The following is a 110187-nucleotide window of genomic DNA, read 5'->3' as shown; positions in this document are numbered from 1 at the left end:
CAGGCGCTCTACGAGGCCGTGACGGTCACGCGGACGCCCGCCCTGGACTCCGCCCTGCGGCGGCTGTCGGCGGCCGCGGACCACTCCAAGATCTCCTTCGCGGTCGCCGGGCTGCTGGCGCTGTGCCCCGGCCGGTCCCGCCGCGCCGCCGTCCTCGGTGTCGCCGCCGTCGGTGTCGCCTCCACGACCGCCAACCTGCTCGGCAAGCGACTCGTCCGCCGGCCGCGACCCCACCGCGCCGAGGACTCGCCGTTTCCGGGGCGGCACGTGCCCATGCCCGAGTCGGCGTCCTTCCCGTCCGGTCACACGGCCTCGGCCGTCGCCTTCGCCGCGGCCGTGGGTCCCGCCTTCCCGGCAGCCACGGTTCCCCTCGGCCTGCTGGCCTGCGCGGTGGGCTACTCACGGATCCACACCGGCGTGCACTATCCGGGCGACGTCGTCGCCGGCGCCGTACTGGGCACCGGCGCGGCGGCCGCGGTCCTGGCCGCGGCCCGCTGGGAGGGTTGAGCGGGGCTCGTCGAGCAGGCCTTGTCGAGCAGGTCTCCCACGCTCGCTCCGGCGCGTGCGCACCACCCTGCCCCTCCGGTGGGCCAACGCGGCCGGCCGGCTGCGAATGCGACGGCCGGCTGCCGACGCGCTCGATGGCCTGATCCCCGGTACGGGCGGCTGCACGTGCCCCACTCCGCGCCGGTGACGTGATCGCTCCCCGGCAGCTCGCTCGCGAGAGGTGTCACGCTCCCGGTCCGGGGTCCGGCCGTACGGCGGACTCGATGCCCGCCCGGGCCGCTTCGAGCTGGGCGGCGAACGCGATGCCGAGGAAGAGGGCGACGGCCGTCAGGTTGGCCCACAGCAGCAGGGCGACGAAGGCGGTCAGCGGACCGTACACGGAGCCGAACGACCCGCTCTCCTCCACGTACAGTGCGAGCAGCCAGGTGGCCGAGACCCACAGCAGCAGGTGGACGGCGGAGCCGAACGCCAGCCAGGTGTAACCGGGCTGGACCCGGCGGGGCGACCAGCGGAAGATCACGGCGGAGGCCACCCAGGCCAGGGCGAGACCCGCCGGTACCTCGAGCACACCCCACCACCGCGACGTGCCGCCCTCCCACCCGGCGGACTCCGCCACGGCGTCGCCGACGGCCTCACCGGCCACGAGGACGACGAACCCCAGGACCATGGGCATTCCGGCCGTGAGCGCGAGGACGATCGCCCTCGCGTACTTGCGGGGGAGGGGGCGGTCGCGCTCGATGCCGTAGATGCGGTTCGCGCCGCGCTCGATCTGACCCATCGCCGAGGCCAGGTTCAACAGGGCGAATCCCAGACCGAGCCAGAGGGCGAGGGCGCTGCGGACGTCGTCCTGGGCGGTGCGCCGGGTTCCGGCGAAGGCGTCCTCGACGACGTCGGCACCGGCACCCGGCACGATCCTGCCGAGGGTGAGCTCGATGATCCGCCCCACCCCCTCCGTGTGCACCGAGGTGGCCAGGCCGACCAGTGCCAGCGTGAACGGCACCAGTCCGAGCACTACTTGGAAGGCGAGCGCCCGCGCGTTCGTGAAGCCGTCGGCGTAGCGGAACCGCGCGAAGGAGTCGACGAGCAGCCGCAGGCCTCCGTAGTGGCGCAGAGCGGCGAACGCCTCGTCTCCCGAGAGTTCTTCTCCGATCATGTCCCGGGTCTGCGGGACGTGGACGGCGGTTCCCATGGGGTGGACGCTCCTTGTCGTGGGGTGGTCCTGCTCTTGTCCGGTTGCCCCGTAAACGGTCCGGTCCGACCGTCTCGGCACGCCGGGCTGCCCCTCGGTGCTGTCAGCGGCGTGACGCGCCCGGGGCGGGCGTCGTCGCCGAGGAGGCCGGACGGGCGTTGACCCAACGGAACAGCAGCACCGAGCACACGGCCGCGAACGCGCACCATGTCGAGACGAACTCGAGCCGCCACAACGCCCAGCAGGCCAGTGCTCCGACGGCGACCAGCACGCCCAGTACGAGCAGCCCACGGTCGCCGGACAGCAGCAGCGCCCCCACGGTCGCCAGGAGGTAGCCCGTGATGAGCACGGCGGCCTGGGGCAGGTCGACCGTGTAGCCGACTGTGTGACCGCGGATGTCGGCCGTCACCGGGCCGGTCGCGAGCCTGTACGCGAGCACGGCGGCCGTCGCGGCTCCGACGGCCAGCAGCAGACCCAGCCGGCGGCGGGCGTGCGGGGGAGCGGCGCACAGCACTCCGGCCGGCACCCACACCGCCAGCAGGGGCAGCGCGACCACGGCCCAGGCGGTGGTGGCCGGTCCGCTGCCGCCGCCCGAGTTCCAGACGACCGCCTCGATGATCTGATGGACGCCGAGCAGCAGTGGTAGCGCGGCGAGCGGCAGATCCCGGCTGCCGCGTACCCGTGAAACGCACGCCACTCCCACACCCGCGACGGCGGTGCCCGCCACGAGATCGGCCGTCGCACTCCAACACATCGCGCCACCATGGATTCGCCGTCGTGAGGATCCGTCCACGCACCCGTCTACGCCGCAGCCCAAGCTACGTCCGGTCCCGCCGGCGGTCCGCGTGACACGACGGCCGCGCCACGGGCGAGGAGCGACGGTCAGGGGCGACCGGCTGGTGGCCGGTCCTTTCGCGCGCGCGAAGGCCTTCACGAATCCGCCTTTGCATGGTCATGCGTAATCGTGCATAATCTTCCTATGTCTAAGGTCCTCACCTCCCTTCCCGCCGGCGAGCGCGTCGGCATCGCCTTCTCGGGCGGGCTCGACACCTCCGTCGCGGTCGCGTGGATGCGCGACAAGGGCGCCGTCCCGTGCACCTACACCGCCGACATCGGCCAGTACGACGAGCCCGACATCGCCTCGGTGCCCGGCCGCGCGAAGACCTACGGTGCCGAGATCGCCCGTCTGGTCGACTGCCGCGCGGCGCTGGTCGAGGAGGGCCTGGCGGCGCTCACCTGCGGAGCGTTCCACATCCGCTCGGGCGGGCGCGCCTACTTCAACACCACGCCGCTCGGCCGCGCCGTCACGGGCACGCTCCTGGTCCGGGCGATGCTCGAGGACGACGTGCAGATCTGGGGCGACGGCTCGACCTTCAAGGGCAACGACATCGAGCGGTTCTACCGCTACGGCCTGCTCGCCAACCCGCACCTGCGGATCTACAAGCCCTGGCTGGACGCGGACTTCGTGACGGAGCTCGGCGGCCGCAAGGAGATGTCGGAGTGGCTCGTCGCCCACGAGCTGCCCTACCGGGACAGCACGGAGAAGGCGTACTCCACCGACGCCAACATCTGGGGTGCCACCCACGAGGCCAAGACCCTGGAGCACCTGGACACCGGCGTGGAGACCGTGGAGCCGATCATGGGCGTCCGGTTCTGGGACCCGTCGGTCGAGATCGCCACCGAGGACGTGACGATCGGCTTCGACCAGGGCCGCCCGGTGACGATCAACGGCAAGGAGTTCGCCTCACCCGTGGACCTGGTCATGGAGGCCAACGCCATCGGCGGCCGCCACGGCATGGGCATGTCGGACCAGATCGAGAACCGGATCATCGAGGCCAAGAGCCGCGGCATCTACGAGGCGCCCGGCATGGCCCTGCTGCACACGGCCTACGAGCGCCTGGTCAACGCGATCCACAACGAGGACACCCTCGCCCAGTACCACAACGAGGGACGTCGGCTGGGCCGGCTGATGTACGAGGGCCGCTGGCTCGACCCGCAGGCGCTGATGGTGCGCGAGTCGCTCCAGCGCTGGGTCGGCTCGGCGATCACCGGCGAGGTCACCCTGCGGCTGCGGCGCGGCGAGGACTACTCGCTCCTCGACACCACCGGCCCGGCGTTCAGCTACCACCCCGACAAGCTGTCCATGGAGCGCACCGAGGACTCCGCGTTCGGCCCGGTCGACCGGATCGGCCAGCTCACCATGCGCAACCTCGACATCGCCGACTCGCGCGCCAAGCTGGAGCAGTACGCCGGCCTCGGTCTGATCGGGACCGGCAGCCCCGCCATCGGTGCCGCCCAGGCGGCCTCGACCGGCCTCATCGGCACCATGCCGGAGATGCCGCAGGGCGGCGCCGAGGCCATCGCCTCCCGTGGTGAGGTCTCCGAGGAGGACAAGATGCTGGACCGCGCCGCGATGGAGTCCGGCACGGACTGAGTGCTTTTGCCGAGAGGGGCTCTCGGCACCCGCTCGTGAAGTACCACCGCGAGGGCCGGCCCGGCGCCACTGGCGCCGGGCCGGCCCTCGCGGTTGCGGTCGTGACCGTCCCCCGTCGATTCGGGGGACCGCACCTCCATCGCGCCCCGGCGGCGGTCCCCGCGTATCCGCGAACGGAAGCCGCAGGCGCGGTCACGGTTTGCGGGCGAGGCCGCCGTGCTCGCCGATGACGTCCGGGGCGGAGGAGGAGGGGTCCGGCCGCCACAGGGGGACCGAGACCACGCCGGGTTCCACGAGTTCCAAGCCGTCGAAGAACGCGGTGATCTGGTCGACGGTGCGCAGGACGTAGGGGGCGGCGCCGCTGTCGTTGTAGGCGTCCTGCGCCCGCTCGAAGACCGGGTCGATCCCCCGGGAGCCGTCGTTGACGGAGAGGTAGCTGCCGGAGGGCAGTGCCGTCATCAGCCGGGTGACGACGGAGCGGGCCTGCTCGTCGTCGGGGACATGACCCAGGATGTTGCTCAGCACGAGGGCGGTGGGGCGAGTGAGGTCCAGGGTCCGGGCCGCCGCGGTCAGGACGCGGTCCGGGTCCAGTGCGTCGGCGTCGACGTAGGCGGTCGCCCCTTCCGGCGTGGAGTGGAGCAGGGTGCGCGCGTGGGCCAGGACCAGGGGGTCGTTGTCGACGTAGACGATCCGGGCCTCGGGGGCGAGCCCCTGGGCGACCTCGTGGGTGTTGTCGGCGGTCGGCAGGCCGGTCCCGACGTCCAGGAACTGCCGTATGCCGGCCTCGTTGACCAGGTACTCGATGGTGCGACGCAGGAAGGCACGACTGCTGCGGGCGATCGTGACGATCCCGGGGAACACGGCGGTGTAGGCGTCGCCGGCCTTCTGGTCGACGGGGTAGTTGTCCTTCCCGCCGAGCCAGTAGTTCCAGATGCGGGGCGAGTGCGGCACCGACGTGTCGATCCGCTCCTGGTCAGTCGGTCGGGGAGTTGTCGTCCGGTCGGTCATGGAGCGTCCGCCTTTCAGCCACGGCTCGGAGAGTGCCACCCACAAGGTAGATCCAACTCCCCCCGCACGTAGGCCAGTTGAGCGGAACCTCCTGTCGGGTGCCGAAAATCCGGTAAACCTGCACACCCTTCACCGGGAGGAGGTGCGGAACCTGAGACGCGGTCACGGCCCTGCCGAAGCCCGCCCGCATCGGCGTGAAGTGTCCGCCGCGGGGCCGACGGCAGGGGTCGTGCGTGCCGCGTCGCGGGAGGTCGTGTGAAGGAGTCGGAGAGTGACCGGTCACCGCGCGGTCACACCGGTGAAGCCGGTGGTCGCGGCGGGCGTTGCGCCGGTGCCAGGGCACTGGCCGCCCCTGTGGCTACGTGCTTTGATCCTCCGGGTCGTGCGAGTCGCCGGAAACGATGTCCCTGTCTCGGGTAGTCGTGCGCACTCCGCCATTCAGAAGTGTCATTCGAAGGGAACTGCTCGTGATGAACCTTGCCCCCCAGATCGCAACGGCCGAGATGTCCGACGCCGACCTGGACCACGTCTCCGGCGGCCTCGCGGCCGGCGGCTCCGGCGGGCTCTTCCTCGAGACGCCGGTCGCGTCCGTCTGCGCCGACGTCCTGGCCGTTGTCTCGCCCGAGGGCCTCGCGGCGGGCGCTGACGTCCACACTGCCGCCCTGTGACGACACCAGGCGCATGCCATGGGCCCCGGACCACCTGATCCGGGGCCCATGGCCGTTCCGCCACGGCTGTTCACCCTCTGAAAGCCCACCGTGCCTTCGGCTCCATGACACACCGGAAGGCGCTGCGGACGGGTGGAGCGCACAGGGCGGTACCGATTAGGGCGGCGACGAGGGTGACCGTGATCTCGCCGATCGGCCCGTGGACCCAGCCGGGCTCGTACCATCCCCAGAACTTCGCCCCCTGGGCGAGAAATCCGTGCAGCAGGTAGGCGTACAGCGTCCCGGCACCGAGCGCGGTGAACCACATCCGCCGCCGGGGTACCCAGGCCAGGAAACAGGCCGTCAGAAGCAGCGCACAGCCGAAGAAGGCCACGGCCATCACGGGCCCGTACCAGTCGGGTGCGCCGAGTTCGTCCGCGGCGTCGCGTCGGAAGAACCAGGCCCCGCTTCTCCGTGGGACGGCCCAGTAGGCGACGGCCGCCGCACAGACGAACACCGGCACGGCCAACAGGCGCACCTCACGGCGGCGCACCAGCTCGAAGTGTTCCGGCTCCAGGAGCAGCCCGAGCACGAAGAACGGCAGGAACTGCAGGATCCGTTGCAGGGCGAGATCGTTGCCGATGGACGGCGAGATCATCGCCGGCACCGCGAGCGCGAAAGCGATCGGCAGCGGCCACCGTACGACCCGCCACAGCGGGGCGGTCAGCCGCCAGACGAACAGCGCCGCCAGGAACCATGTCAGGTACAGAGGGTTCAACAGGCTGATCGGGCGGTCCGGCACCTGGTCGGTCCACCGGGTGTAGAGCGTGTACGCCGTCTCGAAGACGACGTAAGGGACGGCCACCCCGGTCACCAGGCGTCTGAGCCGCTCGGGGCTCCAGTCGAAGCCACGCGAGAAGTAGCCCGAGACGACGATGAACATCGGCATGTGGAACGTGTAGACCAGCATGTACAGCGCGGTGACGGCCCGGCTGCCGCCACGCAGGGGCTCCCACGCGTGTCCTACCGCCACCAGCACGATCGCCAGGTACTTGGCGTTGTCGAAGAAGGCGTCCCGCCGCTTCGTCCGCACGGCCACGGTCCGGGCCGCGGGGGACGTTCCCGATGCCGCTCGGCCGTCGACGGCCGTCCCGGCAGGGGGATCCGCCACGCGGTCGCGTGCGGTCGGCGCGGCCCTCGTCACCCCACCTCCTGCGCAGGAGGTGGCGTGCCCGTACGGCCTGGTACGTGTCTTTCCGAGATCACGGCTGGGGTGGTGTGAAAGCGCATCCGGTGCGCTTCACCACTTCCGAGCGACGCAAACCTTCGCGGAACGCGGGCGGGCCGGGCGTCAGTGAACGGAGAACCCGCCGTCGACGAAGATCGCCTGCCCGGTGACGTAGGCGGAGGCACGGCTCGCCAGGAACACCGCCGCGCCCGCGAAGTCCTCGGCCAGCCCGTTGCGCCCGACCATGGTGCGCGCGGCCAGCGCCGCCACCTTCTCCGGGTCGGACGACAGCCGGGCGTTGAGCGGCGTCATCACGAAGCCCGGCACCAGCGTGTTGCAGGTGACCCCGTGCGGCGACCACGCCTCGGCCTGCGAGCGCGCCAGCGCCTCCAGGGCGCCCTTGGAAACCCCGTAGGCGCCACTCTGGACGAACGCCCGGTGCGCCTGCTGGGAGGTGATGTGGATGATCCGACCGAAGCCCTGCGCGGCCATGCCGGGCCCGAACCGCTGGCCCAGCAGATAGGGCGCCTCCAGGTTCAGCGCCATGGTGGCGTCCCACACCTCCTCGCCCAACTCGCCCATCGGCGGCCGCAGGTTGACTCCGGCGCAGTTCACCAGGATGTCGGGCTCCCCGAACACCTCGGCCGCGGCGTCCGCCGCCACGCGTACCCCGTCGCGGGTGCGGAGGTCCGCGCCGACCCAGGCCGCGCGGCAGCCGTCCGCCGTCAACTCGTCGACCGTGGCGACCAGTTCACCCTCCCTGCGTGCCACGACCACCACGCTCGCACCCGCTCGTGCCAGGGCACCGGCGATGGCGCGACCGATCCCGGAACTGCCACCTGTCACCACGGCGACCCGACCGTCCAGCGAGAACAGGTCGGACAGGTACGTCTGTGAGGTCATGTCCGAACCCTAGAGGGCGTGTGCCCGGCGACAACACGGAGGGCGGAACGCGACCGCGGCGACAGCCGGGTTGCCGAGCGGGCCGGTCAGGCCGACCCTCGATGTCGATGTCGATGTCGATGTCAATGTCGTGGTCGGTGTCGATGTGCTGCCGTCGTCGGTGCGCGTGTCACCCCCACTCGTGGCGAGGGCAACGACGCCGCGCTGGTGGGGCCGGGCTGAGTCCGGGGCTATCCGGCCGGTGCGGCCAGCCGCCTCACCTCCTCGTCGGCCTCGTGTGCCGACTGTTCGGCCCGGGTGAGGGCGTCCGACGCCTGCGCACGCTGCTTCTCGGCCTCCTGCGCATCGTGGTCGGCCCGTTCAAGTTCCGCTCGCGCCTGTTCCAGTTGCCGCTCGGCGGCGGAGACCTGCTGACGGGCCTGCTCGCGCCGGTCGCGGAGTCGCTTCAGCAGGGTCTCGGCCTTCGCGCGTGCCGCGCGCTGGTCGCGGACGCGTTGCGTGGCCGCCTTGGCCGCCTTCCTGGCCCGGGCGAGTTCCTCCTGCCGGCGGCGGCGGTCGGCGTCGTCCTTCTTCGCCGCCTCACGCCGCGACGGCGGCGGCTCGGCCGCGGGTTCGGCCGGCTCGCGCCTGGTGCCCGCAGTCGGAGCGGTGACGGAGGGGAACGCCGTCGGCGGGGTGAGGGCGGATTCCAGACGGCCCGTGATCCACCGGTCCGCCGCGTCCTGGTCGGTGAGTACGGCGCGCAGGGTGGACTCGACGTCCTGCTGCGCGCTGTCCGACAACCGGTGCCCGGCCTCGCGGGCCAGCTGGGCAGCCTGCCGGGACAGGGCGGTGACGACTCCGCGGCTCTGCCCGGACAACTCCTTGACGCCTTCGGCGTCCAGCGTCTGGTACGCCTCGCGCAGCGCCTGTCCCAGCTCGTGGAAGCGCCGGCTCTCGTCCGGCCGGGAGCGCAGCAGCAGGTTCGCCGCCCAGGCCGCGAGGGTGGGCCGACGGGCGGCGTGGATCCGGCGTCCGTCCTCCGCGCGGCCCGCCGACCTGGCGGCGGCAGCCAGCACCTCACGACGGGCCGTGAAGTCCGACGGCGCCAGGCTGTACAGCTCGTCGAGAGCCGCCTCCACGTCGGGCCCCGCGCCACCCCGTCCGCCCTTTCGCTGCATGATCCCCAGACTCCACCGAGACGGACCGCCGCGCACCCCGGGACCACGGGGCGTCCGCCTCCGTCAGTCGACCGGCCAGGTGTGGACCGGGGCGTTGAGATGCATGTAGTCCGAGTACAGCTGTGTCATCCGCCGGAGGGCCTCGTGGCGGCTGGAACGGCTGGAGGCGGACAGATGACGGACCATCTCCTTCTGCCACACCGCTCCGTTACGGCCGGTGACGCACCGCTGCTCGATGATGCCGAGCAGCGGCTCGCGCCAGGCCGAGTCCATGCCGGAGAGCTCCAGTCCGCGATGCGCCATGGGCAGCAGCCTCCGGAGCACGAGCTCGGGCACCGGCACCTCGCCCATTCCCGGCCAGTACAGGGGCGCCTCGATCCCGTGCCGGGCCGCGGTGTGCAGGTTCTCCTCGGCCGCCGAGAAGGACATCCGGGACCACACCGGTCGTTCCTCGTCCACCAGGGCGCGGGTGAGGCCGTAGTAGAAGGCGCCGTTGGCGAGCGTGTCGGCGACGGTCGGGCCGGCGGGCAGCACGCGGTTCTCCACCCGCACGTGGGGCAGGTCGTGGGCGACGGCGTAGACGGGCCGGTTCCACCGGTAGATGGTGCCGTTGTGCAGGGTGAGCTCGCCCAGCTCGGGGATGTCGCCCCGGTCCAGCGTCTCCACCGGGTCCTGTTCGTCGCACAGGGGCAGCAGCGCCGGGAAGTAGCGCAGGTTCTCCTCGAAGAGGTCGAAGACACTGTTGATCCAGCGCTCCCCGAACCACACCCGGGGCCGCACCCCCTGCACCTTGATCTCCTCGGGGCGGGTGTCGGTCGCCTGCTCGAAGAGCGGGATACGGGTCTCGTCCCACAGCTCCTTGCCGAACAGGAACGGCGAGTTCGCCGCCAGCGCGACCTGCACCCCGGCGATGGCCTGCGCGGCGTTCCAGTAGGCGGGGAACTCCTCCGGGGAGACCTGGAGGTGGAACTGGGTGCTGGTGCACGCGGCTTCCGGAGTGATCGTGTCGGCGTAGGTCCGCAGCCGGTCCACGCCGTCCACCTCGATCCGCAGGTCCTCACCGCGTGCTGCGAAGACCTGGTCGTTGAGCAGCCGGTAGCGCGGGTTCTCCGAGAGCGCTGCCTCACCGATGTGTTCCTGGCGCAGGGTGGGGAGTATGCCGATCATGATCAGACGCGTGTCCACGGCCCTGGCGCGCTCGTCGGCGTGGTTCAGCGCGGCGCGGATCTCGGATTCCCACGCGTTGGGGCCGCCCTCCGTCAGCCGACGGGGCGGAACGTTGATCTCGAGGTTGAACCGGCCCAGCTCGGTGGACCAGGCGGGATCGGCGATCGCCTGGAGCACGTCGCTGTTGCGCATCGCGGGCTCGGCCTCGTCGTCGATCAGGTTGAGTTCGATCTCCAGCCCCACCTGCGGCCGCTCGGACTCGAACCGTGCCTCGCGCAGCATCTGTGCGAACGCGTCGAGGCACTCCTGCATCTTGATCCGGTACCGGCGGCGGTCCTCGCGGGTGAAGACCAGTGCCGGGACATCCCGTCCCATCGGCCCTCCTGAGTGCCCGGCCTCGGACACCTTCCACTCCAGCGTCGCACCCCGCGGCGACCCTGACCATGCGGGACGGGGATCACCCCGGGACGAGGCCGAAACGGCGGGGCGCGGTCGGTCCGGCGTCAGTGCCAGCCGAAACGCCGGTCCACCACGGCCGCGAACTCCTCCAGTGTCAGTACGGCGTCCCCGTCCTGGTCAGCGGCGTCGAACAGGGCGGAGGAGGCATCGGCGTCCCCCACCGCCCAGATCGGCAGATCGCCCGCCGCGGCCAGGGAAGGGCCCTTCGCCCGCAGGGCGATGATCACCTCCTCGCGGGTGAGCGTCCCGTCATGGTCGAGGTCGAGCGCCTCGAACAGCTTCCGAGCCTTCTCGCTCATGGTCTCGTCCTCGTTCTCCCTCGTCGGCGGCATGGGCCGGCCCACCCCGCTCCCAGACGACAACGCCTCCACACCGGCCCTGGTTCCCTGCCCCGGCCGGCTATCGCGCGGGCGGGATGCGGTAGACCGAGACGTGAGAACGCGACTCGGCGATGAAGGCGGTGCCGGACCAGTCCGCGTGCCTGGTCTCCAGGTCGAACCCGGCCAGCTGGGCCATCAGGTCGAGTTCGGCCGGCCAGATGTAGCGGTGGGGGCTGCGGAACAGCTGTGCCTGCCGGCTCTCGTCGAACCGGAAGTGGTGCGAGACGACGTGCTGGCGCAGGACGTCGTAGGTGTCCAGACCGATGGAGCCGGGGTGGGACTGCCAGACCGTGGCCGCCTGGCCCGGTGGGAGCCTGCGCAGCTCGGGCACCCAGAGCTCGACCACGAACCGGCCGCCCGCCACGAGGTGACGGGCGGCGTTGCGGAAGCATTGGACCTGCTCGGCCTGGGTGAGCAGGTTGGAGATCGTGTTGTAGGCGAGGTACACCAGGGTGTACTTCCCCGGGGCGACGGTGGTCGCCATGTCCCCCATGACCACGGGGATCGTCGCCTCGTCCGCCTTGGTTCGCAGCTGCTCCACCATCGGCGGGGACAACTCGATTCCGGTGACGGGAACGCCACGCCCGGCAAGCGGGACGGCGATACGACCGGTCCCGATGGCGAACTCCAGGGCGGCTCCCTCCCCTGCGAGACGGGCGAGACTGTCCACGGTCGGGGCCAGGACCTCGGGTGCGAACATGCCGGATCCGGGCGTGTCGTAGCGCTGGGTAGCATCTGCGTCCCAGATGTTCTCCTGCTGCATTCCACCCACGCTCGCCCCCGGACCGCCTCGTGTCCAGCGAATTGACCTGGGATCAGGGGGCGCGCGGACCGAGGAACAGGCCACCGCTCGCGTCGATGACCTGACCGGTGATCCGGCGTGCGGCGTCGGAGGCGAGGAACGCGACCACGTCGGCGACGTCGTCGGGTCGCCCCAGTCGTGTGAGAGCCGTTGTCCCGCAGATGAGTTCGGACAGGCCCGGAGCCTCGAACAGTGCTCCGTTGGCCGCCGTCCGAGTGGCGCCGGGGCAACCGCGTCCACCCGGCGCTCGGGCGCTGGGCCGGGGACGACGGACGGGCCGCGCTGCCCGACCTGATCGCCAAGGCCCTCGCTGCCGCGTTCGGTGACGACATCGTCGACTGACGTCGGCCCGGCGCGTGTCGTCCTTCAAAGCTCGCGGTACGGGCCCGAAGGGCGGGCGGCGTTCAGGCGCCGACTGGACCGCGCGACGGCGTACTCCAGCTCCGCGAGCTGGTGGAACGCGTCAGACCGCCCTGCGCCAGCGCGAGCTCGCAGACGGCCGGCGGACATCATGGAGTGCCTGCGAGCACGGGCAGGCCCGCCCCGCGAGGGGCCCGTGCCGGATCGCCACCGGCACGGGCGCGGGACCACGGGCGGTACGGGTCACCGCCGACGGCGACCGCCGCTTCTCAGAGGCCGAACTCCTGGGTGGGCAGACCGAGTACCGAGCACGCCTCGCGCAGGACCTGCTCCTCGGCCGGGGCGACGTAACCGTCCGCGCCCGCGACGACGAACCCGGTCTGCACGACCGCTCTCGCCTCCGTCGGCTTCTTCGCCGCCTTGGCGATCTCCTGCATGGCCTCGGCCTTGCCCTGCTGGAAGTTCACCGCCAGCTGGTCGACGTGCTTGTTGAACCGCTGACGCAGCTGCTCGGACGGGAAGTTCTGCAGCACGTCGTTGTTGAGGATCAACGACTCCACATGCTGCCGCTCCGCCGGGTCGACATGCCCGTCCGCGGCGGCGACCAGGGCGCACATGGCCATGCTGGCGTCCCGGTAGGCGCCGCTCTTGAGCTCGGTCTTGAGGGAGGTGAGCTGGGACTTGAGCGTGTTCACCAGCTGGGCCTTCGATGCCCCCGAGGAACCGGAACCCGGCCGCCCGTGTCCGCCGGCGCCCCGGGCCCCCTGCGCCTGTTGCTGCAGACCCTTGGCCTGGTCCTTGATCCGATCCCACATCGCCACTCGTGCCACCTCGGCTTCAGCCCATGTCGTACAGGTCGTCCGCGTGTGATCCACGCGTCCTCCTGCCAACGCCTCCGGGGCCTTCGAAGTTCCAAGGAGCCACCCCGTCCTGGCCGATGAGCGTTCCCTCGGGCGGCAGGCACGGAACTCGTCGCCCTCCGGATCGGCCGGCACGGAACTCGTCGCCCTCCGGATCGGCCGGCACGGAACTCGTCGCCCTCCGGATCGGCCGGCACGGTCCACGACTCGTCGTCGCTCCGCCGGGGGACCACAGGACTACGTCTTTGGTGCGGGCCCGCACGGGACCACGGTCCGATTCGGCGCGCCCCGGCGGCAGTTAGCGTCACGCCATGCGTATAGGACTCCTTGGCACCGGCAACGTCGCCCGAGCACTGGCCCACGGCTGGAGCGCCGCGGGACACGACACCCTCCTCGGCTCACGCCGGCCGACGGAGCGGACCGACCTCGGTCTGCCGGTGGCGGGCCTGAGCGAGACGGCGGCCCACGCGGAGGTGTTGGTCAACGCCACACCGGGAGGCGCGTCTGTGGAGCTGCTGCACTCCATCGGGGCGCCGGCGCTGGCCGGCACCCTGCTGATCGACGTGGGGGTCGGCCTCTCCGACGACTTCACCGAGCTCTCGCACCCCAACAGCAGCCTGGCCGAACAGATCCAGGAAGCCTTTCCCCTGACCCCCGTCGTCAAGACGCTGTGCACCATGGACTCCACCGTCATGACCGCCCCGGGTGCCCTCGGCGGCCCGAGCACCGTCTTCCTCTCCGGCGACGACACCGAGGCCAAGCGGACCACCGGGCGACTGCTCACCGACCTCGGCTGGCCCCCTTCGTCCCAGCTCGACATGGGCGGCATCACCACCGCTCGCGGACAGGAGCACTTCGCTCTGCTCTTCATGGGCATCGCGGGAGGCCTGGGAGGTGTCCACACGTTCAACATCAACGTCGTCACCCCTCCCACGCCCCAAAGACCGCCGTCCGAGTGACCCGGCAGACAGGCCTGATCATCGGACGGCGGTCACATGTTCCCGCCCCGGCCGAGGTCAGGGGCTCGTGAGGATGACGAGTTGCCGGGTCGCCCGGGTCATCGCCACATAGCGGTCGACCGCTCCCTCGATCCCCTCGCCGAACGACTCCGGGTCGATGAGGACGACCAGGTCGAACTCGAGCCCCTTCGACAGTTCCGGGGTCAGCGACCGGACGCGGGAGGACGGCGCCCGGAACGTGGGATCGCCGATGACGCAGGCGATCCCGTCGGCCTGCGCGGCGAGCCAGCCGTCGAGGATCGAGTCCAGATCCGACACGGATCCGTGGACGACGGGGACGTCGCCGCTGCGGATGGAGGTCGGCACGTTGGCGTCCGGGAGCGCGGCCCGGATGACCGGCTCGGCTTCCGCCATGATCTCTTCCGGCGTCCGGTAGTTGACGCTCAGGGACGCCAGGTCGATCCGGTCGAGCCCGATCCGACCGAGCCGTTCCTGCCACGACTCCGTGAACCCGTGCCTGGCCTGGGCGCGGTCCCCGACGATGGTGAAGCTCCGGGACGGGCACCGGAGCAGCAGCATCTGCCACTCGGCGTCGGTCAGTTCCTGCGCCTCGTCGACGACGACGTGGGCGAAGGGGCCGGCCAGCAGGTCCGGGTCGGCGATCGACAGCTCGGACTCGTCGACCAGGCTGACCTGGGCGTCCTCGCCGCGCAACATCGTCACCAGGCCCTCGCCGTCGTCACCGTCGGCGCCGGAGTTGGACACGGCCTCGATCAGGGTGTCGACGACCCGTGCCATCTGCTCGCGTTGGGTGGCGAGGACGGCCTTGTGCCGGCGCTTCTGCCGGGCCGTCTCCGGGTCGCCCAGTCGCTGCCGTGCCGCGTCCAGGAGCGGCAGGTCGGACACCGTCCAGGCCTGGGCGTCCGCGCGCTGGAGCCTGTGTACGTCGTCGCGGCCCAGCCAGGGAGCGCACATCCGCAGGTAGGCGGGTACCGACCACAGGTCTCCGACGAGGTCGGCCGCCTCGATGAGCGGCCACGCGCGGTTGAAGGCCGTGAGCAGTTCCCTGTCCCGCCGCAGCGACTTGCGCAGCAGGTCGGGCGAGACGTCACCCTCGTGCTTGTCCACCAGGATCGTGAGCAGCTCCTCCCAGACCTGCTCGCGCGCCTCGTTGTGCGGAGTTCCGGGCTCCGCCGCCTCGAACGCCACAGCCCAGTCGCCGGCACTCAGCGGGATGTCGGACCAGTGGGTGGTGACCGTCATCCCCTTGGTGGGCGGTTCCTCGTAGAACCTGACGGCCGCCTCGATCGCCCTCACCAGGTCCGCGGACGACTTCAGGCGGGCCACCTCCGGATCGGGCTCGATCCCCGCCGCGGCTCCCTCGGCGACGAGGTCCCGCAGGATGCAGGTCTGCACGCCCTCCTCGCCGAGGCTGGGCAGGACGTCGGAGACGTATGTCAGGTAGGGCCGGTGCGGACCGACGAACAGCACGCCGCCCCGACGGTGACCGAGGCGGGGGTCGGAGTAGAGGAGGTAGGCGGAGCGGTGCAGAGCGACGACGGTCTTGCCCGTACCGGGACCGCCGTCGACGACGAGGGCGCCCCGGGATCCGGCGCGGATGATGGCGTCCTGGTCGGCCTGGATCGTGCCGAGGACGTCCCGCATCCGGGGCGAGCGGTTGCTGCCCAGGCTGGCGATGAAGGCGGACTGGTCGTCGAGCGCGGCGTGCCGTTCGAGCCCGGCCGCGGTGAAGACCTCGTCCCAGTAGTCGCTGATCCGGCCGCGGGTCCAGCGATACCTGCGGCGGCTGGCCAGGCCCATCGGGTTGCCGTGGGTGGCTCCGAAGAACGGCTCGGCCGCCGGGGAGCGCCAGTCGACCAGCAGCTGTCGGCCGGTGCTGTCGGTCAGGCCGATGCGTCCGATGTAGACCGGCTCGGGGCTGTCCGTGCCGACCATGTGGCCGAGGCACAGGTCCAGACTGAAACGGCGCAGCGTGCGCAGACGTGCGGTCAGCCGGTGGATCTCCGTGTCCCGGTCCATCGCCTGCCGGCCCATGCCGCCGGGGGCCCGCCGCTCGGTGTCGAGGCGGTCGGACACCTCGGCGATCGACTCCTCGAGGCACTTCGCGAGGGCCGCGAAGTGCTGCTCGTCGTCGGCGATCAGCATCGGGTCGGCTTTGGCGGACAGGCGGTCGGGAAGATCGAACGCGCTGGTGGTCAGGGGGTTCATCTCCTCAGCTCCGATCCGGGGTCGCGCTCGCGCAGGCCGGCGGCGCGCACGTCACGAGCTCGGCACCGGGTGCCCGCGACGGCTGCGCGAGTCCCACCACCGGATCGACGTCACCGTATGACCCATAAACCGACAGACAAAAACGCACTTCGTGAATCTCCCATTTCCGCAAGGCTCGGGCCTCGGCCTGCGATTCTGCGGCAGGACCCGGGTCTTGCCGCAAGCCCCCCGGTGCGCTATATGTTGAGAGTGGCAAGGAGTGGGTGACCTCCTTGCCTTTGTCTTTTGGCGCGCCCCAGCCGTATGTCTCTTGTCTCACGTCAGGCGTTGCGGTCGGCTTCCCGGGCCGTCTGTTCCAGCCGGCTGCGGTAGCTCGTCCACCACGCGTCGTCGCCGGGGGCCATGCTGTTGTTGCCCTCGTTCATCCCGACAGCACCGTCCATGAGCTCCCGGAGGATGTCGGCGTGCCCGGCGTGGCGCTGCGTGTCAGCGATCACCCGGACCACGGCGTGATGCAACGTGACCTCGTTCTTGCCGCTCGGCCACCACGGGACCCTGCCGACCGTGTCCAGCGCCAGCGCCTCGATCGTGGCGTCCGCGTGCGCCCACGCCCGACGGTACAGCCCCACGATGTGCTCGCGTGTCTCCTCGGCGGTGGCCCACATGTCCGCGTTGAGCTCAGCGTCGTCCGCTAGCCAGGGCATCGGTTCACCGGATGGCCGCCCGAAGGTGTCCCCGAGGTAGCCCGACTCCACCCCGGACACGTGCTTCACAAGGCCCAGCAGGTTGGTGCCGGTCGGCGTGAGCGGACGGCGGATGTCGTACTCCGAGAGCCCTTCGAGCTTCCACAGCAGGCTGTCGCGGGCGGACTGCAGGTAACGGTGCAGGTCGGCCTTGGGATCAGATGCGGTCATGGGCTCAGTCTGCCGCCTGCGCGCAGAACGCCGTGCCCAGGCCCAGGCCACCCCCCCCGCGAACCCAGGCGCCGCCGCGGCCGCGCGGGTGTCTCCCCGCGGCCGTCGGCGAAGGCGGATGACCGGGGCGACGGCGGACGCCGGGAGCGCCTGACTCGGCTCCCGGCGTCCGCTGCTGACTCAGTTGAACGGGTCCAGCGTGAGGTAGGCCTGGCGGGGGTCGCCGTCGTGGACGAGGGACTCGTGGTGGCCGACGTCGTCGAAGGCGAAGGCGTACGCCTTTCCGTCGGCCATCTGCCCGTGGATGATCCGCGCGTAGTGGTTGGTCACCGCGTCTCGGTAGAAGTTCGCTGCCGAGGTGTCCGGCTGAAGGGGGTTGGTCAGCAGTGTGGAGCGGTTGAAGCCGGCGCACAGGGTGCGCGAGATCGGCCCGCGCACCGCGTCGTTGGGCGCGTCGAGGAGCTTGTGGCAGCCGAGGATGCTGTCGGCGTCGGGCTTCTGGAACCCGGTGACGACGGCGCCGGAGCTGTTGGTGAAGTTCATGACGTTGCCCGAGACCCGGCCGTAGTACTTGGTGCTCGGCTGGTCGGCGAACGGAGTGACCGTCAGCGTCGTCGTCGCGTACTTCTGCCAGAAGCGGTTGACGTAGTCGTTCATCACGGAAGCGGGCAGGGCACCGGTCTCCAGCCCGTACCCGGGTGCCAGGGCGCGCAGCACCGTGCCGTCGGACCGGGTCTGGATCAGGTTGCCCCATCCGCCCGACTGCCCGCGCAGCGCGTTGAGGACCGCGTGGTATCCGCCTGCCCTCAGGCGTCCCGTGCTGAGGGTGCTGCCGTCGGCGCGCTGCACGCCCACGGCGTACGGGGCGGAGAACATGTCCACCTGGGTGCTGTTGAGCCACAGCCCGGCGTCGTTGAGCGTGTACTCGGACCAGTTGAACAGGATGTCGCGGTTGGGGTCGGTCGGGTTCTGCACGGCGGGCTGCACCAGACCGCCGGTGGTCACCTTGAAGACGAGCTTCTGTCCGTAGGAGAAGTAGATCCGTCCGGAGAACTTGGGTATCCGGATGGTCCTCGACTGCCCTGCGGCCGGTCCGGGGATGGAGGCGTCGGGTGCCGGTGTGGGCGGGTTGCCGCCGACGGGCCAGGGGTGGAACGTACCGCCCGCGTCGGCCCATCCCTGTCGGCCGGTCGAGAGCTGGGTGCCGAGGTTGTAGACGTACACCGGCTCGCCGCGGCCGGAGCTGTTGGTGATCTTCAGGGGAATCGTGGCGGGCACCGCCTGCGCGGGCGACGGCGCCGCGAAGACGAGCAGCGCGCCCAGCAGGGCGGCTGCCGCGGCCAGGGCCGCGAGCGGGTGCCTGGATGTGTGGAGCACTCTCCACCTCCGTGCGAGTGGGGGAATCGAGCGGGGAGAGGGGGGGCTTGGTCCGTACCTTTTTGAGAGCGCTCTCAGAGTGCCGTCGCGTCGAGGACATGTCAATGAGTTCGGCAGGGGTCGTGGTGCCGCGGGGGTGGGCCGGTCGCGCGTGCCGCGTGCCGCGTGCCTGTCGTCCGCCTCGCCGGCCACCGTCGGCGGCACAGTGGAGGTATGAACCTGAACGCGGGCGACATGAACATTCTGGCCAGGGGGCGCGTGGCGACCAGGCTGCCGGCCCAGGACCTGGAGCGGGCGCGGCGCTTCTACACCGAGCGACTCGGCCTGGACCCCGTCGACGAGCGGCCCGGGGGGCTGCTGTACCGGTGCGGAGGCGCGGAGTTCGCCCTTTTCAAGTCGGCCGGGGCCTCGCCCGGCACCTTCACTCAGATGGGGTGGGAGGTCGACGACGTCGAGACGGTCGTGTCGGAACTCAGGCGGCGTGGCGTGGTGTTCGAGGAGGTCGACGTGCCGGGCTTCCGAACGCGGGAGGGCATCGCCGAGATCGACGGGCACTACCCGAGCAAGGGCGCGCGGGGTGAGCGCGCCGCCTGGTTCCGGGACAGCGAGGGAAACCTGCTGGGCATCGGCGAGCCGGTCGTCTGAGCCAGGCGCCCGGCTCAGGTCTTTGCGCCGCATCGGCACTACTGTCGGCGGCATGACCGAGAACTCCCAGCGCTCCGTCACCATCGAGCGAACCAGCACCGGCCACTTCACCGCGACGAACGCCCGGGGCGGCACGATCAGCTTCGGTACCGCCTCCGACTCCCGCGGCGGCACCGAGTTCACCCCGGTCGAGTTGCTGCTCGCCGCGATCGGAGGGTGCACGGCGGTGGACGTGGACGTCGCCACCAGCCGCCACACGGAGCCCACGGAGTTCTCCGTGGCGGTGACCGGTAACAAGATCAGCGACGAGCACGGGAACCGGCTGACCGACCTCGAGGTCACCTTCTCCGTGGCCTTCGCGGACGTCGAGGGTGCGGATCGCGCCCGGGCGATCCTCCCTCGGGCCGTCAAGACGTCCCACGACCGGCTGTGCACGGTCAGCCGCACGGTCGAGATCGGCACCCCCGTCACGGCGACGGTCGAAGGGGCCTGACACCGTCCGCGGTCCCTGTGCCGGTCGCCTGGCCGGCCCGCCCAGGCGACCGGCCCGGCTCTGTCCGTTCCGGCTGCCCGTTCCGGCGGCCGGGACGTGTCTGCACGCATCGACACCCACTGCACCGTGGTGTGGGGAGAGTCGGCCGGCGGACACCTCGCGGCCTGCTGGCGCTGTCGCCCAAGGCGTCGGGCGTGGCCGGTGCCATCACCTGGTACGCCCTGAGTGACCTCACCCTCGAAGGACTCGAAGGCACGGACGACTTCATGGCCGCCCCACCCACAGCCTGCGCTTCGTCGCGAGCCTGGAGGCGACGGGGAGCGAGCGTCGAACCTGTGACGGTGCCCGGGTGGGGACCACGTCTGGTACCGGCTCCCCGGCGACGGGGTCGAGGACATCTTCCGTCACTCCCTGGCGGGGGCTTGCCGGCTGGCGGGCTCCGGCCGCCGTCACGGCTGCACGGCTGCACCACCCGCTCCCACAACCCTGGGCCGGCCCGTGCCCGCCGCGGGCCGGGCCCTCTCGCACAGCGTCGCCCCGAGGAGGAAAGATGGGGCCTCGAGCTACGGACCAACCCATGCGGAGGAACGGACCATGCAGCACGAACGAGCGGGTCGACCGGCCGGTCCCGAGGACCTCGTCGACGTGGCCCGGTTGGTGACCGCGTACTACGCGCTGCACCCCGACCCGGCCGACCCGGCGCAACGGGTGGCGTTCGGCACGTCCGGGCACCGCGGATCGTCCCTGAAGACGGCGTTCAACGAGGACCACATCGCCGCGACCAGCCAGGCCATCTGCGAGTACCGCAGCGCGCAGGGCACCGACGGGCCCCTCTTCCTCGGCGCCGACACGCACGCCCTGTCCGAGCCCGCCCGGGTCACCGCCCTGGAGGTGTTCGCCGCCAACGACGTGACCGTGCTCATCGACGACGCCGACGGCTACACGCCCACCCCGGCCGTCTCGCACGCCATCCTCACGCACAACCGAGGCCGCTCCGCGGGCCTCGCGGACGGCGTCGTCGTCACGCCCTCCCACAACCCGCCCGCCGACGGCGGCTTCAAGTACAACCCGCCGAGCGGTGGCCCCGCCGGCTCCGACGCGACCTCCTGGATCCAGGACCGCGCCAACGAGATCATCGCGGCCGGCCTCAAGGACGTACGCCGTATCCCGTACACCCGGGCACTCGCGGCTCCCGGCACCGGCCGTCACGACTTCCTCGGCACCTACGTCGCCGACCTGCCCGCCGTCCTCGACCTGGACGCGATCCGCACCGCCGGCATCCGGATCGGCGCCGACCCGCTCGGCGGGGCCTCCGTCGCCTACTGGGGGCGTATCGCCGAGGAACACCGGCTCGACCTCACCGTGGTCAACCCGCTCGCCGACCCCACCTGGCGTTTCATGACGCTGGACTGGGACGGCAAGATCCGCATGGACTGCTCGTCGCCGTACGCGATGGCCTCGCTCATCGACCAGCGGGACCGCTTCCGGATCGCCACGGGCAACGACGCCGACGCCGACCGGCACGGCATCGTCACGCCGGACGCGGGTCTGATGAACCCCAACCACTACCTGGCCGCCGCCATCGCCTACCTGTACGCCCACCGCGAGCAGTGGCCCGACGGGACGGGCATCGGCAAGACCCTGGTGTCCTCCTCCATGATCGACCGCGTCGCCGCCGACCTCGGCCGACGCCTCGTCGAGGTGCCCGTCGGCTTCAAGTGGTTCGTGGACGGCCTGGTCGACGGTTCGCTCGGGTTCGGCGGTGAGGAGTCGGCCGGCGCGTCGTTCCTGCGCCGCGACGGCTCGGTGTGGACGACCGACAAGGACGGCATCATCCTCGCGCTGCTCGCCTCCGAGATCACCGCCGTCACCGGGAAGACCCCGTCGGAGCACTACGCCGCCCTGACGGCCCGTTTCGGCGAGCCCGCCTACGCCCGCATCGACGCCCCGGCGACCCGCGAGGAGAAGGCGCTGCTCGCCAAGCTCTCGCCCGCCCAGGTCACCGCGGACACCCTGGCCGGAGAGGCGGTCACCGGCGTGCTCACCGAGGCCCCCGGCAACGGGGCTGCCATCGGCGGCATCAAGGTGACCACCGAGAACGCCTGGTTCGCCGCCCGCCCCTCGGGCACCGAGGACGTCTACAAGATCTACGCCGAGTCGTTCCAGGGACCCGACCACCTGCGCCGGGTCCAGGAGGAGGCCAAGGACGTGGTGATGGCGGCCCTGGGCGGCTGACCACCGGGACACGGCCGGGGGTTGGGGCGGCGGCGCGTCGGGACGCGCCGCCGCCCCTCGCCGTGTCCAAGACGGACCACACCTGACGACCGACCGACCGACCGAGGCGGGGCGGGGCGCGCCCGCCATGTCGTCGGCACCGCATGCGCCGGTGCTCATGTCACCCGGGTGGCTCAGCAGACCGTGTGATGGTCGGGATTTCGATCTTCGTCTCCTTAGTATCCGCAAGTCCGTTGCATTCCGGTTCGGGCTCGTGGAGCCGGCATGCCCCCGCACCGCCGACCGCGAACCAGGACCGTATGAGCTCAGCAGACCGAGAACTGCGGGCCGCAGCCCGTCACTTCGGGCGCCGCAGGTTTCTCTCCCTCACCGCCGCGGCCGCCGCGCTGGCCTTCGCCACGAACGTTCCGGCCGCGGGCGCGACGGGCACCCGCGCGATGGACACGGCGAAGATCGCCGACGACCCCTTCACCCTGGGCGTCGCCTCCGGGGACCCGATGCCCGACTCCGTGGTGTTGTGGACCCGGTTGGCGCCCGTCCCGTACGAGCCGGGCGGCGGCATGGCAGGGCTGGCCGCCGCCGTGCTCTGGGAGGTGGCCCTGGACGAACGGTTCGCCGTCGTCGTGCGCAGCGGCGGCAGCGTCGCCTTCCCCGAGTACAACCACACCGTGCACGTCGAGGTCGACGGCCTCGCCCCGGGCAGCGAGTACTTCTACCGCTTCAAGACGGGGGCGTGGATCAGCGAGACGGGCCGCACCCGCACCGCGCCCGCCCGCACGTCGGCCGCCGCGACCCTGACGATCGCCGCGGTGTCCTGCCAGGCCTTCCACGACGGCTACTTCACCGCCCACCGCCACCTCGCCGAGGACGACGTCGACCTGGTCTTCCACGTCGGCGACTACCTGTACGAGTACGCCGTGAACGACGTCGGCGGCGCCCGCGCCTACCCCGGCGGCACCCTCCCCGACGTCTTCAACCGCGAAGCCGTCCTGCTGGAGGACTACCGGCTGCGGTACGCCCTCTACAAGAGCGACCCGGACCTGCGGGCGGTGCACGCCGCGCACCCGTTCGTCGTCACCTGGGACGACCACGACACCGAGAACAACTACGCGGGCGCCGTCGACGAGCACGGGAGCCCGCCCGAGGAGTTCCTGCTGCGCCGGGCCGCCGCCTACCGCGCGTACTGGGAGAACCATCCGCTGCGCGGCGCCCAGATGCCCTCCGGAGCCGACCTGCGGCTGTACCGGCGGCTCCACTGGGGCACGCTCGCCCAGTTCGACGTGCTCGACACCCGCCAGTACCGCTCCGACCAGGCGTACGGCGACGACCTGCATGTGCCCGGCCCCGAGTCCGACGATCCGGCGCGCACCATGACGGGGCAGGCCCAGGAGGACTGGCTGATCGAGGGGTGGCGGGCCTCGGACGCGGTGTGGAACGTGATGCCCCAGCAGGTCTGTTTCTCCCAGCGCAGGATGGACCTCGCCGAGGCACTGATGTCCATGGACGCGTGGGACGGCTACCGCGCCTCACGCGAGCGGATCCTCGCCGGCGCGAAGTCGGCCGGAGTCGAGAACCTGATGGTCCTCACGGGCGACGTCCATGCCGGCTACGCCTTCGAGATCAAGGACGTGTTCGACGATCCGGAGTCCCGGACCCTGGGGACGGAGATCGTCGCCACCTCCGTCGCGAGCGGCAGGGACGGCGCCGAGAAGCCCGCCAACTGGGACACCTACATGACGGCCAACCCGCACCTGAAGTTCTACAACGGACAGCGCGGATACGTACGGGTGGAGCTGGGCCCGCAGGTGGCGCGGGCGGACTTCAGGACCGTCTCGGCGGTGACGACTCCGGGAGCGCCGATCACGACGGCGGGTTCCTTCGCGATCGAGGCGGGTGCTCCCGGTCTCGAGCCCGTGTGAGCCCCGTTCCGCCGGGCGGACCCCTCATGTCGTCCGATACGCGGAATGGGAAGGCGCGGCACATCATCCGCACGAGTTGCGTCTAAGGGTACTGATCCAAGGCATTTGTTCCGCCGAAGTCCAGGGAGACGTGAATGCCCAACAGACACAAAGGTGCGGTCTGCGCCGCCGCCGTGACCGCACTCGGCACGCTCGTGCTGACGGGACTGCCCCAGGCGGCGGCCGCCGCACCCCCCGTACCGGCCGGAGGGCCGACGGCCGCGCGCACGCCGGGCGCCGACGCCCCGTCGGCCGCGGTGCTGCGCGCTGTGCGGCGCGATCTGAAACTGACGGACCAGCAGGCGAGGCTGCGCCTGGAGAACGAGGCCGAGGCCGGCACCCGCGCGGGGCGGCTGCAGATCGCCCTCGGCGGCCACTTCGCCGGCGCCTGGGTGCAGGGCGCGACCTCCGCCGACCTCTCCGTCGCGACCACCGACGCCGCGGACGTCCCCGGCATCGAGGCCGAAGGGGCGAAGGCGGTGGTGGTCAGGAACCCCTTGGCGGATCTGCGAGCGGCCAAGGCGAGGCTGGACGGCGCCGCCACCGGCACGACGGCTCTGGAGACCCCGGTCCGGTACGTCGACGTACGCACCAACCGTGTGACGGTCCAGGCCACGAGCCGCGCCGCCGCCGACGCGCTCGTCACCGCGGCCGGAGTGCCCGGTGAGCTGGTCGACGTGAAGGTGTCGGCGGACCGTCCGCGCGCCCTGCACGACATCCGCGGCGGCGACGCCTACTACATCGAGGAATCCGCCCGCTGCTCCGTCGGGTTCGCCGTCACCAAGGCGGAACAGCAGGGCTTCGTGTCCGCCGGGCACTGCGGGCAGGAGGGGAACAAGACCGCCGGCTTCAACGAGGTGGCACAGGGCACCTTCCAGGCGTCCGTCTTCCCGGGCAGCGACATGTCCTGGGTGGCCGCCAACAGCGACTGGACCGCGACCCCCGACGTCAAGGCCCAGGGGGAGACGGACGTCCAGGTCGGCGGCTCCGTGCAGGCCCTGGTCGGCGCCGCGGTCTGCCGCTCCGGGTCCACCAGCGGTTGGCACTGCGGCACGATCGAGCAGCACGACACCAGCGTCAGCTACTCCGAGGGCACCGTCGACGGAGTGACCCGTACGACGGTCTGCGCCGAGCCGGGCGACTCCGGCGGCCCCTACCTCTCGGGCGCACAGGCACAGGGCGTCACCTCGGGCGGCTCCGGCGACTGCAGGGCCGGCGGCACCACCTTCTACCAGCCGGTCAACCCGGTGCTCAGCACCTACGGGCTGACCCTGAAGACGAACGCGACCCAGACCGACACGCCCACAACCCCCGCCGACCAGACCGGTACGTGGTCGAGCGGCCGGGTCTACGACACCGGGGCGCAGGTGACGTTCAACGGAGTCACCTACCAGTGCCTGCAGGTCCACCAGGCGCAGAGCGCGTGGCAGCCCGCCGCCGCGCCGGCCCTGTGGCAGCGCGTCTGACCCGTCCCACGAGCAGGGCGGCACACGACTCCGTGTGCCGCCCTGCTGCCTGCGTCGGCCGCGCCGACCGTCGTCCAGCGGGCCGCTACGGCTCGGCCAAGAGGCCGTAGGCCGTCGCCACGAAGGTGTCGCGGGCGCGGAACCGGCGGGTGCACGCGGCGACCAGGGCCGTGCCGGTGCCCGGGCAGAACCCCAGGAAGGCCTGCTGGCCCAGCGTGGCCCCGCAGTGGAAGTACAGGGGCCCGTACGCGGTCGGATGCTGGAACCAGCCCATAGTGTGGACGTGCCGATGCCCCAGGCCCCTGCGGAGCACGGGGCGCCGCACCGCGTGGAGGGCGGCGGCCAGGGGAGTGGGGGAGGGGCGCACATGGGCCTCGACGAAGGCGAGCAGGTCCTCCGGAGTGCCCCGGACCGCGCCGGCCGCCTGGAACCCGCCGGCGTCCAGCGCGGGCGTGGGGGTCGTGCCGTCCCTGCGGTGGCCGGTGGCGTCGGTGCCCGCAGGCCCGGGGTGCGGGGCGACGCCGTCGAGGTGCAGGGGCAGGAGAACGTGCCGGGTGAGCAGTTCCTCCCAGGACACGCCGGTGGCGGCCGCCAACGCGTGGCCGAGCACCGCCACACCGAAGTTGGAGTAGTGCCAGTGCGTGCCCGGACGGCGCCGCTGCCGGTACGCCAGGAAGGCGTCGACGACGCGCTCGTCGGCGTAGCGCGCATAGGGGTTGGTGTGCCAGGCGGGCAGGGCCCGGCGGAAGAAGTCGCGGGGCAGACCGGGCAGCCCTGAGGTGTGGGTGATGAGGTGGGCCAGGGTGATGGGCTCGCGGTCGGTGCGCCGGCGCGGATCGAGGAGGGCGGCCGCCGGCTCGCCCCCGGACAGCCGACCGGACCGCGTCAGCTCCGCCAGGAGGAGCCCGGTGAACGCCTTGGAGGCCGATCCGAGTTCGTAGCGCAGTCGCTCGCGGGGGACCGGCGGGGGCGGCGCCGTGCCACCGCAGCGTACGGTGCGCTGCCCGTCGCGGGACAGGGCGAAGACGACGTCGGGCGCCGCCACGGCCGCCACGGCCGCCTCCAGCCGGGGGCCCGGCGGTGTGTCGGCCGGGCCCGGGAGGATCGCGCCCGCGGTGGTCGCGGTGTCGTCGAGGTCGGCGTACGAAAGCACGTCGGCGGTGTCCGGGCGGGCGCCGCCGGGCCAGGGGGTCTGCTGCCGGGGAGTCATGCCGGGGCGTGCGCCAGTTGGGTCAGGGCGCGGGACGTGGCCATCACGGAGGCGAAGGCGGCGACGAGTGTCGGGTGGTAGATGACGTCGAACACCTCTTCGGGTTCGCCTCGCGGCATCGTGCGCAGGGCGGGCATCGCACCGTCGGACCGCTGGGCCGCGGCGAAGCCTTCCCAGGCCCGTTCGTCGAGGGTGGGGCGTGGCAGACAGGCGTCCACGACGAGTAGTTCGCCGAGCAGGTCCCAGCGTTGCAGGTCGAGCCAGTCGTCCAGCCAGACCGGCAGCCAGGTGGCGAGGTAGTCGGCGACGGGGGGCGGCAGGCCCTCGGGTCGCTCGCCCCAGTCGGTGAGATGGAAGACGGTGTGGGTGATGGCGTAGGCGATGTGACCCTCGACGGTCCACGGCTCGGGGGTACGGCCCAGCCAGGTCCGGCCCACCAGCTCGGCTTCGGGTGGCTGGGGCGGCAGCCCGAAGCGGCGCTGGAACGCCGACAGGCCGAGGCGGCGGACGGGCGTCATCTCGAAGGCGGCGTACCCCAGCAGCCGGTGGTTGAGCCGGGCCGCGCGCTCCAGCTCGGGCTGGCTGTAACCGAGCTCCCTGAAGGGGAGGTAGACCTCGAACGGGATGGGGGAGATCGGCTCCGTACGCTGGCCGCGGACCAGCATCCGGCCGCCGGCCAGGGTGTGCTGCCAGGCGTGGTCGAGCAGTTCCCGGGCCAGGTGGGACTGGTGCGATCCGGCGACCCCCTCGCGGAAGAGGACCTTGCAGATCAGGGCCAGTTCACCGACGGGCTTGAACCGCTCGAGGAAGCCCACCTCGGGGTCGACGTCCGGTTCCAGCCGGAATCCGTCGCGGTGGGCGTACAGCCATTCGATGGCGCCCACTCCGACCTTGTGGATGAGACGAGTACTGGTCATGCGGGTACTCCCTGTCCACCCGGTGCCGGCCGGCCGGACGACCCGGCCGGAGGTGCCCCGGACGTTTCGGCCTCGCGCAGGCGGGCGAGGGTCACGGCGGCGGCGAAGGCTGTCATCAACGTGGAGTGGTAGCAGGTGGCGAAGGTCCGCTCCGGTTCCCGTTCCCCGCGTCCCGGGCCCACTTCGGGCACCGCGCCGGAGGCGTCCTGGGCCGCGCCGATGCTCGCCCAGGCGTCCGCGAGAACCGCGGGTTCGGGCAGCCGTGGCAGGCTCGCCGCCACGGCCAGCAGTTCGCAGGCCAGGTCCCACTGGTCGTCCTCCAGACAGGTGTCAAGCCACGGTGGAAGCCAGTGCCGGAGGTAGGTCGCGACATCTGTCGGCAGTCCGCCGGTGTCCAGACCCCAGTCGGTGAGGTGGAAGACGACGTGGGTGAGCGTGTAGCCGGCGCTGCGTTCGAAGGTCCAGGGCTCCGGCAGGCCGCCCAGCCAGGTACGCCGCAGAGCTTCGGGCATCTCCTGGTGCAGGGGCAGCCGGCTGCGGCGCTCGGAGTTGAGCACGCTCAGGCGGCGGTTCGGTTCCTGCTCGGTCGACCGCCAGCCTCGGGTGCGGGTCACCGTGGCGGCGGCGTGTTCGTAGCCGGCGTGGCGCAGACCGGCCGACGCGAACGCGGCGTAGACCTCCAAGGGGTAGGTGGCGAAGGGTTCGAGACGCTGGACGTCGAGGAACAGCGCGCCGTCACCGGTCTGTTGCCATGCGAAGGCCAGCAGGTCGGAGGCGGCGGCGTGCCAGGGGTCGGTCGGGTCGGTGTGACGGCGGACGCACACGCACACCTGGGCCAGCTCGCCGAGGGGTTTCCAACTGGCGTTCACGTCGCCGTCAGCGGCCAGCGCCGCGCCGTCGTCGAGACGGAACTCGTGGCGGTGGCCGGAGATCCAGGCGAGTGCGGCCCGTCCCCGGTCCCGCACGGTGCGGGCCGTCGCGCCGGTGTGGGCCGCCGTGCCGGTGCGGGCCGTCACCGCGCGGCTCCCGCGCGCAGGAGCTGAGCGGCCTGGACCTGCAAGGCCACGCGGGGGTCGTCACCGCCCATCTGGGCGACGAACTCCAGTCCCCCTTCGAGGCCGAGCGTGTCCGGCACCCCGTCCAGGAGGGTCAGCCAGCGACCGGCGCCGGCCGCCTGCAGCCAGTCGCGGCGGCGCACCGCGCGTACGAAGCCACGGGCCACGTCGACCGGACGGTGGCGTGCCGCCCGGGTGAGCGCGCTGTCGTCCGCCGGCAGGGCCAGGGGTGCGAGGACCGCGAGCTGATGGGTCAGGAACTGCCAGGGGACGCCGTCGAGCCAGCCCGCTCCCGGCTCTGTGCCGTCGGTGCGCGCGTCGTCGAGCGGGGGGTCCAGGCGCAGCAGCGTGTGCCGCATGGCCCAGTGACTCCACCGTGAGGTGGGCGAGGCGTCCGCGGACGGAGGGAACGCGTCCACGGCCTTTCTGACGACGGCCAGGTCGTCAGGGTCCGGGGGAACGATGCGCAGGACGGCCGGCAACAGGACGTCGGGGCCGAGCACCCGTACGGCGGCGAGCGCGAGGTCACCGGGCGGGCCGGTCTCGTCGCGCACCGACAGGCTCTCGGCGAGCCGGAGGTGGTCTCCGCCCCGCAGGGCGGAGACCACCTCCGTAGCGAGGTCCTGCACCGCGCCCGTCAGACGGATCGAAGTGCCTGACTGCTTCATGGGCCCTCCCGTCAGCCCTTCTTCGGTCGCGGCGTCGGGGGTGACAGCAGAAGGCTGGTCGTGCCGGACGACAGGGCGAGGGCCGCGCACTCGCGGCTGTCGCGGAAGGTGCCGTCGGCCTCGACCGGGTCGAGGGCCGCCTCGACGTCGGCGCAGTGAACCTCGGTGGTTTCCGTGATGAGAGCTTCGGTGGGGGTCATACCACCATCTCCTTGTCAGGGGCTTGCTCTTACTACGTCCAGGTTCACCGGATTTGCCCGGCTTATGCGACAAGAAGAGGATAAAAGTAAATATATTGTTCAACGGGTCAAGAGTGCTCAATCCAAGTACGAACAGTTGAGGATGCAATCGGTGCGGCGTCGCCGGTCGGGGGTCAGCCCCCCTCGACCCAGGGGAACCCGCCCGGGTCGGCGGCGACTTGAGCGCGGAGCCTGTCGTCGTCGTGGCCGCGGATCTGCCGGAGGAAGGGGAAGTCGCCGGGGTGCACCGACAGTTTGGCGGCCGGTTCGACCGGTACCGCACTCGCCGCCTGGGCGATTCGTATCCGGGCGTCGTCGGCCGTGACCGGCGGCTGGGACTCGAAGGTGTCGGCGGGCAGGAGGTAAACGGTGCCGACTCGCCAGGGCTGCCGGTCCAGGGCAGGCCGGCTGATCGAGAAGAAGTAGTAAGGATCGCTGAAATCAAGGGAGTTGGGGGAGGCGATGCGAATGCAGGCATTGCACAGCGTCATCGTCGGGTGGCGGTCACGGTCCAGGATCGCGTAGTACATCGGCCAGATTCCGTCGGTGGCCGCGAAGACCGCCCGACGGTTGCTGAACTCGAGCGTGTCGGCAGGCTGCCGAGGTTCGAACCGACCGATGTCCGGATCCCCCGAACCGTGCAGGACGATGCCGGACCGTTCGGCGGCGTGGCACAGGAACTGCCATTTGGGCGCGTCCAGTTGGTAGTCGACGGGCCGGCCCGGGCCGCGGCCGAGTGCCTCGTCCAACAGCCGGTCGAAAGCCGCTGTTGTCGCGCGGTCAGGTGCGGACGCAGGTCTCGGCATCCAGTACGCGGGAAGCTGCATCGGGTCACATTAACGAGACCAGGTGCGGGACCTCCGTGTGCTTACGTACGGCCGCGCACACCGGGACCTCCGCGTGCCGACGTACGGCCGCTCACACCGGGAGGTCGCACCAACCGGCCGTAGGCGAGGCGAGGTTCACCGTGGGTGCACGCCGTGCCGTGCCGTCGCCGCGAGGTCGGACCGACCGCCGGCTCCCAGCAGGCCCGTGGAGTCGAACGGCTCCTTCGACTGCAGGCGGGGCAGCTCGCGGCGGGACAGCCGCAGGATGACGGGTGGCAGAGCGGCCCGGCCCACCTGGACCAGACGCAGCCAACCGGGTACGTAGACGGCGGTGCTGCGGCGCTCGACGGCCCGCACCAGCCGGGCGGCGACCATCTCGACCGGAGAGACGCGCCGCGCGGGCGGCGGCATGTGGGTGCGCAGTTCCCGGAGGACCGCGAACCGGTCGGCGTCGCGGATCATGTCGGTGTCGATCCAGTTGAGGTAGGCGATCCCGACGGCCACTCCCTGATGAGCCACCTCGGCCCGCAGCGCGTGGGTGAAGGCCTCGACGCCTGCTTTGGAGGCGCAGTAGGCGCTCATCAACGGAACGGCACCGATCGAGGCCAGTGACGCGATCTGGAGGTGGTAGCCCGCCGTCTCCACCAGGTCCGGCAGGAACGCCCTTGCCGTCTGCGCACTCCCGGTCAGGTTCACATCGATCACACGGCGCCAGGTCGCGGGGTCCGAGAGGTCGAAGGGGCCGCCCTCGGCGATCCCCGCGTTCGCCACCACCACCGACGGCGGGCCCAGGTGACCGCGGACCGTCCGGGCGGCCTCGCGCAGCGCCGCGTTGTCGGTCACATCGACATCGACGGTCAACTCCGCGCCCGGCAGGCCCGAGGCCATCGTCTCCAGCGCCGGCTTGTCGTGGTCGAGCAGGGCCAGCCGGGCCCCGCGCCGGGCGAGCGCGGTCGCGAGCGCCGCGCCCACGCCGCGTGCGGCTCCCGTCACCACGACGATGCGGCCGTTGACCGGACTGTCATCCACGATCTGGTCCCTTCTGACTCCGAAGCCCGTCCGGTACGTCCGGTAGGAGGTTCTTCCGCCCGCCGCCTCCGGAACTCCTGTGGCTCTCGGAGACGGTTCAGCCGGGTCGTTCCCCTTGCGGTCGGTCGTCCGGGCCGTGCTCCTCGCGCCACTTCGGGTCGACGGCCGGCCGGGCTGTGTGGTCGGGGTGGCCGGCGGTACGCCGCGCCTCCTTCATCTCCGCCTCGTACAGGTGGTCGCGGCCCTCGGCCAACTGCTCCACGGCCTCCCGCTGCAGGAGTGAGAACGGCCGGTAGTAGGTGGCGTCGTACGCCTCGACGATCTGGAAGGTCCAATGTCCCGGGATGACGTTCCGGCCGAGGATCTCCGACCGCACCTTGTCGGCCCACTCGGGGCGGCCGGCCTGACGCAGCAGCTCCACCGCCCGGTCGAGTTGCAGGTCCGCGGCGCCGGTCAGCTGATGAAAGCCGTAGAGGTGGCCTCGCGCGCGTTCGGTGGTCTCCAGCGCCTTCGACAGCGCCCCGAGCGCTTCCACGATCTCGTCGCTGACCCCCTCCGGGCGCCGGTGGGTGCGGTCCGGGCGGTCCGCGCGGTCCCCGTCCATGTCCCTGTCCGTGTCCTTGTCCGTGTCCTTGTCCTTGTCCGTGTCCATGTTCGTGATCCTGTCCGTCCCTCGTGCGGGCGCCGAGTGCCCGTCGCACGGCAGAACTGCTGTTGTGCCGGGTCCGGGTCTCAGTGCGCGCGGCGCGGCTTTCGTCCGGTGCGGTCCCGGAGGGCGAGGGCGCGCTGGGCGCGGGTGACGCCGGGGAGCCGGTTCCGGTGCAGCGCCGCGCGAGCGGCGTTGGCCCCCGGGGCCCCGTGGACCCCGCCGCCCGGGTGGGCGGAGGCGGAGGCGAGGTAGAGACCGGCGACCGGTGTCTCGGGGCGGCCGATGCCGGGTACAGGGCGGAAGAAGAGCTGCTGGTGCAGGGCCGTGGTACCGCCGTTGATGGCGCCTCCGTACAGATTGCTGTCGAGCGCCTGGAGCGTGGGCGGCGCCAGAACGCGCCGGGCACGGATGAGGGAGCGGAAGCCTGGCGCGAACCGCTCGACCTGGCGTTCGACCCGGTCGGCCATCACCTCCTGCTCCTTGGTGCTCCAGGTGCCGGTCAGTCCCTCGTCGCCGGCGTCGGACTTGATCACGTGCGGCACGTGGGTGTACGCCCAGGCGGCCTCGGTGCCCCGCGGAGAGCGGGACGAATCCGCCGTCGTCATCTGTCCGAACAGCGCGAAAGGCCGGTCGGGTACCTGGCCCATGGCGATCTGGGCCGCGAAGCGGGTGAGCTCGTCCATCCCGTCGGCCAGGTGGACGGTTCCGGCCCGGGCCGCCGCCTCGGCCTGCCAGGGCACGGGGCCGTCGAGTGCCCAGTCCACCTTGAAGGTGGCGAAGTCCCACTGGAAGCGTCGGACGTCGGTCAGCAGCTGCGAAGGAAGGTGCTCCTCCGGGACGAGGTCGCCGTACAGGGCAGGCGCCGACACGTCGGCCAGGACGGCACGGTGTGCGGCCACCCGCCCGCCGTCGGCGGTGAGCACACCCACGGCTCGACCGTCCCGCACGATGACGCGACGGACCCGCTGTCCGCAGCGGAGAGTGCCGCCCCGCTCCCGCAGCCGACGGACGAGGGCCTCCGTGAGGGCCCCGGCGCCGCCGACGGGCACGGGAAAGCCGTACGTCTGTCCGAGCATGGACATCAGCCAGCCGAAGCCCCCGCTGCCGGCGGCCTCCGGCGCGAGGTCGGCGTGCAGTGCGTTCCCGGCCAGCAGCAGCTTGCCGCCCTCGCCCTGGAACTCCTCGTCCCCCAGGCGGCGCACGGGCAGGATCAGGGTGCGCGCCATCCGCAGGCCGCCCGCCGCCCTCAGCCGTACGGCGAGGCGGGCGCCGGCGCGCAGCGGCGGGAAAGGGGTGAACAGGGCGCCCAGGATGTCGGGACGCAGGTGCTCCCAGGTCTCGTGCAGGCGCCTCCACGCCTCCCCGTCGCCCGGATGGAAGGCGTCGAGTGAGTCGGCGGTGGTGTCGAGTCCGCGGGCGAGCACGGCGCACCTGCCGTCGCTCAGGGGGTGGGCCAGCACGCGAGGCGCGTGGCTCCAGCGCAGACCGTGGTCGTCGAGACGGAGCCGGGCCAGCACCGGCGACGCGGCGGCAAGGGGATAGAAGGAGCTGCACAGGTCGTTGACGAAATCGGGATCGACGTCCCTGTCGTGGCGCACCGCGCCACCCGGCTCGGGCTGCTCCTCCAGTACCTCCACACTCCATCCCTCGTCGGCCAGCAGGTTGGCGGCGACCAGCCCGTTGGGGCCGGCGCCGATCACCACCGCGTCAGGCATGGCCGCCGCCTGCGCCCTGAGCTGCCGCCCGGCGCTGTTCCCGGCCGCTTTCCAGCTGCTCGGCGCGGGCCTGCGCCTCGCAGACCTCGGTGAGGCGGGCGAGCATCGCGCGATGTCGTAGTTGGATCAGTGCCTCCACGCCGACGTTGTGCAGCTTTCCGCCGGCCCCCTGGAGCGGGTGTTCGTCCGCGATCACCAGGCAGTACCTGCCCCAGGGGTGCAGTTCGAGCGAGATCCGCGCCGTCCCCAGCGCGCCCGCCCGTGCTTCCAGCCCCAGCTCGGAGCCTTCCCTGCAGTACCGGACAACTGTCTCGTTGGTGAGTCGTACGGGGCCCAGGCGCACCTCGTAGCCGATCGCCGAGCCCACCTCCGGCCACTGTCCACGCACCGGCTCGGAGGACGACGTTCCCACCACCCACTCCGCATAGCGGCTGCCGTCCGCGAGGACGGCCCACACGGTCTGCGGACTCACCTTGATCAGACGATGCCGTACCGCCACACCACACCTCCAGCACACCCGGGGCCTACTTCACAGCCAGGTGCCCAGTCCGGTGCAGACCAACCAGGACAGGGCGCGCATTTCGGGTCCGCCCATGGACAGCCTGTCCGAGGAGTGGACGCGGGCCCGGAATGGCGACGACGAGCTCGACAGCTTCGTCGCTTCCGCGAGGGCGCGGTGCGCTGACCCCTCGTGCTCTGCCGGACCGTGGACGCGCCGGGTAGGCCGCTTCGCCGTGCCCCGCCGACCCAGGGGGTCGCTCAGCTGTCCTGGTTGGCGTGCAGTCCGGTGCGGTGGGCGTCCACCTGGGCGAGCAGGGCGAGGAGGGAGGACACGGTGAGTCCGGCCTCGGCTGGGTGACGCAGCTCGGTTCCCGGCTCGATCTGGTACGTGTTGCTGCGGCCCTCGCGCCTGTGGGAGAGGAAGCCGCTCTGTTCCAGGTCGGAAATGATCTTCTGGACGGCGCGTTCCGTGAGCCTGCAGCGGGCGGCGATGTCACGGACCCGCACGCTCTGGTCGTCAGCGATGGTGGCCAGCACGCGCGCGTGATTCGTGATGAACGTCCATCCCGTGTGCGGTTCTTGAGCTCCAGCCATGCCCACACTATACGCTCGCTGGTTCACGTAAGAGAATACCTGAACTTTGTTTCATGTATCTATTGACGTGAGTTTGTGTGCGCGCGAATCTGGTGGTGGACCTACCAAGTGCTTCAGTCAGGGGAGTGGACCATGCCGGAGGCGGCACAGTCTGGGGCCGGACAGGCCGACGGCTGCACGAAGCTCGCCGGGCTCGTCGGCGTGAAACAGGTTTCTGCTCTCACGGTCTACACCCGCCCCGAAGGCGACCGGATGCTCGTCACGGTGTGCGGCGACCTCGACCTCACCTCGGACCAGGAGCTGCAGCAGGCCCTGCGCTCGGCGCTCGCCCGCTCTGCCCATGGCATTGACCTGGACCTCAGCGGCGTCGAGTTCTGCGACTGCTCCGGCCTCAGCACCCTGCTGGGCATCCGGCAGCAAGCCCTGGACCAGGCGAAGACGACCACGATCCGCAGCATCAGCCCGGCCGCCGAGCGGGTGTTCGAGCTCACCGACACCCTGCCCCTCTTCACGCCGCACGGCGAGGCGGATGCGCCGGATGACGACTCCCGGCCCCGACCTGTCTCCGCGGAATCCGACGTGTCCGAACCGGACCCGAGGGTGGAAGTCGTCCAGCTCCGGCGGGCGATGCAGACGCGAGGGCTCATCGACCTGGCCCGCGGCATCCTCATGGCCGCCTTCACCCTCAGCGAGGAGGAGGCCTGGACCGTGCTGGTGATGACGTCCCAGAACACCAACACCAAGCTGTACCGGACGGCTCAGCAGCTCGTGAACTCCGTCAGGGGCGACCCCCTGCCCGAGGAGGCGCAGGAACAGCTCTCCGCCGCCGTCGCCGCCTCACGCGGGGGAGCGGCCCAGTCCGGAGCCCTTGCGTCCCGTGACGAGGGCTCAGCGCAACTCTCGAGCCCTCGGAACAGTCGTTCTCGTTGACACCTCCCCCGCGCGGCGGGGCGGTGCAGGGGCTCGGAGGGGACGCGTGGGAGTTGTCAGGGGTGGCGGGGCCGGCGGCGCGGCGCATCAGATCGCCTTCTTCTTACGGGAGTTGACGGCCGAGGAATGCGGGCGGAGGGCCGCGGCCGTCAAAGGGCTGGGGCGGGTGGGGAGATGGGCCGCGGAACACGGGGAGGTTGTCGACGGGGTGCGGGAGGCCGTCGAACAGGCCGCTCAGGACCCTGAGGCCGGGGTGCGGGCCGGGGCGGCGGATGCGCTCGGATGGCTGGGGCAGGCGCGGCCGGCCGGAGGTGACGGGGCGGGCGCGGTGGTCGTCGGGTTGATGGGGACCCGGACGGCGGCGTACGGCGTCGGGCGTCCCTCGCGGCCGAGAGGCTGGCGTTGGAGGGGCCGGATGTCGTCGAGGCGTTCCGGCGGTTGATGGACGACGCCTCCGACTGGCATCTGCGGCTCAACGGGCTGCTCGGGCTGACCCGTCGGGAGGGGAACCCCGACCCGACCGTCCTCATACGGCTGTTGGGCGACACCGGCACCTATGTGTGGGGGCAGGCGCGTACCGCCCTCTATCCGTTGCTGCGGCAGAGGCCCGTCCTGGAACAGGTCCTGCACACCGCCCGGCAGGGCCGGGGTCTGTCGCGCGCGCGGGCACTGGACATGCTGCCCTCGCAGTACCTGGACCAGCTGCGCGACTCACTCATCGAGGGCCTGCGCGACGAGTGCCCCGGGGTCCGGGGCATGGCCGCGTCCAAACTGTCCGGCTGTCGAAGGCCCCGCACGGTCGACGCGATCCTGTCCGCGCTGGCGGCCGAGACCGACGCGGAGGCCGCCAGGCAGACCCTCCACACCCTCGGACAGTGGCGCGAGGAGCGGTCCCTGCCCCTCGCCGTGCGCTGGCTGGACCATCCGCGGTCGGGACCCACCGCCGTATGGGTGCTGTCCCGCATCGACACGGCGACGGCCTGGGAGTGGATCAGGATGGTGGTCGTCTCCGCGCCCGGCCCCGAGCCGGTGCCCGGTCGCGGTCATCCCGATGTCCGTGGGGCCGCCGCCGAGGCGCTCGGCGAGCGCGCGGACCCGCGGACCACCGAGTTGCTGCTGCCGCTCCTCCACGATCCCGACGAGCGGATACGGGGTGGAGCGGTGCGGGGTCTGATGGAACTGGGGCGGCACATCAGGCGACGGGGACAGCGGCGCGTGGCGGTCGAGGCGCTGCTCGGCCTCCTGACGACCGACGAGGCGATCCTCCGGCACACCCGGAACGCGCTCGGCAACTACCCCGAGGCCCTGCCCGCCGTACGGAGGCTGATCGACCACCCGTCCGACGAGGTCAGGGCGGCCGTCGTCTCCCTCCTGGACCCGGACGAGGACAGCGACGTGGCCTCTTGCTCACCCACCTCCACGATCCGTCGGAATCCGTCCGGTACGAGGCCCTGTGGGGGATCAGCCGGTATGTGGACGGGCACGGCGAATTGCCCGACGCACCCGACAAGGCGGGCTTGCTCGGCGGGATCGAGGCGCTCGCACACGCCCCCTACCCCTCCGTCACCTCCGTCACCTCCTTCAACATCCGGCTGACGGCGGGCCGGATCCTCGACAAGTTGAGGAAGAGGGAGAAGGAGGGAGAAGGAGTAAGGAGGTGAGAAGCATGGGGGAGTGTGCCGGCTCCCGTCAGAGCACCAGCCGTCGCACCAGCCGCGGTACGGCCCGCACCAGCGTGGCCGAGCCCAGTCCGATCGCGGCGCCGGCGGCCACGTCGGTGGGGTAGTGCGCACCGCCGTGCACCCGCTGGGCGGCCACCATCACCGCCGTGACAGCGCACGCGGAGCCTGTGGCGGGCCACAGCGGCGTGACCGCCCCGGCGAAGGCGAACGCGGCGGCCGTGTGTCCGGAGGGGAAGGACGAACTGTCCGGCCGGTCCTCGAGATCCTCCGGAGGCACCCATTCCTGTGGCGGGCGGCGCCGGCGGCACAGCTGTTTGACGACGCCGTTGGACACCACCTCGGCCGTCGCCATCGCCGCCACCCCGGCCCCGGCGGCCACCCGGCCGCGCCACCCGCCGAGGGCGGCCATCGCGCAGGCCGCCACCCACCACACCCTGGTGTGCTCGGCGGCCTCCTCCACCATGGGCGCGACCTGCCGCACCCATCGCGGTCCGCAGGCGATCGACCGCCTCGCGAGCCGGCGGTCTCCGTCCTGCAGACCTGCCATCACTTCCACGACCAGTCGACTCCCGTCCGGCGTCCTCGTACACCGCTACCGTGCTCCGCGTGCTTCACCGTGCCGCGTCAGGATTCGAGGCGGCGACGGTCCTCCTCGTCCCACTTCCGGGTGTCGCGGGGCTCGACGTACGGTTCCTCGTCGGCCGGATGACCGCCCGCCACGGCCCGCTGACGGGCCATCTCCGCGTCGAACTCGAGGCCGAGCAGGATCGCCAGGTTCGTGATCCACAGCCAGACCAGGAAGATGATCACGCCGGCGAGGGCGCCGTAGGTCTTGTTGTACGAGCCGAAGTTCGCCACGTAGAACGCGAACCCCGCCGAGGCGACCATCCAGATCAGCAGGGCGAGGAAACTGCCCGGCGTGATCCAGCGGAAGCCACGGACCTTCGCGTTCGGGGTCGCCCAGTACAGGAGCGCGATCATGAGCGTGACCAGCACCACCAGCACCGGCCACTTCGCGATCGACCAGACCGTCAGTCCGGTGTCGCCGACTCCGAGCGCGGTGCCTATCTCCTTCGCCAGGCCACCGGTGAACACCACGATCAGCGCGCTGATCACGGCCATGACCATCAGCACGACGGTCACACCGACCCGCACCGGCAGCACCTTCCACACCGGCCGGCCCTCGGGGATGTCGTAGACCTTGTTGGCGCTCCTGATGAACGCCGCGACATAACCGGACGCCGACCAGATCGCGAGCGCCAGGCCCACGATCGCCATGATCGACCCCAGTCCGGCGTTGCCCTGCATCTGCTGCACCGCGTTGCGCAGGATGTCCTGTGCCGGGCCCGGGGCGAGTTTCTGGATGTTGTCCAGCACCTGCTGGGTGGCCGACCGGCCGACGATCCCCAGGAGGGACACCAGGGCGAGCAGCGCGGGGAAGAGCGCCAGGATCCCGTAGTAGGTCAGCGCCGCTGCCCGGTCGGTCAGCTCGTCCTTCTTGAACTCCTTGAGGGTGCCTTTGAGGATCGTCTTCCAGTAGCTCTTGGGCAGGTCCGTCGGACTGTCCGGCGCCTGCCGTTCCACCTGCTCGTCCGGCCCGACATTCACCGCGCGCCCGGCCTCGGTCTCCCGGTCGGTCGTGTCGTGCTCGTCGTGCCTTGCGTGCCTTCTCGTCGCTCGTGTCATGCCGCTCGGGTATCCGACCTCACACCACTCATACGTACATTTGTGTCGTTTTAGCCAATAGCTCACACTTTGTCGCGGCTGAGTGCGGCTGCCGGCCGCGCACCAGGTACCCGTCGCGGCCTGAACGAGCGCGCCACCCGACGCGAGTGTCGGGTATCAGCGCGGTTGGTGGAGGAAGGTCATCAGGGCGGCCGTGAGTTCGGCAGGCGCGTCTTCCTGGACGAGGTGGCCCGCACCGGCGATGGGCTCGAGCTGCGCACCCGGGATGCCTGCGGCGAGCTCCCGTCCCTTCGCGGCGGGGATCCAGGTGTCGTCCTGGCCCCAGCACACCAGTGTCGGGATGTTGATCTCGCCGTACCGGGCCTGTACTTCGTCGGTGTGGAGCTGGTCGGCCTGCGCGATCTGACGGTAGAAGGCCGCCTGGCCGGGGTCGCCGAGCCAGGGCTCGACGAGCCGGTCGAGAACGGCGGGGTGCAGACCGGGGCTGCTGGCCGAACTCACGTACTCGCGCACCAGGGCACGGTGCAGCACCGGTGGCAGCTGCTCGAAGACGTCGGAGTGCTCGCCGACCAGGCGGAAGAACGGGGAACCCCACGGGGCCAGTGCCACCGGGTCGACCAGAGCGAGGGCGCGGTAGCGAGCCCCGTGCAGCAGATGCGCCCGCAGACAGACGGCCCCGCCGAAGTCGTGGGCGACCACCAAGGGTTCCGCCAGGCCCCAGTGCGCCAGGAGCTGTGTGAAGACCCTGCCCTGGGCGGCCAGGGAGACGTCCTGGCCCGCCGCCATCTCCGATGCCCCGTAGCCCGGCATGTCCCATACGAACACCTGGTGGTGGCGGGAGAGCGCGCGGGCGACCGCGCGCCAGACGTACGAGGAGAAAGGTGTGCCGTGCAGGAGCACGACCGGTTCCCGGCCGGGTTGTCCGAGGCTTCCCCAGCGGACGTCGCCTGACGTGCTGCGGAATGTCTCGGTCAGCTGCCATTCACTCACGTTGGTCCTCTCCGTCGTCGGTGCCGAGTCGACTCGCCCGTCGCCGGGTGGGTCGGCTCCACGGGTGAGTCAGCCTCTCACCTCTGCTCCGGCGAACAAGGGGGCGGCGGGTCCGTTTCAAGCGGCCCTGAGGTGGCACTCGGCGTCGGCGACACCGCGTTGCGGTCGGGGTCGACCGAGCCGGTTGTGAAGGCGACGGGTGGGGTGTGGGGTGGTGCGCGGCCGTGTCCGAGCGGTGAGCGGAACTTGGGATACTGGTGAGTATGGACATCGATCGCAGGAACAACGTCACCGTCACCGGCAACCCGCAGGGGCCCACGGTGGTGCTGGCCCATGGGTTCGGCTGTGATCAGAACATGTGGCGGCTGACGGTGCCCGCCCTGGCCGAGGACTACCGGGTGGTGCTGTTCGACTACGTGGGGTCGGGCCGCTCGGACCTGTCCGCGTTCTCCGCGGACCGCTACGCCTCTCTGGACGGCTACGCCCGGGACGTCGTGGAGGTGTGTGAGGCGCTGGACCTGCGCGACGCGACGTTCGTGGGGCACTCGGTCAGCGCGATGATCGGGGTGCTGGCCGCCGGCATGGCCCCGGAGCGTATCGGGGCGCTGGTGATGGTCGCTCCGTCTCCGCGGTACATCGACGACGACGGCTACCGGGGCGGTTTCAGCGCGGAGGACATCGACGAGCTGCTGGGGTCACTGGAGTCGAACTATCTCGGCTGGTCGGCGGCGATGGCGCCGGTGATCATGGGGAACGCGGAGCGGCCCGAACTCGGCGAGGAGCTGAAGAACAGCTTCTGCGCGACCGACCCGGACATGGCGCGCGTCTTCGCCCAGACCACGTTCCTGTCGGATTCGAGGGACGACCTGAAGGGCGTGAGGGTCCCGACGCTGATCCTCGAGTGCACCCACGACGTCATCGCCCCCCGGGAGGTCGGCGCCTTCGTCCACCAGGCGATCCCCGGCTCGACGCTGGTCACTCTCGACGCCACCGGGCACTGCCCGCACCTGTCCGCGCCCGAGGCCACCAACGAGGCGATCACCGGCTTCCTGGCGGGTCTGCGGTGATGTGCCGCACCGGGCACCAGTCCGACCCGCCGGAAGCCGACGACGAGATGGCGTCGGACGCGGCGTTCACCGCGCTCCTGGAGGACAGCGCCGAGGAGCTGTACGAGAGCGCACCGTGCGGGTACCTGTCCACGCTGATGGACGGCACCATCGCCAAGGTCAACGCGACGTTGCTGGGCTGGCTCGGCCTGGAGCGGGAGGCGGTGGTGGGCCGGATGCGGTTCACCGATCTGCTGACCGTGGGCGGCAAGCTGTACCACGAGACACACTTCGCGCCGTTGCTGCGCATGCAGGGCCGGATCAGCGGCATAGCCCTGGAGGTCAAACAGACCGGCGGGGCACGCATGCCGGTGCTGGTCTCCTCCGTGGTCAAGCACGGCAGCACCGGCGAGCCGCTGCTGATCCGCACCACCGTCTTCGACGCCCGAGACCGCCGCGCCTACGAGGAGGAACTCCTGCGCGGCCGGAAGGCGGCTGAAGAAGCACACAGGCAGGCGGAGGCAGACCGAGCCCGGCTGCAGGACGCACTCGCCGTGCTCCAGCAGTCGCTGCTGCCCGCCACCCTGCCCCCGGTACCCGGCGTGGAGACGGCCGCCCACTACCACACCGCCCATCCCGACCGGCTCGGCGGCGACTTCTACGACGTCTTCCCCGTGGACGGCAAACGCTTCGCCTTCTTCCTCGGCGACGTGTGCGGCAAGGGCCCCCAGGCCGCGGCGGTCACCTCACTGACCCGCTACACCCTGCGTGCCGCCGCCGTGCACGACTCCGACCCCGTCTCCGCCCTCACGACCCTCAACAAGGTGCTCCACGAGCGCTACGCCGGCAGCGGCGACCCGCGTTACTGCACCGCTGTCTTCGGCACGCTCGAACCCGACCCGGGGACCGGGCAGGTCGCCATCCACCTCGCCTCGGGCGGTCACCCGCCGGTGCTCGTCCTGAGGGCCGACGGCACGACGGACTTCCTGCCCACTCCCGGCGGGCTCCTCGTCGGGATCCTGCCCTCCGCGCCGTTCGTCACCGCCACCACCGTCCTGGACCCCGGCGACACCCTCCTGCTCTACACCGACGGTCTCACCGAGGCCCGCACCGGCGAGGACCGTGACTCCCTGTACGGGTACGAGGCCCTCCTCGCCTTCGCCGCCGGTCAGGCCGGCAAGCCCCCGCACGCGGTCATCCAGGCCCTGATCGGTCTGCTGGACGGCTTCGGTGACGGCCTCGACGACGACACCGCTCTGCTCGCCCTCGGCGCCCCGGCGCCCGGCCCGGCCACGAAGAACGCACCATGAGCCCGCTGAAGGTCACCACCCGAGACGCCGAGACCGGCCCTGTCCTGGAGATCGTCGGCGAACTCGACTACGCCAACGCCGGCGAGCTGCGCGACCTGCTGGCCACCATCACCCTCCAGCCAGGTCAGCGCTTCGTCGTGGACCTTTCCCGTATGGAGTTCTGCGACTCCAGCGGCATCACCGCCCTGATCGCCGCCCACTCCCTCGCCCAGGAAGCTCAGGCGGACATCGTGCTCGCCGGCGTCCCCGCCAACACCCTGCGCATACTGCGCATCGTCGGTCTCGACCAGATCTTCACCCTGTACCCCGACAGGGACAGCGCGGTCCGGTCGCTGGACGAGCGACGGTAGCCCGCCCGGCTGCGGACGGTCTCACTTCCAGCCGTACGCGTACGCCGCGACCCAGGTGACGTCGAGCTGCGCGCTGCTGCCGGGCGCCGCTCCGGGCCCCTCCAGGGCGCTCTCGTTCTGCAGCACCCAGGACAGCGGGTGGGCCGGCACGTCGCGGGTGTCGTGCCCCGTCTGGCGACCGTCCACGAAGAACCGCACGTTCCCCGGTGTCCACTCGGTGGAAACGGTGTGCCACTCGGTCCAGTCGTCACTGCCCGGGAAGTAACCCTGCTCACCGCCGCCGCACGGATGGTGGAAGGCGGTGAGGGAGCCGGTCCACTCGCCCTCGGGGTGGTCCATCTCGCAGCCCCGACCGTAGTGCAGCCAGGCGGACTTGTAGCCCGGGGCCAGTTTCGTCACCTTGATGCGGGCGCTGTACTTGCCGTACCTCATCTGCATCACCGCGCGTGGCACCACCGCCGCGGCATGCACCGGGCCTCCGTCTCCGGACCGCCACATCCGGATGAACATCCGCCCGTCGCCGTCGGCCGCCGGGCCGACGCTCACGGTGTCCTCAGGGTGGTAGACACCCACGACGTCCCGGTTCCGGCTGTTGGCCGTGTCGAGCCAACCGGTCGGATACGCCCACCAGTTGTCGCGGAACTCGCCACTGAGGCCCCCGCAGTACGCGGCGGAGGTGTCGACGTGGTGATCGCAGTCGCTGAACGCGCCCAGGGGGACCCGGTCGCCGTTGAAGTCCTCCGCGAGGACCTGCCAGAACGGGCCGCAGTCACCGCGGGGCAAGCTCACGCTCGGACCGCGGCAGGCGTCGGCCGACACGGGTGCGCCGTCGGCCCGGGGTATCCCCAGCAGCGCGGCCACGAGTATGAGGCCCACGGACATCAACACCGTTCGTCTGCTGTGGTGCGGCGCTGCGTGTGAACCCATCCCCAGGCTCCCTCGGCTCAGCGGCCGGCCGTCGGCTGTGAGGGAACATCCTCGCGCGCGGGCCCGCGCGGCGCCATCCCGCGGACGGGCCGTGAACCGGACGGTCGTGCTCCACCGCGGCGACCCGCGATGGCGCGCGACCGTCCGGATCCCTGACGGGTTTTCGCCTCAGAACTCGCTGTCGATGCCGGTAACGATCGCCGGGCCCAACGGAGCGTTCTCCTCCGTGAAGCCACTGTCCTGCAGCGCCTGGGAAACCAGCCGCTTCGCTTCCGCCTCCGCCCTCGACTGGTCGGCCGCCTCGACTTCGACCCGGGCGGCGAACATGCCGTCCTCGTCCACCGACAGCAGGCTCAGCTTCTCGCTCTCCCCGAGATCCGTGTGCCGGGGATCCTGCGGACGAAGCCTGCGCTCGACGTCCGAGCGGACGCTGTCGGGAACCTCTCGGAGGAATGTGCCGGGGACGGTGATGACATACGTGGTCACTGGAATTCCTTTCGACGGCCCCACCGACGCTAGATGCGCGTGTTCCCCTTTCGCGGCTGTGAATGCGTGGGCAGGTTGTCCGCGGTTGTCGTCTCTGGACGAGCGGACTCAGGGGGGCGCAGGGGAAGCCTGGAGCCGATTGACGGATTGGGGTCCGCGGGGGGTGGGCAGTGAGCGGGCATTGTGTGGCATGAACATGCCTTCCTCGCCCCCCCCACAGGAGGTCGACCATGCACTCGCGCACCTTCGTCCATGGCTTCACCGCCGCCCTCGCGGCGGCCCTCACCCTGGCCGGCGGTCAGGCCTACGCGGCCGCGGCCGGCTCCGGCTCCGGTGATGAGCTGCGTGCGGCTCGCGTCGTCACCTATGACGCCTCCGCGTCGGCGGAGTTCCGGGCCGCCGTCGATCGAGGCGCGGCGATCTGGAACGAGAGCGTGGACGCCGTGGAGCTGCGTCCGGCGACCGCCGGGCAGCGCGCCAACATCCGGATCCTGGCCGACAACGGATGGCCTCGGGCGCAGACGACCTCGCTCGGCAACGGCACGGTCTACATCGGACGGCAGGCCGTCAACCAGGGCTACGACACGGTCCGGATCTCGGCACACGAACTCGGTCACATCCTCGGCCTGCCGGACCGCAAACCCGGCCCCTGCAGCAGTCTGATGTCGGGCTCCAGCGCAGGCGTCCCGTGCACGAACCCCTACCCGAACGCGGCCGAGAAGGCGCAGGTCGAGGGCAACTTCGACGCCGCGCTCGCCCGCCCTGCGGCGCCGGCGGTTCCTGACGCGGTGATCGTGGGCTGAACGACGGGTGTGCGCGGGGACGGTTCGTCGCCGCGCACAGCTCAGCCGACGACGGTCGCCCCCCCGGGCCAGGTCAGCGGCCCAGCAGACACACCAGGGCGCTCGTCCCGCCGGCGCAGGCGACGACGGCGCAGGCGCAGGCGGCGTGGCGTTTGAGCAGTGTGCGCCGGAGGTCGGCGTAGCGGGTCTCGTACTCCTGCCGCAGCTCGGCGGCGCGTTCGGCGGTGTCCAGCAGCATGCGGCGGGTCAGCTGCGTGCGCTCGCGGACGTAGTGGTGCGTGACGTCCTCGGCTTGGGCGGCGGTCAGCCACGGCAGGTGGGAGCAGAAGGCTTCGGCCTCGCGGCGTGCCCGTGCGTGGTGCGCGCGGGCGAGCAGATAGCCCTCGACCTCGTCGACCAGGCCGCGGTCCGGGGTGACGGGCGGTGCCGAGCGCGCCTTGCCGCGCCTCACGGCCGTTCGCCTTCGTACCCCTCGGCGTCCACCACGTCGCGCACACCGGTGTGCTCACCCTGGTCGAACTGAGCGAGCTCGGGGTGGTGCGGGTCGGAGGTGGGGCAGCCGAAGGAGGGGCCTTCGGAGTGGATGTGTCTCACGGCGGCAACCGGAGAGACCGGCTCAGTCTGTGTCGCCATCGCTTCCCTCTGTCTGCGGTGGATCGTGTGGGGGCTGGTAGGACGCGAGCGGCCCTCCCCCTCCTGTCGGCCTGCGTGTCGCGCAGCTCGTCGGCCAGCCCAGCGGAAGACGCTCCTGCCGATTCCGCACCACGCCAGGCTTCGGTTCAACAGGGCCTGAACGGGTGACCGGTCCTTCGTCTGCTCGGAGCGACCCGCTCTGCACGCGGGCGACTCCGCCCCTCTCAGCCGTCGCCCTCCACGCGGCCCGGGGCCCGAGGGTTGCGTTGCGGTGGAGGTGGGGTACTCGCCGCCCACGGGCGCTCACCGAGACACCCCGAGGGAAGAAGGGCTGAGCTGCCATGACTCCGCACGCACGTACCAAGAGCAGGTCTCGTACCCCCGTGCAGCAGGCCGCGTTGCTGGTGGGAGCGGTGTTCCTGCTGGTGGGGGTTCTGGGCTTCATCCCGGGCATCACCACGGACTACGACACGATGAAGTTCGCCTCGCACGACTCCGGGGCCGAGCTTCTCGGGATCTTCCAGGTCTCCGTACTGCACAACCTCGTGCACCTGGCCTTCGGCGTGGCGGGCATCGCGATGGCCCGCACCCCCTCCGGGGCCCGCACCTTCCTGCTGGTCGGCGGCGCCATCTACCTGGTGCTCTGGCTGTACGGCCTGTTCGTCGGCCACGACAGCGGGGCCAACTTCGTGCCCCTGAACACGGCCGACGACTGGCTGCACTTCGTCCTCGGCCTCGGCATGATCGCGTTGGGCGCGCTGCTCACCCGACCTCGCGGCGCTGCCAGGCGCAGGTGACGGACTTCCGGCTCACGGGTGGCCGGAACGGGGCCCGGCCACCACGCCCCAGCTGATCTCGGTGGCCACCGTGACCAGTCCGGTTGACGCCGTCACCCACCTGCTGGGCTGTCTGTCAAACGCGCATTTGTACGCTTATGTATCAATGTCCTGGGCACTTGGGGGGCGTCACAGCCACCGCATCCGCCCTCAAGGAGTGACCGTGAGCATTCGCATCGGAGTGGAGGAGGAGTTCCACCTCCTGGAGGTGGAAAGCGGGCTGCTGGTGCCGCGTGCCGACGCTGTCCTGCGACGGCTTCCCCAGCAGAACTTCACGACGGAGCTGCACCAGTCGACGGTGGAGTCCAACAGCGGCGTGCACACGTCCCTGCACGCCCTGTACGCGGACCTCGCGAGAACGAGACGGCGACTCGACGCGGCCGCGTCCTCGCTGGGCCTCGCCGTGGTGGCGGCGGGCACCGCACCCCTCGCACCCGCCGCCTCCGGGTATCCCACCGCCGACGCGCGCTACCGCCACATGGTCGAGGAATACCGCCAGGTCGCCGACGAGCAGCTCATCTGCGGGGCCCAGATCCACGTGGACGTACCCGACCGCGACACGGCGGTGCGGGTGATGTGCGCGGTCTCGCCCTGGCTGCCCGCACTCCTGGCGCTGTCCGCCAGCTCGCCGTTCTGGCAGGGGAGCGACACCGGCTACGCCAGCTGGCGCACGATGCTGTGGCAGCGCTGGCCCACCGCCGGTCCGGTCGGCTGCTTCCCGAGCGCGGCCGAGTACGACGCGGCGGTGAACGACCTGGTCCAGGCCGGGATCATCAGCGACGCGGGAATGATCTATTACGACATACGTCCCTCCGCGCATCTGCGGACGCTGGAACTGCGTATCTGCGACGCCTGCCCACGCGCGGAGACGGTCGTGCTCATCGCCGGACTGTTCCGCGCCCTGGTGACCGACGCCCGAGAACACCTCCGGTCGGACCGCGCGTCGGCTTGCACCGGCCGGCACGAGTGGCTGCGCGGCGCCACCTGGCGGGCCGCCCGATCCGGCCTCGAGGGCACCCTGGTGGACCCCGAGACCCACCAGGAGGCATCCGCGCCACACGTCGTCATGAGGCTGCTCGCCCGACTGCGCCCCGCGCTCGAGGCCCACGGCGACTGGCAGACCGTCCAGACACTCACCGAGGCGGCCCTGGCCGACGGCAGCGCAGCCCAGCGCATGCGGCGTACGGCGCAGGAGGAGGACCTGCTGGCCTGCGTCGACCTGCTGATCGCCGAAACCCGGGGCGAGCGCAGGATCCGCAAGTCGGCCGCGCCCGCCGGCACCAACATCTCGCCTCCCGGCGGCAACGCGGGCGGTCCTTCCTTCGGCACGGGGACGCCCGAGGCCATCCCCCGCTGACGCTCCGGTGAACGCCATGCGACCGGCACATGCGACCGCATCGCGGCCGCACCGCACCCACCTGTTCAGGAAAGGTTTCGTCATGCCCAGCACCACCGCCCGGACCGTGACCGGAAGGCGGGATCCGGCATCCCCGCTCCGGCACGCCACCCCCCGCGGCTGGGAGGGAGGCGAGGCACCATGTGTGGCTTGAGCGGCGAGATCCGCTTCGACGGAGAGCGACCCGACCTCGCGGCCGTCGAACGCATGAGTGACCGGCTCGCCGCGCGCGGGCCCGACGGACGGGGAACCTGGACGCAGGGCGCGGTGGCACTGGGCCATCGCCGACTGAAGATCATCGACCTGTCGGATCTCGGAGCACAGCCGATGACCGACGCCCGCGGCGAGATCACCGGTGTCTTCAACGGTTGCGTGTACAACTACCAGGAGCTGCGGGACGAGCTGCGCGGCCTCGGCCATCACTTCGCGTCGACGTCCGACACCGAGGTCGTACTGAAGGCCTACCAGCAGTGGGGAATCGCCTGCGTCGAGCGCTTCTACGGCATGTTCGCGTTCGCCCTCGTCGAGCACCGCACCGGACGTGTGGTGCTGGGCCGCGACCGACTGGGGATCAAGCCCCTGTACCTGGCCCGGACGCCGGGCCGGCTGCGGTTCGCCTCCTCGTTGCCGGCCCTGCTCGCGGCCGGGGACGTGGACACCTCCCTCGACCCGGTGGCCGTCCACCAGTACCTGAGCTGGCACGCCACGGTGGCGGCGCCACACACCGTCCTCAACGGAGTCCGCAAGCTCCCGGCGGCCACCGTGCGCGTCGTGGAGCCGGACGGCACGCACCGCGACCACCGGTACTGGCAGCCCTCCTACACACGCCGGCCCGAGTACGCCGACATGGCCCCGGACGAATGGCGTGACCTCGTTCTGGAGGCCCTGCGCACGGCCGTACGCCGCCGGATGGTCTCCGACGTACAGGTCGGCGTCCTGCTCTCCGGCGGACTGGACTCCAGCCTGATCGTCGCGCTGCTGGCCGACGAGGGGCAGCGCGACCTGATGACGTTCAGCGTGGGGTTCGAGGCGGAGGGCGGCGAGGAGGGCGACGAGTTTCGGTACTCGGACCTGGTGGCCCGGGAGTTCGGCACCGACCACCGTCGGCTCATGGTTCCCTCCCACGGCGTGTCGGCGGCCCTGGACGGGGCGGTCGCGGCGATGAGCGAACCGATGATCAGCCACGACGTGGTCGCCTTCCACCTGCTGTCCGAGCAGGTGTCGAAGGAGGTGAAGGTCGTGCAGAGCGGGCAGGGCGCCGACGAGGTGTTCGCCGGATACCACTGGTATCCGGAGCTGGCCGACGCCGCCCGCGAGGAGGAACCCGAGAGGTACGCCGCCACGTACTTCGACCGGCCGCACGCCGATCTCACCCGGATCCTGCAGCCCCACATGCTGCCTCACGAGGACGTCTCGGGCCGTTTCGTCAGGGAGCACATGGCGGTGCCCGGGGCGGAGACCGCCCTGGACGCGGCCCTTCGGCTGGACACGCACGTCATGCTCGTCGACGACCCGGTCAAGCGGGTCGACAACATGACCATGGCGTGGGGCCTGGAGGCCCGAGTGCCGTTCCTCGACCACGAACTGGTCGAGCTGGCCGCGGCCTGCCCGCCGGAGCTGAAACTGGCCGACGGCGGCAAGGGCGTCCTGAAGGCGGCAGGCCGCAAGCTCCTGCCCCGGGACGTCGTGGACCGGCCCAAGGGCTACTTCCCCGTCCCGGCCATCAAGCACATGGCGGGCCCCGTCCTCGACCGGGTGCGTGAGGCGCTCGGGTCGCCCGAGGCGAACAGGCGCGGCGTCTTCCAGGAGTCGTACGTGGCCGAGTTGCTAGCGGCACCCGACGAGCACCGGACCAATCGCGGAGCCAACGCCCTGTGGCAGGTAGCTTTGCTGGAGATATGGCTGCAGACGCACGGAATCAAGTGACCGACGAGTCGGGCACGCGGCCCCCGCACACAGCGGCGTCGCCCCCGCCGCCCGCCGCCGCTTTCCCCGGGGCGGTCGATCTGGCGCCGGAGGCTCTGCCGTTCTCCGACCCCTGGCCGGCGGACGCGCACGGGTCCGGCCGCGCCGCCGCCCCCGCTCAGGTGCTGCTGCCCGACGCGGGTGGCCCGCGGGACGCCGTGACCCGGCTGCGCGCACACGGCTGCTGGTATCCCTCCGCCAACGCCGACGGCACCCAGGCGGCCTTCATCTGCGACCGGGGCGGCGTCCCCCAGCTGTGGGCCGGGCCCGTGGACGGGGACGAGGTGCGGCTGCTCGACTCCTCCCCTGATCCCGTCAAGGAGGTCTCCTGGTCACCGGACGGCCGCTGGATCGCGTACACCACCGCACCGGGCGGTGGCGAGCACTCACGGGTGCTGTGTGTACGGCCCGACGGCACCGGCCGCCACATCCTGGCCGGAGCGGACCCGGCCAGTACCGCCTATCTGGGCTGCTGGACGCACGACGGCTCGGCGGTCGCCGTCACCGTCGCCGCACCGCCCGCCCCGGCCTACGGGGACGGCACGGGGCCCGCCCCGGTGGACCTCGATCCCGCCGGTACGCCGCTGCCGCCCGACTGGACCGACCGGGACGGCCGCGCGACGCTCCTGGGCGCGACCCGGTACGCCGCACCGCCGCCGGCCACGGCCCTGACACCCAGCGACCTCAGGATCCACGCGGGACCCGCGGTCAGGGCCGGCGGCGGCCTGTCGGCCTACCTGATCGATCCCGACGGCCTGGCGTCCCCGGTGCTGCTCGCCACGGAGACCCACGCCGCCACCCTGCGCGTGTGCGACGTCAGCCGTGACGGCACACTCGCTCTGCTGCGGCGCGGGCCGCGCGGGCGGCGGGAGGCGTTCGTCCGGCGCACGGCCGACTCGGCGACGACCTACACGATGCCGGTCGCGGACGGTGATCCGTGGATCGGCCGGTTCTCTCCCAACGGGAGGACGCTGTGGCTGCGCAGCAACGCCGACCGGGAGTACGCGGCGCTGTTCGCGGTCGCTCTCGACACCGACGGCAAGCCGCACGGCAGGTCGGTCGTGGCGGAACGCGAGGGGCAGGACCTCGAACTGCTCTCGATGGCCCATGACGGCAGCACGGCCGTGCTGGTGTGGAACGTGCAGGGCGCGAGCGATCTCCAGCTCGTCGAGACCCTCTCGACGCGGCAGGTCTCGGGCGGCACGGGCCCGGCGAGGCCCGTCTCCCTGCCGCACGAGGTCGTCACGCGTGTCGCCGCGGCCGGGCGCGGGCGCCTGCTGTTCGCGCTGTCCGGCTCGCAACGCCGTCCCGGCGTGTGGTGGGCCTACGAAGGGGTGTCCCTGTCCCGGACCCCGTGGTCCTCCCGAGACGAGGACGCCGTCGGACCGGGACGCCCGCCCGTCCGCCCCGCGCCCCTGCGTCTGCGGGCACGGGACGGGCTGCCCCTGAGCGGCTGGTACTACAGGGCCCCAGGGCGTCCGCCCGGCGAGCCGGCGCCCTGTGTGATCCACCTGCACGGCGGTCCCGAGGAACAGGAACGCCCCGTGTTCAACCCGCTCTACCACGAGCTGCTCGGACGCGGTCTCGACATCTTCGCCCCCGACGTCCGCGGCTCGTCGGGGCACGGCAGGTCGTTCGTCGACGCCGACCTGGGCACCGGTCGTTTCGCCGCGCTGGACGACGTCGCGGACTGCGCGGCCCACGCGGTGACGGAGGGCCCCGCCGACCCGACCCGGCTGGCGGTCATGGGGCGCTCCTACGGCGGCTATCTGACGTTCGCGTCCCTCGTGTGGCACCCGGACCTGTTCCGCACCGGAGTCGCCGTCTGCGGCATGTCCGACCTCCTGACCTTCTTCTCCGGTACGGAGCCCTGGATCGCGGAGTCGGCGGCACACAAGTACGGCCATCCCGAGCGCGACCGCGAGCTGCTGCAGGCCCTCTCCCCGATGAGCCGCATCGACGCGCTGCGGGTTCCCCTGCTCGCCGTCCACGGCGAACACGACACCAACGTGGCGCCGGCGGAGTCCCAGCAGTTCGTACGGGCCGCTCGTGAGCGCGGTGTCCCCGCCGAGCTTCTCACCCTGCGCGACGAGGGCCACGACTTCCTGCGTGCGGACAACCGGCGACTGTTCCGGCGGGCCGCCGCCGACTGGATGGAACGGCATCTTCGCCCCTGACCCGGCCCGGCGTGGCGGGCTTCCCGGCGCCGGTGTGGCGCCGGTGCGCTCCAACCGGCCTGCCACGCCGGTGACTTCGCCTTCGCGCATGTCACGCTTCGACCTCCCGGTGGGCAGGCCGGCCGCACAACGCAGGGCCCGCCCGCGGGGCAGGGTGCCGTCTGTCGGTCGGTGCTGTACTTGGCCCCCGCCGTCGCTGACACGGGCCGGGTACACCCGAGCCACGTCAATGACACCGCCCTGCGCCGGCCGCCTCCCGCGAGGGCCGTCTCCGCTACCGGGGCGCCGACACGGAGAACTCGTTGTCGTCGGGGTCGGCCATCATCACCGAGCGGGTCTCGCCCCCGCCGGTGTCGATTCGAGTCGCCCCGAGGGAGAGCAGACGGTCGACCTCCGTGTCCCGGTCACCGTGGACAGGCGGAGCGACGTCGAAGTACAGCCGGTTGCCGCCGGTCTTCGGCGCCACGGGCGGGCCGCCCCACGTGAACTTCGGACCGCCGTGCGGCGAGCGGATCGCGGTCTCCTGGTCCTGATCCCAGACCAGCGGCCACCCCAGCGCCCGGCTCCAGAAGTACCCGACCTCCTGCGAACCGTCGCAGGCCAGCGCTCCGACGAACCCGCAGTCGGCGAGGAACTTGTTGCCCGGCTCGATGACGCAGAACTCGTTGCCCTCGGGGTCGGCGAGCACCACGTGGCCCTCTTCCGGGCGCTGGCCGACGTCGATGTGCCGTGCGCCGAGCTCCAGCGCCCTGGCCACCGTCTGCTGCTGGTCCTCCAGAGAGGTGCTCGTCAGGTCGAAGTGCACTCGGTTCTGGCCGGCCTTCCGATCCTGACTCGGCAGGAAACGGAGCCGGAACCCGGTGTCATCACGGGGCAGGAGTGTGACACCGTCGCGCGGATCGTCGACCAACTCCCACTCCAGGAACCCGGACCAGAACCCCGCGAGAGTCAGCGGTTGGTTCGCGTTGAAGCAGACCGCGAACAGTTGACACGTCATCCCTGCGCATCTCCGATCCGGTGACCGATCGCTGTCGACAGGGCGCCTTACCGGCCCTCGAATCGGCAGCCTAGAGGTGCGCCGGTGTTACCCGCAGCCGAGTTTTTCGACGGCGGTTCCGACACGTCGACGGCAGTCCCCGACACGTCGATGGCAGGGCCCTGTGTGGCCGTTGCGCGTTCGTGCCTGCCCGGAGAGCAGGAACGCCCCACGGCCACCGCTCAGAGTGCCAGGCGTCGGCTCACGCAGTCTGCTTCTCGGCCTGGGGCTTGGTGGCCTGTTCCGACGCGTCAGGGGCGTTGTAGAAGACGGAAGAGCCCTGCTTGCTGCGATGGGCCTGGTTCCTGGCGACCAGCCCTTCGAGGGTGGTGCGTACGACGGTCGCCTTGATGGTGCGGTCGGGGTGGGCCTGGCCGAGCGCTGTGCAGATCTCCGCCGCCGAGCGAGGTTCGCTCTGCTCGCCGAGATGGCGGCGGACCAGGTCGACCAGCGTCGGCTGGGCCGTTGACGCGTTCTCTGCCTTGTTTTCGGACTTCTTGGCCGCCGGCTTCTTGGTGCTGCCGCGACGGGGCGCGGGAGCGGACTTCTTGGCCCGCGCCTGCTTTCCGCCGGACTGGCTCGTTGACTTCTTGCGGGCGGCGGGCACCGTGACGGCCTTCGCGGGGGCCGCGGGCTCCGCGGGAGCCGGCGCCGTGCCGATCGCATCCCGGATGCTGACGAGCACGGTGTGGTCACGCTGGAGTGCCGCCAACTGCTCCTGCAGCGCGGCGATTTCGCCGCCGATACGCTCTTGCTCCTTGGCGTTGCGTTCGAGGTCTGCGGTGACTTGGGCGGTGTACTGCGATGTCAGTTCGGTGGCGACAGCGTTCTCGGACATGGGACGCACGACCTCTCCTCGGTTCACGGCGGGCTTGAAGGGCACGCACATGTGTCTGCCCTTCCGCGCTGGTACCTGCGGGCAGCAGGGATGTCCAAAACACAACCCTTGACGTAGTGATAGTACGGACATCCGGAGCTAATTGTTCTCGTCGAGCATGACTGTGCACCGTTCGTGTGCCGGGACCGTCTGACAACATGGCGCCGTGCTCACCCCGTCTCCCGACGGTGACTACACGGTCACCACGCTGTACTCCGGTCCCGACGACGCCTGGTACGTGGAGTTGGACGTCGTCGACGGTCAACGCGCCCTCGTGACCGCGATCGTCCCCGACGAGGATCCGACGCGGGAACCGACGGTGTGCTTCGACCCTCGCGGACGGCACCTGGACGTTCCGTACAGGGTCATGCGTTGGTTCATGGACCTGGTCGAGGAGGAGATCCGCACGTCCCGCGCCTGGATGCGGCTGCGACCCGAGCTCGTCGAGGTCATTCACGGGCTGCGCCAGGAGTATCTGGGCGTCATTGGTGACGACGAGTTCCCCCGTGTCCTGGCGGAGGTGCGCTCCGCCGTCCCGGAGGCCGACCTCCCCGCCGTCCTCGCGGCCGCGTTCGGGCGGAGACCTGATGGCACCACGATGGATGACGTACAAGCACTCCTGCCCCCGGACGGCCAGGTGGACGGAACCTGAGTGGTGTCCTGCGCGCCCGGTCCAACCCATGTGCTGTGCAACCGAGTTGGCCGCACGTCGGCCATGAGGCGGGCCGTGGCCGTCGTCCCACGGCCCAAGCCCGCCCGCCCGGGGCCGTCGCAGGGCCGTCCAGGGGCCGTGAACGGTGTCGGCGGCGGCCACTAAGCTCCCGCACATGAGTGAGGCAGACAGAGGCACCGGGCGACGGGTCGTCGACGGGCGCTTCGAGTTGGAGGCCCGCCTCGGTGGCGGTGGGATGGGCACGGTCTGGCGGGCCAGGGACCTGGTGCTGCACCGGATGGTGGCGGTCAAGGAGGTCCGCCCGCCCGACCGGGACCTCGCCGAATACGACCCCGAAGGCGCGCGGATGCTGCGCGAGAGGGTGCTGCGCGAAGCCAGGGCCCTGGCCCGCATCGACCATCCGAACGTCGTCACCATTCACCACATCGTCGACGGCGGCGACGCCACGTACCCGTGGATCGTGATGGAGTTGGTCAGCGGCGGCTCGCTGGCCGACCAGCTGGCCCGGGGGCCGATGCCGCCGGTCCAGGCGGCCCGGATCGGCCGGGGCGTGCTGGCCGCGCTCGTCGCCGCGCACGACGCCGGTATCCAGCACCGGGACGTCAAGCCCGCCAACGTCCTGCTGCGCCCCGACGGTCGTCCCGTCCTCACCGACTTCGGCATCGCCGCGATCCGCGAGACCACCGGCCTCACCGCCACCGGGTCCGTCATCGGAACGCCCGACTTCATGGCGCCGGAGCGTGTCTCGGGGCAGGAGGGCGGATCCGCCTCCGACCTCTGGTCGCTGGCGATGATGCTGTACACCGCCGTGGAGGGCGAGCACCCACTGCGCCGGGGCAGCACTCTCGCGACCCTCGCCGCCGTCCTCTACGACGACGTGCCGCCGCCGGTGCGGGCCGGCGTCCTGCGGGACGTCCTGATGAGCGTGCTCGTACGGGACCCGTCGGCGCGGCCGTCCGCCGAGGTGCTGGACCGAAAGCTGGCCGAGGCCGAGTCGGGGTGGACCGGCCCGCAGGTACCGCGCGAGCCCACCTCCTACCCACTGAACCCGCCACCCGCCTCGGCCGCGGTGACGCACGCCGACCCCGGCATCCCCGGCATCCCCGGTACGGCCGATCCGGCACGGCCGGCCCCCGCGGCCGGGTTCGGGCCGCCGCTCGCCTACCCCGGGCCGGGACTCGCCGTGCACCAGCCCGTGACCGCCCCCGTGCGAGCAGGGCGCCGGCGCAACCCCCGTCGGACGGTCCTGCTGAGCGCCTCGGGGGCCGCACTGGCCGGCACCCTGGCCCTGGTGTGGTGGCTGCTGCCCCCCGGGGGCGACACGGGCGACTCGGACGCGGGCGCCTCGCCCTCCACGTCGGCCCCGAAGACGTCCACCTCGCCGACCGCCGCCGCCCCGGCCGCTGAACAGTCGCCGGACTCGGACTCGGACTCGGACTCGGAGTCCGACTCGGAGTCCACCGACATGCTCACCCCGGACGGCATCCGCACCGCCATCAAGGCGTTCGAGAAGGAGACCGGCCGGAACATGTTCGGCGACTTCTCCGTCTACCCGGAGTACGTCATGGCCCGGCTGATGGTCAACGGCAGCAAGACCCGGTACGACTCCTACACCTACCGCCCCGGACAGGGCGTCCAGGAGAGCGGCATCGCGGGCAGCCTGTCCGGCGGCAACAAGCCCGTCAGTCTCGACGGCTTCGACTGGGACAAGGTCCCGGCGCTGCTCGACGAGGCGAACAGGAAGCTCAAGGTCGACGATCCGGAACTCCGCTACCTGTTGCTGAGATCACCCAACGACGTCTTCGACACCCCGGCCGGGATGGCCGTCTACCTGACGAACAAGTACAACGAGGCCGGCTACCTGGAGGCCGACCCCGACGGCAAGGTGACCCGGGTGATGGCCGCGGACGGCTGAGCGACGACCAGGAGTTTGCAGACGGCGGCCGGACGCTGCTCCCGTGCACCTGAACGTGACGCGTGTCAGGGCCGCAGCGGCAGGGTGGCGCAGTTGGATGTTGCCGGTTCCCCGTTGAGGCGGTCGGTGAGCCAGGAGATGGCCTCGCCCTGGTCGGTGAGCAAGGGCGTGAAGTGGTTGATCAGTGAGCGGCCCAGGTCGGGCAGGATCACGGGTTTGTACGTGACGTCGGCGCCCTTGCGGCACCAGTCGACGGCGAGTTGGCGGGCCTGTGCGTGGGGTACGAGGTTGTCACTGGTGCCGGTCGCCAGCCGGACGGGGCCGGACGGCCGCAGCGTGCCGATGCGCTGCTCGGCGAGGAACGCCCGCAGGGCGGGTTCGGACGCGATGACGTCACTGATGGACCTGCCGTCGGTGGTCCAGGCCGTGCTGCGTGCGGAGTTGTAGGCGAACAGCGCGTCCCCGACGCACATGGTGGACAGGTCGCCGAGCGCCGCACGGCCGGCCGCGTTGAGGTGGGCGTCGGCGATCGGCTTGAGGGACGGGTCGGTCTGCAGGAACCCGTTCACGGACCAGCCCAGCGCTCCGGCGAGGTCGCTTCCGTCGATGGCCTGGGTGACTTCCGTCAGGTTGGCGGGCGGTGCCCCCGAGTACGTACCGGCGAGGGTGACGTCGGGCGCGTACGTGGCCTGGAGCTCGGCCGCCGCAGCGGTGGCGCCACCGCCCTGGCTGTAGCCGAACAGTGCCACGCGTGACGCCGAGGTGATCGAGGCACCGCTCACGGAACGGGCCGCGCGGACGGCGTCGAGCACGGCATGAGCCTCGTCGACCCGGTTGACATAGGTGTGCAGTCGGTCCGTGGCGCCGAGGCCGGCGTAGTCGGTGACCACGACGGCGATGCCCTTGGCGAGGAGGCGGTAGACGGCCAGATCCTCGTAACCGACCGAAATGGTCTGCCCGTTGAACCGGAGGGGGTTCTCGAGGCCGAGCGACGCGGCGCACTGGTCGCCCTGTCCCATGGTGCCGGGTGCGACGGCGACCAGTGGTCGAGCGCCGGCGCCTTCCCAGGCGGCGGACGGTTCGATGTAGGCGCCGGTCACCGCCACGGGAAGGCCGTTGGAGTCGGTGGACTTGTACATCAGACGGGTGGCCGTGCCGGGGAGTGGGCCGTCGACGCCCGGCAGGCTCAGCGCGAGCGGGAGCGGCTCGGTGCGGACGAGAGCTCCGTTGGCCTGCGGCAGGGCGGAGGGCGGGCTGTAGAACGTGGGGATGGTGACACCGCGGGAGATGACGGCGTCGTCGGAGGGGGTCGCGGCGGCCGGGAGGGCCGAGGCACCGAGGCAGGCGGCGGCGGTGACGGCCGCGGCCGTGATGCGGGCGGGACGACTGGGCGTGGGCATGACAGACCTCCGAGAGGAAGGAGGCCGAGCTTCGCGTGCGGCTCGGGCGGTTGACGGTCCGATGGGGCAGGCGTGGGCGCACGGAGGCGGCCGGTCCCTCAACCGCTGCTCCGCCGCCACTCTTAGACGGAATGTCAGTACGGTAGTGGCGCAGATGTTACCGGCGGTAGCGCTCGGAAGGTTACGGTTGAGTAATGTGCCGGACGGCTGTCGGGTTCAGTCGGTGCGTTGCCGGTCGGAGGCCGGCCACACGTACGGCAGGTCGTCGGGAACGCCCGGAAAGCGGGCTCCGTAGGTGTCCGGGTCCTTGCGTACGAGTGCCGACTGGTGGCTGCGGTGGAAGGCGTCGTCACCGAGCCACGGCGGCAGCTCGTGGGCCGTCCCCAGGTCCGCCTGGCTCCTCAGTGGAGTACTGGGGTGGTACGCGGCGAAGTCGGCCACCAGAGTGGCGGCGCAGCTGTCCTGGTGGCCGAGTTCCCGCCATACCCGGCAGATCTCCAGCCCGTAGCGGACGAGTGCCTCCTCGTACCCGGTCCACATGGTCACCGCCGGGTGCCGCCGCCATCCGTACCCGGGAACCGTCAGGCCGCGCAGCACCTGGAGCGCCTCCACCCGCTGCTTGCCCAGTCGGCGCCGGTCGAGGACGAGCGCCGACTGCCGGAAGTCGGGGTGGGGCAGAAAGGTCTGCATGAGGCGGCTTCCGTTCCGGGGAGGTGGGACGCTGCGACGGTGTCCGACAGGAGGCAGACAGGCTCGTGCCCGCGCGCGGGGCACGACCTCTTCATCCTGCGGCCACGGCCGGGCCGCGTCGCGTCGGCGAGCACCCGCATGCTGCCGACCGGGTCCCCGCCCGTGCGACACGTGAGCGGCCCGACCTTCGGCGTCCGTCACCCGGGACGTGTCAGCCGCCGCCGTCGAGGTCGGTGCACTGGTGGAGCAGTCGTAGCTCATGGCCGTCGAGCTCCACCTCGTAGAGCTTCCCCCGGGCATCGTCGAAGGGGCGGTGGAGAATCATCATCAGCCGGCCGTCGAAGGTGCGGAACAGCATGCCGTGACCGCTGTCGTCGCGGACCAGGGGGCGGTGCTGTCGCCAGGGCCCGGCGATGTCGCCGGACGGCGACACGGCGTAGGTCTGCACGTAGTTGCCGCTGAGGGCGGTGCCCTGCCCGGCCACGTTCTTCTCGTACGTCGACCACAGCATGAGCAGGGACCCGTCGGGCGTGCGGTACAGCTGTGGGCCGTCGGTGACATAGGGCGGGAGCTGGTTGGGGACACCGCCGGGGATCCGCTCACTGATCCAGGACGCGTCCGAGGCCTTGAACAGGAAGACCGGATCGCCGATCGTCCGGCACAGGTCCGGGGCCAACCGGATCGCTTCCATGGTTCCGTCGACGGTCTGGAGCCACTCGTGCGCGTACACCATCCAGGGCTGCCCGGACGGGTCGACGTAGAGCGTTCCGTCGAGGGTCATGAGATGCCCGGGAGGTGTCGGGCGCGACCCGTCGACGACGGTGAAGGGGCCCAGCAGTGAGTCCGACACGGCGGTGATCGTGCCGCGCATGTGGTTCGGCAGCTGGAAGGGTGAGCCCCATTGGTCGGGCGGCCCTACGGGAAGCGGCTTGTCCTGGTTGTGCAGCGTGGTGAACAGGTAGTACCTGCCGTCCCAGGCGTGGACCTCGGGCGCCCATCCGCCGTCGGTCGCCCAGATGTCCTTCTGCTCGGCGGCCAGGAAGACCACGACGGGGCGCGTCCAGTCGCGCAGGTCGCGGCTGCGGTAGACCATCGTGCCGACGCCGTCCGTGCCTGACACGGACGGGTCGTTGGACGTGTAGAGGTAATAGGTGCGGGTCGGGTCGTCGGCGACGATGAACGGATCGTGCAGCGGCATGTCGGGCAACCGCATCAGGTCGGTCTCAGTCACGGTCACAGAGTACGTTGCCGCGGTCTGCCGGTACGGAGGCACGTGTCCGCCGGGTGGCCGGGCAGGTGCCCCAAGCGGCCGGGCAGGTGCCCTGGGCCTGGTGGACGCGAACCCAGCGTGTGCGAGCCGCGATTGGGGGCCGCACCCCGTGCCGGAGTGCGGCCCTCGGTGCGTGTGCCTACGAGGTCCAGCCGCCGTAGGGCACGGTGATGAGTTCCATGGCGTGGCCCGCGGGGTCCATGAAGTACACGCCGCGGCCACCGTCGTTGTGGTTGATGGTTCCGGGCTGCTTCTGCTGAGGGTCGGCGTAGTGCTCGATGTCGCGCTGCTCGATCCGCGCGTACGCCGCGTCGAACTCCTCCTCGGACACCAGGAAGGCGTAGTGCTGCGGGGTGATCTTGTCCGCGGGGATCGTGGCGAAGTCCAGCGTGACGCCGTTGCTCAGGCCGACCGCGACGAACGGTCCCCACTCGCCGGTGATCTCGAGGTCGAGCAGGTTGGCGAAGAACTCCGCGGACTCCCGGTTGTCCCGGGCGTGGACGATCGTGTGGTTCAACTCGACTGACAAGGAATGCCTCCGAGGGCATCTCCCGACACCTCCATGCCTCACCCAGCCGGTGACCGACACGCGATGTCGCCGTAGATGCTAACCGTTGCTCCCGCGGCGTGCTCGGAATTCAAAAACCGTCCGAGAACGCGTAGTTGGGCGGGTGGCCCGGGCTCCTGGTCTAATGCGCTGATGGAGACCGTCCCGAGCCCGGAACCGACACCGGAAGCGACACCCAAACCGCCACCCACCTCCGACCCGTGGCCTGGACACCTCGCCGACCGCGGACATCCTGGGGCCCGCCGGATCGGTGCGGGTGTGGAGGGCGTCGTCTACGCGCTGGGCGACGGCCGGGTCGCCAAGGTGTGGAGCGGCCGGCCGCCGGCCGGTCTCGAGCTCACCCGCCAGGTGTACGCGGACATCGCGCGGCACCGACTGCCGTTCGCCACCCCGGAGATCCTCGACGTCGAGGAACACGAGGGTGTCCTGGTGACGTACGAACGAGAGCTGCCCGGCGCCCCGGCACGGGGTGACTCCGCGCACGAGGACCACGAGCGCGAACTGTCCGCTCACCACATGGCCGCGCTGCTCGCGGTCCTGCGCGGCCTTGCCTCCGTACCGGGCACCGACGCCATGCGCCGACTGACCGTCCAGGGCGACGACCGCCCCCTGTGGCGGGGCCACGACCGCTTCCAGGACGCCCTCACCGCCCTGGTCGCCCGGGCCGTGGCCCGGCACGGTGCGGCCCTGGCCGCGCACGTGCCGGACCTCGACGAGGGGGTCGAGCGCACAGTGCACGCACTGCGGTCGCTGCCCAACGCCCCGGTCACAGCGATCCACGGCGACCTCGTGCCGCCCAACATCCACACCGACGCGGCCGGCCGACCCGTCGCCGTACTCGACTTCGGCTTCTACACGACCGCGGGTGACCCGGCCTTCGAGGCAGCCGTCACCGCGGCCGTCTGGGACATGTACGGCCCGTACGCCGAGGAGCACACCACGGAACTCACCCGGCTCTTCGCCCACGAGCTCGGGTACCCGCACGCCACCCTCACCGCCTACCAGGCCGCCTACGCCCTCACCACGTACGACCTCTTCGGCCTGGACGACGGCGACGGCCACTTCCGGTGGTGCGCCGGACAGCTGCGCCGCAACGCCGTGTTCGGCTCCCACGCGTAGCGCTTGCCGAGTGCGGCATGAAGAGCGCGTAAAGACTGCCGGAACACGGCAATGAAGCGGCAGCCCTCCGCGTGTGAGGATTCCGTCACGCCGGAGACCGGCGACGGGACGAGAGGGGGACGGCGCGAATGGCCTGGTTTCTCGGACTCGGCATCACGGGGGTCGTGCTGCTCGCCCTGTCGCTGGTCTTCGACGGAGTACTGGACAGCGTGCTCGACGGTGCGCTGGGTGGTGTCCTCGACGGGTGGCTGTCGCTGCCGGTCCTCGCCGGGTTCGTGGCGATGACCGGCTTCGGCGGGGCCATCGCCACCGATGTGGTGGACGCGGGACCCGTGGTCGCGACCGGTGCCGGCGCCGTCATGGGGACGGGCGCGGCATGGCTGACGTACCGCTTCAGCCGCGCCCTGATGCGCGATCAGACGGCCGTGACACCCCGCGGTAACGATCTCGTGGGCACCGCGGGCAACGTGGTGACCGCCATCCCGGCGGACGGCTTCGGCGAGGTGCTGCTCCAACTCGCCGGACAGCCGGTGAAGTTCTCCGCGCGCAGCACGATGCCGGTCGAACGGGGCGCCGAGGTGTGGGTGGAGGCGACACCGACCGCCACCTCGGTCGTGGTGCGTCCGGTGGACCGCTGAGCCGCGCTCCCTTTCCTCCTCTTCCTTCCTTCTTCTTTCTTCCTTCTCTCTACTCGTACGTGATTCGGGGGCACTGCCATGAGTCCTGTCGTCTTTGCGGTTGTGGGAGTCGTCGTACTCCTCGTGCTGCTGGCACTTGTCGTGATCACCCGCTACAAGGTGGCGGGTCCCAGCGAGGCGTTCATCATCACGGGGCGGCGCGGCAAGAAGGCCACCGATCCGGACACCGGCCGGGTGTTCACCGACAACAGCGGGCAGAAGGTCGTGGTCGGCGGCGGTGTGTTCGTCGTGCCGTTCGTGCAGCAGAGGTTCACCCTCGACCTGTCGTCTCGGCACATCCCGGTCGCGGTACGCGGGGCCGTCACACTGCGGGGCATCAAGGCCCACCTCGAAGGTGTCGCGATCGTCAAGGTCGGTGGCACCGAGGACTCGATCCGTGCCGCGGCCCAGCGGTTTCTGATGCAGCAGGACGGGATCGTGGGGTTCACCCAGGAGGTGCTGTCCGGCGCGCTGCGGGCCATCGTCGGCCGGATGTCGGTGGAGGACGTCATCCGCGACCGGGCCGCTTTCGCCGGTCAGGTCGCCGAGGAGGCCGAGGCCAGCCTGTCCGGGCAGGGTCTCGTCCTGGACGCCTTTCAGATCCAGGACATCAGCACCGAGGGTTCGTATCTGGAGGACCTCGGCCGCCCCGAGGCGGCCCGCGCCCGGCAGGAGGCCGACATCGCCGAGGCTGTGGCCCGGCGGGCCGCCGAGCAGGCCAGGCTGAAGGCCGAGGAGGAGATCGCGGTGGCCCAGCGCACCTACTACCTCAAGCAGGCCGAGATCAAGGCCGAGACGGACGCCGCCGCCGCCCAGGCGAACGCGGCGGGACCGCTGGCCGAGGCCGCCCGCCGGCAGGACATCCTCACCGAGCAGGAGAAGGTCGCCGAGCGGCAGGCCGCGCTCAAGGACCGCGAGCTCGACACCGAGGTGCGCAAGCCGGCCGATGCCAAGCGGTACGCGGCCGAGCAGGAGGCCGAGGCCAAGCGGGTGGCGAGGGTCAAGCAGGCCGAGGCCGAGCGGCTCGCCGAGATCGCCGCCGCCCAGGCGGAGGCCGAGCGGGCCCGGCTGACCGGCGAGGGCGAGAAGCAGCGGCGCAGCGCGCTGGCCGAGGCGGACGCTGTCGAGGGACTCAGGCAGGGTGAGGCGGAGCGGTCGCGGCGGGCGGCGATCGCCGAGGCGGTCCGGCTGGAGGGTGAGGCGGAGGCGGCGGCGATCGGCGCGAAGGGGGCGGCCGAGGCCGAGGCGATGCGGAAGAAGGCGGACGCGTTCGGACAGTACGGTGACGCAGCCGTGTTGCAGATGCTCGTCGGGGTGTTGCCGGAGGTGGTCGCCAAGGCGTCCGAGCCGCTGAGCGCGGTCGAGAAGATGACGGTGATCTCCACGGACGGCGCCGGACGTATCCCGCGCGCGGTCGCCGACAACGTCGCCCAGGGCCTCGAACTGCTCGGCTCCACCACCGGCGTCGACCTCGCCGAGCTCCTCAAGAACCTCACCAAGCGCGACGCCGTGCCGGGGGAGCAGCCCGCACAGCTCAACGGGAAGGTCGAGATCACCGGCTGACGCACCCTCCCCGCATCGACACGGGCCGCCTCACTCGTCACGAGTGAGGCGGCCCTTTTCTGCGTACGCCCTGTCGGGAGGGTCCGGCACCGGGGCGGCGCCAACGTTGCCGGAAAGCGGAAATGTGGACGGCCGGTTCACGCGAGCACAATGTGTGTGGGGAGCCCAAGGAAACCCGGTGCCGGGCGCCCAGGAGGGGGCGTCCGGCACCGGGACCCCGCGGCGGACGCCGCGCAGACGCGCGTTCTAGAGGGGCCGGAACCGGTCCGTAGCCGCCAGCACGGCCTCCGTCGTGGCATCGCCCGACAGCCCATGCCCCTCCTCGCCGATCAGCACCAGCTCCGCGTCGGGCCACACCTGCGCCAGATTCCACGCGATGTCCGCGGGCCCGCTGATGTCCATCCGGCCGTGGACCATCACGCCGGGGATGCCGGCGAGTTTGCCGGCGTCACGCAGGAGCGCCCCGTCCTCCAGAAAGCCGGAGTGCCGCCAGTAGTGCGTGACGAGGCGGGCGAAGCGCAGCCGGAAGCGCGGGTCCTCGAAACGCGGATCGGGCCTGTGCCCAGGGTGCGTGGACACGTGCACGTCCTCCCACCGGCACCACTCACGCGCCGCCCGCTCGCGTACGGCCGGATCGGGGTCGTCGAGCATCCGGGCGTACGCCTCCACCAGGCTGCCGTCGCGCTCCTGATCCGGTACGGCGTCGCGGAACCGTGCCCACTCCTCGGGGAAGACCCGCCCCATGTCCCGGGTGACCCACTCCACCTCGCGGCGGGTGGTGTTGGTGACGCTGAAGAGCACCAGCTCGCAGACGCGTCCGGGGTGCTGCTCGGCGTAGGCCAGGGCGAGGGTCACCCCCCAGGAGCCGCCGAGGACCAACCACGCCTCGATGCCCAGGTGTTGCCGCAGCAGCTCGATGTCGGCGATCAGATGCGGGGTGGTGTTGGCGGCGAGCGAGGTCCGCGGATCGGCGGCGTCGGGCGTGCTCCGGCCGCACCCGCGCTGGTCGAGGAGCACCACGCGGTACGCCGCGGGGTCGAACAGCCGGCGCCAGAACGGCCCCGCCCCCGACCCCGGCCCGCCGTGCAGGACAAGAGCGGGTTTGCCTGCCGGATTCCCGCAGGTCTCCCAGTACACGCGATTGCCGTCGCCGACGTCGAGCATGCCGTGCTCGTACGGCTCGATGGGGGGATGAAGCTCGGCCACTGAGTCGTGCCCTCCTCGAACGGGACAGTGATGCGCGGCGGAGCTGTCACCCACATCGCCGCCGAATCCGCTGTCAACCATACGGAGGGTGTCGGCAACTCTTGCACGGACGAACAAGTACGCCCTCTCCTCACCGGACTGTCATGCTGCGACGTCGCACACCCCTGGTCATGGGCCCCGAGCTCGACGACCGTCAACTGCGCCGCACCCTCGCCGAGTTGCGCCCCTCGCAGCAGATGCACGGTCTCGGGACCGGGGCGGCCTCCCGTCCGCTGTGGGCGCCCGCCGCCGAACTGCTGCGTGCCACGGGCCGTGACTGGGACCGACGGGTGCACCGGATCTCCGTACTGGCGCACGCTCTTCCGCCGGTCGTCACGGACCGATGGGCCAAGGACCGCCCCCAGGACCCCGATGCCCTGGTCCTACGAGCCTGCGCGCGGGTGGCGCGGGTGAAGGACACCGACTGGTCCGACGCATGGGACGTGTACGGCGACTGCAGACGGGCGGCGGAGGTCGCCCCGGAGGACCCCACCCCCTGGCTGGCCCTGCTGCGGCTGATGTCCTCCTGCGGGGCTCCCGCCAACGCGGTTCTCCCGGTGTGGACCGAAGCGGTCGCCCGCGACCCGTGGAACCGGACCGTCTACCACCAGATGCTGCGTCACCTGTCCCCGCGCCGCCACGGAACGCTCATGGAGATGATCGACTTCGCCGAGCGGTGTGCCGGACGGGCACCGCACGGATCCCCGCTGGCCCTGCTGCCCCTCGCCGCCCGGGTCGAGCTCGTCGCCTACCGCACGACCAAGGACTCCACCACCGCCTTCGCAGCCGACGGCCACTGGTACGAACCGCAGGCGGCCGCCGAGACGGACACCGCGCTCACCAAGTGGTTCCAGGCGGCCTCCCCGCCCCACGCGGAGGCGCTCGCCGACCTCAACCTGCTCGCCTTCGCCCTGACCCGGATGAAACGGACCGGTGAAGCAGCCCCCGTCTTCCGCCGGCTCGGCCGCCACATGACCGGCCACCCCTGGAACCTCGTCCCCGACGCCGCCAGAGACTTCCAGTACTGGCGCGACCGTGCGCTGAGCTGACCCGCCGTTCATATCCGGGAGCAGGCTTCGAACCCGAGTCGATAGGATCCTCACTGCGTACTCGCGTTCAATTCGGCGCTTACCTGCTCAGCCGTGGAAGCGGAGTCCGGACGCCGGTCGGACGGACTGACTGACCGGTGGACTGGCGCACTGACGGGCGGCAACGCACGGGGGAGTGACTCAGAGCGGTGCCGCCGAAGGGGGAGGACATGAACGCCCACAGCACAGCCGAGCCGTTTCTCGACGGCTTCGAGGCGATCCTGGCGGACGCCACGGCCAAGGGGCGGCGCCTGACCCGCGTGGAGATCGAGTCCCGACGGGCCCTCGGCGCCCAGGCCGCCGAGGCCGGACACGGCTGGCGCGACCTCGTCCGCGCGCACCTGGTGGCCGGCCGTACCGGCGCCCCACGTTCGGTGGACCTGGACGACGTCCTGGCCGTCGTCGAGCAGGTCGTCGACGCCTTCGCCGACGGTTACGAGCGCGCGCAGCGCCTCGTGGTCCGCAAGGAGGAGGCCGCGCGCCGGGAGTTCATCGACGACCTGCTCCACGGTCGCGGCGATCCGGGTCAACTCGCCGCCCGTTCCGAGCGGTTCGGGCTGCGCCTGTCCCGCGCCCATGCGGTCGCCGTGGCGGAGGGGCCGGAGCAGTACGACGAGACCGATCCTGTTCCCCGGCAGGTGGCCGGCGAGCTCTTCGGCCGCTTCGAGAACCGCCGGATCCTGTTCACGACCAAGGACGGCCGGATGGTGTGCATCGCTCCGGGCGACCAGGACGACGTACTCACCCACTTCGCCAAGCACGCCTACGCCGCCACCGGCCGGGCCCAGGTTGCCATCGGCCGACCCCGGCGTGGCGCGGTCGGTATCGGCCACAGCTACGAAGAAGCGCTCAACGCCCTGGACGTGGCCCAGCGCATGGGCCTCGACGAGCCGTTGCTGCGCGCCTCCGACCTGCTGGTGTTCCCCGTTCTGGCACGAGACCGGCAGGCGCTGGTGGACCTGGTGCACAGCGCGCTGGGGCCGTTGGAAGGCACGCGGGGCGGAGCACAACCTCTGCTCGACACACTCATCGCGTACTTCGACACCGGCTGCGTGGCCGCGGCGACCGCCCGTCGGCTGTCGCTGAGCGTGCGCGCCCTCACCTACCGACTGGAACGCATACACACCCTGACCGGCATCGACCCCACCGACCCCGCGCACCGCTACGCGCTCCAGACCGCGGTCATCGGCGCCCGCCTCCTCGACTGGCCCAACCGCCCCCTGCTGCCGGCCGACGCACTGTCCTAGGCTCGCGGCGTACCCGGCGCGTCCGGGCCGCCGGCGCCCGCGGTGGGTGAGGCCGACAGGGGCCGACCTCGTCGTGGAGCGCGCGGAGGCGGACCGCTTGGCCGATTAACACATGGCCCCGAACGGGGGATGCGGGTTCCCTCGATCCGGGGCAAGCCGGACTTTGGGCGTACCACCGGTGTGCGCGGGCGCGTTGGCGGCAACATGGATTGCTCAGTCACCACCGGATGCCTCGTCCTGGTACGCGAGGAGCGACCGGCACGGTACGGCGAGGCCACGCCGGCACCCCAGCCGGATCCGCCCCTGTACGCCGCTCTCGTGACGGAGTGGCGTGCGCGCGGGCGGATGGTCCCAGGTGCGCGGGACGCCCACTGGACCGCCCTCGTCTCCGACCGCCCCGTGGCGGCCCACGCGTGGCGGACCACCTCCACGGCTGACGCGGCGCCCGCGCCCGACGTGCGCCGGGCGGACCTGGCGCACGTGCGTTGAGCGGGTGGCGCGCGAGGTGTGCTGTCACGCAGCTCGCGGCCTCGAAGCCCGGTGCACCTACGTCAGGTGCGACTGTCGGCGGGCCGCAGAAGTGCCCCCGCCGCCGCGGGTGTCCCGCACACGGGGCAGCGTTCTCGTGCGCCCGCCTGCCCGGCGAGAGTGAGGAGAGCCTGTTGCAGGGCCAGCTCCACGGCGGCCGGCACGAACAGGGTGCCGGCACCGTCCGGTGGTACCAGCCACCGTAGGCGCCCCATGGCCCGATGCGGGGCCGGCACCGTGATCCACGCGTCTCTTCCGAGATAGCGGACGTCGGAACCGATCCAGCGTCCGTCGGGATCCGGCGGCAGGAAGAACCCGATCCGACGGGCGACGGTGTCCGCGAGCGCCGGACCCGGCGTCTGGGGGGTGCAGAGGAGGGAGTCCAGGGCCAGTACACCCAGCTCCTCGGGCACGCTCAGCACGTCCCAGAACCGTCCGCAGGCCAGGACCGCTATCCCCGTCTCCCCGTGCCACTGCCGCTTGCAGGCCCGCGGGTCGGTCGAGGCGGCGGCCAGCCACTCCGTGGCCTGCCGGGTGACGGTTCGCATGGTGTCCTCCGGGTCTGGTTCGCGCCCGCGCGAGCAGGCCGCACTGTGTCCCTGGGTGCCAGGGCGGTAGGCCCGGCGTGACCATGCTGGTAGATATTTCTATGGTGCGGAAGGGGTGGCGAACCGTGGCGAATACCTCCCGAATGTTCGCCTCTGGAGCAGGTGTTCCGGTCGTCTCCGCAGGGCCGTCCAAGCGGTGACCTCCGGCATGCGGTGGTCACGGCTCCGTAGAGCCCTGGGAGGCCCGAAGAGGAAGGCGGGGGCCTTGTTGCGCCGGCACCCGTTCCGGCGTGACCCGCTGGCCCTCCTCGTGCGGACGGCGCACCGCATCGACTACGGCGCGGGCCGTCTTCCGGGTGTCGGCGAGGACGAGACATAGGGCGGGGCGGCCAGGACCGGCCCACGACCGACCCGTGCCTGTCCCCTGTCCCTGTCCCTGTCCCCTGTCCCCGTCCCCGTCCCCGTCCCCGTCCCCGTCCAGCGTCGCGCACGGGCGGGCGGTGGCCAACCACCGCTCCGTGTCGCCGTCGGGTAGGCCCTGCGCCCACCCGTGACTCCTGAGTTCCACCAGTACCACCAGGAGGACCATGGGCCGGGTGTGGGTGCGGACATTCTGCGAGTCAGGGGCGCCACCCGCGGCTACCGCGGCTCACGTGCGCAGGCGAGGTGCGGCGCTCAGTCTCCCGCGGTGACGCGAGCGCCTGCGCGGGCGATCGGGTTCCCGGCCATACGTGCGGCGACGACCATGACGATGACGGAGACGAGGACGATGCCGGCGCCGACGTAGAGCGGCGCCGTGTAGCCGAGGCCCGCGGTGATGGCCAGACCTCCGAGCCAGGCGCCGAGGGCGTTGCCGATGTTGGACGCGGACACGTTGGCGCTGGCGGCCAGTGCGGCCCCGTGGGCGAAGTCGGTGACGCGAGTGATCATGCCGGGCACGCCGGCGAACCCGAACAGCCCCATCAGGAACACGAGTATCACCGACGCGGTGGCGCTGCCGGCCAGCAGACCGAACGCGCCCAGGGTGACGGCGAGTCCGAACAGGGCGAGGACCAGGGCCCGGTCACGGTCGCGGTCGGCGGCTCGTCCGCCGATCAGGTTCCCGACGACCAGGCCGACGCCGTACACCATCAGCAACCAGGCGACATCGCCGGAGGAGAAGCCACCGACCTCGGTGAACGTGTAGGCGATGTAGCTGAACGCACCGAACATCCCGCCGTAGCCGAGCGCGGTGGCCACCAGCGTGAGCCAGACCTGCCAGGACCGGAACGCACGGAACTGGGTCCGCAAGCCGTCGGCAGGTACCTGATCCGCACGGCCCGTTGCGGCCGACGGTCCCGGCTGGCCCGCCCGGTCGGGGACGAGGGCGACGATGCCCGCCAGTGCGAGCACCCCGATTCCGGTGACCGCCCAGAACGCCGCCCGCCAGCCCCAACGCTCGCCGACCAGCGCACCGAACGGCACACCCAGCACGTTCGCGACCGTCAGCCCGGCGAACATGAGCGCCACCGCGCGGGACTTCCTCTCCGGCGCGACCAGGCTGCGGGCGACGAGCGAGCCGATACCGAAGAACGAGCCGTGGCACAGCGCCGCGACGATCCGCCCGAGCAGCATCACCGGGTAGTTCGGGGCGATAGCGGACAGCAGGTTGCCGACGACGAACAACGCCACCAGGCCGACCAGGATCCATTTGCGGGGCAGCCGCGCCGTCGCCGCGGTCAGCACGATCGCGCCGACCGCGACACTCAGCGCGTACCCGGAGATCAGCCAGCCCGCCGCCGCCTCGGACACCGCGAAACTCGACGCCACCTGCGGCAGCAGCCCGGCGATGAGGAACTCGGTCAGGCCGATACCGAAACCGCCGAGTGCCAGGGCGACCAGTCCACCGGGCATCCGTCGCACTCCCGTCTTCACGTCCGTGCTCCGGGTGCCAGGCTCCCGGAGCAGCGGGAAGTCCGTTCCCCCAGACCTGAGTTGGCTTGGGGGTTCACGTTCACCCTCGTCCCTGTCGGTGGCGGTGGCCATGGACAAAGATCGACGACGCTTGGACGGAAGTAGGAGCGCGGCCAGACTGATCCGACAGGCCACCCGGTGCGGGGCGAAGGCAGGCGGCCTGGCCTGGCGGACAGCTAAGGGCGGACGTAGGGCCGGGTCATGATCTCCATGTTGTGGCCGTCCGGGTCGTCGAAGTAGGCGCCGCGACCGCCGAACAGACGGTTGATCCGGCCGGGTTCGGTGTGGCTCGGGTCGGCGTAGTAGGTGACCCCGACCGTTTCCAGACGGGCGATCATGACGTCGAACTGCTCGTCTGGCACGAGAAAGGCGTAGTGCTGCGGCTGGATCGGCTCGTCGCGCTTCTCGTAGTAGTCGAGCGTGACGCCGTTGCCGAGGTCGACGGGCAGGAACGGCCCGAACGGGGCGCCGACCTTCAGGCCCAGGATCGCGGCGAGGAACTCGGCGGACAGGTGCCGGTCGCCGGCGTAGACGGCGGTGTGGTTCAGCTGGACGGCGACCGCCGGCAGCTCGGATTCACGGGTGTGGTGCTGAGCATGGGACATCAGTGATGGGTCTCCGTGGCCTGGGATCCGCTGGGATGGGGCGCCGTACGCGGGCGCCGGGAGCGAAGTCGCGGAGAGGGGGGGGCGGGCCTCTGGCCCGCCTCGCGCTCACGCCGAGGCCGGGACCCTCACTCGTGCATGGCCCATGGCCGACCCGGCAGTCACCCGACCGACCCTAGTGACCGTTACCGGCTGGGGCAACGCGTTTTCTGCGGCCGCCCTCCGGCCGAGGTGTACTCCTCGCGCGTGATGCGCATGACCCGGACCCGTTGGCGGCTGTGCGGCGCCGTGGCCCGGCACTCCGGGCGCATCCTGGACGTCGACCGCGAACAGCCCGACCCGCGCTCCTGCCACCCCTCGCGCAACCTCGCCGGCGCGCCGGTCACCTGATGGTGGGTCAGAGGTGAGCCGTCACCGATGTACAGCCTCACCTCGGGGTCGCCGTCCAACAACGCGACCAGCGCGTCGAGGTCGGTGTCCCGCCACATCCGTAGTCGAAGCCGCTCCGTCGGACGCTCCACCCGGAATCTCCCGGTCGCTCGACGAGGGCACCGGCGATCACCACCCGTGCCCCGGGTACCGTGCTGTCCGACGGTTCACCCGGGGAGCATGATGGCAGCACCGCAACACGAGCTGGACGACCAACTCGTGGCGGCCGTAAGGGCCAAGGACGCCGACGCGGTACGGACATGTCTGGAGGACGGCGCCGATCCGGGCACGCCGGGCCCCGACGGTCTCCCGCTGCTCTGCGTCGCCGTGGCCGTGTTCGACCACGAGTCAGCCGAGGCCCTCACGGAAGGCGGCGCGGATGTCCACCGCGAGCTGCCGGACGGCACGACGCCACTCCTGCGGGCCGTCGACCTCGGCTCCCCGGCGCTGGTCGACGCCATGCTCGGTGAGGACGCTCGGCTGCGGATCGCCGAGGCCGACCAGAAGCGGCTGCTCGACCTTGCCCGGCACTGGCACGAGACCGGGGAGGTCGAGGAACTGCGCCGCCGCACGGGTGCCCCGGGCCCGGCCACCAGGCGCGTGATCGAGGTCGACCACACGGACATCGAGGAGGTCTCACTCGGTGGGCTCACCGTCCGGGCAGGCCACAGCGCCGTCCTCACCACGCTGGAGTGGGCGTTCGGCGTCCTGCCACCGGTGGCGGAGCTGGCGGCACGCGCCGTCCCGCACCCGGACGAGACGCATGTCAACTGGTCCACCGCCAGCTACACCCTCGCCCTCCGCCGGGGCCCCGAGGCCTGGTCGGCGCTGGCGGCCCTGCGCCACCACCCCGACCCCGTCCACCGCCGGTTTCTCGCCGACGTCCTGTGGCGCAGGAACTTCCAGGCGAACCACTCCGACCGCCAGGACACCGGGCAGGACCTCGAGTTCGTGGCGGCGTGGGCCCTCGACGAGCCGGACGGTCAGGTGCTCGCCAAGGTCCTGGACGTGTACACGTGCGAGGACCACGCCGGCCAGGAGGCCATCGGCCTCCGGTACGCCGACCACCCGGACCCGTGTGTGCGCCGCGAGGTGCCGTACTGCCTGAGCCGGTTCGACACCACGCCGAGCGAGGTCGCCACCGCCACCCTGCTCGCCCTGGCACGCGACCCCGACCCGGGGGTTCGGGGCGTTGTCGCCTCGACGTTCGCCACCCCGCGCGATCTCACCCCGGCGATCCGGGAGACCCTGCTCGCCCTGATCCGGGACCCGGACCCAGGGGTCCGGGCCCGTGCCACCGAGTCCCTCTCCGACTCCCACGACCGGACGGCCGCCGTGACGGAGGCCTTCGTCGCCCTGCTTGACGCGGAGAACCAGCTGCTGCGTCTGGAGGCCGCCTACGCCCTCGCCCGACGAGACGACCCGCGCACCGAAGAGGCCTATGAACGCGTCGGCCCACTCGGCCCCGGGTTCGAAGACGATCACCGCGTGAGCGCCCACTGGCACTACCGCTGGCGCCACCGGCCCGACCAGACCTGAGAGTTCAGGCCGCTGTCCGGTCATCGGGTCCGTCGCTCTTCGCATCCGTCAACCAGTCGGAGGGCGACGGCCGTTCTCCGCAGAGCGCGGTCTGGACGGCGGCCTTGGTGTCGTCGCTCTGCGTGTCCGAAGCACCCGGGCGAGGTTCACCATGACCGTGGCCTGCCTGCCGTCGACCGTGGCGCCGGCCGCCGTCTCGTACCCGAGGACGTCAGCGGCCCTTCCGTACCCGAGCCGCCGCCCGGGCCTCCGCCGTCTTGCGGGCCTCGGCGGCCTTGCGGGACTCCTTCGCGGGGCGGCCGTCACGGTTGCCGAGACCACGGAAGGGGATGTTGCCGCCGCTGCCCTTGGTCGCGGTCGGCGGGCGCTTCGCCCCGGTGATGGCGGTCAGCTTCTCCTCACCGGAGCGCACCTGGGTGACCGTCGGCCGGATCCCGGCGTCCGACATCAACCGGTTCACATCCCGGCGCTGGTTGGGGGTGACCAGGGTGACCACGCTTCCGGACTCCCCGGCGCGTGCCGTGCGCCCGCCCCGGTGCAGGTAGTCCTTGGCGTCGGCCGGCGGGTCCACGTTCACGACGAGGTCGAGCGTGTCGATGTGAATGCCCCGCGCCGCGACGTTGGTGGCCACCAGCACGGTGATCTCACCCTCCTTGAACTGGGCGAGGGTGTGCGTGCGCTGGGGCTGTGACTTACCGCTGTGCAGGGCACCGGCGCGTACGCCGCTGGTCCGCAGGTGACGGGTGAACTGGTCCACGCCGGCCTTGGTGTCCAGGAACATCAGTACCCGGCCGTCCCTCGCGGCGATCTCGGTCGCGGTGGCGTACTTGTCGGCGGGGTGGATGTTCAGCACGTGGTGTTCCATCGTGGTGACCGAGCCCGCCACCCGGTCGACCGAGGTCAGCACCGGGTCGTGCAGGTAGTTCCGCACCAGTTGGTCGACGTTGCGGTCGAGGGTGGCCGAGAACAGCAGCCGCTGGCCGTCGGAGCGGACCTGGTCCAGGATCTCCGAGACCTGCGGCAGGAAGCCCAGGTCGCACATCTGGTCCGCCTCGTCCAGCACCGTGATCCGCACCTGGTTCAGGTGGCAGTCCCGGCGCGACACCAGGTCGGCGAGGCGCCCCGGCGTCGCGATGACCACCTCGGCGCCGGTGCGCAGCTGCGCCGACTGCTTGTTGATCGACAGTCCGCCGACCACCGTGGCCAGCCGCACCTTCAGTGTCTGCGCGTACGGGGCCAGCGCGTCGCTCACCTGCTGTGCGAGTTCCCGGGTCGGCACCAGGACCAGAGCCAGCGGCCGTTTCGACTCCGCCCGCAGGCCCGCCGTACGCACGAGCAGCGCCAGCCCGAACGCCAGCGTCTTGCCGGAGCCCGTCCGCGCACGGCCGAGGACGTCGCGGCCGGCCAGCGCGTTGGGCAGGGTCGCAGCCTGGATCGGGAAGGGCTCGGTCACCCCGAGGCCGGACATCGTCGTCATCAGCTCCGACGGCAGCCCGAGCGCGTCGAAGGACGCGGCAGGGGGCAGCCCCGGTGACGTCGCTGAGGGCGTCGGGAGTTCGTCCTGCCGCGCTGTCGCCCGTTGCGACCTGCCGGCAGGGGGGACGGAGGACGACGACTTCGCGTTCATGGGGAACCTTCCTGATCTGGTGCCCCGGCGATGTCGAAGCGTGCCCCCATTTTACCAGCGGGGACGCGGACACCCGCCGGTCCGACCGCCCCTCGCCCCTCCACCCGGGCCGGGCCTTCCGGCCTGCCCGCGGGTGGCCGGAACCCTTCGGATCCTGCGGGACCACCATGCCGGGGGCGGCACGGTGGCCGGCGTCTGCGCCCCAGCCGAGGCACTCGGCCAGGCCGGTCTGCTCCAGGGGCGGCGCTGGCACCACCCACCACGACGTGCAGGACGAGCCGGCCCGGCGCCACCCCGGGGCGGTGGTCGTGCGTGACGTCCTGTTCACCGCCGACGACCGTGTGATCACCTCGGCCGGCATCACCAGTGGCATCGATCTGGCCCTGCACCTGGTGGCGGGCCGCCACGGCCCGGCGGCGGCCGCCCAAGTGGCCCGGGACATGGTCGTCTACGCCCGCCGCAACGCCACGAGCCCCAGTCCAGCGCGATGTTCCGGCACCGGTCCCACCTCGACGACACCGTCCGCGCGCGTGGTCGGATTCGAGGACCCGCGCTGCTGCGCCGCCTCCGGGTCAGGGCCTGACCGCGTCGAGACACCCGCTCACGCAGGCCGCCCGCGCACTGTTCCCGGCCGAGGCCGCGGTGCGGGCAGGGTGGCGGGGATGCGTTCCAGGACCCCGCCGGCGAAGACGTCGTAGAGCGGCAGCGTCTCGAGGTGGACGTAACCGATGTGGCAGTCGCAGACGGAGAGCGGGCAGGAACGCGGGCGCAGGGCGGCGCGGTACGAGCCGTCGTAGAGGTTGCCGAGCTCGGCGCGGACGAAGTGGCAGCGGCGGACGGTGCCCTCGCCGTCGACCGAGACAACGGACTCGCCGGTGCGGCAGGGCAGGCCCGCGCTGCGGTGGGGGCGGCGGCTGAACGGGAAGAGCGGGTCGAGGCCGGTCCACCGGTCGGCCTCCTCGTCGCTGTAGGTGTGCCCCTCGGCCGCGTTGACCCACAGGTAGACGTGCGCGGGCAGGTCCGCGCGCAGGCGGCGGGCCGCTTCGAAGTGCTCGGGCAGGCCGACGACGCCGACGCTGTGGCGGACACCCCGGTCGGCCAGGTCGCGGCACTTGGCGAGGAAGCGGTCGTACGGGGTCTGGCCGGGGTGGTAGGTGCACCACAGGGCCAGGGTGTCGGGGTCGGCCTCGGCGAGCCAGTCGGTGCGGCAGCTGAGGTTGGTCTGGATGGCGACCCGGCGGATGTGCGGGAGGTGGGAGAGGTCGGCGAGGGCGCGCCGGTACCAGGAGCGGACCAGACCCTCTCCCCAGGGGGTGAACAGGAGGGAGAGACGGTCGTCGGTCCGGGCCGTGGCCCACGCGGCGAACCGTTCCAAAGCGGCCCGGTCGGCGCGCAGTTGGGCCGTCGAGTCACGGCGCTTGGCGAACGGGCAGTACGGGCAGTCGTAGTCGCAGGAGGCGAGCGGGCCGCGGTAGAGGAGGGTCAGGTCCATGGCGGCCTCGTCACTTGCGCTCGTAGGCGGCCATGGCGGCCCGCACGGCGGGGGAGAACAGCTCGGGGCCGATGGCGTCGGAGTGGGCGAGGCCCTCCGGGGTGAGCCGGAGGACCGTGGGGTCGGAGTCCGTGAGCCAGCCGCGGTCGGCGAACCGCTCCAGTTCCGGGGCGAAGTCGTCGGCGGGGGCGCCGCCGAAGCGTGCCCGGTAGTCGTCGAGGCGCAGGCCCTCGGCCTGGAGCAGCGACTGGAGGAGGTGGCGGCGCCGCGCCTCGGCCGGGGCCATGCGGTAGCCCACCTGGGCGTGGGCGAAGTCGGACAGGGTGCCGGCGACGTAGTCGTCGATGATGCCGCGGATCTGGTGCATACCGACGGCGTAGTCGAAGGAGTAGTGCAGGTCGGACGTGTAGGAGCGGGCGCCGCAGCCGAGGCCGATCATGCCGTCGGTCTGGCAGGCGTAGTCGTCGGCGCCCTGGGGTGGGGCGTCGGCACGGCGGAACATGCGCATGGACTGCTGGGTGTAGCCGTGTGCGAGAAGGTGGTCGCGCCCCGCGCGGTACAGCCGCAGCCGCTGCTCGTCCCAGGCGGGATCGCCGACGGCGTGCGGCCCGTCCGGGCCGCGCCGGTCGAGGCCGGTCAGCGGGCGGACGTAGAGGGGGTAGAGGTAGAGCTCCTCGGGCCGCCAGGACAGGGCCGCGTCCAGGGAGTGCAGCCAGGTCTGCTCGGTCTGGCCGTCGATGCCGTAGATCAGGTCGATGTTGAGGACCGGGATGCGGGCGTCGCGTACGCGTGCGAGCGCCGCCTCGACGTCGGCGCGGCGCTGCGGGCGTACGGCGGCCCGGGCCTCGGAGTCGACGAAGCTCTGGACACCCAGGCTCAGCCGGGTGGTGCCTCGGTCGGCGAGGACGGTCAGGCGGTCGGCGGTGGCCGTGGCGGGGGAGGCCTCGACCGACAGCGGGACCGCGCGGAGGTCGGCGCCCATGCGGTGCTCGGCGATGTCGCAGAGGCGGTCCAGCTCGGCGGCGGTGAGGAAGGTGGGGGTGCCCCCGCCGAAGGCGGCCGTGGCGAACCGGACGTCGTCCGTTCGCCCCAGCGCGTCCCGTACCGCGGTCGCCTGCCGCTCCAGGGCGTCCAGGTAGGCGCCGGTCAGGCCGTCGGGAGCACCGATGCGGGTGAAGAGGTTGCAGAACCCGCAGCGGACCTCGCAGAACGGTATGTGCAGGTAGAGGGAGAGCGCGTCCTTGGGCTCGGCCGACCAGAGCGCTCGCAGGGGCGGGCGGTCCGGCAGCGGGCGGTAGGCGGTCTTGTGCGGGTAGGCGTACACGTAGTGCTGGTAGGGACCGGGGCGGGTGGCCGGCTCGGCGGTAATCATCGGGCGGCCTCCGTCGGGCGGGGTGCGGGGTCGAGGAAGAAGTGGGCGTACGGCACGGTCCAGACGGACTCGTGGCCGAGGCGGTGGCCGGTGTAGCCGCCGTCGCCGTAGGCGGTGCCGTGGTCGGAACACACGATCGCGAAGCAGCGCCGCCTGCTGCTCGCGGCGGCGAAGAGCCGCCCGATGTGCCGGTCCACGTACTCCAGCGCGGCGGCGTGCGTCTCCCGGTTGTCACCGGCCTCGCGGGTCGCGCCGGGCAGGTGGAACCAGTTCGGCTGGTGCAGGGCGGAGACGTTGACGAAGAGGAACAACCGCTGCTCTTCGGGGAGTTGGGCGACGACGCGCTCGGCGCGGGCGATCTGGTTCTCGAAGGACTCGGGCGAGGTGACGCCGAACTCCGGTGCCCAGTGGGACTCCTCGAACAGGCCGGGCAGCACCGAACCCAGCGGACCCTGCTTGTTGAAGAAGCCCACGCCGCCGATGCACACGGTGTGATAGCCGTCCCTGGCCAGGCCGGACACCAGGTCGGGCGTGTCGTAGACGTACGTCGATTGGGCGGTGGTCTCACTGCCGGCGAAGCCGGCCGCGAACAGACGGGGGTGCGGTCCGGGGGTGGCCGGGGTCGGCAGGAAGCCGGCGAAGATCGCCTGGTGGGAGGCGTAGGTGAAGCTGCCCGGGGCGTGCCGCTCCTCCCACTGACCGCCGGGAAGGTGACGGGCCAGATTCGGGATACGGCCTGCCGCCGCCAGCTCGACGGCGACGTCGTGGCGCAGGGTGTCGAGCGTGACGAGGAGGAGGTCGTGGGTGCCCACGATCTCGTTCATGTCCGGCTCAGGCATGCGGTGTTCCTGTTCTGTGCTGGGTGAAGCTCGAGAGGGCGGCCACTTGGGCCGCGTACGTGTCGAGGCCCTCGGCGCCGCTGCCGGGCAGGCCGGTGAGCCGCGGCAGCAGGTCGCCGAAGGCGTTGACCTCGCCGACCGCGGCTCTGCGCCAGCCGACCGCCGGCAGCAGGTCGACGCCGACGCACAGGGTGCGGGGGAAGCAGGCGGCGGCCCGCTCGCACACGCCCAGCAGATCGGTCCAGCGGGCGCCCGCCGCCTCGACGGCCTCGCGGACGGTGTCCAGGTCTCCTCGACGGCCGCCGAGGTGCAGGTTGGTCAGCGGAGAGCGGCTGGTGCGGACCACCGCGTGGGTGGCGCGGCCGGCCACCACGACGACCCTGAGGTCCGCTGCCCGGCCGTCCTGGGAGGCCTTGGGCAGCCAGCGTTCGAGGTGCAGTCCGTCCGGGGCGAGCGCGTCGACGATGGCGGCGATGTCCCGCTCGCGTTCGTAGCGGCGCACTCTGAGGGAGTTGTACAGGCCGCCGTCGGCGGCGAGTTCGACGGACGTGGTGGCCCTGATCCGGCCGCCGCCGCCCGCCTCGACGGCGAGGACGCCCGACGCCGACGATCCGTGCGCGGGTTTCACGAAGAGCCGGGCCATCCGGTGCTCGCGCATCGACGCGCGTACGTCGTCCCAGCCGCGCACCGGTCGGCCCCGCGGGCCCGAGGTGGGGGAGGCGGGCACCGGAACGCCCGCCGCGTGCAGCACGCCGTGGCAGAGCCGCTTGTCGAACAGCGTGGCGAGGTCCTCCGGGTGGTCGAGACGGATACCGCCGCGCAGACTGCGCACCGCGGCGACGAAGCCGGCATACCAGCGGGCCGAGCCTTCGACCCGGGTGGGGTCCTGGGCGCCGCGCAGCACACGGTCGACGTCGGCGTTCTCACCGGGGGAGTCGACACGGACGATCTCGTCGGCGGCGAAATCGGCTCCGTGGCAACGCAGTACGTCCGCCCAGGAGACGACGCGCGGGGCCGGCAGGCCGGCCGCGCGCACCGCCTGCCCGAAGAGGGCGACCCGGCGGTTCTCGGGGTTGGCGACCACGGCGAACCGCGGCGGCGCGGGCTCACTCGCGGGCGACGCCTCGGCGTGCCCGCGAGTGGTGCCCGGACCGCCGGCCGGGGGTGAGGAAGAGGCCGGCTTCATAGGGCTCCGCGGCCCCGCGCCGGTGCGCAGCCGTGGTGGGACGGGGAGTAGCCCATGGGAGACCCGCTCACTCCCCGATGGCGACGTAACGCCACACCGTGCCGTCGCCGTCCGAGTCCTCCTCGGCGTCGTCGCGGTCGAGGTCCACCTCGACACCGGCGGTCTCCAGAGTCCGGCGGACGCGCTCCTGGAACTGCTCGCTCAGGTAGTGGTGGTGCAGGTCGAGCTTCTTGAGGTGGGTGAGGGGCTGGCCGCCGAGCAGGGCCGCGGCGCCCTCGTCGGTGAGGACGCCCATGGAGAGGTCGAGCACCTCCAGACGGGCCACCACGGGGGCGGCCGCGACCGCGGCCGCCACGGCGTCCTGCATCTCGCTGTTGCGCAGGGCCAGATGCCGCAGGCGCGGCAGACGGGCGCCGGACAGGATCGGCTCCAGGTCGGCGGCCTCGCTGTCGCCGCCGTAGCCGGGGGTGCCGAGCCACAGGTCCAGATGCTCCAGTGCGGGCAGGTCGCTGCCGCCCACTCCGCGCACGACCTCCGCGGGCAGCCCGCCCGTCTCGATCACGAGCCGGCGCAGGGCGTCGTGGCGCACGGCGGGGAAACGCAGTCCGCTTCCGCCGCGCACGCCGAACTCCTCCAGCTTGGGAAACGCGGCCAGGAGGGGGGTGACGTCGGTCTGGTTGATCCAGGAGATCTCGCACTCCTCCATCACCATGTCACCGAGGAACAGCGCGCGCAGGGCGGGGAAGCGGTCCCGGGCGGCCACGAGCGCCTCGATGACCTCGGTGCAGTCCTCCTCGTACGCCTCCTGCCAGGCGCCGACGATCAGGGCCCGCACGCGGGTGGTGTCGACGGTGGCACAGAAGCGGGCGAACGCCTTGGTCCAGTCCTCGTCGGCGTCGTAGACGTCGCTTATGACACGCCAGGCGAAGGCGTCCGGGTCGGGCAGGTCGTCCGTCCTGCCGTCGGGGCCCGGGAAGGTGTGGGCGGGCAGCCGGTACAACGCCTGAAGGTGGTCCCCGATGGTCATACGGCTGCTCCCGAGAGGAAATGGTGTGCGGACGGTGATGTGTCCGCAGTTCTACCAACAGGCACTGACAACCGCCGTCGCCGGGGCCGGGTTCGGGGCCGTTGTCAGTGGCGGCCCGTACGGTCCTGGTCATGAGGCCGGTGCGTGGTGCACCCGGCGGTGAGGGGGAGAGCCATGTACCGGCAGGGAGACGTGCTGATCGTGCCCGTCGCGCAGGACGCGGTGCCGCCGCACGTGGCGCGGGCGCCGAGGGAGGCGCGTGACGGGCGAGGGCGGCTGGTGCTGGCGCTGGGCGAGGTCACGGGTCACGCCCACGCGGTCGTCGGCCCGGGTGATCTGGTGCGGGAGCCGGGGGCGTTCGGTCCGCTGCTGCTGCACCTGCCCCAGGGCGGCCGGGTCGTCCACGAGGAGCATGCGGCGATCGCGCTGCCGAAGGGCTGGTACCGGGTGATCCGGCAGCGGGAGTACGTGCCGGGGTCCGTGCGGATCGTGGCGGACTGAACTTGTGTGGGGTGATGGGGAGATGACAATGGACACGCTGGATGGTGCCGCCGTGGCGGCCTCCGACGAGACCTTCCACGCCTGGCGCGCGTGTGCGGCGGCCGTCGGCGCCGCCGACCGGGCCGCCGCCGAGGCGGGCGTCCGGCGGGCCTACCGACAGGCCGGTCTCGAGGAACCGGCGGAGGTGGTGTGGGCCGGTTCGCCGCGCGAGGCGGTGACGCTGATCCGGGCGTCGCTGGACACGGGCCCCAGTGTGCGAGAGGCGGTCCGCAGCGCGCCCTGGGCACGCGAACGGCAGCGGCTGCACACCGAGTTGGGCCCGGCCGGCTGGGCGGCGCACTGGTCCGCCACCGGTGGCCGCCTGTGGGACTCGACGCAGTCCCTGGTGAACCGGGTCCGCACCGGTGTGCTGGAGGACCTGGTCGGAAGGGAGACGGGCAAGGAGGCCGCGGAGGTCCGGCTGATCCTCCTGGACGCCGTGCTGGGACAACACGACGCGCCGTGGCTCGCCGCGTTCCCCACGGACGACGGGCCGCTCGAAGGACTGGCGGCGGTGTGCCGCAGCGCCGGCTGGTGGTGGCCCTTCGCGCGCGTGGCGGTGGTGTGCGAACGCCCCGTCGCCCTGCACCGCGACGAGGCCGGCCGGCTGGACCAGGGCGACGGCCCGGCGCTCGCCTACCCGGACGGCTTCGCTCTGTACGCCTGGCGCGGGATGCCGGTGCCCGCCGACTTCCTGGCGCGACTGCCGAGCCTCGACCCGGAGCGGATCCGCGCCGAGGAGAACGCCGAACTGCGCCGGGTGATGCTGGAGTACTACGGCTACGACCGCTACCTGGCGGACTCCGGGGCCCGCCCGGTCAACCGTGACGAGACGGGCACGCTGTGGCGGATCGACCTGGACGACGACGAGCCCGTCGTCATGGTGGAGGTCCTCAACTCCACCCCGGAGCCGGACGGTAACCACCGGACGTACTGGCTGCGGGTGCCGCCGTCGACCCGCACGGCGCGGGCCGGGGTCGCCTGGACGTTCGGGCTGGGGGCGGAGTCGTACGCGCCCGTACGGGAGACGTGACCCGTAGGTCCTCGGGAGCGGAGTTCGGCCCCCTCTCGCAGCCGGGTGCCCGGTGCCGCGCTGATGGACCGGGCTCCGGGCACCTTCAGCCCCCGCCCCGATGACCGATGACCGGGGACCGGGCGGAGGCGGAAGGCGCTGCCCTGCGGCAGGTGTCAGAACCAGCTCTGGAACTGGCCGGAGTTGCAACCGAGGGTGCGGAAGCCGAGGTTGCTGTCGTCGATGCAGCGCTGCGTCGCCTGGTTCTTCAGCTCGAGCGTGCCGTCGTTCCAGTGACGGACGTACCAGCTCTGGTTGGGGCTGGAGTCACAGTTCAGGGTCTTGAAGCCCTGGTCGCTGTCGTACATGCAGCGGTTGGTGTTGGCGTTCTTCAGCTGCACCGTGCCGTCGGCCCACTTGTGCACGATCCAGTTCTGGGCGGGGGAGCCGTTGCAGTCCCAGGTGCGGAAGCCCTGGTCGGTGTCGTCGATGCAGCGGTTCGTCGCCTGGTTCTTGAAGGTGTTGACGGCGTCCGCGGCCGAGGCCGTGGTCGAGGGGAGGAAGGCGAGGGCGGCGACGGAGGCGCCGAGCGCCGCCGCGCGGATGAGCGTGTTGCCGGACATGGGTGTTCCCTTCGGTTGGGTGATGGTGTTCCACCGCGGTGTGCGGCGGGATGTGTCGGGCGGCGCCTGGGGGTCGGGCCCCGGGCCGCGTCTGAGGGGGCGGGGCGGCTCGGTCAGCGGCACTCGCGGCTGACGTTGCCCTTGTCGTCGCCCTTGAGGTAGATCGCGCTGACGTAGCCGACCCCGCCCGCGCGCAGTGGAAGTTCGATCCACTTGTCGTTGGTGTAGCCCTCGGCGGAGACGAGTTGGCCGGTCGTCCAGCAGTTCGCCGGGTAACTCTCGTTCGGGTAGACCTTGCTGACCGCGCCGCAGTTGGTGGCGGCGCAGGAGCGGACGTTGGCCTCCGCCCACGCGGTCACCGTCGTCTGGCCACCGTTCCCGCCCGGCGTGCAGGGCAGGTTCACCCCGCGGTCACGCAGGTACGGCACCGGGTCGATGCCGCGGACCGTGGTGGACGTGCCGACCCTGACACGCAGATGCAGATGCGTGCCGGTCGACTCGCCCTCACTGCCCATCAGGGCGATGCGCTGTCCGGCCTGGACGTACTGGCCGACGGCGACGTCCCGCTGGTACATGTGCCCGTACTCGGTCACCGTTCCGTCGTCGTGCAGGATGCGGATCCACTGTCCGTAGCCACTGGCGGGACCGGAGGCGATGACCTCGCCGGCGCCGACGGCGTAGATCGGGGTGCCCTGGGCGTTGGCGATGTCGACGCCGTCGTGGCCACTGCTGTAGCCCTGGGTGACGACCCCGGCGGCGGGGCACGAGGCGGCGTACGCGGCCGCCGCGGTGGACGGTGCGGCGACGGCGGGGACGGCCGCTGCCAGGGGCAGGAGCACGGCGGCCGCCGTGACGAGTCCGGCACGTGGATGCAGACGCACGAGACTTCCTCTCGGGGGGTTCGTTGCGGGGACGGCTCGGAAGTTATCCGCGCGCGCCGCAGCGGCGGCATCCGGAACGTTCCGGAATGACAGCGCACGACGCCGGCCGATAGGGCTCTGCCTGGTCAACCACACACTGTCCGATCCCGATTGGGGAGACTCGTCGTGCCATCCACCACCAGCAGACTGATACGGGGCCTGTGCGCCCTGCTCATCGTGGGCGGGCTCCCGCCCGCCACCGCGGCGGCCGCGGACCGCGCCGGCGAAAGGCCCGCCGCCGCGCAGCCGGCGAGCGAGTGGCGGGTGGACCTCGCCAGCACGTCGGCCGACCAGCACAACATCGACCACCGCGGGGACGGCGGTCTCACCATCGGCGACGGCCGCACCCGCACACCGTCCGCCCCCGGCAAGGCGTTCGCCGTGTACACCGCACCGGCCCAGAGCCTCGGACGGCAGGCCGACGCCTTCACCCTCCGCCGCCAAGCCGACGTACCCTCGGGCACCCAGGTGCTGACCGAGGTCCGGGGCAGCGGCCACCCCGACCGGTGGACGCAGTGGACCACCCCCGACTCCGCCGGCCGACTGCGGCTGCCGGAGGTCGTCTCCGTGCTCCAGGTGCGGCTGACCCTCCTCGGCAGCAGCACCGCCACGCCCGTCGTCTCCGACGTCTTGGTCCACGCCGACCCGACGCGGTCCGCCGCACGCGCCCAACGTGGTGCGGCGCAGGCGGCGTCCGTCACGTACCGGCTCTTCGCCACCCGCGAGGGCCTGACCGGGCAGACCACCGCCAACGGCCATGTCATCCAGCCACGCGACCACTTCGTGGCGCTGCCGTCCCGGCGGATGCTGGCGAGCAACGGAGGCCGCGAGTACCAGGTGCGGCTGTGCTACGCGCGCACGGGACGCTGTGAGACCGCCCCCGTGTGGGACGTCGGTCCCTGGAACACCCAGGACGACTACTGGAACCCGCCCGCCCAGCGGCAGATGTGGCGTGACCTGCCACAGGGCACCCCCGAGGCCCAGGCGGCCTACCAGTCGGGCTACAACGGAGGCCTAGACGAGTTCGGCCGCCGGGTCGCCAACCCGGCCGGCATCGACGTGGCCGACGGCACCTTCTGGGACGGCCTCGGCATGACGGACAACGACTGGGTGGACGTGACCTTCCAGCCGACCGACGGCGGCGGCGGACAGTCGACCGTCACGGCCTGGGCCGAGGCGAACGTCCGCTCCTGCGCCGCCACCAGCTGCGGCGCGGTCAGCAAGGTCTACCCGAACGAGAGTTACCCGGCGAACTGCTGGAAGACCGGCCAACTCGTCTCCGCCGAGGGCTACACGAGCGACAAGTGGATCGAACTGCCGCTGCGTTCGGGCGGAGTGGGCTACGTCAGCGGGATCTACCTCAAGGGGGACGCGACCGGGGGAGTGACACGGCAGTGCGGCACCTGATCCCCGACGCACGCGGGGCCACCCCGTAACGTGCCGGAGTCCCTTCTCCCCCTCGGTGCGGCACGCTCACCGCAGAACACTGAAGAGGAGGAGGGCGAGGCCCGTGAAATTGTGGCAACGAGTAGGACCGGGCTGGGCGGCGGTGCTGACGGCTGTGCTGATGACGGCCGGACTGTGCGCGAGCACACCGGCCGCGTCGGCCGCGCCCGCGGCCCGCCCGGACTTCAAACTGCCGTTCGCGTGCGGCCAGACCTGGCAACTGCAGACGTATCGGGGCCACGCGCCCGACGACAAGAAGCTGGACATGTACCGTGTCGACGGCCCCACCCTGGGGGCCGTCGTCGGTGCCTCGGCCGCCGGCACGGTCACCGAACGCTTCGAGCCGGGCGGGCTCGAGATCAACCACGGCAACGGCTGGTTCACGGTCTATCTCCACATGGACCGCATCGACGTGCGTCTGGGCCAGCACGTCGCCTCCGGCGCACCCCTCGGGCGACTCGGGCTGACCGGCACGGACTCGGCGCATCTGCACTACGAGCAGCTCTACGACACCAACGGCGACAACGACGGCGAGACCGACGAGATGGTTCACCCGGTGATCCAGGGCACCGAGTACCGGCTCAGCCCCAACGGCCCGTTCCCCCAGGTCATCAGCACCAACGCCTGCGACGGCGGTGGCGGCGACCCGGCCCGGTTCTGGGTGGACACCTACGCCGACGCCACCGGCTACGCGGACGTCGACTGCGTGGGCGACAGCACACCCCGGTGCGCACCCCAGGGCACGCTGCGCAAGGGCACCAACTACGTGCTGTGCAAGAAGTGGGGCGACGAGGTGCGCAGCGGAACCTCGTACAACCACTGGTGGCTGCTCACCGACCTCGACGAGGTGAACCCGGGCGGCCAGGGGCGGGCGTACGTCTCCGCCTACTACCTCCAGAAGTGGGGCAACGACGAGGCGAAGGACAACGACGGCCGGGACATCCGCACATGTGACTGACCCGTCGGCGGTGCGAACCCGCGTGTGACTGATCCGGCCGGCGGAGCGACCACCGGCCGGATCAAGACGCTCACCCGCACCCGCACCGGGCGGGACGCCTCACGCGCACTCCGACACGGTCGGACGGTCCTTCGTGCGGACGGCCGGCAGCCACGCCTTGGAGGGCGTGGCGTCGCCCGGCAGCCGGACCCGGTACCACTCGGTGGAGCGGGTGCCCACCTCGTCGGTCACCGGCAGCCCCTGACTCATCCGGCACTCCGCGGGAAGGACGTCTCCGTGCCACACCCGGGTCGGTACGACGTTGTCGACGGTGTACGCGGCCAGCGGATCGATCGCCAGGCCGAGACTGCACTGCTGGTCGCGCTCGGCCTTCTGGTCCCGGCAGAGCTTCTCCACGTTGAAGACCGTGACGTGCGCGGCGGGCGGCGCGCTGGTGCCGGAGATGTTCTCCGCGTGGACCGCGGTGTCACCCTTACCCCTGCCGGCGTCGTCGCCGCCGACGGCGTACCACCACGCGGCACCCGTCGCCGCGCCCAGTGCGGTGGCCGCCGCGGCTCCGACCACGAGCCGCCGCCCACGGCGCCGGGCACCGGCGGCAGGCGCTGTGCCCTCGCCGGTCGTCGCGTCGCCGTCGCCTCCGGCCGCCGCCCCGATGCGGGCCAGCAGGTCCTGCGCGGTGTGCGCGGCACGGGCGTCATGGGTCGGCGCCAGACAGTCGGTGGCCAGACCTCGCCAGAAGGGCGGCACGGCGGAGTCCAGGCGCAACGGCGCCCGCCCGGCCGCGAACTCCTGTACGGCGGCTCCCCGACCGGCCGCGGTGGCGCCGGGGAAGGGCGAGGCGCCACCGGTGAACACCTGGTGGATCATGATGCCCAGGGCCCAGACGTCGGCGCTGGGGCGCACCTGTACGCCGCGCTCGCCCAACGGGGCCCTCCAGCGTTCCGGCGGCAGGTAGTCGGGGGTGCCCAGGGGCGGGATCCACGCGTGCGTGCCGTGGGTGCCGTCGAGTTCCGCGGAGAGACCGAAGTCCGACAGGCGGATCGAACCGTCCGCCATCAACAGGACGTTGTCGGGCTTGAGGTCGCCGTGCACCCAGCCCTGGCCGTGCAGATACGCCAGCCCCTCGCAGATCTCCGTCAGGATCCGCACCCCCTCCCCGTCCTCCAACAACCCTTCCGTCTCCAGGAGTTGCCGCAGACTGCGCTCGGCGCGCTCCATCACCAGCACGACCGCCCCGTCGAGCTCGGGCCGGTCGGGTTCGTCCAGTACGACGGAGTCGAGCAGCCGGATCAGCCGGGGATGCCGTGTCCGGCGCCCGAACTCGCTCTCCCGCCGGGCACTCTCCACCAGACCGCGGGCCTGCCGGGGCGCGAGTCCGGCCGTGGGCAGGAACTTCAGCGCCACGACGGCGTCGCCGTCCGTTCCGCCCGCGCTCCGGCCTTCGTACACCCATCCCCAGCCGCCGTCCGCGATCGGCTCGCCGACCTCCCAGGCTCCGACCCGGTAGCCACGCGGGATCCGCTCCGTGGCCCCGCTCAACGGCTCCGCCGCCCCGCTCACCGGCGCCCCGTCCCCGTCCGGACCGCGCCGGCGGCAGCCGTCGTACGTGTCGGCAGGAGGCGGAGATGTCCCTCACCGACCAGGCCGAAGCGCAGCGCGATGCCGACGAGGGCCTCGCGCTTGCCGTTGCGACGGGCACCGCGGCCCGGTTCCCGGTCGGCCGGCGGGTTGATGCGGAGTTTCTCCTCGGCGAGATAGTCGATGTGGGCGCTCACCGCGCGGGCCGTGAGCTGGGCGCACTGAGGGTGCGAGCGGAGACGTTCGACGACCTCGGGCGTGGTCGGCACCGCGAGGGCCGACTCGTCGCGCAGCCGAGGCTCGCACAGGGCGACCAGCACCAGGAAGTAGGTGGCGGTCTCGTCCAGCGAGTAAGCGGTCAGGGTCTGGGTGCCCCGGGGCAGGCCGTCCGGCCCGCCCGGATCGAGGTAGACGTGGTCGGGGGCGAAGACCTGGAAGCTCACCCCGGATCCCCTGGTGGGCAGCACGACCCGCGCGAACTCGAAGGGGATCGGCGCCCCGACGCGTCGCGGCGGGACTCGCAGGTACTCTCCGGCACCCTCGGGGTTCTCCACCAGGTAGCTCTGTGTGGTGCTGTGGTTACTGAGCAGCCAGTGGTCGTCACTCACCCGTATCTCCCCGGCCAGCCGGGACACCGCCGGGTCGTCGAGCCGCAGCTCCACCGGCATGGTGTCCGAGCCACGGCCGAAGCGGGCCACCTCGCCCGCGCCGAGCCGCACCGTCAGCGCCGGCTCCTGTGGCAGATGGATCAGTACACCGCTCATCGTCCCCCGCTTCTCGACAGTTCCTTGCCGTCGACGCCGTGCACGCGGGACACGGGGCCGGCGGGCGGCGTTCACCCGCGGGGTCCCGCTGTCGCACGGCGGAGCGCTGACGGCGTACGTGCTCACGTAGGCGGGCCGTCCGGCCAGCCGCACGACGAGGAGACCGGTGGTCCGGCCGACCTCCGACGTCGTGCTCGTGTTGTGGGTCAGCGGTACTGTATCCGGCTGCCGCGCCCCCCGGGCGCCCCACGCACGCCGGTTCCTCCCGGGCCGGGCCGTCGCGGACAGCGGCCGGGTCAGTCCTGGTGTCCGGGGTGCAGGCCGGGGCCGTGGTGGTGTCCGGCCAGCGGCGTGGGAGACAGGTCGGTCTGCTCTTCGCCGGGTTCCAGCAGCGTGTCGGCGGCGCCCACGATGAGCGGGTCCGGTTTGCCGACGACCGAGTGGTCCTTGGACGGGTAGTCACAGCGGTCGAGCAGGCTGCGCATGGCCTCCAGCCGGCCTCGTCGTTTGTCGTTGTTCTTCACCACGGTCCAGGGCGCGTGCTCGGTGTCCGTCGCACGGAACATGTCGACCTTGGCGGCGGTGTAGTCGTCCCAGAGGTCCAGCGAGGCGACGTCCGTCGGCGAGAGCTTCCAGCGGCGTACGGGGTCGACCTGGCGGATCGCGAAGCGGGTGCGCTGTTCCGTCCGGGAGACGGAGAACCAGAACTTGACCAGCAGGATGCCGTCGTTGGTCAGCAGCTGCTCGAACAACGGGGCCTGTTCGAGGAAGTGCCGGTACTCGGTCTCCGTGCAGAAGCTCATGACACGCTCGACACCCGCTCGGTTGTACCAGGAGCGGTCGAAGAAGACGATCTCTCCACGCCCCGGCAGATGGGCCACGTAACGCTGGAAGTACCACTGCCCGGCCTCCCGCTCGGTCGGCTTCTCCAGGGCCACCACCCGGGCACCTCGGGGGTTGAGACGTTCGGTGAACCGCTGGATGGTGCCGCCTTTGCCGGCCGCGTCCCGTCCTTCGCACAGGACGATGATCCGCTGCCCGCTCTCCCGCACCCAGCGCTGCAGCTTCAGCAGCTCGATCTGCAAAAACCGCTTGGTCTGCTCGTACTCGCCCCTGCGCAGTTTGCGGTCGTACGGGTAGTTCTCCCGCCACGTCTCGAGTGGAGTGCCGTCGGCGTTGAGAAGCACCGGCCGCTCCGGGCGCTGCTCGTCCACGTGCAGCCCGTCGAGCAGCTCCGCCGCCTCCTCGCCCTCGCCGGTCACGTGCGCCTGCGCCGCGTCCTCGTCGTCGGATCCCACTGGTGCCCCCTTTCGCCTACCTCCCAGTTCCCGGGGAACCGCGAACGAACCGTGGACGCGGGTGGACCTCCTTCCCTTAAGGGCGTTGATCTTGGGCATGCGGAGACAAGTGATCTTCGTAGTCGTCTTCTGGAAGGGAGTGACATGCCCCTCGCCACGCGTCCGGCTCGACGCATGAACCGTGAGCGGCGCTTCGATCTGCGGGCGACCGCCCTGTTCTTCGTCCTGCTCGCGATCGTCCTGTGCGTGTCGGCGTTCCTGGTCCGCACCGCGGCGAGCATGGCCGAGCGTCGGCCTTTGTGGGCCGGCGCGCTGGTCGTGGTGGGCGTCGCGGCGGCACTGCTGTGCCGATCCAGGTGGCGCCGCTTCTCCGCCGCGAGGTACGCGCGCCGGGTCGCCGTGGCGCTGGAGGAAGCGGCTGAGCGGGCCTCGGACGACCTCGACACCATGGTGGACGAGGTACCGGCTCCCGCCGGAGGCACCGGCCCGCGAGGGGAGTGGCACGTCGGCGCCGTACCGGCAGGCCGGGGAGGCGCGGAGGAGACCCTCCTGGCGGAGGAGACCCTTCTGCCGGACATGACAGAGGCCGCGACCGAACCACTCATGCCCGGCCATGAGCCGACCCTCGTCCTCGATACCCTTGTCGACTATTCGGCGCTCGACCCCGACGACTTCGAGCAGGCCATAGCGGACCTGTGCGCGCGCGACGACTGCCGTGAGGTGGAAGTCGTGGGAGGCGCGTGCGACTTGGGCGCAGACGTCATAGCGCTCACCGCCGACGGTCGGCGGATGGTCATCCAGTGCAAGCGGTACGGGGACGACAACAAGGTGGGCTCCCAGGACATGCAACGCTTCGGGGGTACGTGCTTCACCGTCCACGAGGCCGATGTCGCGGTGCTCGTCACGACGAGCGACTTCACCGCTCCCGCCCTCGAATACGCGCAGCAGTGCGGCATAGTCTGCGTGGACGGCCGGGATCTGGACGCATGGCGCGACGGCACCGGGCCGAGCCCCTGGGCGGGAGCGGGCGTCGAAGCCTGAGGCGCCCTGAGCGAGGGCCGTAGGGCGCAGCAGGGGCCGGCGAGCCGACCGGGCGCGCCCGGCGACGAGGCGAGTCGCGGCCTGCCGTACCAGACGGGGTTGTCGTCGAGGCCGACGGTCGGGGTCGCCTCGGCGGCGGCGACCGACCCGATGCCGGCGTCGAAGACGGTGGCCTGGTAGCCGAAGAACGGCCGGCCGCCGACGAGGGCGAGGCTCTCCGGTTCGGTGTCGGCCCCGGTCGAGACACGGCGTGTCTCGGTCAGGGTCGCGGTGTCGATGACGGAGATCGCGTCAGCGTCCGGGAGCGCCACGTACAGGGTGGACTCGTCGGCCGACTCGGCCATGCCCCGCGCCCCGTCGAGCCCCTCCACCTTCTTCACACCTGCCCGTCGTGGTCGGTGGCCCGCACCGCGTCGCCGGGAGCGCTGACGTACACATGGCGGCTGTCGGCGAGGGTTGGCACGCCGGCGCCGTACCGGCAGGCCACGCGATCGCCGACGCGTTCCCAGGAGGAGCCGCAGCCGCAGTTCGGTGGGGGCGGCGGGCCCCTGCCGCCGGGCAACGAATCTCCGTTGCCGAGGAGACCGGCCGTCCGGGATCCTGACGGCATGAGGTACTCCATATGCGGCTGAGGCTGCGCCAGTTCAGACCGCGGACCGGACCGCACGAGCACCGAGTCGTCCAACCCCGGCAGCCCCTCCGCCACACCTCACTACGCGCCCCCGAGCCCATCGGCCTGCTGCTCGGTGACCACGACGGGCTGAACCGGCTCGCGGGCCTGTTCTCCTTCGCCGCCTACTCCCGGCACACCATCGTCCACATACCCCTGCGTGAAGGCCCTCCGCCCGACGAGGGTGTCGGTGAGCTGGTCGACCTCGTCCTGGTACACCACACGCTCGGCCTGCGCCCCAGCAAGTGGCCTGAACTGCGGCGCAAGTTGGGCAACGGCACGCCGCTGACAGTCGGCACCGACGAGGCACGCACCGCCCGGGACGCCGCCTCCTGCCGAAGACGCCTGCACCACGCCGACTTCCGGGACGAGCTGCGGCACGCCACCCACGCCCGCACGTTCTTCCTGTTCGGCAGCAGGGACATCTTCGTCGAGACCGCCACGGACCTCGCCGAGGCCGCAGGCTGGGGCCCGCGGCAGAAGGACGTCGCCAAGGGTTACTCGGCGCTGATGACGGCGCTCCCGGAGCTGGTCCAACAGCCGGGCGGCGGACACCCTTTGGAGGTGATGGTCTGCTTCAAGCCGTATCCGCCGTACGCCCACTTCAAGCTGCCGGGGCAGTGAGGTTACTCCGCCGCCGGTGACGGCGACCGCCGCGATGCCGAACGCCGACGCGAGGAAAGGCGTGGCACCTTGAACCTCGTCCATGACCACGGCCATCTCACCGGACCCTGCGCGGCAACGCCTTCCGGGTCAACGCGCCGCCATCCTGCCTCGGCCCGGTCAGCCCCCGTCGGCCGACGGCCCGCCCGAGTCGGCGGCGGACCCCGACCCGGCAGGGGTCGCGGGCCGCGGGTCGGGGACGGGTTCGCCGATGTCGGACGGCCAGCCGGGACGGAAGCGTTCGATGTAGCCGGTGAAGTCGCCGCGCAGATAGCGGGGGTCGCACGGTTTCAGCCGGATCTGCCTGCGGTCGTCGGCCCACCAGATCTCGAAGCCGGCCACCGTGCCTTGCGCCGGCCAGTCCGCACTGTCTTCCGGCAACAGCAGAACGTCGACGAAACCGCCGACGCCCAGGCCGATGTCCACGAAGATGCCGATCGCTCCGGGACGGGGCACCCACACCACCGTGCCCTCGAAGACCTGCCCGAAGCGCAGGCTCCTCCGGATCCGAGTCCACTCGGCATCTGTCACCACGAGGGGATCATCGCATCCGTGTTCGGATCCCGTGTCGGTTCGGATCGATGGGCAGAGCAGGGCAGGCGTACCACTGATATTCTGCGATCTTCGCCGGTTGTCCGGACGGAGTCCCCCGGCAGGTCGCCATGTCCCGCGTGCAACGCCAACTGATGACCGCGCTCGACGCCCTGGACCAGGCCTTCGCCTCCGAAGAGCCCTTTCCCGTCGCGGGGTGCACGTACTGCTACGCCGAGCAGGACCTCGTCGACCTCTCCGGGCCACTGCACCGGATCCCCGACGACCTGGTGTCCGCCGCAGCCGCTGAGGTGCCCGACCACTGGGACGACTTCTCGCGTCTTTATCGCCGTCTTGTTCCGCGCATCGTCCGACCGGTCGTCACGGGCCGGTTCCACGTCGACGAGGAACTCATCGCCTCCCGCCTGCTCCAGGCAGGCTGGACCACCTGGGACGCGTCCTTGACCGGGGCTCTGCGTGACGTCTGGGCCGCCTGGTGGGAGGCCACGCTGCACACATACCCCAGCCCCGTCACCGCGAGGGAAGTCCTCAGTCTCCTCACCGTCGCCACCAACGGTCTGCGCCCGTGGCTGGACGTCTGGACCGCCACCTCCCACCCGGCTGCCGACGCGCACCTGGCGGACCTCATCGACGACGTGCTGTTCGAGTGCGAGGTCACCGACCTTCGCATGGGCTTCTACGGTGAGTACCACGCCGGTCCGGAGCTGCTGGGGTGGCTCCTGACCGACGTACGGGACCGGGCCGACGACGCGCGTCTCGACAGCCCGTTCCTCCTCGAACACCATCAGGGCGCGACTCAGTACGCCGGCTGACCCGACACGCCACCGTTCCGTCAGGGCGCTGTCGTCCGGCCTTCGTACGCCTGCCCGGGCAGCCCCGGGGTGCCGGGGACCGGGGTCAGGGCGGGGCGCCCGTCCAGGACCGCCTCGACATTGCGGGCGGCGAGGTCCACCATGGCCGAGCGGGTCGCCTCGGTCGCCGAGCCCACGTGGGGCAGCACCACCAGGCGGGGTTCGGCGAGCAGCGGATCGGACGGGTCCGTACGAGGCTCGCCGGTCATCACGTCGAGCCCCGCCGAGTGCAGCTCCCCGCGGCGCAACGCCACCAGCAGGGCCTTCTCGTCGACGACTCCGCCCCGTCCGGTGTTGACGAGGGTGGCGGTCGGACTCATCAGGGCCAGTTCGGCAGCCCCGATCAGCCCTTCCGTCTCCGCTGTCAGCGGAGTGTGCACGGACACCACGTCGCTGGTGCGCAGCAGTTCGTCGAACGGCACCCAGCGGGAGAGCTCGTCGTCCTGCCTGCGCCGTGGGTGGTGGTGCTGGATTCGCATGCCGAATCCGGCGGCCCTGCGAGCCACGGCCCGGGCGATCCGGCCGTAGCCGATGAGACCGAGCGTGGCCCCGTGCACGTCGAGGCCGAGGAAGGCGTCCATGCGGAAGGCGCCCCACTCCCCGTGGCGCAGGGCGTCCATGCTGGCGGGCAGGCGGCGCCGGGCCATCAGGATCAGCGCCATCGCCACGTCGGCGGTGGTGTCGGCGAGCACATCGGGGGTGTGTGTGACGACGACACCGCGCCGGGCGGCGGCCGCCACGTCGACGCCGTCGTACCCCATCGACGCGAGGGCCACCACCCGCAGGCCCGGCCCGGCCGCGTCGAGCAACGCGGCGTCGACGGGGTCGCTGCCGAGGACGAGCAGACCGTCGCAGCCGTCGACCAGCCGGGCCAGTTCGTCGGGTGCGGGAGGGCGAGCCGGCGTCCAGTCGGCGACCTGGAAACGCTCGGCGAGGCGCTCGACGCCCGCGCCTGGCAGGCCGGTGCGGCTGACGGCCACGCGGAGACGGCGGGCGGGGGTGGCGGACATGCTCAGCTCCGTTCGGAAGGGGGGTGTCAGGTGGCGGGGCCAGTGACCGGGCGTCGTGTCAGACCGCGCCGAAGTCGAGCAGGACCTTGCAGGAGCGGGCGGGGTCGGCCGCGAGGCCGAACCCCTCGAGGGCGTCGGCCACCGGGAGTACGGACGTGACCACCGGCTCGACCGGGAGGCGGCCGTCGGCCAAGGCCCGGAGAACCTCGGTGAGTTCGTCGTCGAAGCGGAACGAGCCGACGAGCCGCAGCTCGCGGGTGATCAGGGCGTTGGCCGCCACGGGGGTGTCGCCCGGAGGCAGCAGGCCGAGCCCCACCACGAGGCCGCCCCGGTCGACCCCGTACACGCAGGTGCGCAGTCCGGCCGGGTTGCCCGAGGACTCGATGGCGATGTCCGCGGCGAGTTGGTCGAGCCCGTCGGGGTCGGAGCCCACCCGAACGGTCGACGTGGCACCCACCTGCTTGGCGACGGCCAGGGGCGCCTCGTGCACGTCGGTCACGGTGATGTCGGCGGCGCCGGCCGCCCGCAGTGCCGCGACGACCAGGCAGCCGATGGGGCCCGCGCCGGTGACCAGGACGTGCTTGCCGCGTACGTCGCCGGCTTGGCGCACGGCGTGCCAGGCGACCGCGGCCGGCTCGGCCACCGCGGCCAGCCGCGGGTCCAGGCCTTCGGGCAGCGGCAGCACCCGCTCGGCCGGCACCACGAGGACGTCCGCGAAGCCGCCCTGTACGTGGGGGTCGCGGGCTGCGCTGCCCAGGTAACCGGTGTCGAGACAGGTGTTGCGCCGCCCGGCGAGGCACTGCCGGCACCGGCCGCAGGACGCCAGCGGGTGCACGGCGACCGGTGTCCCCGGCGGTGGTGCCTGGGTGCCGGGGCCTGCCTCGCGGACCCGGCCCACGACCTCGTGGCCCAGGACCAGCGGTTCGCGCAGCCGGAACTCCCCGACCGCGCCGTGGCGCCAGTAGTGCAGGTCGGATCCGCAGATGCCCCCGTACCGGATGTCGACGGCGACCTCGCCCGGGCCCGGCGTCGGCACCGGCCGCTCCTCCAGACGCAGGTCGCCGGCGCCGTGGGCCACCACGGCCCGCATCGTCGCTGAGTTCATGTCCTCGTCCCGCTCTCTGCCGAACGCTTCGGCTGCTTCGGTTGGTTGCGTGAGGGGTCGGGTGTCAGACGACGGCGGTCAGGCCGCCGTCGACGGCGATCACCTGGCCGTTGACGAAGTCCGACGCCGGTGCCGCCAGCCACACCAGCGTGCCGACCAGGTCCTCGACGGAGGCCCAGCGGCCGGCCGGGGTCCGTCCCCGGATCCACGAGTCGAACGCGGGGTCGTCCACCAGCGGGCGGGTCAGCTCCGTGACCACGTAACCGGGGGCGAGAGCGTTGACGGTGAGGCCCGATCCGGCCCACTCCGCGCACATGCTGCGCGTCAGCATGGCCAGGCCGCCCTTGGAAGCGGCGTAGGCGGCGATGCCGGGCCGGGCCAGCCAGGTCTGGACGGAACAGATGTTGACGATCTTTCCGTGACCGCGCTGCACCATCCCGGCGGCGACCGTCCGGCCGACGAGGAAGGCGCTGGTGAGGTTGGTGTGCAGGACGTGCTCGAACGTCTGGGCCGAGACCTCCAACATCGGTTCGCGGTGCTGCACCCCGGTGTTGTTGACGAGGATGTCCAGGGGGCCTATGCCGTCCTCGATCTCCCGGACCGCGTGTCGTACCGCGCTCTCGTCGGTGACGTCGAAGGCCGCCGTGTGCACCGTCGCACCGGTGCGTTCGCCGAGCTCCTGCCGGGCGTGCTCCAGGGCGTCGGCGTCGCGGCCGTTGAGGACGAGTTCGGCGCCCGCCTCGGCGAGGCCGGCGGCCAGGGCGGCCCCGATGCCCTTGCTGGAGCCGGTCACGAGGGCTCGGCGGCCCGTGAGGTCGAACAGGGCGGGAGCCTTCACGGCCTTACCTCCAGGGGAGCGTAGTAGTGCATCAGTGCGGCGTTGTCGGCGTCGCCGTGTCCGGCCGCGGTGAGCCAGCGGTGCAGCTCGGAGACGGCCGTCGTGACCGGCAGCGGCACACCAGCCGAGCGTGCGTAGGCGCGGGCGGCCTCGAGGTCCTTGACCATGTTGCTGACGCGCCCGGTGGGGGAGAGGTCGGCGTCCGCGAACTTCACGAAGAACTCCTGGAGCAGCGCCGAGTCGGCCCTGCCTCCGCTGAGCGCGGTGAGCACCTGCCGGGGCGGCAGGCCCGCCGCCCGTACCAGGGCGGCCGCCTCGGCGAGGGCGGCGAACCCGCAGCCGACCAGTACCTGGTTCACGGACTTGACCAGTTGGCCGGAGCCGGCGGGGCCGAGGTGCGTCAGCCGGGAGGCCAGGGCGCCGAGAACGGGCAGGGCGCGTTCCACGTGTTCCTCCTCGCCGCCGAGCATCAGCGTCAGCTCACCCTGCTCGGCGCCCGGGGCACCGCCCGACAGCGGGGCGTCGACCCAGCCGGCGCCCAGTTTGGCCGCGCGCTCGGCGAACTCGTGGGTGCGGCCGGGGTCGATGCTCGACATGTCGACGACCAGCACGCCGTCCGGGGCCGTGCTCAGCACTCCGTCCGGGCCGAAGACCACCTGCTCCACGATGTCGGCGGTGTTGAGGGAGAGCACCACCACTCCCGACGCGGCGAGAGAAGCGGGCGACTCGACCGCCGTGGCTCCGACCCGCCCGAGTTCGGCGGCGGCCTCCGGCCGGACGTCGTAGACGCGCACCGCGCGTGCGCGCCTGAGGAGTCGCCGGGCGATCGCGGAGCCCATGACTCCCAGTCCCGCGACGCCTACCTCCAGCTGTCCTGACACCTGACCTCCTGAACCAAATGCTGTACTGAGGACAACATACTGGACCATTGGATGGCGGCTGGGCAAGAGAGGTGATGTGAGGGCGGAGAAGGGTCTGATTTCTGAACAGCATATTGGTTTCAGTGCCGCATGCTGTTACGGTCCCCGTCGTCCCCAGATGAACGGCGTATGACACGTCCGTAAGACGGAAGGGCGGCATCCATGACGGTGCCCACGACGAGATCCTCCCGGCTCGCAGCGGGCGACGACACCCCCGCGCCATCGTCGCCGGTGGCGTGGCCCCGCTGCTCGGCGCGACGCTGCTGCTCGCCTTCAACGACTCCTGGTGGCCCCTCGCCGGCTACGTGATCGTGCCGTCCCTCATCACCTTCCTGACGACCTTCGCCACACCGGAGACCCGCGGCCGGGACCTCACCGACCCCGCCGACGCCCGCTGACTCCGCGGACCCGAGCCGCCCGTCCCGTGCCCCGCTTCCTCCCTGCTGCCAGGCGCGGGACGGGCATCCCAAGGCCGACATCCCAAGGCCGACATCCCAAGGTCGACATCCCAAGGCCGGCACCTCAAGGCCGGTCCCGCGGCCGTCCGCCCCCTCAGCCGCCCGCCCCGCGCCCCCGTGTTCCCCGGCCGGGGGTGCCGGGCGGGCACCCAAGCGAATCCCCCTGCCGAGCCACCCCACGGGCGTGCCCGGAGCCAACCCGAAACGGAGACCACGATGAACGACGCCGGCGAGGCGATGCTCGGCATCGACCTGGGCACCACGGCCACCAAGGTGGTCGCGGTGGACGCCGCGTACCGCCCGGTGTCGACCGTCGAACGCCCCGCCCCCCTGCGCACCGGGCGGCACGGCGAAGCCGTGCACGACCCCGCCACCGTGCTGGCCGCAGTGGCCGACGCCGTGCGGGAGAGCGCCGCACACTGCGCGCACCTCGGGCTGACCGTCCGGGGCCTGTCCTTCAGCGCGGCCCTGCACACCCTGCTCGCCCTCGACTCCCGCGGTGAACCGCTGACTCCCGCCCTGAGCTGGGCCGACACCCGTGCGGCCGCGACGGCCCGCCGGCTGCGGGCCGAGGGCGGGGACGCACTCCACCGGGCGACCGGCACCCCGGTGCACCCCATGGCGCCGCTGACCAAACTCGCCTGGTTCGCCGCCCACGAACCCGATCTGTGCGGACGTGCGGCCGTGTGGTGCGGGATGAAGGACTACGTGCTGTCCCGGTTCACCGGCCGCCTGGTCACCGACCATTCCTGTGCGTCCGCCACCGGGCTGATGAACCTCCGAACCACCGACTGGCACGGGTCCGCACTGGAGGCCGCAGGGGTGTCCCGGGAACGGCTGCCCGACCTCGTACCGCCGACGGCCGCCTTCCCGCTGCTGCCCGGGCCGGCCGCCGCGCTGGGCCTGCCCGCGGGGCTGCCGGTGGTCGCGGGCGCCGGAGACGGGCCACTGGCCAACCTCGCCGTCGGTGCCATCACCCCCGGTACGGCAGCGCTGTCGCTGGGCACCAGCGGCGCCCTCCGCGTGGTACGCGACCGGCCGGACGTGGACGACAGATGCCGCGTGTTCTGTTACCACCTCGCCGACGGGCTCTGGGTGCTCGGCGGGGCGGTCAGCAACGCCGGGGTCGTCGCCCAGTGGGCCGCCGAGTCCTTCGGCGGCGTCGACGTCGCCGACCTCCTGAAGGAGGCGGCGGAGGTCGAACCCGGTTCCGAGGGCCTCACCGCGCTGCCGCATCTCCTCGGCGAACGCGCCCCCTGGTGGGACCCCGACGCCCGGGGCGCCCTGGTCGGGCTGCGGCGCGGACACGGCCGAGCCCATATGACCCGGGCCATGATCGAGGGCGTCGGGCAGCAACTGGCCCTGGTCAGGGACTCGGTCGTCGCCACCGGGGCGCCGGTCGGCTCCGTGCGGGCGACAGGCGGAGCGCTGCGGTCCTCGCTGTGGGCGGAGATCGTCGCCGCGGCACTCGACATGCCGGTGGGCATCACGGACGACACCGCCGGCTCCGGATTCGGCGCCGCGCTCCTCGGCTGGCGTGCGCTCGGCACCGTGCCCGGCCTCTCCGCCCTGCCCGCCGACGTCTGGTCCCGGCCGCATCGCACCGTCCCCCCGGACCCCGTGGCCGCCCGGCGGATGGCGGACGCCCGGCCCCGGGCCGAGCGGCTCTACTCGGCGCTGCGGGAGCTCTCCGCGTAGCGCCGCCGCCCGACCCTCGGGGGCGTCGCACCGGTGCCGCCTCGTTCTCCAGCGGACGTTCGCAGTCGCCGAGGCCCGGACGCGGCACGCTGCCCGGAAGGGACGACGGCCGCCGGTTGGGCGGTCACGGTTCAGGGGGCCTGGTGACGCGGTCGGCCGAGCGGCCGGGCCGGACCGGGGAACGTGCCGTGCCTCGGCCGCGCCTGCGGGTCGGCCCGCGGGTCACGTTCGCCGTGGACCGGACACGACATGCCTCCCATGGGGGAGGAACGGCGAACGCCGGCCCCGCGGGTGCGGTTCCGGGCGCTTGGGCTCCGTCGGCTGACCGGCCGGGCTCGGGGGCTGGCAGCCCCTTGGGCATGCCTGCGGGGGGACGACGCGAGAGTCATGTTCGCCGTGGTCCACGCAGGGCCGCCGCAGAACCGACACCTCCGGTCCGTCACCCGGCCGACCGGGCAGCAGGGCGCTCCACGAGCTCGGAGGCCGGGCCGGTGACCACCGCCCCCGCGTCCCGTGGCAGCCGCAACGCCTCGGCGACGCAGGCCAGCGGCAGCACGGCGAGGAGCCCGAAAGCCACCGCGTAGGCCGCCGTAGGGCCGTCCAGGCCGAGCAGCGCGGCGAGGGGACCGGACGCGCGCAGTCCCAGCGCGGCCAGGGCGATGCCCAGGCCGGTGGCCAGCTGCTGCACGGTGCTCGCCAGGGCGTTGGCGTCCGCGGTCCGCTCCGGCTCGATGTCCGCGAAGGCGATCGTGGCGTACGCGCTGAGCGAGACGGACCGGCACACCCCGCTGACGAACAGCACGGCGACCACCAGAGCCAGGGGCGTGCGCGCGCCGAGCAGGCCGCACAGCAGGAACGTCACGGCCGTTGCCGCGTCCTTGGGTACCAAGCCGGAGGCCATCGGCGACGCGGCCATGTCAGGGGCCGCCGTGGAGATGATCGTGGCGTCGAGGTTCTCCATGAAGAACGCCCCGGCCACCAGCAGTGCCGGACCCCGGTCCCGCCTGGTCATCCGTGGGTTCCCAGGTCACCGTCCGGGGAGGACGGCATGTCCATCGGCGCGCCGAGCCGCGTGACCTGTTCGGGAAGGACCACGAACTGCCGCATCATGCCCATGAGGGGCTGAGGGACTGAGGGACTGAGGGACTGAGGGGCTGAGGGTGCGGTGGGCAGGGGCTGCGGGGCCGTGCGGGCCCGGAACGGACCGGCTCGGCGGATCCGTGGCGGCGACCGTCGACGCGCCGCCCGCCGTGACCACCACCGTCGTGGTCGCGAGGAACCTCCGGCGGCTCAGCGACGAGCCCCCGTCAGGTGTGTCACCGGCACCGTGTCCGCTGTCCGCCTGGTTGCCGTGCATCTAGTCAGTCATGTCCTTCGCTCTGCGTCGAGGCGGACCGCGTCGGCGGCGTGTGTGGTCGCCGGCCGTCGGCTCGTCGCCCGTGCCGCGGCCGTCCCAGGTCCCGTATGGGGCCCGCGGCCCGTCGGGCGAGGCGCCCGACGGGCCACGGGTTCGTGATCCGGCCGTGCGGCCGGAGGGTGCTCAGCCGTTGCCGCCGGACGTGCCCGCCGCCGCGTGCACCGCATGCCCCCCGAACTGCTGCCGCATCGCGGCCAGCGCCTTGAGCTGGGCGGCGTCCGGCTCGCGGGAGGCGAAGCGGGCGAACAGCGCGGCGGTCATGGCCGGCGCGGACACCGCGAGGCGCACCGCCTCCTCGACCGTCCAGCGGCCCTCGCCGGAGTCGTCGACGCGGCCGGAGAGGCCGGCCAGCCCGGAGTCCTGTTCCAGGGCGCGGACGAGGAGGTCGAGCAGCCAGGAGCGGACGACGGTGCCGTGCCGCCAGGAGGCGAGGACCTTCGGTACGTCGGGCACGTACTCGCTGGCCTCCAGCAGTTCGTAGCCCTCGGCGAGGGCCTGCATCATGCCGTACTCGATGCCGTTGTGGACCATCTTGGCGTAGTGGCCCGCGCCCACCGGGCCCGCGTGACAGATCCCGTCCTGTTCGGGGGCGAGCGACTCCAGCAACGGCCACACCCTCCGGACGTGCTCGTCCGCACCGCCGCACATGACGGCGTAGCCGTTCTCGCGGCCCCAGACACCGCCGCTGACACCGCAGTCGATGTATCCGATGCCCTGCTCGGTGAGCAGCGCGGCGTGCTCGGTGTCGTCGCTGAAGCGGGAGTTGCCGCCCTCGACGATGACGTCACCCGGGGAGAGGAGTCCGGACAGCTGCCGGATCGCCTGGTGGGTGGGGTCGCCGGCGGGCAGCATCAGCCACACCACACGCGGTGCGGCCAGCCTGCCCACCAGTTCGTCGAGGGAGCCCGCGTCACGGTCCGGTGAGGTGCGGCTGTAGCCGAGTACCTCGTGGCCGCGGTCGCGCCAGCGGGCCGCCATGTTGCCGCCCATACGTCCGAGGCCGACGATTCCTACCTGCATGTGCTTCAGTCCTTCGGGGTGGTGGAGTGTGAGTCGGGGGAGGGGACACGGCCCTCGCGCAGCAGCCGGAGCACGACGCTGTTGTCCAGGTCGCCGAGGCCGCCGTGGTCGATCGCCGCGTAGAGGCCGGCGACCGTGGTGGACAGGGGGAGCGTGACGTGCGCGTCGGCGGCGCTGTCCAGGACGAAGCCGAGGTCCTTGTGGAGGTAACGGGCGGGCCCGGAGGGCGTGAAGTCGCTGTCGGCGAGGTGGTGTTGCTTCTGGGTGAGCACTTCGGAGGAGGCGAGGCCGCCGGCCAGTACCTCCAGCAGCGCCGCCGGTTCGAGTCCGCCCCGCTCGCCGAGCAGGACGGCCTCGGCGAGGGCGACCAGTGTTCCGGCGACGACGAGCTGGTTGCACGCCTTGGCGAGCGAACCCGCTCCGGTGTCGCCCAGGCGGCGCACCGTGGAACCCATGGCGGTCAGGTACGGACGGACCCGCTCCACGGCCTCCTCGGCGCCGCCCGCCATGATCGACAGGGCGGCCTCGCGGGCGCCGGTCACGCCGCCGCTGACGGGGGCGTCGACGACCTCGATGCCGAGCGGGCGCAACTCCTCGGCCAGGACGCGGACGGCAACCGGCGAGACGGTGCCCATCACCACAAGGGTGTCCATGGCACCGCCGGCGGAGGCGGCGCCCGCCAGCAGGCCGTCCGGGCCGTCCAGCAGTGCCCGCACCTGGGGAAGGTCCGGGAGCATGGTGAGGACGACCAGCGCGGCGCCGGCCACCTGGGCGGGGCGGTCGGCGGCACGGCAGCCGGCGGCGACGGCGGTGTCGCGGGCAGGCCCGCTGCGGTTCCAGGCCAGCACGTCGAAGCCCGCCGCGGTGAGGTTGAGCGCCATCGGCAGCCCCATCGCGCCCAGTCCGAGGAAGCCGACCGTCCCGGACCGGGGAGACGGGGAGCTCACGGGCGGACCCCTGCCGGCGCCGGCTCACCCGGTCCTGCCGCCAGCGCGCCCAGCCGCTCGGACAGGTATCCGTGACCGAACACGTCACGGTTGACGACGAACCGGGGCAGCCGGCCGCTCGACACATCCAGGATGGCCCGTACCGCGCTGCCGCCGTTCCCGGCGGACATCTCGTCGGTCCACGCCAGACTGTGCGGGCTGAGGACCACGTTGTCCATGCTCAGCAGCGGGTTGTCCGGGGCGGGCGGCTCGGTCTCGAACACGTCCAGGCCGGCGCCGCGGATACGGCCGGCCCGCAGCGCCTCGACCAGCGCCGCCTCGTCGACGATCGGGCCGCGGGCGACGTTGAGCAGCACCGCCGAGGGCTGCATGAGGGCCAGCCGCCGGGCGTTGACCAGGTGGAAGGTCTCCTCGCTCAGCACGCACATCACGACCACCGCGTCGGCCTGCGCCATCACGGTGTCGGCGTTGGCGAGTCGCACGCCGAGCTCCGCGGCGGTCTCCGGCGGGCAGTACGGGTCGTAGGCGATGACCTCGACGTCGAACGGCCTCAGCAGTCCGACCAGGTCACGGGCCGTGTTGCCGAGTCCGAGCAGGCCGATGCGGCGGCCGGTGAGTCCGAGCCCCATCCACCGCTCCCTCTCGGCCCAGCGTCCCTCGCGCACCAGCCGGTCCTTGGCGGTGACGTTGTGCAGGACGGACAGCAGGAGGGTGAGGGCGGCCGTGGCGACGGGGCGCCGGGCGCCGTCGGGGGTGATGGTCACCAGGACGCCGTTGCGGGTGCAGGCGTCCAGGTCGACGGCGTCGTAGCCGACTCCGAACCGGGCGAGGAGGAGCGGGGGTCTGGCGACGTCGGCGAAGGTGCGGGCGGTGACGGCGGGGCCGGCGAACAGGACGGCGTCCAGGCCGTCGATGTCCGGGGCGAGGAGTTCGTCGGTGTCGCGCGGGAGGTAGTGCCAGTCGACTCCGGCGGCGTCCAGTTCGCCGAGGCGGATGTCGCCCCAGACGTTGCGCCCGTCCGCGTCGAGGAAGTCGCGGCTGACGCCTACGGTGAACCGGCCGCCGGCCGGTCGGATGCCGGCCATCACAGCACCGCGACCGGGTTGACGGGCGAGCCCGTGCCGCCGGGGACGTTGAGCGGTGCGACGACGAGCAGGAACTCGTAGCGGCCCGCCGCCGCGCAGGCCGCCGACAGCGCCTCCAGGTCGAGGTTGTCGAGCAGGGGTACGCCCATGGCGGTGATGGCGAGGGCGTGCACGGGAGAGTGGACACCCGCCACGGGTGAGGGGCGCACGTCGCTGTCGCCGTCGCCGCCGAGCAGCGAGATTCCCCGCTCGGCCAGCAGGGGTACGGCGTCGACGTGGAAGCCCGCGCTGGCGTTGTCGGGGTTCCAGGCACCGAGTTCGGCGCGCCGGCGGAAGTGGCCGGAGCGCAACAGGACCGCGTCGCCTTCTCCGACGGTCACCCCCAGCGCCTTCTCCGCGGCGAGTACGTCTTCGGCGTGCACGGCGGTGCCCGGTTCGAGCCAGTCGGTGCCGAGGACGGCGGGCAGGTCGAGCAGTACGCCCTTGGTGACGAGAGGGCCGAGGGCGGAGACCGCGCCGAAGTGGGCGCCGGCGGCGTCGACGACCTCGCGGGCGGTGCGGCCGTCGTAGAGCTGACCGCGATAGGCGATGTGGGAGAGCGCGTCGAGGTGGCTGACGCCCTTGCCGTGGTAGTCGACGGCGATGAAGTCCTTGTGGCAGGACGGCTCGGGGGCCTCCACGTCGCCCAGGTCGCTCATGTAGTGCAGGGCGGGCCTGCCGTTGTCCGGGCCGGGCACCGTGTTCCACGGCAGGGCCGTCGGGACGGTCGTACCGGTGCGGACCAGGGCGGTGGCGCGCTGGACGTGGGCCGGGGTGACCCGGTTCCACGCGCCGCGGTCGGCGGGGCTCCAGCGACCCCAGGTGCGCAGTGTGTCGAAGAGGAGGTCGAACTCCTCCCGCGAGAGGCTGGGTCCGTTGCGGGGGAGGGAGGGGGCGGAAGAGGGAGGCGGGGAATCGGACGGGCTGCTGGTCATGTGCTGCTCAGCGCTCCAAGGTCGGAGGGTGTCGTCGGCCGGCCCGGAAGGCGCGCTACGGTCGGAGATCTCGGTGGGACTCGGCCGGATGTCGGTAGGACCCGGCCGGGATTTCCGTGAGACTCGACGGCAAAGCGTGCGCCGACGGCATTGTCGTTCGGGGACACACGAGGGACAATAACAACATGCTGAACGACGAACAGAATGATGGGTGGAGTTGACGGTGAGCGCAAGCGACCCGGGAAGTCTTGTCCCGGCGGTGACACGCGCCGTGGCGATCCTCGACACGCTCGGTGAGGCGGAAGGCCGCCCGCTGTCGGTGAGCGAGCTCGCCCGCGCCCTGGGTCTGCCGAAGTCCTCGACGGGCAACCTCTGTGCCTCCCTTGAGGCGGCGGGCATGATCACACGCAACGGCACCGGCTTCAGCCTGGGGCGCAAACTGGTGGAGCTCGGTGGCCGCTACCTCTCCACGGTGGACCAGCTCCGTGACTTCTACGAGCTGTGCCGGCGCAGCTCGCACATCTCCCGGGAGACCGCCCGGGTCGCCGTCCTGGACGGCCTGGACGTGCTGTACCTCGCCAGGTACGACGGGACCCAGCCGCTGCGGCTCACCGCCAACATCGGCGACCGGTTCCCGGCGAACTGCACGGCTACCGGGAAGGCGATCCTGTCGACCCTGGATCCGGCGGTGGCCGAGGACCGGCTGCGCGGCCGGACCCTGCCGGCGCTCAGCGAGCGGTCCCTGACCGCGGTTCCCGCGCTGCTGGACGACCTGGCCGCGAGCCGGGAGCGGGGTTACGCGATCGACGACGAGGAGGCCGGGGCGGGCATCGTCTGCCTCGCCGTGCCGGTCGCGGGCTTCCGTACCGACTCCTCTCCCTTCGCCATCAGTGTCACCGTGCTCAAGGCGCGGCTCGACGACGAGTTCCGCGAGGCGCTGCTGAAGGACCTGCGCGACATCGCGGCGGGGCTGGAGAACCCGATGCTGCCGCAGGGGGCGCCCACGGGCAGCGGGTGAGGGGGTGCGGGACCGCGAGGGTCCCGCCGGACAACGCGACGCGACGGCGGCCGTACGGAACCCTTCCGTACGGCCGCCGTAACTTTGGGGCAATCAATGTGCGCCGAAGTATTGACCAACATGCTGGGATGAGTTCAGGATTCTGGGCGAGCCGATGGATTGGTCCTCGGCCGGCAGATCCCCGGAGAAGTCCGTGAACGACGCTCCCGATGACACGACTCCCAGCCCTTCGCCGCCCGACGGCCTCGCGGATTCCCGCCCGCTGGTGACGATTCGCGGACTGCGCAAGCGGTTCGGCGGCACCCTCGCCCTCGCCGATGTCGACCTCGACGTCCACGCAGGCAGCGTCCTCGCCCTATTGGGTCACAACGGTGCCGGAAAATCCACACTTATCAAGATTCTTGCCGGTGTCTACCGAGCCGACGAAGGCCAGGTGACGGTGGCCGGCCACCCCCTCGGCACCGACGCCGCCTCCACCGAGATGTCCTTCATCCATCAGGACCTGGGCCTGGTGGAGTGGATGACGGTGGCCGAGAACGTCGCCCTGGGCACCGGCTACCCCCGCCGCGGCGGCCTCGTCTCCTGGCGGCAGGTACGCCGACGCTGCACCGAGGCCTTGGACATCGTCGCCGGTCACCTCGACCCCGACGCGGCGGTCGCCGACCTCACCCGGGCCGAACGCTCGCTCGTGGCCATAGCCCGCGCCCTGTCCACGCAGGCCCGCCTCATCGTCCTCGACGAGCCCACGGCCAGCCTTCCCGCCGCCGACTGCGCCCGGCTCTTCGACGTCCTGCACACCCTGCGCGACCGGGGCCACGCCATCGTGTACGTCAGCCACCGCCTCGACGAGGTCTACCAGGTCGCCGACCGCTTCGCCGTACTGCGCGACGGCCACCTCATCAGCGAGGGCCTCCTCGCCGACCACGGCCCCGAGCGCATCGTGCACGACATCGTCGGCCGCGAGCCGGAGAGCCACCGGCCCGCCGCACCCCGCACCACCGGCACCACCGGCACCACGGCGTCGACCGTGCTGCGCCTGACGGGCGCCGCCACCGAGGGCGCGGGACCGGTCGACCTGGAACTGTGCGCCGGTGAGGTCCTCGGCATGGTCGGCCTGACCGGTGCCGGGCACATGGACCTCGGCCGCGCCCTCGCCGGCGCCCGGCCCTTCACCGGCGGTGAGGTCCTGCTCGACGGCCTGCCCTACCGCCCCCGCTCGGTCGCCGCCGCCGTCGACGCCGGAGTCGGTTTCGTCACCAGCAACCGGCAGGAGGAGGGCTGCGCCCTCGAACTGACCGTGCGCGAGAACTTCCTGACCAACCCCCGAGCCGACGGCCGCTCACCGTGGCGCTGGAACAGCCCCCGGCGCGAACGCCTCGAGGCCGGCCTGCTGGTCGAACGCTTCGGAGTGCGTCCCGCCGACCCCGAGGCACCGATCGCCACCCTGTCCGGCGGCAACCAGCAGAAGGTCATGATCGGCCGCTGGCTGCGCCTGAGCCGCCGCGTGGTGATCCTCGAGGAGCCGACCGCCGGCGTCGACGTGGGCGCCAAGGCCGAGATCTACCGGCTTCTGGACGACGCCCTCGCCCAGGGACTCGCCGTCCTGCTCATCTCCACCGACTTCGAGGAGGTCGCCGACGTCTGCCACCGCGCCCTGGTCTTCGTACGGGGCGGCGTGACCGCGGAACTGTCCGGCGAAGCCCTCACCGTCACCGAACTCACCCATGCCGCGTCGGCCATGCCGGCGCTGATCGGAACGGGCAACCACTGATGGCCACCGAGACCGAATCCTCCCGCCGCACCCTGCGATCCACGAGCCCGACCCCGCACACCGGCGGCACGAAAGAACGCCGGGCAGCGGGCGGCGGCGAGCAAGCGCCCCGGGCCGGCGCCCGAGTCCGCGGCCACCTGATCGGCACCTACGGCCTGCTCACCCTCGCCGTCCTGCTGTTCCTGGTCTTCTCCTTCGCCCTGCCGGACACCTTCCCGACCCTGGACAACGCCTCGTCGATCCTGTCCAACCAGTCGATCCCGGCGATGCTCGCGCTCGGCGCCATGATCCCCATCGTCACCGGCAAGTTCGACCTGTCCGTCGGCTACGGCCTCGGCCTCTCCCACGTGCTGGCCATGCAGCTCATCGTCAACAACGGCTGGCCCTGGCCGGTGGCCTGCCTCGTCGTCATCGCCGGCAGCGGCCTCATCGGCGTGTTCAACGGCCTGCTGGTCGAGTTCGCCAAGATCGACTCCTTCATCGCCACCCTCGGCACGGGCAGCGTGCTGTACGCCTGCACCGGCTGGATCACCGACGGCGCCCGCATCGTCCCCGGCCCCGGCGGCCTGCCCCCGGCCTTCACGGACCTGTACGACTCGAAGTTCCTCGGCCTTCCGGTGCCCGCCTTCTACGTCCTCGGCCTCGCCGTAGTCCTCTGGCTGCTCCTTGAACGGCTGCCGCTCGGCCGCTACCTGTACGTCATCGGCTCCAACGCCCGGGCCGCCGACCTGGTCGGCATCCCCACCCGCCGCTACGGCATCTACGCCTTCGCCGGCTCCGGGATCGTGGTCGGTTTCGCCGGGGTCCTGCTCGCCGCCCAGCAGCAGATCGGCAACCCCAGCGTCGGCATGGACTATCTGCTGCCCGCCTTCGTGGGCGCGCTGCTCGGCTCCACCGCCATCAAGCCCGGCCGCGCCAACGCCGCGGGCACCGTGGTCGCCGTCGCCATTCTCGCCATCGGCCTCGCCGGCATCCAGCAGCTCGGGGCCGAGTTCTGGGCCACGTCGCTGTTCAACGGCGGCACCCTCCTCCTCGCCGTCGGCCTGGCCGGCTACTCCGCCCGCCGCAGGCTGCGCGCCGGCGCCACCGCGACCCGCAAGTCGCTCTCCGAGCCGCCCGCGTCGCCGGCCCCGGCCCCGTCCACGGACCAGGCCTGAGAACCACCGGCGAAGGGACCCGCCCATCCCTTCGCGCCTCCACCCTCCCCGTACGTCAGCAAGGAGCCCGTCCGTGTCGTACCACCCCACCCACATGGCGCCGCTGAGAGCCGTTGCCGCGCTCGCTCTCGTCACCGCCTTCGCCGCAGGATGCACCCGAGGCTCGGAGGCCGGCAGCGCCGCCACCGTCAGCGACTCCAAGGCAGGCTGCCCCGCCGTCCTCGCCAAGGCCAAGGCCGCGGTCAAGGCGGCCGAGGACGTCAACGCCGCCTGGGACGGCCCCACCACCGGCCCCAAGGCCGCCACCGGAAAAACCATCGTCTACGTCGCCCAGAGCATGACCAACCCGGGAGTCGCCGGCGCGGCCGAAGGGGTCAAGGAGGCCGCGAAGGCCATCGGCTGGAAGATGCGGATCATCGACGGCCAGGGCACACCGGCGGGAATCCAGGCCGCGCTCAGCCAGGCCGTCGCCGTCAAGCCCGACGGCATAGTGCTGTCCGGCTTCGACCCCAAGTCGACCGCGCAGCAGGTCGCCCAGGCCAACGCCGCCGGCATCCCGCTGATCGGCTGGCACGCCGTGGACGCCCCCGGCCCCAGCACCGACCCGAAGCTCTTCAGCAACGTCACCACGAAGGTCCAGGACGTCGCCAAGATCAGCGCGGACTGGGTCATCAGCCAGTCCAACGGCCGTGCCGGCGTGGTGGTGTTCACCGATGCCTCCATACCCTTCGCCAAGGGCAAGTCGGACCTGATCGAGAAGGAACTCGCCGTCTGCTCCGACGTCAAGGTCCTCACGACGTCCAACATCCCCATCGCCGACGCCAGCAGCCGCACCCCGCAGGAAGTGTCCGCGCTGCTGTCCCGCTTCGGCACCAAGTGGACCAACTCCGTCGCCATCAACGACCTGTACTTCGCCGACGCCGCCCCCTCCCTGCGCGCTTCGGGCAAGCAGGGCAACGGAGCCCCCTTCAACATCGGCGCGGGAGACGGAGACCCGTCCGCCTTCCAGCGCATCAACAGCAAGCAGTTCCAGACGGCTACCGTTCCCGAGCCGCTGTCCGAGCAGGGCTGGCAGATCGTCGACGAGTTCAACCGCGCCTTCGCCGGCAAGCCCGCCAGCGGCTACGTCGCCCCGGCCCACATCACCACGGCCGACAACAGCGGCGGCAAGTCCACCTGGGACCCCAAGGGGTACCGAGAGGCGTACCGCAAGCTCTGGGGGAAGTGACCGCTCCCTCCCCGGTAGAACGTCCCTCCCGCTCCGCCCCGGCGGGAGGGACTCCACCACGCCCTCACTCCGTCCCTTTCCGAAAGCTGGAGATCACCCGTGCAGTTCACC

General features: G+C 71.8%; 109 protein-coding genes and 2 pseudogenes (1 of these 111 only partly in view). 45 read left to right on the top strand and 66 right to left on the bottom strand.

The window, feature by feature from the left end:
- Window positions 1–507 carry the 3' portion of a phosphatase PAP2 family protein gene (locus tag AQJ84_RS32185; protein ID WP_030037587.1) on the top strand. 69 nt of this gene lie to the left of the window's left edge, so only the last 507 of its 576 coding nucleotides appear in the window; its start codon lies off the left edge, out of view; it ends in the stop codon at window positions 505–507.
- Between the two features lie 223 nt (window positions 508–730).
- Here AQJ84_RS32185 and AQJ84_RS32180 read toward each other — a convergent pair whose 3' ends face one another.
- Both AQJ84_RS32180 and AQJ84_RS32175 read right to left on the bottom strand, forming a co-directional pair.
- Window positions 731–1696 (bottom strand): YihY/virulence factor BrkB family protein, encoded by a 966-nt coding sequence (locus tag AQJ84_RS32180; protein ID WP_030037586.1) that lies wholly within the window; start codon window positions 1694–1696, stop codon window positions 731–733.
- Between the two features lie 103 nt (window positions 1697–1799).
- Entirely contained in the window at window positions 1800–2450 is a 651-nt protein-coding gene (locus AQJ84_RS32175) for a DUF6629 family protein (protein ID WP_053190371.1), read from the bottom strand.
- Between the two features lie 225 nt (window positions 2451–2675).
- Between AQJ84_RS32175 and argG the strand changes: the two genes are divergently transcribed.
- Window positions 2676–4130 carry an argininosuccinate synthase gene (argG, locus tag AQJ84_RS32170; protein WP_030037584.1) on the top strand — a complete coding sequence of 485 codons (1455 nt, stop codon included), beginning with the start codon at window positions 2676–2678 and terminating at the stop codon, window positions 4128–4130.
- 192 nt (window positions 4131–4322) lie between these two features.
- Here the strand turns inward: argG and AQJ84_RS32165 are convergent, their stop codons facing one another.
- The gene (locus AQJ84_RS32165; RefSeq protein ID WP_030037583.1) at window positions 4323–5138 is read right to left on the bottom strand and encodes an SAM-dependent methyltransferase; all 816 of its coding nucleotides are present in this window, start codon (window positions 5136–5138) and stop codon (window positions 4323–4325) included.
- A 470-nt stretch (window positions 5139–5608) separates the two neighbouring features.
- Here AQJ84_RS32165 and AQJ84_RS32160 point away from each other — a divergent pair, with 470 nt between their 5' ends.
- Window positions 5609–5806, top strand: coding sequence for a hypothetical protein (locus tag AQJ84_RS32160; protein WP_030037582.1), 198 nt, complete (start codon window positions 5609–5611; stop codon window positions 5804–5806).
- Between the two features lie 70 nt (window positions 5807–5876).
- Here AQJ84_RS32160 and AQJ84_RS32155 read toward each other — a convergent pair whose 3' ends face one another.
- The 7 genes from AQJ84_RS32155 to AQJ84_RS44465 form a co-directional block, all read right to left on the bottom strand.
- Complete coding sequence (locus tag AQJ84_RS32155; RefSeq protein WP_374934747.1) at window positions 5877–6989, bottom strand: acyltransferase family protein; 1113 nt, start codon at window positions 6987–6989, stop codon at window positions 5877–5879.
- Window positions 6990–7136: 147 nt separating this feature from the next.
- Entirely contained in the window at window positions 7137–7916 is a 780-nt protein-coding gene (locus AQJ84_RS32150) for an SDR family NAD(P)-dependent oxidoreductase (RefSeq protein ID WP_030037581.1), read from the bottom strand.
- Window positions 7917–8146: 230 nt separating this feature from the next.
- On the bottom strand, window positions 8147–9076 hold the full coding sequence (locus AQJ84_RS43250) for a hypothetical protein (protein WP_030037580.1): 930 nt from the start codon (window positions 9074–9076) through the stop codon (window positions 8147–8149).
- Between the two features lie 63 nt (window positions 9077–9139).
- Window positions 9140–10618 (bottom strand): glutamate--cysteine ligase family protein, encoded by a 1479-nt coding sequence (locus AQJ84_RS32140; protein WP_030037579.1) that lies wholly within the window; start codon window positions 10616–10618, stop codon window positions 9140–9142.
- Window positions 10619–10746: 128 nt separating this feature from the next.
- Window positions 10747–11001, bottom strand: coding sequence for an EF-hand domain-containing protein (locus AQJ84_RS32135; RefSeq protein WP_030037578.1), 255 nt, complete (start codon window positions 10999–11001; stop codon window positions 10747–10749).
- Between the two features lie 100 nt (window positions 11002–11101).
- Window positions 11102–11845, bottom strand: coding sequence for a class I SAM-dependent methyltransferase (locus AQJ84_RS32130; protein ID WP_030037577.1), 744 nt, complete (start codon window positions 11843–11845; stop codon window positions 11102–11104).
- A gap of 52 nt (window positions 11846–11897) precedes the next feature.
- Window positions 11898–12059, bottom strand: a complete 162-nt coding sequence (locus AQJ84_RS44465; protein ID WP_310591751.1) for an SDR family oxidoreductase — start codon at window positions 12057–12059, stop codon at window positions 11898–11900.
- 17 nt (window positions 12060–12076) lie between these two features.
- Between AQJ84_RS44465 and AQJ84_RS44460 the strand changes: the two genes are divergently transcribed.
- Window positions 12077–12226 carry a hypothetical protein gene (locus AQJ84_RS44460; RefSeq protein ID WP_225877101.1) on the top strand — a complete coding sequence of 50 codons (150 nt, stop codon included), beginning with the start codon at window positions 12077–12079 and terminating at the stop codon, window positions 12224–12226.
- 287 nt (window positions 12227–12513) lie between these two features.
- On the opposite strand, the gene AQJ84_RS32120 is transcribed toward AQJ84_RS44460, so the two are convergent.
- Complete coding sequence (locus AQJ84_RS32120; RefSeq protein ID WP_030037576.1) at window positions 12514–13065, bottom strand: tellurite resistance TerB family protein; 552 nt, start codon at window positions 13063–13065, stop codon at window positions 12514–12516.
- A gap of 350 nt (window positions 13066–13415) precedes the next feature.
- On the opposite strand from AQJ84_RS32120, the gene AQJ84_RS32115 reads away from it, so the two are divergent.
- Entirely contained in the window at window positions 13416–14063 is a 648-nt protein-coding gene (locus AQJ84_RS32115; RefSeq protein WP_030037575.1) for an NADPH-dependent F420 reductase, read from the top strand.
- A gap of 57 nt (window positions 14064–14120) precedes the next feature.
- On the opposite strand, the gene helR is transcribed toward AQJ84_RS32115, so the two are convergent.
- The 3 genes from helR to AQJ84_RS32100 all read right to left on the bottom strand — a co-directional run bounded on the left by helR (window position 14121) and on the right by AQJ84_RS32100 (window position 18583).
- Entirely contained in the window at window positions 14121–16292 is a 2172-nt protein-coding gene (gene helR, locus AQJ84_RS32110) for an RNA polymerase recycling motor ATPase HelR (RefSeq protein WP_053190370.1), read from the bottom strand.
- A 320-nt stretch (window positions 16293–16612) separates the two neighbouring features.
- Window positions 16613–17206, bottom strand: a complete 594-nt coding sequence (locus tag AQJ84_RS32105) for a DinB family protein (RefSeq protein ID WP_053190369.1) — start codon at window positions 17204–17206, stop codon at window positions 16613–16615.
- 180 nt (window positions 17207–17386) lie between these two features.
- Entirely contained in the window at window positions 17387–18583 is a 1197-nt protein-coding gene (locus AQJ84_RS32100) for a glycoside hydrolase family 64 protein (protein WP_053190368.1), read from the bottom strand.
- A 213-nt stretch (window positions 18584–18796) separates the two neighbouring features.
- On the opposite strand from AQJ84_RS32100, the gene AQJ84_RS32095 reads away from it, so the two are divergent.
- The 5 genes from AQJ84_RS32095 to AQJ84_RS32075 all read left to right on the top strand — a co-directional run bounded on the left by AQJ84_RS32095 (window position 18797) and on the right by AQJ84_RS32075 (window position 25380).
- Complete coding sequence (locus tag AQJ84_RS32095; RefSeq protein WP_051869412.1) at window positions 18797–19228, top strand: VOC family protein; 432 nt, start codon at window positions 18797–18799, stop codon at window positions 19226–19228.
- Window positions 19229–19280: 52 nt separating this feature from the next.
- Window positions 19281–19721, top strand: a complete 441-nt coding sequence (locus AQJ84_RS32090; protein WP_030037572.1) for an OsmC family protein — start codon at window positions 19281–19283, stop codon at window positions 19719–19721.
- 594 nt (window positions 19722–20315) lie between these two features.
- Complete coding sequence (pgm, locus tag AQJ84_RS32085) at window positions 20316–21956, top strand: phosphoglucomutase (alpha-D-glucose-1,6-bisphosphate-dependent) (protein WP_030037571.1); 1641 nt, start codon at window positions 20316–20318, stop codon at window positions 21954–21956.
- Between the two features lie 299 nt (window positions 21957–22255).
- Entirely contained in the window at window positions 22256–23875 is a 1620-nt protein-coding gene (locus tag AQJ84_RS32080; RefSeq protein WP_030037570.1) for an alkaline phosphatase D family protein, read from the top strand.
- A 134-nt stretch (window positions 23876–24009) separates the two neighbouring features.
- A complete protein-coding gene (locus tag AQJ84_RS32075) occupies window positions 24010–25380 on the top strand; it encodes a carbohydrate-binding protein (protein ID WP_053190367.1) in 1371 nt (456 codons plus the stop codon).
- Window positions 25381–25465: 85 nt separating this feature from the next.
- Here AQJ84_RS32075 and AQJ84_RS32070 read toward each other — a convergent pair whose 3' ends face one another.
- The 11 genes from AQJ84_RS32070 to AQJ84_RS32020 all read right to left on the bottom strand — a co-directional run bounded on the left by AQJ84_RS32070 (window position 25466) and on the right by AQJ84_RS32020 (window position 34784).
- Window positions 25466–26590 (bottom strand): serine hydrolase domain-containing protein, encoded by a 1125-nt coding sequence (locus AQJ84_RS32070; RefSeq protein ID WP_107082629.1) that lies wholly within the window; start codon window positions 26588–26590, stop codon window positions 25466–25468.
- Window positions 26587–27507 carry a DUF6895 family protein gene (locus tag AQJ84_RS32065; RefSeq protein ID WP_030037567.1) on the bottom strand — a complete coding sequence of 307 codons (921 nt, stop codon included), beginning with the start codon at window positions 27505–27507 and terminating at the stop codon, window positions 26587–26589. Before AQJ84_RS32065 ends, AQJ84_RS32070 begins: the two co-directional genes overlap by 4 nt.
- On the bottom strand, window positions 27504–28523 hold the full coding sequence (locus AQJ84_RS32060; RefSeq protein WP_053190366.1) for a DUF6895 family protein: 1020 nt from the start codon (window positions 28521–28523) through the stop codon (window positions 27504–27506). Before AQJ84_RS32060 ends, AQJ84_RS32065 begins: the two co-directional genes overlap by 4 nt.
- Window positions 28520–29230, bottom strand: coding sequence for a hypothetical protein (locus AQJ84_RS32055; protein ID WP_053190365.1), 711 nt, complete (start codon window positions 29228–29230; stop codon window positions 28520–28522). Before AQJ84_RS32055 ends, AQJ84_RS32060 begins: the two co-directional genes overlap by 4 nt.
- Window positions 29231–29241: 11 nt before the next feature.
- Entirely contained in the window at window positions 29242–29430 is a 189-nt protein-coding gene (locus AQJ84_RS32050) for a hypothetical protein (protein WP_030037565.1), read from the bottom strand.
- 173 nt (window positions 29431–29603) lie between these two features.
- Window positions 29604–30296, bottom strand: coding sequence for a hypothetical protein (locus AQJ84_RS42640; RefSeq protein ID WP_030037564.1), 693 nt, complete (start codon window positions 30294–30296; stop codon window positions 29604–29606).
- Between the two features lie 135 nt (window positions 30297–30431).
- Window positions 30432–31325, bottom strand: coding sequence for an SDR family oxidoreductase (locus AQJ84_RS32040; RefSeq protein WP_030037563.1), 894 nt, complete (start codon window positions 31323–31325; stop codon window positions 30432–30434).
- Between the two features lie 97 nt (window positions 31326–31422).
- The gene (locus AQJ84_RS32035; RefSeq protein ID WP_037801912.1) at window positions 31423–31929 is read right to left on the bottom strand and encodes a hypothetical protein; all 507 of its coding nucleotides are present in this window, start codon (window positions 31927–31929) and stop codon (window positions 31423–31425) included.
- 128 nt (window positions 31930–32057) lie between these two features.
- Window positions 32058–33689 (bottom strand): phytoene desaturase family protein, encoded by a 1632-nt coding sequence (locus AQJ84_RS32030; protein ID WP_053190364.1) that lies wholly within the window; start codon window positions 33687–33689, stop codon window positions 32058–32060.
- Complete coding sequence (locus AQJ84_RS32025) at window positions 33682–34188, bottom strand: SRPBCC family protein (RefSeq protein WP_030037559.1); 507 nt, start codon at window positions 34186–34188, stop codon at window positions 33682–33684. Before AQJ84_RS32025 ends, AQJ84_RS32030 begins: the two co-directional genes overlap by 8 nt.
- A gap of 260 nt (window positions 34189–34448) precedes the next feature.
- Window positions 34449–34784, bottom strand: coding sequence for a MarR family transcriptional regulator (locus AQJ84_RS32020; RefSeq protein ID WP_030037558.1), 336 nt, complete (start codon window positions 34782–34784; stop codon window positions 34449–34451).
- Between the two features lie 132 nt (window positions 34785–34916).
- On the opposite strand from AQJ84_RS32020, the gene AQJ84_RS32015 reads away from it, so the two are divergent.
- Genes AQJ84_RS32015 through AQJ84_RS32010 form a run of 3 tightly spaced genes read left to right on the top strand, consistent with a single transcriptional unit; the run spans window position 34917 to window position 37310 of the window.
- Window positions 34917–35714 (top strand): anti-sigma factor antagonist, encoded by a 798-nt coding sequence (locus AQJ84_RS32015; protein ID WP_107082628.1) that lies wholly within the window; start codon window positions 34917–34919, stop codon window positions 35712–35714.
- On the top strand, window positions 35662–36156 hold the full coding sequence (locus AQJ84_RS44455) for a HEAT repeat domain-containing protein (protein ID WP_310591750.1): 495 nt from the start codon (window positions 35662–35664) through the stop codon (window positions 36154–36156). Before AQJ84_RS32015 ends, AQJ84_RS44455 begins: the two co-directional genes overlap by 53 nt.
- A complete protein-coding gene (locus AQJ84_RS32010; RefSeq protein ID WP_225889206.1) occupies window positions 36117–37310 on the top strand; it encodes a HEAT repeat domain-containing protein in 1194 nt (397 codons plus the stop codon). Before AQJ84_RS44455 ends, AQJ84_RS32010 begins: the two co-directional genes overlap by 40 nt.
- A gap of 93 nt (window positions 37311–37403) precedes the next feature.
- On the opposite strand, the gene AQJ84_RS32005 is transcribed toward AQJ84_RS32010, so the two are convergent.
- The 3 genes from AQJ84_RS32005 to AQJ84_RS31995 all read right to left on the bottom strand — a co-directional run bounded on the left by AQJ84_RS32005 (window position 37404) and on the right by AQJ84_RS31995 (window position 40072).
- Window positions 37404–37943, bottom strand: coding sequence for a phosphatase PAP2 family protein (locus AQJ84_RS32005; protein ID WP_053190363.1), 540 nt, complete (start codon window positions 37941–37943; stop codon window positions 37404–37406).
- Window positions 37944–38020: 77 nt separating this feature from the next.
- Window positions 38021–39082, bottom strand: a complete 1062-nt coding sequence (locus AQJ84_RS32000; protein WP_030037554.1) for a YihY/virulence factor BrkB family protein — start codon at window positions 39080–39082, stop codon at window positions 38021–38023.
- A gap of 156 nt (window positions 39083–39238) precedes the next feature.
- Window positions 39239–40072 carry an alpha/beta fold hydrolase gene (locus AQJ84_RS31995; RefSeq protein ID WP_053190362.1) on the bottom strand — a complete coding sequence of 278 codons (834 nt, stop codon included), beginning with the start codon at window positions 40070–40072 and terminating at the stop codon, window positions 39239–39241.
- Window positions 40073–40335: 263 nt separating this feature from the next.
- Here AQJ84_RS31995 and AQJ84_RS31990 point away from each other — a divergent pair, with 263 nt between their 5' ends.
- The 3 genes from AQJ84_RS31990 to AQJ84_RS31980 are packed head-to-tail and all read left to right on the top strand — an operon-like array spanning window position 40336 to window position 42778.
- Entirely contained in the window at window positions 40336–41139 is an 804-nt protein-coding gene (locus tag AQJ84_RS31990) for an alpha/beta fold hydrolase (protein WP_030037553.1), read from the top strand.
- Window positions 41139–42428, top strand: a complete 1290-nt coding sequence (locus AQJ84_RS31985) for a PP2C family protein-serine/threonine phosphatase (protein ID WP_030037552.1) — start codon at window positions 41139–41141, stop codon at window positions 42426–42428. The genes AQJ84_RS31990 and AQJ84_RS31985 overlap by 1 nt, the downstream gene beginning before the upstream one ends.
- Complete coding sequence (locus AQJ84_RS31980; protein WP_030037551.1) at window positions 42425–42778, top strand: STAS domain-containing protein; 354 nt, start codon at window positions 42425–42427, stop codon at window positions 42776–42778. The genes AQJ84_RS31985 and AQJ84_RS31980 overlap by 4 nt, the downstream gene beginning before the upstream one ends.
- 21 nt (window positions 42779–42799) lie before the next feature.
- Here the strand turns inward: AQJ84_RS31980 and AQJ84_RS31975 are convergent, their stop codons facing one another.
- Window positions 42800–43660: a glycoside hydrolase family 16 protein gene (locus tag AQJ84_RS31975; RefSeq protein WP_225889213.1), complete on the bottom strand. Its 861-nt coding sequence runs from the start codon at window positions 43658–43660 to the stop codon at window positions 42800–42802.
- 213 nt (window positions 43661–43873) lie between these two features.
- Window positions 43874–44191, bottom strand: a complete 318-nt coding sequence (locus AQJ84_RS31970; RefSeq protein ID WP_030037549.1) for a hypothetical protein — start codon at window positions 44189–44191, stop codon at window positions 43874–43876.
- A 230-nt stretch (window positions 44192–44421) separates the two neighbouring features.
- Between AQJ84_RS31970 and AQJ84_RS31965 the strand changes: the two genes are divergently transcribed.
- Window positions 44422–44994 carry a snapalysin family zinc-dependent metalloprotease gene (locus AQJ84_RS31965; protein ID WP_030037548.1) on the top strand — a complete coding sequence of 191 codons (573 nt, stop codon included), beginning with the start codon at window positions 44422–44424 and terminating at the stop codon, window positions 44992–44994.
- Window positions 44995–45067: 73 nt separating this feature from the next.
- On the opposite strand, the gene AQJ84_RS31960 is transcribed toward AQJ84_RS31965, so the two are convergent.
- Both AQJ84_RS31960 and AQJ84_RS43245 read right to left on the bottom strand, forming a co-directional pair.
- Window positions 45068–45445 carry a hypothetical protein gene (locus AQJ84_RS31960; protein ID WP_225877076.1) on the bottom strand — a complete coding sequence of 126 codons (378 nt, stop codon included), beginning with the start codon at window positions 45443–45445 and terminating at the stop codon, window positions 45068–45070.
- Complete coding sequence (locus AQJ84_RS43245) at window positions 45442–45588, bottom strand: hypothetical protein (protein WP_157874922.1); 147 nt, start codon at window positions 45586–45588, stop codon at window positions 45442–45444. The genes AQJ84_RS31960 and AQJ84_RS43245 overlap by 4 nt, the downstream gene beginning before the upstream one ends.
- Before the next feature lie 380 nt (window positions 45589–45968).
- Here AQJ84_RS43245 and AQJ84_RS31955 point away from each other — a divergent pair, with 380 nt between their 5' ends.
- The 4 genes from AQJ84_RS31955 (at window position 45969) to AQJ84_RS31940 (ending at window position 52001) form a co-directional block, all read left to right on the top strand.
- Window positions 45969–46424 (top strand): DUF4383 domain-containing protein, encoded by a 456-nt coding sequence (locus AQJ84_RS31955; RefSeq protein ID WP_030037546.1) that lies wholly within the window; start codon window positions 45969–45971, stop codon window positions 46422–46424.
- A gap of 202 nt (window positions 46425–46626) precedes the next feature.
- Window positions 46627–47820 (top strand): carboxylate-amine ligase, encoded by a 1194-nt coding sequence (locus AQJ84_RS31950; RefSeq protein WP_053190360.1) that lies wholly within the window; start codon window positions 46627–46629, stop codon window positions 47818–47820.
- Window positions 47821–48000: 180 nt separating this feature from the next.
- Entirely contained in the window at window positions 48001–49785 is a 1785-nt protein-coding gene (locus AQJ84_RS31945) for an N-acetylglutaminylglutamine amidotransferase (protein WP_030037545.1), read from the top strand.
- Window positions 49758–52001, top strand: a complete 2244-nt coding sequence (locus tag AQJ84_RS31940) for a S9 family peptidase (protein ID WP_030037544.1) — start codon at window positions 49758–49760, stop codon at window positions 51999–52001. Before AQJ84_RS31945 ends, AQJ84_RS31940 begins: the two co-directional genes overlap by 28 nt.
- A 274-nt stretch (window positions 52002–52275) precedes the next feature.
- Here AQJ84_RS31940 and AQJ84_RS31935 read toward each other — a convergent pair whose 3' ends face one another.
- Complete coding sequence (locus AQJ84_RS31935) at window positions 52276–52998, bottom strand: VOC family protein (RefSeq protein ID WP_030037543.1); 723 nt, start codon at window positions 52996–52998, stop codon at window positions 52276–52278.
- Between the two features lie 241 nt (window positions 52999–53239).
- Complete coding sequence (locus AQJ84_RS31930) at window positions 53240–53875, bottom strand: hypothetical protein (RefSeq protein WP_030037542.1); 636 nt, start codon at window positions 53873–53875, stop codon at window positions 53240–53242.
- A gap of 205 nt (window positions 53876–54080) precedes the next feature.
- Between AQJ84_RS31930 and AQJ84_RS31925 the strand changes: the two genes are divergently transcribed.
- Window positions 54081–54566, top strand: coding sequence for a hypothetical protein (locus AQJ84_RS31925; RefSeq protein WP_030037541.1), 486 nt, complete (start codon window positions 54081–54083; stop codon window positions 54564–54566).
- A gap of 175 nt (window positions 54567–54741) precedes the next feature.
- Window positions 54742–56502: a serine/threonine-protein kinase gene (locus AQJ84_RS31920; protein WP_030037540.1), complete on the top strand. Its 1761-nt coding sequence runs from the start codon at window positions 54742–54744 to the stop codon at window positions 56500–56502.
- Window positions 56503–56567: 65 nt separating this feature from the next.
- Here AQJ84_RS31920 and AQJ84_RS31915 read toward each other — a convergent pair whose 3' ends face one another.
- From AQJ84_RS31915 to AQJ84_RS31900, 4 genes are all read right to left on the bottom strand, one after another.
- Window positions 56568–57902 carry an alpha/beta fold hydrolase gene (locus tag AQJ84_RS31915; protein ID WP_030037539.1) on the bottom strand — a complete coding sequence of 445 codons (1335 nt, stop codon included), beginning with the start codon at window positions 57900–57902 and terminating at the stop codon, window positions 56568–56570.
- A gap of 216 nt (window positions 57903–58118) precedes the next feature.
- Window positions 58119–58592, bottom strand: a complete 474-nt coding sequence (locus tag AQJ84_RS31910; protein WP_053190359.1) for an MSMEG_6728 family protein — start codon at window positions 58590–58592, stop codon at window positions 58119–58121.
- Window positions 58593–58803: 211 nt separating this feature from the next.
- A complete protein-coding gene (locus AQJ84_RS31905) occupies window positions 58804–59805 on the bottom strand; it encodes a glycoside hydrolase family 43 protein (RefSeq protein ID WP_030037536.1) in 1002 nt (333 codons plus the stop codon).
- Window positions 59806–60001: 196 nt separating this feature from the next.
- Window positions 60002–60391: a VOC family protein gene (locus AQJ84_RS31900; protein ID WP_030037535.1), complete on the bottom strand. Its 390-nt coding sequence runs from the start codon at window positions 60389–60391 to the stop codon at window positions 60002–60004.
- Between the two features lie 171 nt (window positions 60392–60562).
- On the opposite strand from AQJ84_RS31900, the gene AQJ84_RS31895 reads away from it, so the two are divergent.
- From AQJ84_RS31895 to AQJ84_RS31885, 3 genes are all read left to right on the top strand, one after another.
- On the top strand, window positions 60563–61549 hold the full coding sequence (locus AQJ84_RS31895; RefSeq protein WP_030037534.1) for an aminoglycoside phosphotransferase family protein: 987 nt from the start codon (window positions 60563–60565) through the stop codon (window positions 61547–61549).
- A 128-nt stretch (window positions 61550–61677) separates the two neighbouring features.
- Complete coding sequence (locus AQJ84_RS31890) at window positions 61678–62187, top strand: hypothetical protein (RefSeq protein ID WP_030037533.1); 510 nt, start codon at window positions 61678–61680, stop codon at window positions 62185–62187.
- A gap of 78 nt (window positions 62188–62265) precedes the next feature.
- Window positions 62266–63789: an SPFH domain-containing protein gene (locus AQJ84_RS31885; protein ID WP_053190358.1), complete on the top strand. Its 1524-nt coding sequence runs from the start codon at window positions 62266–62268 to the stop codon at window positions 63787–63789.
- 246 nt (window positions 63790–64035) lie between these two features.
- Here AQJ84_RS31885 and pip read toward each other — a convergent pair whose 3' ends face one another.
- Window positions 64036–64995: a prolyl aminopeptidase gene (gene pip, locus AQJ84_RS31880; protein ID WP_030037532.1), complete on the bottom strand. Its 960-nt coding sequence runs from the start codon at window positions 64993–64995 to the stop codon at window positions 64036–64038.
- A 143-nt stretch (window positions 64996–65138) separates the two neighbouring features.
- On the opposite strand from pip, the gene AQJ84_RS31875 reads away from it, so the two are divergent.
- The 3 genes from AQJ84_RS31875 to AQJ84_RS31865 all read left to right on the top strand — a co-directional run bounded on the left by AQJ84_RS31875 (window position 65139) and on the right by AQJ84_RS31865 (window position 67858).
- Window positions 65139–66083, top strand: coding sequence for a tetratricopeptide repeat protein (locus AQJ84_RS31875; RefSeq protein WP_030037531.1), 945 nt, complete (start codon window positions 65139–65141; stop codon window positions 66081–66083).
- Window positions 66084–66292: 209 nt separating this feature from the next.
- The gene (locus tag AQJ84_RS31870) at window positions 66293–67369 is read left to right on the top strand and encodes a PucR family transcriptional regulator (RefSeq protein ID WP_030037530.1); all 1077 of its coding nucleotides are present in this window, start codon (window positions 66293–66295) and stop codon (window positions 67367–67369) included.
- 204 nt (window positions 67370–67573) lie between these two features.
- Window positions 67574–67858 (top strand): hypothetical protein, encoded by a 285-nt coding sequence (locus AQJ84_RS31865; protein ID WP_053190357.1) that lies wholly within the window; start codon window positions 67574–67576, stop codon window positions 67856–67858.
- Between the two features lie 62 nt (window positions 67859–67920).
- Here the strand turns inward: AQJ84_RS31865 and AQJ84_RS42635 are convergent, their stop codons facing one another.
- The 3 genes from AQJ84_RS42635 to AQJ84_RS31850 all read right to left on the bottom strand — a co-directional run bounded on the left by AQJ84_RS42635 (window position 67921) and on the right by AQJ84_RS31850 (window position 71003).
- Window positions 67921–68445, bottom strand: coding sequence for a hypothetical protein (locus tag AQJ84_RS42635; protein WP_053190356.1), 525 nt, complete (start codon window positions 68443–68445; stop codon window positions 67921–67923).
- Between the two features lie 675 nt (window positions 68446–69120).
- Window positions 69121–70338, bottom strand: a complete 1218-nt coding sequence (locus AQJ84_RS31855; protein ID WP_037801828.1) for an MFS transporter — start codon at window positions 70336–70338, stop codon at window positions 69121–69123.
- Window positions 70339–70574: 236 nt separating this feature from the next.
- The gene (locus AQJ84_RS31850) at window positions 70575–71003 is read right to left on the bottom strand and encodes a VOC family protein (protein WP_030037527.1); all 429 of its coding nucleotides are present in this window, start codon (window positions 71001–71003) and stop codon (window positions 70575–70577) included.
- Between the two features lie 255 nt (window positions 71004–71258).
- Here AQJ84_RS31850 and AQJ84_RS44805 point away from each other — a divergent pair, with 255 nt between their 5' ends.
- Window positions 71259–71393 (top strand): hypothetical protein, encoded by a 135-nt coding sequence (locus AQJ84_RS44805; RefSeq protein WP_259294275.1) that lies wholly within the window; start codon window positions 71259–71261, stop codon window positions 71391–71393.
- Between the two features lie 222 nt (window positions 71394–71615).
- The gene (locus AQJ84_RS31840; RefSeq protein ID WP_030037525.1) at window positions 71616–72971 is read left to right on the top strand and encodes a HEAT repeat domain-containing protein; all 1356 of its coding nucleotides are present in this window, start codon (window positions 71616–71618) and stop codon (window positions 72969–72971) included.
- Window positions 72972–73182: 211 nt separating this feature from the next.
- Here AQJ84_RS31840 and AQJ84_RS31835 read toward each other — a convergent pair whose 3' ends face one another.
- Window positions 73183–74598 carry a DEAD/DEAH box helicase gene (locus AQJ84_RS31835; RefSeq protein ID WP_030037524.1) on the bottom strand — a complete coding sequence of 472 codons (1416 nt, stop codon included), beginning with the start codon at window positions 74596–74598 and terminating at the stop codon, window positions 73183–73185.
- 145 nt (window positions 74599–74743) lie between these two features.
- Between AQJ84_RS31835 and AQJ84_RS44450 the strand changes: the two are divergent.
- Window positions 74744–75121, top strand: a pseudogene (locus AQJ84_RS44450) (DJ-1/PfpI family protein); the annotation flags it as partial.
- Window positions 75122–75199: 78 nt separating this feature from the next.
- Here AQJ84_RS44450 and AQJ84_RS31830 read toward each other — a convergent pair.
- The 5 genes from AQJ84_RS31830 to AQJ84_RS31810 form a co-directional block, all read right to left on the bottom strand.
- Complete coding sequence (locus tag AQJ84_RS31830; protein ID WP_053190355.1) at window positions 75200–76090, bottom strand: STM4011 family radical SAM protein; 891 nt, start codon at window positions 76088–76090, stop codon at window positions 75200–75202.
- Window positions 76091–76100: 10 nt separating this feature from the next.
- Complete coding sequence (locus tag AQJ84_RS31825) at window positions 76101–77462, bottom strand: STM4012 family radical SAM protein (RefSeq protein ID WP_030037522.1); 1362 nt, start codon at window positions 77460–77462, stop codon at window positions 76101–76103.
- Window positions 77459–78286, bottom strand: coding sequence for an STM4013/SEN3800 family hydrolase (locus AQJ84_RS31820; protein WP_169807755.1), 828 nt, complete (start codon window positions 78284–78286; stop codon window positions 77459–77461). Before AQJ84_RS31820 ends, AQJ84_RS31825 begins: the two co-directional genes overlap by 4 nt.
- A 7-nt stretch (window positions 78287–78293) precedes the next feature.
- Window positions 78294–79487, bottom strand: coding sequence for an STM4014 family protein (locus AQJ84_RS31815; RefSeq protein ID WP_169807754.1), 1194 nt, complete (start codon window positions 79485–79487; stop codon window positions 78294–78296).
- A 67-nt stretch (window positions 79488–79554) separates the two neighbouring features.
- Entirely contained in the window at window positions 79555–80514 is a 960-nt protein-coding gene (locus AQJ84_RS31810) for an STM4015 family protein (protein ID WP_030037519.1), read from the bottom strand.
- Between the two features lie 174 nt (window positions 80515–80688).
- Here AQJ84_RS31810 and AQJ84_RS31805 point away from each other — a divergent pair, with 174 nt between their 5' ends.
- Complete coding sequence (locus tag AQJ84_RS31805) at window positions 80689–81015, top strand: hypothetical protein (protein ID WP_030037518.1); 327 nt, start codon at window positions 80689–80691, stop codon at window positions 81013–81015.
- A gap of 22 nt (window positions 81016–81037) precedes the next feature.
- Window positions 81038–82087 (top strand): DUF6745 domain-containing protein, encoded by a 1050-nt coding sequence (locus AQJ84_RS31800; RefSeq protein ID WP_053190354.1) that lies wholly within the window; start codon window positions 81038–81040, stop codon window positions 82085–82087.
- Window positions 82088–82242: 155 nt separating this feature from the next.
- On the opposite strand, the gene AQJ84_RS31795 is transcribed toward AQJ84_RS31800, so the two are convergent.
- Window positions 82243–82689, bottom strand: a complete 447-nt coding sequence (locus AQJ84_RS31795) for an RICIN domain-containing protein (protein WP_051869401.1) — start codon at window positions 82687–82689, stop codon at window positions 82243–82245.
- 113 nt (window positions 82690–82802) lie between these two features.
- Window positions 82803–83570, bottom strand: coding sequence for a M23 family metallopeptidase (locus AQJ84_RS40335; RefSeq protein WP_063785356.1), 768 nt, complete (start codon window positions 83568–83570; stop codon window positions 82803–82805).
- A 165-nt stretch (window positions 83571–83735) separates the two neighbouring features.
- Here AQJ84_RS40335 and AQJ84_RS31785 point away from each other — a divergent pair, with 165 nt between their 5' ends.
- Entirely contained in the window at window positions 83736–85016 is a 1281-nt protein-coding gene (locus AQJ84_RS31785; protein ID WP_053190353.1) for an SH3 domain-containing protein, read from the top strand.
- 103 nt (window positions 85017–85119) lie between these two features.
- Window positions 85120–86013, top strand: a complete 894-nt coding sequence (locus AQJ84_RS31780) for a M23 family metallopeptidase (RefSeq protein ID WP_051869399.1) — start codon at window positions 85120–85122, stop codon at window positions 86011–86013.
- A 99-nt stretch (window positions 86014–86112) separates the two neighbouring features.
- Here the strand turns inward: AQJ84_RS31780 and AQJ84_RS31775 are convergent, their stop codons facing one another.
- From AQJ84_RS31775 to ppk2, 3 genes are all read right to left on the bottom strand, one after another.
- Window positions 86113–87552 carry a serine/threonine-protein kinase gene (locus tag AQJ84_RS31775; protein ID WP_225889204.1) on the bottom strand — a complete coding sequence of 480 codons (1440 nt, stop codon included), beginning with the start codon at window positions 87550–87552 and terminating at the stop codon, window positions 86113–86115.
- A 17-nt stretch (window positions 87553–87569) separates the two neighbouring features.
- Window positions 87570–88355: a hypothetical protein gene (locus tag AQJ84_RS31770; RefSeq protein ID WP_053190351.1), complete on the bottom strand. Its 786-nt coding sequence runs from the start codon at window positions 88353–88355 to the stop codon at window positions 87570–87572.
- Between the two features lie 296 nt (window positions 88356–88651).
- A complete protein-coding gene (gene ppk2 / locus AQJ84_RS31765; RefSeq protein WP_078631457.1) occupies window positions 88652–89752 on the bottom strand; it encodes a polyphosphate kinase 2 in 1101 nt (366 codons plus the stop codon).
- A 75-nt stretch (window positions 89753–89827) separates the two neighbouring features.
- Between ppk2 and AQJ84_RS31760 the strand changes: the two genes are divergently transcribed.
- The gene (locus AQJ84_RS31760) at window positions 89828–90694 is read left to right on the top strand and encodes a restriction endonuclease (RefSeq protein WP_037801827.1); all 867 of its coding nucleotides are present in this window, start codon (window positions 89828–89830) and stop codon (window positions 90692–90694) included.
- Window positions 90695–90960: 266 nt separating this feature from the next.
- Here the strand turns inward: AQJ84_RS31760 and AQJ84_RS44800 are convergent.
- Window positions 90961–91038, bottom strand: a pseudogene (locus AQJ84_RS44800) (hypothetical protein); the annotation flags it as partial.
- 32 nt (window positions 91039–91070) lie between these two features.
- Window positions 91071–91304: a hypothetical protein gene (locus AQJ84_RS44440; RefSeq protein WP_225889202.1), complete on the bottom strand. Its 234-nt coding sequence runs from the start codon at window positions 91302–91304 to the stop codon at window positions 91071–91073.
- A 12-nt stretch (window positions 91305–91316) separates the two neighbouring features.
- On the opposite strand from AQJ84_RS44440, the gene AQJ84_RS31755 reads away from it, so the two are divergent.
- Window positions 91317–91988, top strand: a complete 672-nt coding sequence (locus tag AQJ84_RS31755) for a hypothetical protein (RefSeq protein WP_030045676.1) — start codon at window positions 91317–91319, stop codon at window positions 91986–91988.
- A 159-nt stretch (window positions 91989–92147) separates the two neighbouring features.
- On the opposite strand, the gene AQJ84_RS31750 is transcribed toward AQJ84_RS31755, so the two are convergent.
- Window positions 92148–92561: a hypothetical protein gene (locus AQJ84_RS31750; RefSeq protein ID WP_051870315.1), complete on the bottom strand. Its 414-nt coding sequence runs from the start codon at window positions 92559–92561 to the stop codon at window positions 92148–92150.
- 128 nt (window positions 92562–92689) lie between these two features.
- Here AQJ84_RS31750 and AQJ84_RS31745 point away from each other — a divergent pair, with 128 nt between their 5' ends.
- Window positions 92690–93391, top strand: coding sequence for a hypothetical protein (locus AQJ84_RS31745; RefSeq protein ID WP_030045675.1), 702 nt, complete (start codon window positions 92690–92692; stop codon window positions 93389–93391).
- 20 nt (window positions 93392–93411) lie between these two features.
- Here the strand turns inward: AQJ84_RS31745 and AQJ84_RS31740 are convergent, their stop codons facing one another.
- The 4 genes from AQJ84_RS31740 to AQJ84_RS31725 form a co-directional block, all read right to left on the bottom strand.
- Window positions 93412–94440, bottom strand: coding sequence for a 2-hydroxyacid dehydrogenase (locus AQJ84_RS31740; protein ID WP_030045673.1), 1029 nt, complete (start codon window positions 94438–94440; stop codon window positions 93412–93414).
- A 58-nt stretch (window positions 94441–94498) separates the two neighbouring features.
- The gene (locus tag AQJ84_RS31735; protein ID WP_053190350.1) at window positions 94499–95545 is read right to left on the bottom strand and encodes an L-idonate 5-dehydrogenase; all 1047 of its coding nucleotides are present in this window, start codon (window positions 95543–95545) and stop codon (window positions 94499–94501) included.
- A 64-nt stretch (window positions 95546–95609) separates the two neighbouring features.
- Complete coding sequence (locus AQJ84_RS31730; RefSeq protein ID WP_030045670.1) at window positions 95610–96383, bottom strand: SDR family NAD(P)-dependent oxidoreductase; 774 nt, start codon at window positions 96381–96383, stop codon at window positions 95610–95612.
- The gene (locus AQJ84_RS31725; RefSeq protein WP_030045669.1) at window positions 96380–97264 is read right to left on the bottom strand and encodes an NAD(P)-dependent oxidoreductase; all 885 of its coding nucleotides are present in this window, start codon (window positions 97262–97264) and stop codon (window positions 96380–96382) included. Before AQJ84_RS31725 ends, AQJ84_RS31730 begins: the two co-directional genes overlap by 4 nt.
- A gap of 275 nt (window positions 97265–97539) precedes the next feature.
- On the opposite strand from AQJ84_RS31725, the gene AQJ84_RS43240 reads away from it, so the two are divergent.
- Window positions 97540–97701 carry a hypothetical protein gene (locus AQJ84_RS43240; protein WP_157874921.1) on the top strand — a complete coding sequence of 54 codons (162 nt, stop codon included), beginning with the start codon at window positions 97540–97542 and terminating at the stop codon, window positions 97699–97701.
- Between the two features lie 276 nt (window positions 97702–97977).
- Window positions 97978–99459 (top strand): gluconokinase, encoded by a 1482-nt coding sequence (locus AQJ84_RS31720; RefSeq protein ID WP_030045668.1) that lies wholly within the window; start codon window positions 97978–97980, stop codon window positions 99457–99459.
- Window positions 99460–99898: 439 nt separating this feature from the next.
- On the opposite strand, the gene AQJ84_RS31715 is transcribed toward AQJ84_RS31720, so the two are convergent.
- The 6 genes from AQJ84_RS31715 to AQJ84_RS31695 all read right to left on the bottom strand — a co-directional run bounded on the left by AQJ84_RS31715 (window position 99899) and on the right by AQJ84_RS31695 (window position 104902).
- The gene (locus AQJ84_RS31715; protein WP_053190349.1) at window positions 99899–100471 is read right to left on the bottom strand and encodes an MFS transporter; all 573 of its coding nucleotides are present in this window, start codon (window positions 100469–100471) and stop codon (window positions 99899–99901) included.
- A gap of 15 nt (window positions 100472–100486) precedes the next feature.
- A complete protein-coding gene (locus tag AQJ84_RS45175; protein WP_107082626.1) occupies window positions 100487–100816 on the bottom strand; it encodes a twin-arginine translocation signal domain-containing protein in 330 nt (109 codons plus the stop codon).
- 183 nt (window positions 100817–100999) lie between these two features.
- Complete coding sequence (gene gnd, locus AQJ84_RS31710; RefSeq protein WP_030045666.1) at window positions 101000–101896, bottom strand: phosphogluconate dehydrogenase (NAD(+)-dependent, decarboxylating); 897 nt, start codon at window positions 101894–101896, stop codon at window positions 101000–101002.
- Window positions 101897–101901: 5 nt separating this feature from the next.
- Complete coding sequence (locus tag AQJ84_RS31705; protein ID WP_030045665.1) at window positions 101902–102843, bottom strand: NAD(P)-dependent oxidoreductase; 942 nt, start codon at window positions 102841–102843, stop codon at window positions 101902–101904.
- On the bottom strand, window positions 102840–103928 hold the full coding sequence (locus AQJ84_RS31700) for an NAD(P)-dependent oxidoreductase (protein ID WP_030045664.1): 1089 nt from the start codon (window positions 103926–103928) through the stop codon (window positions 102840–102842). Before AQJ84_RS31700 ends, AQJ84_RS31705 begins: the two co-directional genes overlap by 4 nt.
- On the bottom strand, window positions 103928–104902 hold the full coding sequence (locus AQJ84_RS31695; protein WP_053190348.1) for a cyclase family protein: 975 nt from the start codon (window positions 104900–104902) through the stop codon (window positions 103928–103930). The genes AQJ84_RS31700 and AQJ84_RS31695 overlap by 1 nt, the downstream gene beginning before the upstream one ends.
- A 223-nt stretch (window positions 104903–105125) precedes the next feature.
- Between AQJ84_RS31695 and AQJ84_RS31690 the strand changes: the two genes are divergently transcribed.
- From AQJ84_RS31690 to AQJ84_RS31675, 4 genes are all read left to right on the top strand, one after another.
- Window positions 105126–105920 (top strand): IclR family transcriptional regulator, encoded by a 795-nt coding sequence (locus AQJ84_RS31690; RefSeq protein WP_030045661.1) that lies wholly within the window; start codon window positions 105126–105128, stop codon window positions 105918–105920.
- A 193-nt stretch (window positions 105921–106113) separates the two neighbouring features.
- The gene (locus AQJ84_RS31685; protein ID WP_053190347.1) at window positions 106114–107691 is read left to right on the top strand and encodes a sugar ABC transporter ATP-binding protein; all 1578 of its coding nucleotides are present in this window, start codon (window positions 106114–106116) and stop codon (window positions 107689–107691) included.
- Window positions 107691–108848, top strand: a complete 1158-nt coding sequence (locus tag AQJ84_RS31680) for an ABC transporter permease (RefSeq protein ID WP_053190346.1) — start codon at window positions 107691–107693, stop codon at window positions 108846–108848. The genes AQJ84_RS31685 and AQJ84_RS31680 overlap by 1 nt, the downstream gene beginning before the upstream one ends.
- A gap of 94 nt (window positions 108849–108942) precedes the next feature.
- Window positions 108943–110076 carry a substrate-binding domain-containing protein gene (locus tag AQJ84_RS31675; protein WP_030045656.1) on the top strand — a complete coding sequence of 378 codons (1134 nt, stop codon included), beginning with the start codon at window positions 108943–108945 and terminating at the stop codon, window positions 110074–110076.
- The last annotated feature ends 111 nt before the right edge of the window (window positions 110077–110187 follow it).

It is taken from the genome of Streptomyces resistomycificus, assembly GCF_001514265.1.
In the GTDB taxonomy this organism is placed as follows: Bacteria; Actinomycetota; Actinomycetes; order Streptomycetales; family Streptomycetaceae; genus Streptomyces; species Streptomyces resistomycificus.
Note: the sequence above shows the minus strand (reverse complement) of the source record. Positions and strands in the feature narration are given on the sequence as shown.

What these genes read in the sequence shown, in the direction of transcription:
- AQJ84_RS32180 (WP_030037586.1), bottom strand. Translation starts at nt 1,696, where the DNA reads ATGGGAACCGCCGTCCACGTCCCGCAGACCCGGGACATGATCGGAGAA.
- AQJ84_RS32175 (WP_053190371.1), bottom strand. Translation starts at nt 2,450, where the DNA reads ATGTGTTGGAGTGCGACGGCCGATCTCGTGGCGGGCACCGCCGTCGCG.
- argG (WP_030037584.1), top strand. Translation starts at nt 2,676, where the DNA reads ATGTCTAAGGTCCTCACCTCCCTTCCCGCCGGCGAGCGCGTCGGCATC.
- AQJ84_RS32165 (WP_030037583.1), bottom strand. Translation starts at nt 5,138, where the DNA reads ATGACCGACCGGACGACAACTCCCCGACCGACTGACCAGGAGCGGATC.
- AQJ84_RS32160 (WP_030037582.1), top strand. Translation starts at nt 5,609, where the DNA reads ATGAACCTTGCCCCCCAGATCGCAACGGCCGAGATGTCCGACGCCGAC.
- AQJ84_RS32150 (WP_030037581.1), bottom strand. Translation starts at nt 7,916, where the DNA reads ATGACCTCACAGACGTACCTGTCCGACCTGTTCTCGCTGGACGGTCGG.
- AQJ84_RS43250 (WP_030037580.1), bottom strand. Translation starts at nt 9,076, where the DNA reads ATGCAGCGAAAGGGCGGACGGGGTGGCGCGGGGCCCGACGTGGAGGCG.
- AQJ84_RS32140 (WP_030037579.1), bottom strand. Translation starts at nt 10,618, where the DNA reads ATGGGACGGGATGTCCCGGCACTGGTCTTCACCCGCGAGGACCGCCGC.
- AQJ84_RS32135 (WP_030037578.1), bottom strand. Translation starts at nt 11,001, where the DNA reads ATGAGCGAGAAGGCTCGGAAGCTGTTCGAGGCGCTCGACCTCGACCAT.
- AQJ84_RS32130 (WP_030037577.1), bottom strand. Translation starts at nt 11,845, where the DNA reads ATGCAGCAGGAGAACATCTGGGACGCAGATGCTACCCAGCGCTACGAC.
- AQJ84_RS32115 (WP_030037575.1), top strand. Translation starts at nt 13,416, where the DNA reads ATGCGTATAGGACTCCTTGGCACCGGCAACGTCGCCCGAGCACTGGCC.
- helR (WP_053190370.1), bottom strand. Translation starts at nt 16,292, where the DNA reads ATGAACCCCCTGACCACCAGCGCGTTCGATCTTCCCGACCGCCTGTCC.
- AQJ84_RS32105 (WP_053190369.1), bottom strand. Translation starts at nt 17,206, where the DNA reads ATGACCGCATCTGATCCCAAGGCCGACCTGCACCGTTACCTGCAGTCC.
- AQJ84_RS32095 (WP_051869412.1), top strand. Translation starts at nt 18,797, where the DNA reads ATGAACCTGAACGCGGGCGACATGAACATTCTGGCCAGGGGGCGCGTG.
- AQJ84_RS32090 (WP_030037572.1), top strand. Translation starts at nt 19,281, where the DNA reads ATGACCGAGAACTCCCAGCGCTCCGTCACCATCGAGCGAACCAGCACC.
- pgm (WP_030037571.1), top strand. Translation starts at nt 20,316, where the DNA reads ATGCAGCACGAACGAGCGGGTCGACCGGCCGGTCCCGAGGACCTCGTC.
- AQJ84_RS32080 (WP_030037570.1), top strand. Translation starts at nt 22,256, where the DNA reads ATGAGCTCAGCAGACCGAGAACTGCGGGCCGCAGCCCGTCACTTCGGG.
- AQJ84_RS32075 (WP_053190367.1), top strand. Translation starts at nt 24,010, where the DNA reads ATGCCCAACAGACACAAAGGTGCGGTCTGCGCCGCCGCCGTGACCGCA.
- AQJ84_RS32070 (WP_107082629.1), bottom strand. Translation starts at nt 26,590, where the DNA reads ATGACTCCCCGGCAGCAGACCCCCTGGCCCGGCGGCGCCCGCCCGGAC.
- AQJ84_RS32065 (WP_030037567.1), bottom strand. Translation starts at nt 27,507, where the DNA reads ATGACCAGTACTCGTCTCATCCACAAGGTCGGAGTGGGCGCCATCGAA.
- AQJ84_RS32055 (WP_053190365.1), bottom strand. Translation starts at nt 29,230, where the DNA reads ATGAAGCAGTCAGGCACTTCGATCCGTCTGACGGGCGCGGTGCAGGAC.
- AQJ84_RS32050 (WP_030037565.1), bottom strand. Translation starts at nt 29,430, where the DNA reads ATGACCCCCACCGAAGCTCTCATCACGGAAACCACCGAGGTTCACTGC.
- AQJ84_RS42640 (WP_030037564.1), bottom strand. Translation starts at nt 30,296, where the DNA reads ATGCAGCTTCCCGCGTACTGGATGCCGAGACCTGCGTCCGCACCTGAC.
- AQJ84_RS32035 (WP_037801912.1), bottom strand. Translation starts at nt 31,929, where the DNA reads ATGGACGGGGACCGCGCGGACCGCCCGGACCGCACCCACCGGCGCCCG.
- AQJ84_RS32030 (WP_053190364.1), bottom strand. Translation starts at nt 33,689, where the DNA reads ATGCCTGACGCGGTGGTGATCGGCGCCGGCCCCAACGGGCTGGTCGCC.
- AQJ84_RS32020 (WP_030037558.1), bottom strand. Translation starts at nt 34,784, where the DNA reads ATGGCTGGAGCTCAAGAACCGCACACGGGATGGACGTTCATCACGAAT.
- AQJ84_RS32015 (WP_107082628.1), top strand. Translation starts at nt 34,917, where the DNA reads ATGCCGGAGGCGGCACAGTCTGGGGCCGGACAGGCCGACGGCTGCACG.
- AQJ84_RS32005 (WP_053190363.1), bottom strand. Translation starts at nt 37,943, where the DNA reads ATGGCAGGTCTGCAGGACGGAGACCGCCGGCTCGCGAGGCGGTCGATC.
- AQJ84_RS32000 (WP_030037554.1), bottom strand. Translation starts at nt 39,082, where the DNA reads ATGACACGAGCGACGAGAAGGCACGCAAGGCACGACGAGCACGACACG.
- AQJ84_RS31990 (WP_030037553.1), top strand. Translation starts at nt 40,336, where the DNA reads ATGGACATCGATCGCAGGAACAACGTCACCGTCACCGGCAACCCGCAG.
- AQJ84_RS31985 (WP_030037552.1), top strand. Translation starts at nt 41,139, where the DNA reads ATGTGCCGCACCGGGCACCAGTCCGACCCGCCGGAAGCCGACGACGAG.
- AQJ84_RS31980 (WP_030037551.1), top strand. Translation starts at nt 42,425, where the DNA reads ATGAGCCCGCTGAAGGTCACCACCCGAGACGCCGAGACCGGCCCTGTC.
- AQJ84_RS31975 (WP_225889213.1), bottom strand. Translation starts at nt 43,660, where the DNA reads ATGTCCGTGGGCCTCATACTCGTGGCCGCGCTGCTGGGGATACCCCGG.
- AQJ84_RS31965 (WP_030037548.1), top strand. Translation starts at nt 44,422, where the DNA reads ATGCACTCGCGCACCTTCGTCCATGGCTTCACCGCCGCCCTCGCGGCG.
- AQJ84_RS31955 (WP_030037546.1), top strand. Translation starts at nt 45,969, where the DNA reads ATGACTCCGCACGCACGTACCAAGAGCAGGTCTCGTACCCCCGTGCAG.
- AQJ84_RS31945 (WP_030037545.1), top strand. Translation starts at nt 48,001, where the DNA reads ATGTGTGGCTTGAGCGGCGAGATCCGCTTCGACGGAGAGCGACCCGAC.
- AQJ84_RS31940 (WP_030037544.1), top strand. Translation starts at nt 49,758, where the DNA reads ATGGCTGCAGACGCACGGAATCAAGTGACCGACGAGTCGGGCACGCGG.
- AQJ84_RS31935 (WP_030037543.1), bottom strand. Translation starts at nt 52,998, where the DNA reads ATGACGTGTCAACTGTTCGCGGTCTGCTTCAACGCGAACCAACCGCTG.
- AQJ84_RS31930 (WP_030037542.1), bottom strand. Translation starts at nt 53,875, where the DNA reads ATGTCCGAGAACGCTGTCGCCACCGAACTGACATCGCAGTACACCGCC.
- AQJ84_RS31920 (WP_030037540.1), top strand. Translation starts at nt 54,742, where the DNA reads ATGAGTGAGGCAGACAGAGGCACCGGGCGACGGGTCGTCGACGGGCGC.
- AQJ84_RS31915 (WP_030037539.1), bottom strand. Translation starts at nt 57,902, where the DNA reads ATGCCCACGCCCAGTCGTCCCGCCCGCATCACGGCCGCGGCCGTCACC.
- AQJ84_RS31910 (WP_053190359.1), bottom strand. Translation starts at nt 58,592, where the DNA reads ATGCAGACCTTTCTGCCCCACCCCGACTTCCGGCAGTCGGCGCTCGTC.
- AQJ84_RS31905 (WP_030037536.1), bottom strand. Translation starts at nt 59,805, where the DNA reads ATGCGGTTGCCCGACATGCCGCTGCACGATCCGTTCATCGTCGCCGAC.
- AQJ84_RS31895 (WP_030037534.1), top strand. Translation starts at nt 60,563, where the DNA reads ATGGAGACCGTCCCGAGCCCGGAACCGACACCGGAAGCGACACCCAAA.
- AQJ84_RS31890 (WP_030037533.1), top strand. Translation starts at nt 61,678, where the DNA reads ATGGCCTGGTTTCTCGGACTCGGCATCACGGGGGTCGTGCTGCTCGCC.
- AQJ84_RS31885 (WP_053190358.1), top strand. Translation starts at nt 62,266, where the DNA reads ATGAGTCCTGTCGTCTTTGCGGTTGTGGGAGTCGTCGTACTCCTCGTG.
- AQJ84_RS31875 (WP_030037531.1), top strand. Translation starts at nt 65,139, where the DNA reads ATGCTGCGACGTCGCACACCCCTGGTCATGGGCCCCGAGCTCGACGAC.
- AQJ84_RS31870 (WP_030037530.1), top strand. Translation starts at nt 66,293, where the DNA reads ATGAACGCCCACAGCACAGCCGAGCCGTTTCTCGACGGCTTCGAGGCG.
- AQJ84_RS31865 (WP_053190357.1), top strand. Translation starts at nt 67,574, where the DNA reads ATGGATTGCTCAGTCACCACCGGATGCCTCGTCCTGGTACGCGAGGAG.
- AQJ84_RS42635 (WP_053190356.1), bottom strand. Translation starts at nt 68,445, where the DNA reads ATGCGAACCGTCACCCGGCAGGCCACGGAGTGGCTGGCCGCCGCCTCG.
- AQJ84_RS31855 (WP_037801828.1), bottom strand. Translation starts at nt 70,338, where the DNA reads ATGCCCGGTGGACTGGTCGCCCTGGCACTCGGCGGTTTCGGTATCGGC.
- AQJ84_RS31850 (WP_030037527.1), bottom strand. Translation starts at nt 71,003, where the DNA reads ATGTCCCATGCTCAGCACCACACCCGTGAATCCGAGCTGCCGGCGGTC.
- AQJ84_RS44805 (WP_259294275.1), top strand. Translation starts at nt 71,259, where the DNA reads ATGACCCGGACCCGTTGGCGGCTGTGCGGCGCCGTGGCCCGGCACTCC.
- AQJ84_RS31840 (WP_030037525.1), top strand. Translation starts at nt 71,616, where the DNA reads ATGGCAGCACCGCAACACGAGCTGGACGACCAACTCGTGGCGGCCGTA.
- AQJ84_RS31835 (WP_030037524.1), bottom strand. Translation starts at nt 74,598, where the DNA reads ATGAACGCGAAGTCGTCGTCCTCCGTCCCCCCTGCCGGCAGGTCGCAA.
- AQJ84_RS31830 (WP_053190355.1), bottom strand. Translation starts at nt 76,090, where the DNA reads ATGGACCTGACCCTCCTCTACCGCGGCCCGCTCGCCTCCTGCGACTAC.
- AQJ84_RS31825 (WP_030037522.1), bottom strand. Translation starts at nt 77,462, where the DNA reads ATGATTACCGCCGAGCCGGCCACCCGCCCCGGTCCCTACCAGCACTAC.
- AQJ84_RS31820 (WP_169807755.1), bottom strand. Translation starts at nt 78,286, where the DNA reads ATGAACGAGATCGTGGGCACCCACGACCTCCTCCTCGTCACGCTCGAC.
- AQJ84_RS31815 (WP_169807754.1), bottom strand. Translation starts at nt 79,487, where the DNA reads ATGAAGCCGGCCTCTTCCTCACCCCCGGCCGGCGGTCCGGGCACCACT.
- AQJ84_RS31810 (WP_030037519.1), bottom strand. Translation starts at nt 80,514, where the DNA reads ATGACCATCGGGGACCACCTTCAGGCGTTGTACCGGCTGCCCGCCCAC.
- AQJ84_RS31805 (WP_030037518.1), top strand. Translation starts at nt 80,689, where the DNA reads ATGTACCGGCAGGGAGACGTGCTGATCGTGCCCGTCGCGCAGGACGCG.
- AQJ84_RS31800 (WP_053190354.1), top strand. Translation starts at nt 81,038, where the DNA reads ATGACAATGGACACGCTGGATGGTGCCGCCGTGGCGGCCTCCGACGAG.
- AQJ84_RS31795 (WP_051869401.1), bottom strand. Translation starts at nt 82,689, where the DNA reads ATGTCCGGCAACACGCTCATCCGCGCGGCGGCGCTCGGCGCCTCCGTC.
- AQJ84_RS31770 (WP_053190351.1), bottom strand. Translation starts at nt 88,355, where the DNA reads ATGAGCGGTGTACTGATCCATCTGCCACAGGAGCCGGCGCTGACGGTG.
- ppk2 (WP_078631457.1), bottom strand. Translation starts at nt 89,752, where the DNA reads ATGCCCAAGATCAACGCCCTTAAGGGAAGGAGGTCCACCCGCGTCCAC.
- AQJ84_RS31760 (WP_037801827.1), top strand. Translation starts at nt 89,828, where the DNA reads ATGAACCGTGAGCGGCGCTTCGATCTGCGGGCGACCGCCCTGTTCTTC.
- AQJ84_RS44440 (WP_225889202.1), bottom strand. Translation starts at nt 91,304, where the DNA reads ATGCCGTCAGGATCCCGGACGGCCGGTCTCCTCGGCAACGGAGATTCG.
- AQJ84_RS31755 (WP_030045676.1), top strand. Translation starts at nt 91,317, where the DNA reads ATGCGGCTGAGGCTGCGCCAGTTCAGACCGCGGACCGGACCGCACGAG.
- AQJ84_RS31745 (WP_030045675.1), top strand. Translation starts at nt 92,690, where the DNA reads ATGTCCCGCGTGCAACGCCAACTGATGACCGCGCTCGACGCCCTGGAC.
- AQJ84_RS31740 (WP_030045673.1), bottom strand. Translation starts at nt 94,440, where the DNA reads ATGTCCGCCACCCCCGCCCGCCGTCTCCGCGTGGCCGTCAGCCGCACC.
- AQJ84_RS31735 (WP_053190350.1), bottom strand. Translation starts at nt 95,545, where the DNA reads ATGAACTCAGCGACGATGCGGGCCGTGGTGGCCCACGGCGCCGGCGAC.
- AQJ84_RS31720 (WP_030045668.1), top strand. Translation starts at nt 97,978, where the DNA reads ATGAACGACGCCGGCGAGGCGATGCTCGGCATCGACCTGGGCACCACG.
- AQJ84_RS31715 (WP_053190349.1), bottom strand. Translation starts at nt 100,471, where the DNA reads ATGACCAGGCGGGACCGGGGTCCGGCACTGCTGGTGGCCGGGGCGTTC.
- AQJ84_RS45175 (WP_107082626.1), bottom strand. Translation starts at nt 100,816, where the DNA reads ATGCACGGCAACCAGGCGGACAGCGGACACGGTGCCGGTGACACACCT.
- gnd (WP_030045666.1), bottom strand. Translation starts at nt 101,896, where the DNA reads ATGCAGGTAGGAATCGTCGGCCTCGGACGTATGGGCGGCAACATGGCG.
- AQJ84_RS31700 (WP_030045664.1), bottom strand. Translation starts at nt 103,928, where the DNA reads ATGGCCGGCATCCGACCGGCCGGCGGCCGGTTCACCGTAGGCGTCAGC.
- AQJ84_RS31695 (WP_053190348.1), bottom strand. Translation starts at nt 104,902, where the DNA reads ATGACCAGCAGCCCGTCCGATTCCCCGCCTCCCTCTTCCGCCCCCTCC.
- AQJ84_RS31680 (WP_053190346.1), top strand. Translation starts at nt 107,691, where the DNA reads ATGGCCACCGAGACCGAATCCTCCCGCCGCACCCTGCGATCCACGAGC.
- AQJ84_RS31675 (WP_030045656.1), top strand. Translation starts at nt 108,943, where the DNA reads ATGGCGCCGCTGAGAGCCGTTGCCGCGCTCGCTCTCGTCACCGCCTTC.